The organism is Arthrobacter sp. R4, from assembly GCF_051365025.1.
Taxonomy (GTDB): Bacteria; Actinomycetota; Actinomycetes; order Actinomycetales; family Micrococcaceae; genus Arthrobacter.
In genome coordinates, this window is the sequence record NZ_JBLWIJ010000032.1 from 1 (window position 1) to 109,663 (window position 109,663).

Consider the following 109,663-nt stretch of genomic DNA (forward strand, 5'->3'; position numbering starts at 1 on the left):
ACCACCAGGAAATGGCCGAACGCTACCCCCAACACAACCTCCGCCCCGACGACATCGCCGTCTACGACCCCCACGCCGGCGCCCTGCGCACCGACCGCGCCGTCACCGCGGCCATCACCGCAGCCGAAGCCAACGGCGCAACCATCCACACCAACACCCCCATCAACAGCATCACCGAAACCCCCGACGGCGTCATCATCACCTCCGGCAACAAAACCTGGACCTTCGAAAACGTCATCATCGCCTCCGGCGGATGGTCCCAACGCCTCATGCCCAACTACCTGCAAAAGTCCGCAGGGCCGTACCGGATCTATCTCACGTGGTTCGCAGCCAGGGATGCGGCAGAGTTTTCCCCTGAGCGGTTCCCCGTCTTTATCCGGATCTCCGGGGACCGGTCAATGTACGGAACGCCTAGCGTTGATGGTGTCACCGTCAAGGCCACTTTGGACGGTCGGGGAGCGCCAACCCCGGACCCCAACGCCGTGCCCAGGGAACTAAGCGCAGTTGAAATCTCGGAAACCACCGAAACTGTCACCGAGTTCTTCCCCGGACTGTTCCCGAACATCGTCCGCTCGGACGCCTTCCCGGACCTCTTCACCACAGACGGCAACCCCCTCCTCGGCCGGTTCCACGAAGGAAGCAGAATCTACGCCGCCACCGGCTTCTCAGGCGGCGGCTTCAAAAACGCCACCGGCTACGGCGAAATCGCCGCCCACGAAGCCCTCGGCAAGCGCACCTTCGACAGCCTCAACTTCGCGCGACCCCAACGGTACAAGAGCGTTCAACGCGGCCATCCCAGGAAAGGTGACTCCCACATGGCCTCGTCCCCGATGTGGCCGTCAAGAGTAACGAAATCCAATACTGTCTAAGAAAAGCAATCGGCAAAGAGTGAAGTGAGGGAAGAGCAATGGCGGCACCGGAAGGATTGTTTGTACTGGAGGGGAGACCCACAGCGCAGCTGATCGCCGATCAGCTGCGGGAACAGATTGTCCAGGGGATCTTCCGCCCTGGCGAGCAGATCAATGAATCGGTCTTGGCAGGGCAGCTACGCACGTCAAGGGGCCCTGTCCGCGAGGCGTTGCAGCGGCTGTCCCAGGAGGGCATCCTGGTCAGCCATCGCAACCGCGGAGTGTTCGTCCTGGAACTTTCAGACGACGACGTCAGGGAGATCTACACGGTCCGCAAGGCTGTGGAATCAACTGCGGCAGACGCACTGCTGGATGCAGGGCAGGAACAGGTTAAGGACACCTGCCAGGCATTGAAGGCCATCATCAGAGACATGGCGAAGCAGGTTGCCGTGTCGGACTGGCAAGCGATAGCCAGGCTGGATATGCAGTTCCACACTACTTTCGTGGCCGGGGCGGGCAACACGCGTTTGATCCGGATCTACAAGACCCTGGCCGCGGAATCGAGGATGTGTATCCTCAATCTGGCCGTTGCCTACCCCCGGGTTGATGCCTTGGTGCAGGAGCACCAGAACCTCTTGGACCTTCTGGAGGCCGGCGACCGGGAAGAACTCCATAAAGCCATCGAGCGCCACATGCAAAAAGCTGTCGAGGATCTCACCGCCAATCGGGACAAGACGGAGATCACTGCCTAAGAGCCCACGCGTAAGAACTCGCAAAAGAAAAGGCCAGATCCATTGGATCTGGCCTTTCTTTTTTGGTCGGATTCGGCGGGGGAATGAACATCCTGAATCACCCAACTTCCTAGCAATTGTCAACAATCGACGATAGACTGGAAGCCGATGATCCGGAAGTGCTGCCAGGGCTGGCAGCAGGCCTACCCCGACTACACCCACCAGAAACCTCGCACCACATGAATTCGAAAGGCAGAAAGTTATGCGACAAAGCCGTCGTGCAGCTACGTGGACAGCCCTCCAGCGCGGAGACGTCGTTAATCTCAACCGGAACGGCGTCGAGTGCCACCGGGGTTTCGTAGACGATCGAACCGAGGATGGCAGGACCATCTGGGTCATAGACAAGATCGGACACCGTCGAATGTTCCATATCGAGGATGACTACGACCTGATGGTCCCGTCAGCGGGTGCTGCCTAAGTACTCCTCTGCTCTGGAATCCTCGCGCAGGCTGGAGTAGCGTCGTTACGACAAAGCGGCGCCCGGCAGCGGTTGGCTTGATCGTCCCGCAAGCCGGCGGTGATACAACAAAGGGGCCGGCATGGCTGGTTGGAACGCTGACACTGCAGCGGGACCCGTGGGGGCAGGGACGATCACCTTGGTGGAAGGCACATCCTTCTGCATCTCCTCGCCCAACGGGGACATCCACCCCGAATTTCCACACGGCGTCTTCTTCCAGGACACGCGCATTGTGTCCCGCTGGAGCATCACTCTCGATGGCCTGTCGCTCGAACCCCTGGCTGCCGAGACGAAGGAGCCGTACAGGGCCCTGTTCGCGGGCCGGGCAACCCGCCGGGACGGGTATGCGGACAGTCCGGTGATCGTGGAGCGCCTCCGGGAGGTGGGTGCCGGCATCCAGGAACACATCACTGTCCGCAATCATGGAATCGAACCTGTCCAATGTGTTCTGGACGTACGCGCCGAAGCGGACTTTGCGGATCTATTCGAGGTCAAGGAAGCCCGCATCCAGCGGCGTTGGGAGGAGATCCGGGAAGTTGACGGTGACTCGCTGAGCATCAGTGCTACCTGGCAGGACATCCGAAAGGGGCTCCGCGTCCAGGCCCCCGGTGCTGATGTAACTATGGACGCGTTGACATACAGCCTGACCATCGAGCCGCACGGCCAGTGGAGCACTGTCCTTACCGCCGTTCCTACCGGCGCTGACCCAGCCAACCCAGCGCCGCCGTCGTTCATTCACCCTGACGGTGACGGGTTATCCCCGCGCGACCGCCGCAGGCAGGAATGGGTGGCGAAAATTCCAAAACTGCACATGGGCAACCAATCCATAGAACGGACCCTGCGCCGGAGCTATGACGATTTGGGCGCGCTCCGGATCGAGGATCCGAACCATCCTGAGCGGGTGGTGGTGGCCGCCGGCGCTCCCTGGTTCATGACCTTGTTTGGCCGGGATTCCCTGTGGGCATCGGAGATGTCCATGCCGGTGGACCCCTCACTTGCCCTGGGCACCTTGCAGACCCTGGCCGACCGCCAGGGAAAAGTGGTGGATCCGATCAGCGAGGAGGAACCGGGAAAGATCCTGCACGAGGTCAGGCTAGATGTCTCAAGCGGCCTTTCACTCGGCGGGAAGCACATCTACTACGGCAGCGTCGATGCCACCCCGCTGTTTGTGACGATACTTGGAACCGTGAGCCGCTGGGGTTTCGCCCGGGACACCATCGGCGCGCTGCTGCCCCATGCGGACCGGGCACTGGACTGGATCCGCAACTATGGCGACAAGGATGGCGACGGATTCGTTGAATATGAGCGGCTCAACCCCCAAGGCCTCATCAACCAGGGCTGGAAGGACTCCTGGGACGGAATCAACTTCGCAGACGGCCGAATGGCGGAGCCGCCCATTGCGCTGTGCGAGGTGCAGGCTTATGTCTACGACGCCTACATGGCGCGTTCCTGGATAGCATTCGACGCCGGCGACGAGGCTTTGGCAACCCGTCTGGCCGATGACGCCGCCCGGCTGAAGAAGCGGTTCAACGAACAGTTCTGGCTGCCAGAACGCGGTTACTACGCTATCGCCCTGGACGGCAAGAAGAGACCTGTCGATGCGTGCGCGTCCAATATGGGGCATTGCCTCTGGGTCGGCCTCATAGACGAGGACAAAGCGCCGCTTGTGGCCGAACGGCTGTTGTCCCCGGAAATGTTCAGCGGCTGGGGCGTGCGCACTCTGGCCAGCGATATGGGTGCCTACAATCCTGCGAGCTACCACAATGGGTCAGTCTGGCCTCATGACAACGCGGTCATTGTGGCCGGACTCATGCGGTACGGCTTCGTGGCAGAGGCCCAGCGGATTTCCACTGCCCTGTTGGAGGCGGCCGAATATTCGGGCGGGCGTTTGCCGGAACTGTTCTGCGGCTTCAGCCGCGAGCAGTTCGCTGAACCCGTACCTTATCCCACGGCGTGCTCGCCTCAAGCGTGGGCAGCGACAACACCCATCCAGCTCGTGACGAGCCTGATGCGGTACGACACCCATGTTTCGCGTGGCGGATTCTGGCTGGACCCTGCACTCCCGGATTCCTACGGCGACTTGCACATCACCAACGCCCCCATAGGCGGCGGCCGCATCACCATCGACATCATCAATTCCGAACCCTCCGTCCAAGGACTTCCTGAAGGAATGGTTTTCCACCAGGGTCATCGCCCTTGGCTGACTGAACTCGTGGAGGAGGCCGGGCTGCGGCTGAAAGGCGGCCCAGGCAACCAAGACGGCCGGCGTCCGCCAACAGGGCCGTAAACAGTCCTCCAGATGGCAGGTGCCGCCAAGGGCAAACATTCCAATTGCCCGCAGGATCGAGGAAAATGGCGCCATGGCGATCGAGGTGCGCCCGGCAACGAAGTTCGAGGACGTCAAAACGGTGGTTGGCCCCAAGCGGCCGGACGCCAACGTGTGCTGGTGCCTGAGCTACCGTATTCCGTCGAAGCAGAACCTTGAGCTTCACGGCACGGAGCGCGGCGACCTCGTGAAGAAACTGGTGCGGCAGGATCCGCCGCCCGGAGTGTTGGCCTACGACGGCGACGACGTCGTAGGCTGGGCAGCTGTCCACCCACGCTCGGACACCAGCTTCGCCCGGAACCGCCGGATCCCGCACGTAGACGACCTTGAAGTGTGGTCCGTGTGGTGCATCCGGGTCCGGCCCGGGCACCGGGGTGGGGGCATCTCACACCACCTCCTGAAGGGGGCCGTTGACTTTGCCCGCAGCTACGGGGCACCCGCCATCGAGGGGTATCCAGTGGACAACCGCGGCAGCAAAGTGGACCTGACCATGGCCTATGTGGGCACGCGCAAGCTGTTTGAACGGGCAGGGTTTACCAAGGTGGCCGATACGGAGTCAGTACTCAACGGATTCCCGCGCGTGGTGATGCGCCTGGACCTGCGCTGACCGGACACAACTGCGCTGGTCAGTGCTTCTTCCGCCAGTGCTTGGGCCAGTCCTTGTCCACAAGCCACAGCGCCAGGAGAAGCGCGTCCGTGGTGATGAGGAACGCGATGAGGTACGCCCAGCCTGTCATCCAGCTCACGGCAATCTCCTGACCCTGGTTAGCCCCAGCCACTCGATTGACCTCAAGTGTGGCACGGAAAGAGCCAGGATGGAACGGCTGCCGTTGGGCCGGGAAGGGCGTTGCCCCGGGTGCAGCTATGCGGGCCGCAATGCGCCGCTGCCGGCGGCGTGGAAGAGCGCTGCCAGGCGGCCGTGTGCCTTGGTTTCGAGGCTGAGGCGGTGGGTGAGCTTTTCGACCCTCTCGGAGAGTTCGGCGCCCACCGGCAGGCGATCTCCGGGCCAACTGGAGGACTCCTTGGAGTCCGCCAAAGCCTCTGCCAGCGCGTTGGCCGCGGCCCGAACCTTGAGCGAGTGGAAGTACAGGCGCAACAATGCCCGGCTCTTGTCCATCCCCGCGCTCAGGAGTCCCCGGGTCCGTGACGGACGGTCCGCCGGTTCGTCCCCGATGCTGATATTTCCCATGTGGCTTCCCCGCTTTCCGCAAGCCGTCCAACTTCCGGGCCGGATCCGGGAAGCGTCCGGCGGAAGCTACTGCCTGTTTTGAGTGTCCCGGGCATTCCTCAACGTCTGCCTAGGCCAATGCCAAGATTTGCTCAAGATCAGCCGAGCAGGACGTCGCGCGACGGTCCTGACGGAAACATGCACGGATTAACTTGCGGAGTGAGGCACGTGACAACGCCTGACTCGCCTTAATACGGTAGAAGTAGAGCTATGCCTTCCACGCCCGATATTCGCCGCGCCGTTGTAATAGAGGACGATCCGGACATCCGTGGGCTGCTGGTTCGGATCCTGACTAAGCAGGGCTTCGAGGTCTCTGAAGCCGAGTCCGGCCTGCCGGGCGTGGAACTGGTCAGGAACGTCAAACCGGACCTGGTCACCCTGGACTTGAACCTCCCTGATCTGGACGGCCTTGAGGTCTGCAAGCTCCTGCGCGAATTCTCTGACGCCTTCATCGTGATGCTCACCGCCCGGGCCGACGAACTGGACAAACTCACGGGGCTGGACAACGGCGCCGATGACTACATCAGCAAGCCCTTCAGTCCCCGCGAACTCCAGTCCCGGATCAACGCGCTGTTCCGGCGCCGCCTGTCCCCCAGCGCGGACACAGCCGCCCGCAGCGAGCTTGAGCGCGCCACGGAGGTCCAGCAGAGCCTCCTGCCCAAGGAGGACGTCGTGGTGCAGGGCTACGACCTCGCTGGCGTCTTCCGCCCGTCCCGCAGCGTGGGGGGCGACTTCTACGACTGGTACCGGACCCCGGACGGGCTCCACCTGACCTTCGCCGATGCCATGGGCAAGGGCATGGGCGCAGCGCTCATCGCCGCCACGGTCCGCGCGGTGATGCGGTCCATGGGCCACCGGCAGGACCTGGACGGAGCCTTCGCATCGGCCAGCCAGGCCATCGCCACGGACCTTGATTCGTCCAACTCGTTCGTCACCCTGTTCCACGCCCGCCTTGACGCGGCGTCAGGCAACGTCAGCTATGTCGACGCCGGTCATGGGCTCGCGCTGCACGTCACGGCAGGCGGTGGTGTCCACCGGCTTCCCTCCGGAGGTCCGCCCGTGGGTGCATGGGCCGGCAGCGCCTGGCCGCAGTCCTCCCTGGACCTGGCTCCCGGAGACTCACTGGTGGTGGTGAGCGACGGGGTCCTGGACGTTTTTGACTCCGTGGAGGCCTTCACCGGGGCGGTGCTGGCCGCGGCGCATGGGCAGGACTCCGCCCAGTCCGCCAGCGACGCCATCCTCGCCCTCGCCCCCGCGGAGTCCGCCGAGGACGACGTCACGGTGGTGGTGGTGAGGCGCCTGCTGGAAGACTCCGCGGCTTGAGCCGCTTCTGGACGCGCCTGATGGTGGTCCTGACCGTCATCTTCGGCCTGAACTATGTGGCCTGGCGCTGGGCGGCGTCGCTGAACTGGGACGCCTGGTGGATCGCAGTCCCGCTGGTGGCGGCGGAGACGTTCAGCCTGATCGACGTGATGCTGTTCGGCATGACCGTGTGGAAACTGAAGATCCGCAAAGGGGCCCCGGTGCCGCCCAGCGATGCCACGGTTGACGTCTTCATCACCACGTACAACGAAGACCTGGACATGGTCATGACTACCGCCCTGGCGGCCCAGAAGATCCGGCACCCGCACAGCACATGGATCCTTGACGACGGCGCCCGGCCCGGGCTCAAGGCCCTCGCCGAAGAGCATGGCCTGGGCTACGTGACGCGCAGCGAGGACTGGACAGCCAATGTTCCGCGCCACGCCAAGGCCGGCAACCTGAACAACGCCCTGATGGTCACGCACGGCGAATTCCTGCTCATCCTGGATGCCGACCAGATCCCCGAGCCGGACATCCTGGAGAAAACCCTCGGCTACTTCAATAACCGCCGGGTGGCCCTCGTCCAGACCCCGCAATACTTCAGCAACGTCCCCGCGCATGATCCCCTGGGCAGCCAGGCCCCGCTGTTCTACGGCCCCATCCAGCAGGGGAAGGACGGCTGGAACGCGGCCTTCTTCTGCGGCTCCAACGCCATCCTCCGCCGCGAGGCGCTGATGCAGCTGGGCCTGGTGGGCTACGTCAAGGAAACCGAGAAGAGTATCCGCCGCGCGCTCGCAGCATCACGCTCCGCCATCGGCAAGGCCCGGAAATCGGCCGACGTCGGCACTCCCCTGGTGGCCGACGTGCTGGACGAGGTCGCGGCCGCCACCCGGCAAGCGCAGGAGCAGCTGGAAGCGGGTGAACCGCTGAGTGAGATCACGTACCGCGTGCGCCGCCGCGTCGACGCGGCCGTGCAGACACTGGTCCAGGCGGACGTCTCCGCCCTCCAGGCTGACCTCGAAGAGATTGCCGCCATGGAGCTGGCACACGTGGGCGACGCCGGGGTTCCGGTAGTGGCCGATGACGCGGTCCAGCGCATGTCGGCCCGGGACTGGTCTCCCTTGGGCGCATTGGAATCCGTTCAGGCCGTCCTGGACGCCCTGAACGTGGAACGGAACGACGAAGCGCAACCGGTCATGCCCCTGGCCACCATCTCCGTAACCGAGGACATGGCCACAGCCATGCGCATGCACGCCATGGGCTGGGAGAGCGTCTACCACCACGAAATCCTGGCCTACGGCCTGGCGCCCGAGGACCTGAAGACCATGCTCACCCAGCGCCTCAGGTGGGCGCAGGGGACCATCCAGGTCCTGCTCCGTGAAAACCCCCTGGTCCAGAAGGGTCTGAAGATCGGCCAGCGGCTGATGTATTTTGCCACCATGTGGACCTACCTCAGCGGATATGCGGCGGTCATCTACTTCGCCGCCCCCATCATCTACCTGCTGCTGGGCATCCTGCCGGTCACCAGCCTGAGCTGGGACTTCTTCATCCGGTTCATTCCCTTCATGATCGCCAACCAGTTGCTGTTCGCTGTGGCCGGCCGCGGAATCCCCACCTGGCGTGGACAAGCAGTACAGCCTCGCGCTGTTCCCCACCTGGATCAAGGCGTGTTCGACGGCGGCCCGGAACGTCTGGTTCGGCCGTCCCCTGGGATTCGCCGTCACTCCCAAGGCGCGCCAGGCCGGAGGGCCCGGCTGGAGCCTGATCCGGCCGCAAATCATTGTGTCCGTGCTCCTGGCGGTTGCCGCCGTCGTGGGCATTATCCGGCTCGCCAGCGGATTGGCCGAGCCGCTTGGCACGTTGGTGAACGTGGCCTGGGTTATTTTTGACCTGGCGGTCATGAGCGTCCTGGTTCGCGCCGTTTTGTATAAGGGGTACCAACCCGCTGTTGACCTAGAGGCTGGAGAGAGGAAACCCAATGGAGTTTAGTTACGAGGTTAAGGATTCGTACGCGGAGGTCAAGGCAGACGGACGGCTGAATATGGTGTCCGCCCCCAAGCTCCGGGAATTCGTCACCGATGTGATCGCCGGCGGTTCCTCCCGGATCGTGGTGAACCTGGAGAATACGGCATTTATGGACTCCTCCGGCCTCGGCGCCCTGATCGGCTGCCTCAAGGCGGCCCGGCAGGCGGGCGGCGACCTTCGGATCGCAGCCGTGCAGCCGCAGGTGAAGATGGTGCTGGAACTGACCAGCATGGACCGCGTCCTGACCTCATACGCTTCCGCCGAAGAGGCGTTCAGCAATGACTGAGGTCTTGGCCCACCGGAGCTTCCGTGGATTGGCTGATGCCGAGGCCATCGAGTCCGTCCACAACGAGCTGGACGGCCTCTGGGAGGACGCCCCTTTGGTCCAGTCCGTGGACCAGATGACCTTTACCACGGCCGTCATCGAATCGGCGTCCAATATCGTCCAGCACGCTGAGCCGGCCAACGCGGAAAAGCCCGTGGAACTGGGTGTGGACATCAGTGTCCAGCCCACGCTCCTTCGCGCCAGGGTCAGTGCCTTTTATGCGAAGCCGCCTTTCGGCCCGATGGAGCCGGGAACGCCCGACGACGACTCCGAATCCGGGCGCGGGCTGGCCCTCATCCAGGCCCTGGTCACGACTGTGACGTTCGAACGGCAGGACGGCACCAATACGTGGGTCCTCACCAGGACATCCCAGGACTGAAGACGTCGCCGGTTCGGATTCATTTAGCTCTCCAAGGGCTCCGGTGGCGTGAGCCCGCGGAAGGGTTCAAGGCGGGCCTCGAATTCCTGGCGGTTTTCAGCAGGCAGGAGACCGTTCGCCCCGTAGCTCAGTGCCACCGTGTTCAGTTGCCAGGGCGATCCTTCTGGCGGGCGGAGCCTTTCCTCGAAGGTGCCGTCCGTGTCCTTTGAAAGATCCTGGAACCTGAACGAAAGCCACTGCCCGGCCGGCCCCAACGCCGTCCCGTCCACAATGACCTGCTTATCGGGCGTCAGCCCGCCCAGGTTTCGAACGCGGTCTTCTGCGGGCCAGGTTTCGGGGCTTTCGATGGTCGGCGCCCCAAAGCCGTACTTCCGGGTAATCCCTTCCATGAGGCTGAGCACTCGCTGCTTATCAGCCCAGGACTGGGGCACTGACGTGCTCTGGGACTCCGGGCCGTTCACATTCGTGAGCAGTGAATGGCCTCCGAAGTAGTTCTGGGTGGGCCCATGAAACGGGTTGCTGCGGGCTTGGGCATCCGTCATAGCCCATTCGAGCCCGAACTCCTCCGACAGGGCTTCCTTGATCTCGGCAACCATGGCGTTCCCCGCCGCGTAGCCTTCTTCAGGCGTAGGGCCCGCCAGGACCTCCTGCGGATCCACTCCGGCGATACCCGGATAGTCGCGCCAAAAGACTGTCCGTTCAGTACCGTCCGCATCGGTTGCCGTTGTAGTCCGCCCACCTGCCTTGCTGATCATGTGGTGGGCGACGCCGGCAACAGGAATGGCAGCCAGCGCCACCACGATGAGAACCGCACCGAGAATCCACCAGCGGCGATAACCGCCCGACGTGACCTGTGACATGTACCAGTACCCCCATACTGTGGTTGCGCCAGGATCTTCCTGGGCTGGAAATCTCTAGGTGGCGATCAGCATCGAGATAGTGGCGCCGCCACCGGGCGTATCACTGATCAGGAGCTCGCCGCCGTGGGCCGTCGCAATGCGTCGGCATGTGGCCAGGCCGAGTCCTGATCCGGGCCCGTCCCCTGGCCGGTTGAGCCGGACCAGTGGCTCCACTGCGCGTTGCCGGTCCCCGGCGTCGATCCCCCTGCCGTTGTCCGCGACGGACACTATGTTGTCCAACGGACGCTGCGCCTGCGCATCAGCCAGCACCGGCACGTGGCCGGCCTTGGCGGGCATCAGCCCGTATTCCTGCAGGCCAAGTTCCCGTGCGGCGTCCTGATCGGTCAGCATTTGCATAGCCGCCCCGTCCGTATTCTCCTTGGTGTTCTCACAAGCCGTGGCTCTCACGCGATGATACCGGGTGGGCCCCAAGGCTGCTGTAGTCTCTCTTGACACCACGCACACCGTCGACTTCAATATTACGTATGCTGAAATAACAGTTCCATGATGCGGAAGCTTCGTTTTGAAAGCCGCCGGAAAGCCGGTCCTCCGCATAGCCGTCACCATGGATGCCAGCACTTGCAATGAGGAACCAGCCAGCATGAAGCTTGCCGAATTCAACAGCGCGGACACGGCTGTGGCCGCCGACGCCCTGAAACCCTGCATCGACGTCCAGCGCTGGATTGAGGCCATCACCGCGGCACGCCCTTTCAGCTCCCGGGCAACACTCCTGGACTTTGCCGCCCGGGCCGCTGCACCTTTCACCGCTGCCGAGGTTGAAGCCGCCATGGCACACCACCCCCGCATCGGCGAACGGCCAACAGCCAGCACGGCTGAGGCATCCATGTCCCGCTCGGAGCAGTCCGGAGTGGACCCCTCGGACAACGGGACCGCCGCGGCGCTGGCTGCCGGAAACCGCGCCTATGAGGAAAAGTTCGGCAGGGTCTTCCTGATCCGCGCCGCCGGACGGACTGCCCCGGAAATCCTGGCCGCACTCAACACCCGGCTCGGCAATTCGCCGGCCGAGGAAGATGCCATAGTCGCCCAGCAACTGCGCGAAATCGCGCTGCTGCGCCTTGAAGGAGTGATCAGCGAATGAGCGTTTCCCATGTCACCACCCATGTCCTGGACACCGGTGCCGGACGTCCGGCGGCGGGGGTCGCCGTCGTCCTTTCACAGCACGACGGCGGCACTTGGCACGAGCTCGCCGCCTCCGCAACGGATGCGGACGGCCGAGCGAAAGACCTCGGTCCAGAGCAACTGGCACCCGGGCGCTACCGGCTCAACTTCGGCACCGGTGAGTACTATGCCGCCCTCGGCACGGCCACGTTCTTCCCCGAAGTGGACCTCGTCTTCGAGGTAACCGGCGCGGAGCACTACCACGTGCCCCTGCTGCTGAGCCCGTTCGCGTATTCCACCTACCGCGGCAGCTGACCTCTTCTGGCCGGGAGCCTCCGACGCAATTGCGTCACTTTTGGCAGGGCTGGACACCCGGCGCGCTGGAATGGCGGAGGCGGGCGTGCTGATGCGGGCCAAAAGTCACGCATTCCGGTCGTGAACTCCCCCCTTCCGGCCCGCAGTAGGCTTGATGGCATGGCTTTTGAAGAAACCCCCGCTGAACGGCGCGAAATCACCGTCCGCCGGGCACCTAAATATGTGCCCTTCCTCATCCTCGGTGGCCTCGTCGGCGTCGTGGTGGCTGCCGTGATCGCCTACGGGCTTCCCGGCGACGAGAGCTTTGACCGTGGGTCTGTTTTTGGGTTCTTCCTGGTCATGTTCGGCGCCGGCGGGGCGATCCTAGGCGCTGTCACGGCCCTTCTGCTGGACCGGCGGAGCGTCAAACGCCAGCAGCGCGCCATCGTAGAAGCCGTCCCCGACTCGGAACCCGACGACGGCGCAGCGCCGTAGTCGCCAGTGCAGTACAAGCACAGGCACAACCGCGCCGCCAGTCACAAACGCCGCCGCGGAAAAGTCTTACCCCATGTCGTGAGATAATCGACCAGTGGCACGCGGCGATGGAAAACTTTCTCATGATCTTCTCCCTGGCGAAAAAGGCCCTCAGGACGCTTGTGGCGTCTTCGGGGTCTGGGCACCAGGTGAAGAAGTAGCAAAACTCACCTATTACGGGCTGTATGCACTGCAGCACCGCGGTCAGGAGTCGGCTGGTATTGCTACCAGCGACGGCAAGCGGATCAACGTCTATAAGGACATGGGGCTCGTTTCCCAGGTCTTCGACGAAACCACGCTGAACACCCTGACCGGGCACCTGGCAGTGGGACACTGCCGCTACTCCACCACCGGAGCCAGCCACTGGGCCAACGCCCAGCCCACCCTCGGCGCTACCAGCACCGGCACCGTGGCGCTGGCGCACAACGGCAACCTGACCAACACCGCCGAACTCAACACCATGATCCTGGAACGCAACGGCGGCCAGCTCAGCGGCGAAATGAAGCAGGGCAACACTTCCGACACCGCGCTGGTTACGGCGCTGCTGGAAGGCGAAGAGGGCAAGACCCTCGAACAGACCGCCATCGAGCTGCTGCCCAAGATCAAGGGCGGCTTCTGCTTCGTCTTCATGGACGAAGGCACCCTCTACGCCGCCCGCGACACCTACGGCATCCGCCCGCTCGTCCTGGGCCGGCTGGAGCGCGGCTGGGTTGTCGCCTCCGAGCAGTCCGCCCTCGCCACCGTGGGCGCAAGCTTCATCCGCGAGATCGAGCCCGGCGAGTTCATCGCCATCGATGAGGACGGTGTCCGCTCACAGCGCTTCGCCGAGGCCACGCCGGCCGGCTGCGTTTTCGAATACGTCTACCTCGCCCGTCCCGACGCCGCAATCGCCGGCCGCTCCGTCTACGAATCCCGCGTTGAAATGGGCCGTCAGCTGGCTCGCGAGAACACCCAGGAAGCGGACATCGTCATCCCCGTGCCGGAATCGGGAACACCCGCGGCCGTGGGCTATGCCGAAGAATCCGGCATCCCGTTCGCGCACGGCTTCGTCAAGAACTCCTACGTGGGACGCACGTTCATCCAGCCCTCGCAGACACTGCGCCAGCTCGGCATCCGGCTCAAGCTCAACGCGCTGGAATCCGTCATCCGCGGCAAGCGCGTTGTGGTGGTGGACGACTCCATCGTGCGCGGCAACACCCAGCGGGCCATCGTGCGGATGCTCCGGGAAGCGGGCGCCGCGAGCGTCCACATCAAGATCTCCTCCCCGCCCGTGAAATGGCCCTGCTTCTACGGCATCGACTTCGCCTCACGGGCGGAGCTGATCGCCAACGGCGCCACAATCGAGGAAATCACCCAGGCCATCGGGGCCGACTCCCTCGCGTACATCTCCGAAGACGGCATGATCAACGCCACCCGCCAGCCACGCGAACGCCTGTGCACGGCCTGCTTCACGGGCAAGTACCCCATCGAGCTCCCGGGCTCGGACAAGCTGGGCAAGAACCTGCTGGAGCGTACCGACCTCGGCGGCCTCACGCCGTCGCCCTCTGCCCTCCCGGGCGCCACTGCCGCCCTGACTGTTTCCTCCGTCGACGACGCCGAGGATCCGGCCGGGAAAGCCGGCGCCACGGGCTGCGACCCGGGGCCGGACGCCGAGTTCGAAAACCTGCTGACCGAAGCCGACCTTGTGCCAGACGTACACGCCACCACCATCGGCGCTGACAAGAAAGAGTCCGTATGACTTCCGCAACCCCCGCCGCCAACGCTTCAGACAGTGCCGCGGGCATCACCTATGCCTCCGCCGGTGTTGACGTCGAAGCCGGCGACCGCGCCGTCGAACTGATGAAGGGTGCCGTGAAGGCCACCCACAACTCCTCCGTGATCGGCGGTGTCGGCGGCTTCGCCGGGCTGTACGACGTCTCCAGGCTGCTGACCTACAAGCGCCCACTGCTGGCCACGTCCACCGACGGCGTAGGTACCAAGGTTGCCATCGCGCAGGCCATGGACATCCACGACACCATCGGCTTTGACCTGGTGGGCATGGTGGTGGACGACATCGTGGTGGTCGGTGCAGAGCCGCTCTACATGACCGACTACATCGCCTGCGGCAAGGTTGTTCCCGAACGCATCGCCGACATCGTCCGTGGCATCGCCGCAGCTTGCTCCGTGGCCGGCACCGCCCTGGTGGGCGGCGAGACCGCCGAGCACCCCGGCCTGCTGGGCGAACACGAATACGATGTCGCCGGTGCAGCCACCGGTGTTGTCGAAGCCTCTGAACTGCTGGGCCCGGACCGCGTCCGCGCCGGCGACGTGGTGATCGGCATGGCCTCCTCCGGCCTGCACTCCAACGGCTACTCGCTGGTCCGCCGCGTCATCAACCACGCCGGCTGGGCATTGGACCGGCAAGTCTCAGAACTTGGCCGCACCTTGGGTGAGGAACTGCTGGAGCCCACCCGCGTCTACGCCGCCGACTGCCTGGACCTCGCCCGCGCGTTCCCCGTGAACAGCGCACATGCCGTACACGGTTTCAGCCACGTCACCGGCGGAGGCCTCGCCGCCAACCTGGCCCGCGTGCTTCCGCAGGGGCTCGTAGCCACCGTGGACCGCGCCACCTGGGAACTGCCCGCCATCTTCAAGCTGGTTTCCGAGCTGGGCAACGTTCCGCTGGCTGACCTGGAGCGCACCCTGAACCTCGGTGTGGGCATGGTGGCCATCGTGTCCGCCGACGCTGCCGACGCCGCCGTGGCCCGCCTTAACGACCGCGGCCTGCCGTCCTGGATCATGGGCACCGTCACGGCCGACTCGGACTCCATCCTCAAGTCCGGCCCGGACTACGTCCAGGGCGCCAAGGGCGTGGACGGCGGCGCTGTCCGCCTGGTCAACGCCTACGCCTAAGCCCCTCATCGAGTGCTCCCACCGGTCCCTAGCCTCCAAGCTCGGGCCGGTGTGGAGCACTCGGTGCGTTAAACCTCCAGCAGGCTAAATATGCCGCCCTGCGGATCCTTGAGGGTTGCCGTGGCCCCGGGGGCGTCCGGGTCTGAGACGTCGGGTTCGATCAGTACCTCCGCCCCGGCCGCCACTGCCTTTCGTACCGTTTCGGCGACGTCGGTGGCACCGAAGTAGATCTGCCAGCCGGCCTCATCCTCAGCTGCGGCTATCCCGGCCACCTCCGCACCGCCCACCATGAGCGTGGTGTAGGTGCCGCCGTCGTCCTGGGGATACTCGGTGACCTCGTGGCCGAAGAGCTGCTGGAAAAATCCGACGGCGGCCTGCGGCTCGGGCGTGAGCAGTTCCGCCCACGAAAGCGCACCTGGTTCGTTGTAGCGTTCGGCGCCAGTATGCGTCCCGGGTTGCCAGATGCCCGTGGTGCCGCCACCAGGCGGATCAACGAAGACCATCACCCCGGTGTCAGCCACCTGCTCAGGACCAAACTGGACTGCGCCACCCAGGTGTGTCGCTTCTTCCGCTATTGCCTTGGCGTCGTCTGCCGCCAGGTAGATGTTCCACTGCGCGTTGGTGCCCAGGGACTCCTGATGCGGGTTCTGCGGGGCGATGGTGGCCACAAGATCCTTGCCCAGGAAGGCTTTGGCATAGCTCCGGCCATCGGGCGTGGGCAGATCCTCGAAACGCCAGCCGAAAACCGCGGCATAGAAGTCTTTGGCCGCGGCAACATCGCGGGTCTGGACATCCGCCCAGCAGGGCTCACCGTGCCGGTACGTAGGTGAACTGGAGTTTTCGGACATGGAGGTCCTTTCGCGGTGACAGCGGTGGGGTAGGTCCCCCTGGGTCGACACCACCAGTCAACACCAAAAAGCCCGTTGCCTGCACCGGTATCCGGTTCAGGCAACGGGCCCAATAAATGAGGTCAGCACAGAATGGCTGAGGTTAACTCTGTAAATCACGAGACACCACGGGTCCGTCCGGATCCTGGGTGCTGCTCAAGAAGCGCTGTACTGACGGATAGGATGCGGCATCCGATCGTACTGCGCGTCGCGGGATCCGGGCGCCTTGCGGCTACGCCGGCCTGTGACAACTAGCCGATCCGACGGCTGTCTACGTCGTCGTCGTCTTCTTCCAAATCGTCCGCGTACTTATCCACATAAGCCGAATAATCCGGTTCAACCGGTTCATTCGCGAAATGGCTCGTGGCACGACTGCCCGGACCCGTCAGCTCACGCTGAAGTGCCGAATAGTCAGTGTTCGGGGAGTAGTACTTAATATCCCGAGCCTGCTTGGTAGCTTTTGCCTTTTGACGGCCGCGCCCCATGGCGTGACCCCCTTTTGTACTTGGACCGGAGGTGGTCACCTTGGCTATCGGTGAGGCCCCGGAATGTTTGGTCAATTTGTCGTACACCTAGATTACATGCTTTCGGCAGCCCATGCTTGCCAGCAGGCGCCCCCGGACGGCATGTCGGGGACGCCGATCGCGCCGAACAACAGGGTTCCCGGGTTTTTTGTTCGATAGAGTCGCTTCATCAACTGCTGAACACCGGCCACAGACCGGGGTTATCAACCAAGGCAACGCAGGAGGGTGCACTTCAGTGAACCAAAAGGACGGCGCCACAGGACCTGCCGGCGAAGGCGAGGATTTCGCTGCCAGCCGAACGGCGCGCCCGCCCAAACCCGTAGTGCCGCCGCCCACTGCAGGCCTGCCCCAAGTGCCTCCCCCAGTGCCGCCCAACATTCCACTCCCTGACATGCCGCCGGCGCCCCCTCCCCGCCAGCCGCGGCGGATCGCTCCGATCGTCCTGAAGACCGTTTTTGTCCTGGTCCTTGTTGGTGTGGTGGGATCCCTGGTCTGGTTGGCGCTGTGGCTCAGCGAGAACGCACGGAACAGCGCAGATTCGGGCTCAAACGCCGCGGGAGTCATGGAAATTTCGCCTACAGCGCCAGCCAGCCCGCTCCCGCTGCCCCGGGACGGCGTGCCACCGGCGGACTACCAGCTCGGTGACTGCTTCAAGGACTTCGACCCCGAGGCACTGAAGTCGAGCGTGGTGGCTTGCGACACCGGCCACTCGGCACAGCTCGTGGCCATCTACCGCTATCCGTCCGGTGACTTCTATCCGGGTGCCGAAACCCTCAAGGCCAAGGCGCTGGAGGCATGCCAGGCCGCCAAGCTTGCTCCAGCGGCCAACGACTTCACGCTGAATTTCCAGCGGGCCTATCCCAGCACCACCAGCTGGGAATCCGGCGACCGCCGGGTGGACTGCTACGTCACATCGCCCGGCGGGAACGTCATCACTGCCAGCGTGCTCCCCTGACTGCGGGCGTTCCCCTGTTGATCCCAACTAAGTAGCAGCAGATGTCGTTATGAGGGCTCAAAACGACATCTGCTGCTACTTAGTTGGGTAAGGGGAGCGCGGCCGGGTCTACGCCTTCCGCCGGACCACCAGGCCTGTGCCGGCGGGAGCGCCGCCGTCGGACCCGGACAGAGCCTCCAGCCCCTCAATGGTCAGTTCATCGACGTCGGCCGCAGTGTCCACCAGCACGGTGTCGCCATCGGCGATGTCGCCGGAGAGGATGGCCTTGGCCAGGCGGTCGCCGATCTCCCGCTGCACCAGCCGACGCAGCGGCCTGGCGCCATAGGCGGGATCAAAGCCGGACATGGCCAGCCATGCTCGGGCGCCCTCGCTCACCTCAAGGGTGAGCCGGCGCTCATGCAGCCGCCCGCCCAGTTCGGCAACCTGCAGTTCCACGATCCGGGCCAGCTCCTCCACGGACAGGGCGTCGAACAGCACCACTTCGTCCAGCCGGTTCAGGAACTCAGGCTTGAAGGACGCGTTGACGGTGGCCATCACGGCATTCCGCTTCGCCTGCGCGTCCAGGGACTGGTCCACCAGGAACTGGCTGCCCAGGTTCGAGGTCAGCACCAGGATGGCGTTGCGGAAATCCACGGTGCGGCCCTGGCCGTCGGTAAGGCGGCCGTCATCGAGAACCTGCAGCAGGATGTCGAACACTTCCGGGTGGGCCTTCTCCACTTCGTCCAGGAGGATCACCGAGTAAGGGCGACGGCGGACGGCCTCGGTCAGCTGGCCGCCCTCTTCGTAGCCGACGTAGCCCGGAGGCGCGCCCACCAGCCGGGCCACCGAGTGCTTCTCGCCGTATTCGGACATGTCGATCCGCACCATGGCCCGTTCGTCGTCGAACAGGAAGTCAGCCAATGCCTTGGCGAGCTCGGTCTTTCCCACGCCCGTAGGGCCGAGGAAAAGGAACGAGCCAGTGGGCCGGTTGGGGTCGCTGATCCCTGCCCGGGCACGTCGCACGGCGTCCGAAACAGCGGCCACAGCCTTGGACTGGCCGATCAGCCGCCGTCCGAGTTCCTCCTCCATGTGCAGCAGCTTCTGGCTCTCGCCCTGCAGCATGCGTCCGGCGGGAATGCCGGTCCAGGCGGAAATCACCTCGGCGATGTCGTCCGCCGTGACCTGCTCGGCCACCATCTGGGCCGGCTTGTCCGTCACCTCGGCCTCAGCCGCTGCGGCGGCGTTCAGTTCGCGCTCCAGCGCCGGAATCTCGCCGTACAGCACACGTGACGCCGTTTCCAGGTCACCTTCGCGCTGGGCTTTGTCGGCAGTGGACCGGAGTTCGTCCAGCTTCGCCTTCAGGTCACCCACCCGGTTGAGGCCGGCCTTTTCCGCTTCCCACCGGGCGTTGAGCGCATCCAGCGCTTCAGTCTTGTCCGCTTTGTCGGCCCGGATCGCGGCCAGGCGCTCCACCGAGGCGGCGTCCTTCTCGTTCTCGAGGGCCAGTTCCTCCATGGTGAGCCGGTCCACGGCACGCCTCAGCTGGTCAATCTCCTCCGGCGCGGAGTCGATCTCCATTCGCAACCGCGAGGCGGCTTCATCCACCAGGTCGATGGCCTTGTCCGGCAGTTGGCGGCCCGAGATGTAGCGGTTGGACAAGGTGGCGGCGGCGACCAAGGCGGAGTCCGCGATGGTGACCTTGTGGTGCGCCTCGTAACGTTCCTTCAGGCCGCGGAGGATGCCAATGGTGTCCTCTACGCTGGGTTCGCCCACGTACACCTGCTGGAACCGGCGCTCCAGCGCGGGGTCCTTCTCGATGTTCTCGCGGTATTCGTCCAACGTGGTGGCGCCGATCAGCCGGAGTTCGCCCCGGGCCAGCATTGGCTTGAGCATGTTGCCCGCATCCATCGAGGACTCGCCCGTTGCTCCGGCGCCCACGACTGTGTGGATCTCGTCGATGAACGTGACAATTTGCCCCTCGGAGTTTTTGATCTCCTCAAGGACAGCCTTGAGCCGCTCTTCGAATTCACCGCGGTACTTGGCCCCCGCAACCATGGACGCGAGGTCCAGGGCGATCAGGGTTTTGCCGCGCAGGCTTTCGGGGACGTCGCCGGCCACGATCCGCTGCGCCAGGCCTTCAACGACGGCGGTCTTGCCCACGCCGGGCTCGCCGATGATGACGGGGTTGTTCTTGGTACGGCGGCTCAGGACCTGGATGATGCGCCGGATCTCGGTGTCGCGGCCGATTACAGGGTCCAGCTTGCCGGACCGCGCCATCGCAGTAAGGTCCGTGCCGTACTTCTCCAAGGACTGGAAGGTGTTCTCCGGGTCAGGGCTGGTCACTTTTCGGTCTCCGCGGACACCCGGCAGGGCGGCGAGCAGCGCCTCATGGGAGGCCCCGGCGTCGCGCATTAACCGCCCGACGGCGTCACTTCCGGCTGAGAGCCCGAGCAACAGGACTTCGGTGGAGACGAACGTGTCCCCGAGCCTGTCAGCCTCGTTCTTGGCGTTCTGGATGGCCTGCAGGGCGGGGCGGGACAGCTGCGCCTGCTGGGTGGACCCGCCGGACGTTGCCGGCAGCGCTTTGATGGCACTGCTCGCCTGGACGCTGACGGCGTCCGGGTCGGCGCCGGTAGCGCGCAGAAGTGCGACGGCGACGCCCTCCCGCTGATCCATCAGCGCCTTGAGCAGGTGGGCGGGTTCCACCTGCGGATTTCCTGCAGTTGAGGCGTTCATGGCTGCCGCCGAAAGAGCCTCCTGGCTCTTGGTGGTGAATTTGACGTCCAAAGAGAGCTCCTTCCGGGATCTTGCATTTAGCTAAGTTGAGTCTACTACGCTCAACTTTCAGGAATGCCGCTCTGACACGGTTTTTTGCCCACAGCGAACCACGCAGCAACCGACGCCCAGGGTTCCACAAATGGTTACCCCTGCACTGTATCCCCGCAGTGGCGACCGACCCTAGGATCGAGGTTGTGACCGGGGGCCACGGTCCTCCGGCACACCGGAGCGGAGGATTTACCATGAAGAAATTTGCTGTTCTTTACCTCGCACCCCAGTCGGCCCAGGCCCAGATGGCGCAGAGCACACCGGAAGCGGCCCAAGAAGGCATGAAGGCCTGGACGGAATGGGCGGACCGCGCCGGCAGCGGCATCGTGGACATGGGAAGTCCTCTGGGGGAAGGCCGGGAGATCACCGCCACCGGAACTTCGGCACCCAATGGCACAGGCCATATTGGCGGATATGGCATCATCCAGGCCGAAGACCTGGACGGCGCACAGGCCCTCCTGGACGGCCATCCACACCTCATGATGCCTGGGGCCAGCATCCAGGTCTACGAATTCCTTGACCTGCCCGGCATGTAGCGGACCCGGCTTAAACATCCCGGGCGGGTGACTCCCCCAAGGAGCCACCCGCCCGAGGGTCTGCATGCGCCGATCGGCTCAGCTCAGTGGATGGACCGGCCATGGTGTGCGGCGGATCCACAAGAGATATTACTCGCTGCAGTGATCCCTGTCACGCAAAATGACAAAACTAGTCAATGGCTTGCAGGGGAGTTATTGGTAGCCGGCGGCGGGGGTCTGCTCCACGTAATTGATGACCAGGAACTCCCCCGCCGGGACGAGTTCCACATACCACCGGGTGGGCTTATCCCAGTCCTCCCAGTTACCGCCGGCAGGGCCGCCGGCAGCTGGCTTGAAGACGGCGTCGAACTTCAGGAAGGTGCCGTTGTCCGTAGAGCTTGAATCGATCTCCTTCAACAACTCGAAGGTGCCGCGCCGTGCTGCGCCGGGTTCCAGTGCCAATGCTCCCTGCAGGGTTTGGGCGTTCATCCGTCCGACGGTGCTGAAATACTGCTGCCACGCCACGTCGCTGTGGGTGGTAAAGATGGTGGTTGCGTACGCCTCGGTGTTTGCTGCCGCGAGGCTGTCCACGCATTCGCGCGCGACCGTGCCACCCGACCGCCAGGTGGACAATACCTCTGACCCCGCGTTCAGCCACGCCCCATAGGAATTCAGCACGCCTCCGATAGCTTCCTTGGGCGTGCCTTGGGGAATCCGGACCGGCAGGACGTCCTCCCGCCCAAGGAACGGGCAGTTAGCCGGAAGCAGCGAGATTGGGGTGGCCTGCACCGGAACGGGCGGCGGGGGTGAGGGAAAGAGGCTGCACCCTGCCAGTCCCGCCGCGAGCAAAAGCCCGGCGGCCGCCGTCGTAATTTTCCTGCTTCGTTTCTTCAACTGCACTCCCCCATTTGCGGCCGGCAAGGCTGAACCGGCGCTGACCAGCATAGCCAAGTCCGTAGTCCCCGGGTTCAGCCCACGGGATGATCTCAGGCCGGGTAAATGGTGACCGCTGCGGCTTTGACCACGAAATACACCTGCAGGCCGGGGACGAGGCCCAGGTCCGCCGCGGCTTCCGGCGTGACGTCGGCGCTTAACCGCCCGCCGTCACCGGCCCGGACCCTGATCCGATCGCCATACGGCTCAAGGTCGGTCACCGTGACGGCAAAGGAGTTGCGCGGGCTCCCGTGCGCCGCAGTGAGGAAAACGGAAACGGCCGACGGCGGAAAGACCGCCACCCCGGGTTGGCCTGCAGGCAGTTGCCCGGGCAGTTCGTCGTGCTGGCCATAGATCTCCAGGTCGCCAGCCAGTAGCCCATGACCGGCCAGGGTGCCGGATACGAGGTTCAGGCCGGCCAGTCCGGCAGCGAAACGGCTCCTGGGCGACTGCAGGATCTCGCGGGTGGGACCTTGCTCAGCAATCCGGCCGTCCTCGAGGATCATGACCCGGTCCGCCAGCATCAGGGCGTCCAGGACGTCGTGGGTGATGATGATGGCCCGGCGCCCCGCCAATACGCGCTTCAGTAAGCGCCGAAGCAGGGGGGCGGCATGGATGTCCAGCGCGGCCATGGGTTCGTCCAGGAGCAGGAGCCCGGGATCCGTGGCGAGCGCCCGGGCCACGGCAACGCGTTGGGCCTGGCCGCCGGACAGCTGCGCCGGGCGGCGCGACTGCAGTTCGGTGGCCTCGACTTCGGCCAGCCACCGCAGGGCGGACTTCCTGGCGTCACGCCTGGGAACGCCGGCGCTGCGCGGCCCGAAAGCCACATTCTCCAGGACGCTCAGGTGCGGGAAAAGCAGCGGTTCCTGGGCCAGCAAGGCGGTGCCCCGGCGATGCGGGGCGGTCCATTGGCCGCGCCCGCTTTCGAGGCTGAACAGGGTTTTTCCGTCCAGTTCGCCTTCGCCGGAGTCCGGATGCAGCAGGCCGGCGACGATGTTCAGGAGGGTGGATTTGCCCGCACCGTTTGGGCCCATGATGGCTACGGTTTCGCCCGGCAGCACGCTAAGGGAAACGTCGAAACCGCGGGCGGCCACGGTTGCCTGGACCGAAAACGTCACGTAACACCACCGCCGCTGGCGTGGGCCGCCGTCGGGCTTTCCCGGCCTGCCGAGGTACTGTCGCCGGACCGCGGCCTGCGGTAGGCAAGTGCCACCACGGCTGCCGCAACAGCCACCAGCACCAAGGAAAGGGCGACGGCGGCATCGGCGTCCGTCTCGCGCTGCAGGTAGATTTCCAGCGGCAGGGTCCGGGTCACCCCCTGCAGGCTTCCGGCGAACGTGAGCGTAGCGCCGAACTCGCCCAGGCTGCGGGCAAAGGACAGGACCGCCCCTGAGGCGAGGCCCGGCAGGACGAGCGGAATGGTGACGCGGCGCAGCACGGTGGTGGGCCGGGCACCCAGCGTTGCGGCCACTGCTTCGTAGCGGTTTCCGGCTGTGCGCAGGGCACCCTCGAGGCTGACCACGAGGAACGGCAGGGCCACAAAGGTCTGGGCGAGGACCACCGCCGTCGTCGAGAATGCGATCTGGACCCCGGCGACTTCCAGTGTCCTGCCCAGAAGGCCCTGCCGTCCGAAGGTGTACAGGAGCGCGATGCCGCCAACCACCGGCGGGAGGACCAGCGGGAGCAGGACGAAGGAGCGGAGCAGGCCCTGCCCCGGGAAGCGCCCGCGGGCCAAAACCAGCGCCAGCGGCACACCCAGCACCAGGCACAGCGCCGTACTGGCTGCGGACGTCCGCAGGCTCAGGCCGAGGGCAGTCAACGACGATTCCGAGGTGACCAGGGGGATGAACTGCGGCCAGTTGACCTTGGCCACCATTGCGGCGAGCGGCAGCAGGACGAAGAGTCCACCAGCCGCGGCAATAACGTAGATCCAGCGCGGGACGCCGCCGTACCCGCTGCTCCTGGCCTGTCCCATGGCTACGGTGCGCCGAAGCCGGCGGCGCCGAGGGTGCTCCTGCCCTCGGCACCGGCCACCAGGGCGATGAAGGCGCCGGCCAGGTCCTTGCTCCGGCTCGAGCGAACTGTGGCGATGGGGTAGGTATTGACGGCTTCGCTGGCTTCGTCGAACGGGATCCCCTTGGCCTTCCCGCCGGCACCCTTGACGTCGGTGACGTAGACGAGGCCGGCGTCGGCTTCTCCGGACGTGACCTTGCCGAGGACATCCGTCACGGAGGATTCCTCGCTGACCGGGGACAGCGTGACGCCGGCGGCCCGTTCCACCGCGTCCGCAGCCGCCCCGCAGGGGACCTGGGTGGCGCAGACAACCACCTTGACCCCCGGCTTGGCCAGGTCGGTGAAGGACGCGATCGACGCCGGATTGGACGACGGAACGGCAATCTCCAGGACGTTGGTGGCGAAGTTCGTCGCGGTCCCGTCGAGCAGGCCGGCATCGGCCAGTTTGGCCATGTTTTTGGTGTCGGCGGAGGCAAACACATCGGCCGGGGCGCCCTGGGTGATCTGCGTGGCCAGGTCAGAGGACCCGGCGAAGCTCAGCGTGACCTTGGTGCCGGGGTTCTTCGCTTCGAACTCGCGTGCCAGCTGGGTGAATGTGCCCTTCAGCGATGCGGCTGCGAAAACGGTCACAGTCCCGGACAGTTGCCCGGTGCCGGCAGGGGCGTTGCCAGCTGGGGTGTTGCCAGCTGGACCGCACGCGCTGAGGGCTCCGGCCAGGCCAGCGGCAACCATAACCGCCACGAGGCGCCACCTACCGCGGAGGTCGCTCATACAGTCCCCTTTCCCTGCGGGGTTTCGATGATGACGGTGGTGGCCTTGACCACGGCGGTGGCCACGGACCCAAGTTCCAGCCCCAGGTCGCGGACGGCTTCGCTGCTCATCAGTGACACCACCCGGAACGGACCACACTGCAACTCCACCTGCGCCATGACCTTGTCCATGGTGATGCCAGTGACCAGGCCGACGAACCTGTTGCGGGCCGAACTTCCGGTCCGGTGGGGGTCCTCGGGGAGCTGCGCGAGCTTCCGGGCGTGCTGTGCAAGCTGCAGGCCGTCCACAGCCAACCGGCCGGCGTCGTCCTTCACCGGCGACAGGGTGCCGTTCTCCGTCCAGCGGCGGACGGTGTCATCGCTGACGCCGAGGAAACGGGCAGCTTCAGAAACGCGAATCGTGGGCATTTGGCTATTCTAGTCCGCATCTGCGGGATTTTGTGGCCTTCGGTGCCGCTTACTCAAATATGGCAAAAGCCCCCGGTTTCGGCCGGCCGCGCGTGCTAATGGCCCCTCTATGGAACACCCGTCGCCAGAGTCCTACGCTATGGGGAGGGGAAGAGCCGCACTCGCTGAGGAGCGTTGTGATGAAGTGGATCAAGCCTGACAGCCCCGATTATGATCCGGCCCGCAAGGTCTTCAACGCCATGATTGACCGGCGTCCGGCGGTGATAGCCCAATGCTCCACTGACGCGGACGTGGCCGAAGCCCTCCGGTACGGAAGGGACAATTCGCTCGCCATCGCCGTCCGCGCCGGGGGCCACTCAGTGGCAGGAATGTCCATGAACGACGGCGGCCTGGTGATCGATGTCCGGCCCATGAAGTCGATCGACGTCGACCCCGAGTCCGGCATTGTCACCGCAGGGGCCGGCCTGACCTGGGGCGAGTTCGACCACGCCACCCAGGAGCACGCACTGGCGGTGACTGGCGGACGCGCCTCCACAACCGGCGTCGCCGGCTTTACTTTGGGCGGCGGATCCGGGTGGCTGGAACGGTCCTACGGTTTCGCGTGTGACAGCCTCGTCTCCGTAAACCTGGTGACGGCCGACGGCGAGCGCGTCACCGCGAGCACCAGGGAGAATCCCGAACTCTTTTGGGCACTCCATGGTGGCGGCGGGAACTTCGGGGTGGCAACATCCTTCACGTTCCAGGCCCACCGGCTCGGTCCGGTGGTGCACGCCGGGATGTGGCTGTGGCCGGCCGAGGCAGCAACGGACATCACCCGGGCGTTCAGGGACCTCGCCCTTGCAGCCCCAGACGGCGTGGGCCTGGCGCTCTTATACGTGACGGCACCGGCTGAACCATTTGTGCCGGACGAGATGGTAGGAAAGATGGCCACCCTGGTCGCTTACCTCTATGCCGGCGACCCCGAGGAAGGCTCCGAGCATGCCAGGCCATTCCGCGAACTCGGGCCTGCCGTCGACCTCGTGGGCGACACCCATTACGCCGACTTCCAATCTTCCCTCGATGATCCGCCGGACCACTACAACTACTGGAGCGCCGACTACCACGATGAACTGCCCGACGAAGCGCTGGACCTCTTTGTGGAATCGGCCCGGACCCTACCGGATGCCACGTCCCAGCAGCTCATCGCGCGCTGGGGCGGCGCCGTGGGCGGGAACGCTGCGGCGGCCACCCCGCTGATCAACCGGAACGCTGCCTGGGTGAGCCATCCGTACGGCATCTCCCCCACGCCCGAGGGAGGCCAACGAGCCAAGGCTTGGGTTAAGGAGTTCCGGGGCAAGATCGCCCCCTACGCCACCGGCGGGGTGTGGCTGAACTTCATCGGCAATGAAGGGCAGGACCGCATCCGGGCTGCGTTCGGCAACGGAAACTACGCCCGGCTGGCCAGGGTCAAGCGGGATTTCGACCCGCAGAACATCTTCCGTGGGAACCAGAACATCCTGCCGGCGGGCTCCTGACTGGGCTCCTTGCCAAGCCTCCCCGCCCGCCCCCCCAACTAGGTAGCAGCAGATGTCGTTATGAAGCGTCAAAACGACATCTGCTGCTACCTAGTTGGGAAAGGCACGACGTCGGCAGCCCCCGGGTGCCCGCGCGCGCATTTTCATCACTCCGGCTGAACTTGTTCATCCTCCTGATGCCTGTGTGCGTTCCCGCCCAGTTGCTTGTTCCGATACACCGTCGTGGCCGGCGTGTCGACGCAGGAATGCCGCCCTGCCCTCCGGTAACTGGGCAGGAGCGCACGGAAGCACCGGGACTAGACTTCCACCATGGCCATCTACCTCGATCCGCCCCTCTGGCCTGCGCACGATACGCACTTCTCGCACCTCATCTCGGATACCTCGCTTGAGGAACTCCACACCTTCGCTGCCGCGGCCGGAATCCCGGAGCGGGCCTTCGACTGTGACCACTACGACGTACCGGAGCGCCGGTTCGATGATCTGGTGGCCGCCGGAGCCCTTCCGGTGGAAGCGCGCATCCTGGTGCGGAAGCTCATCGCCAGTGGGCTCCGGATCCCGGCCCGCCAGCGCAACAAATCCCTGAAGATTCCACTCCTGAACCGCTGGGAGAACATCATGCCAGGCCACGATGCCCTCTTCCTGGACCTGCTTGACCGCTGGGGCGAGGAGCATCGCAAGTACCACGGCCGCACCCACCTCCTGGCGGTGCTGGAGGCCCTGGACCTGCTCTCCGAACCGGACGTTCCGCCGCGCAATGTACAGCTGGCCGCGTGGTTCCACGACGCCGTGTACCGCGGAGCCGCCGGCCAGGACGAAGAGGATTCGGCCCGGCTCGCCGAGGAACGACTGGCCCAAGCCGGACTCCCGGCCGCGGACATCGAGGAAGTGGCACGGCTGGTCCGGCTCACCTCCGATCATCGCCCGCAAGCAGGGGACGACGACGGCGCGCTCCTTTGCGATGCGGACCTCTCAGTCCTCGGTGGCGAACCGGAGCCCTACGCAAGGTATGTGGCCGCCGTTCGGGAAGACTATGCGCACATCGGCGACGCCGACTTCGCCGCTGGACGCGCCGCCGTCGTCCGCCAACTGCTGGAACTGGACCCGCTCTTCCACAGCCAACGGGCACGCGAACTGTGGCTCGACGCCGCGCACCGAAACCTCCGCGGCGAACTGGCCTGAGCACAATCATCGGCCCGGGCGGCGCGTCGCAACAGGGTCCAGAGCCTTTACGGCTCCGGCAGCCGGTGGAAGACTGCTCGGATGAACCTGCGCATCCAAGCCGTCAGCATCGACTCCACCGATCCCAAAGTTCCCGCCGACTTCTGGGAAAAAGCCCTGGACTGGCGCAGGACTTACGAGGCGGAAGACGAAATCGTGCTGGAACCGCCGGCAGGCAGCCCCGCCGACGGCGTCTGCCCTGACCTGCTGTTCCTGAAGGTGCCCGAGCGGAAAGAGCTCAAGAACAGGCTGCACCTGGACCTGCGCCCGGAGGACCAGGCCGAAGAGGTGAAGCGGCTGGAGGCCCTGGGCGCTGTCCGGATCGATGTCGGGCAGGGACCGGAGGTGACGTGGGTGGTGATGGCGGACCCGGACGGTAACGAATTCTGCGTGCTCCGGGCGCTCCGGTCCGACGAATTGGAAGCCCAGGGCCTGGTCCCGGGTATTGAAGGGCAGGCCGTGGACGGCACCGTGGAGCGGCCCGCGAATTAGCCCGGAGCCTCGGGGGACGGGTCTCCCTGGGTGCCTCCGTGTTTAGCGGTAGGCGGTGATGAACGGCCTGTCCGAGGGCACGATCTGCTTGCCGAGCGGCATCAGGCTCACCGGAATCAGCTTCAGGTTGGCGATGGCCAGGGGAATACCGATGATGGTGATGGCCATGGCGATGGCCGTGGCCACGTGGCCGATCGCGATCCAAATGCCCGCGACCAGCAGCCAGATCACGTTCCCGAGCAACGAAAACACGCCCGAGCCGCCCGGCTTGTCCACCACCATGCGCCCAAACGGCCACAGGGTGTAGGCGGCAATCCGGAAGGACGCGATTCCCCACGGAATGGTGACGATCAGGAGGCAGCAGATGATGCCGGCCAGGAAATAGCCCAGGGCAAGCCACAACCCGCCGAAAACCAGCCAGATGATGTTGAGCAGTGTCTTCATCTGTCCATTGTGCCCCGACGGGTCCGACATTAGCCTCGGGGTCTGCCCTGATTCGCCCCTGAACCGGAAGGCCCTGCCGGCGATGGGTGCGCGGTCAGCCCTTGGCGGCCTTCACGAAGGCGCGGATCTTATCCAGGTCCTTTACCCCGCGCGAGGCCTCCACCCCGGAGGAGACGTCCACGCCCCACGCGCCCGAGGCTGCGGTGGCGTGCGCCACAGTATCCGGGTCCAGTCCGCCGGCCAGCAGCCATTTGCGGTCCTGGAGTGCCGTTACGTCGACCATGGAGGCGTAGTCCCAGGACTCTCCGGACCCGGGCACGGCGGCATCAATCAGCAGGAATTCCTCGCCCCAGTCGGCGAACGCTTCCGCAGTGGCTGCCATGGTGATCGCCCTGATCAGCTTCATGCCGGCGTCGTGCACTGTTCTCACGTCTTCCGGGGTGAGGTCACTGTGGAGTTGGACCCACTGGAGTCCGGCTGAACGGGCGATGGCAAGGGCGTCGGCCAAAGGTTCATGCCGGAAAACGCCAACGGCAATTACCCCTTCCGGCACCTCGGCCAAAAGAGTGGAAACCTGCGACGGCGAGACCACGCGCGGGCTGGCCGTCAGGACAAAGCCGACGGCGTCCGCCCCCGCGCCGACCGCCTCACGGACGGATTCGGGCGTACTGAGACCACACACTTTGACGAACATTCCCGGCTCCTTCAGGCTGTCTTCGTGACGTCCCCCGGGAGGAGATTAGCAGGGAAGTGCTCCCTGCGCCGATGTGACGCCGGTCTTCAGCCGCGGGACAGCAGCCGCTCCACCATGACGCGCCCGGCCTGTTCGAAAGCGGCGTCACCCAGCTGGTTGGCCCACGCCGCCGTGCCGATGGCCTGGTTCAAGTTCTCCAGGCGCCATAAGTCCGCCTCGGCCGGCCCGACGGTCCTGCCCAAGCCCGTATAAAAGGCGTCGGCCAGCTCCGGCCTGCGAACGAACTGCTGGTGGCTGAGCCGCACGAGGTCGTGCACCCAGGGGCGCCGTTCCGCGCGGCCAAAGTCGATGACCTTGATCAGCCCGTTGTCCTGGAGCCAGTTCCGTGGCTGGTAATCGCCATGCGTGGCTACGAGTTCCACTGTGCCCGGATCCAGGCCATCCAACTCCTGCGCCAGGATGGTGAGCTGGGTTTCCGGCAGGAGCCCCTGAGCGCGGTCCATCCAGGCCCGGGTCTTCCTAGCCAGTGCTTTGGCGTAGTGGGGCGAGACCCCGGCGGGCCGATGGAGGCGCCTTAGCAGCGCCCCTGCCTGGCGGTAGGTGTCCGGATCGTCCTCGGCCGGTGTCCCCTCGACCAGCGACCCCGGCAAAAATTCGGTCACCAGGATCCCGGCCTTTGCGGAGGCATGCAGTAAGGCGGGAACCCGTCCGTCGAGCCCCTCGAAACCGGCTGTGTGGGCGGCGATTTCCCGGTGGATGTGGTGGCTTGTGGTGCTCGCCTTGATGATAAGGGCTGCACCCTGCGGCGTGACAACGTGGAGGACGTTGGTGTCCTGCAGGGGCCAGGAGTAGTCCCGGACGAGCGTGTAACTTCCTAGCCAGGACGTCAGCAGCCGACCCTGTTCGTCGGTGATCCCTTGGCGCATCTCCCCAGCATGCCACGCGTGGCAGTGCCGGCCGACAAACTAGGCTGGTCGGATGGAGATCATCCGCTTTGCAGAGCTCAGGAACGAACCATGGCGCAACGGCGGCGGGGTGACGCGGGAGCTTGCCAGCCACCCGCAGGCCGCCTCCGCCCAGGACGGGGCGTGGGACTGGCGCGTCAGCATCGCCGAACTCACAAAAGCCGGCGACTTCTCCCCGTTCCCCGGCATGGAGCGGGTACTCACGGTGGTCGAGGGCGAGCTTCTCCTGCTGACCGTGGACGGGGCCGAGCATCCGCTGGAAAAGTACAGGCCCTTCAGGTTCTCCGGCGAAGCCGCTGCCCACGGCGCCCTGCCCACGGGCGACGTCCGGAACCTCAACGTCATCACCCGGACCGATTCCTTTAAGGGCTTTACGTCCATCATCGAACTTTCGAAGAAGCGCGCCCACCCGGTGTTCGAGGGCCAACTGGCGGTGCTGCTGCAGGGCTCGGCCACCGTCAGCCCGGGCGCTGCGGACGAGGCCGACGGCGGAACGGAAGGCCCTGCCGAAGCAGCCCCTGCCCCGGAACCCGAGGCACTCAACCGATACGACGCCGTCGTCGGTTCCGATATCCGCTCCCCGGAGATCCTGGGCCGCGGATTCCTGGCCGTCGTCTCGATCGACCGTGTGGCAGGCTGACCGGCAGCCCCACCTGTACCAGCCCGGGCCCGCTCAACCGATGAAGGTGACGAGGTCTTCGCAGAAATCCCGTCCTTCCGTGTCAGCCCGCCCGGGATCGGTGATCACGCCCACGAACTCAAGGAACTCATCATCGAACGGGTCGGCCGGTGTCCCACCGTGGTCAATGAGCACTTCGGCCCTGAACGTTCCCGTGTCCATGAAAAGACGCGTCCCGTCCGGGCCGTAGGCCTTCTCGACCCCGGATGCAGAGAAAACGATCGTCAACGTGCCGTCGCCGTTGTCTATGATGCTGTGATCCTTCTCCTGCTCGACCCGCGTGATAGTGAAGCTCTGGTCATTCAAAGTGTTCGTCCAGACGTCGGTCCGCCGGATGGGATTTACCGCGTAGGCCAGGCCGTCGCCGCGTTGGGTAAAGAGAAACATCGCCTCAACATCCCAGTCGTGCCGTACGGGGAAGTCCACCACTCCGGCGCAGAAGTTGGGATTCTCTTCCTGCGCAATGGCACTCCCGGAATCCGAAATATGTTCGTGCGCTAGGGGTCGCGCCAGCGCGGGCGCGGCCGATACCACCGCCATTCCGGATGCCAAGATCAATGCTGCCGCGGCGGCGAGTGCCTTGTGAATCATGGTTTCCTCCTCTACTGGTGGCCCACAGCGGTGAGCCGTGTGATCATTGCTTCCGTTCGGGATCCAGGCGGGCTGCCGCCAGTGACTTTGGGGGAGGGTGATAGGTCCACGAGGCGCTCCTCCTCACCACACAGGTGTCCGGAGCCCAGTCAGACGAACATTTCTCTTGTAAGGAACGCTACTCTCCGCGTTTGCCTGGCACTAGGGCCCGTTAGCTGAGCCTTTCCACACTGGTCACGCTGGGGCGCCGCTCCTAGACTCGGGCTATGACTTCCACACCCTTTAATGCGCTTCTGTCCACCCAGATCGGCAACGAGTTTGCCGCCTCGCAGCAGTACATTGCCGTGGCCACCTGGTTCGCCAACCAAGACCTCCCGCAGCTGGCCCGGTACTTTTACCGGCAGTCTGTTGAGGAACGGAACCACGCCATGATGATGGTGCAGTACATGCTGGACCGCGACATCCCCTTCACCATCCCGGGCGTCCCCACCGTACGCAACGACTTCTCCTCAGTGACGGAACCTTTGGCGCTGGCGCTGCAGCAGGAAAAGGAAGTGACCGGAAACATCGAGGCCCTCTTCCGCGCCGCACGTTCCGAGGATGACGCCCTGGGCGAGCAGTTCATGCTCTGGTTCCTCAAGGAGCAGGTGGAGGAAGTTGCCGCCATGACCACGCTCCTGAACATCGCCGAGCGCGCAGACAACCTCTTCGATATCGAGAACTTCATCGCCCGCGAAACGATCGGCGACGGCGGCCGCGACGCCTCCGCCCCGGAAGCGGCCGGCGGAGCCCTCTAAGCCCCGATCCCGGCGGTGAGGTTGGCCACCAACGTGGCCACCCGCCGTCGGGCGTTGCTACGCTGGGATTAAGGCTCCGCAACGGACCCTCCGGACGACGGTTCAGTACCCGGCACGCGACAAGACTGGCCAAAGGATCTGTCATGTCGTGGTTAATCCTCATTCTTTCCGGGGCGCTGGAAGCCGTCTGGGCGGCCGCCCTGCACCGGACCTTCCAGGCATCGGGCCGGCGCCGCGTCGCCCCCGCCATCCTGTTCCTGGCAGCAGTCCTCGCCAGCATGGCCGGCCTAGCCATTGCCATGCAAGCCATCCCTACCGGAACCGCCTACGCCGTGTGGGTGGGGGTGGGTGTGGTGCTGACCTCCGCCTACGCCATCACCACCAGGGCGGAACGTCCGACGGCGGCACGACTGCTGCTGCTCACCGGCATCGCCGCGTGCGTGGTTGGCCTGAAGGTGGTGGCGTAATGACTAAGCGCTCCGCGGCCTGGGTGATGCTCCTGGCCTCCGCTGTCCTCGAAGCCGTCTGGGCCACTGCGCTGGGCCTGTCCGACGGCTTCACCCGGCCCTTCCCCACGGTTGTCTTCGCTGTGACGGCGACGCTCAGCATGGTTGGCCTCGGGCTCGCCATTCGCAGCATTCCGCTGGGCACGGCCTACGCCGTGTGGGTGGGGATCGGTGCAGCCTTGACAGTCGGCTGGGCGATGGCCACCGGCGTCGAACCCTTCAGCGTGCTGAAGCTGCTGTTCATCGCGGGCATAGTGGGTTGCGCGGCCGGGCTGAAGTCGCTGCCCGCCGGCAAAAACGCCGACGCTACGCCTCGCTCTTCTCCGTAATCCACCAGCCCATGCCCAGAGGCAGCACGTACCCCACACGCTTTTTCCGCACTGTTTCGAGGCCAGCAAGGCTGAGCGCCTCCGCGACGGCGGAGGGCGGCAGATCCAGCAGGATCGCGTTCAGCTTGAGGGTCTCCTGCAGCGATCGGCCCGGGTGCAACGCGGCGGGGTCCAACACGAAGCCGATGGTCAATCGACTAAAGGGCCGGCTTGTGACTTGACGCCGGCGAGAACCAGCGGGCGGTTTAGGCTTTTCCCATGGATTCCCCCGAAGTGACGCAAGCCGTGGCCGCGCTCCGGCACAGGGTCGACAGCGGCCAACGGACGCTGCTGGGCATCACCGGTGCCCCCGGCTCGGGAAAGTCCACTTTTGCAGCCTGGCTCCAGCGGCACTTCGGCGCGGATCTGGCCGTCGTGGTGCCGATGGATGGCTTCCACCTGGGCAACGCGATCATCGACGGCACACCGCTGCGCCAGCGCAAGGGCGCCATGGACACGTTCGACGTCGGCGGGTACCTGTCGCTGTTGCAGCGCTTGGTGCGTCGGGACGAGGATGTGGTGTACGCCCCGGAGTTCCGCCGAACGCTCGACGAGCCGGTGGCAGCCTCCATCGCCGTCCCGGCTTCCGTGCCGCTGGTCATCACTGAAGGAAACTATCTCCTGGCCGAAACGCCGCAGTGGAAGGAAATTCGCGCGCAGCTTGACGAGGTCTGGTTCATGGAAACGGCGCCGGAGCTGCGGCTTGGCCGGCTGGTGGACCGGCACGTGGAGTTCGGCATGGCGCGGGCGGCGGCTGAAGCATGGGCGACGGGCCCGGATGAAGCCAACGCCGTGCTGATCGAAGCCACCCGCCAGCGCGCGGACCGGATCATCCCCTGGGGCTAGGACCCGGAATAGTCCGGCCGAGGCCAGGGTTCTTGGCTGGGACACACATCCACAAATGAACGGAGCGCGCTCATGACTGCACCATCGGTCCACCTCGGCGACGGCCTCAAGGTCAGTCCCCTGGGTTTCGGCGGAATGGCCCTCACGCCGGTTTACGGCGAGGTTGACCCGGGCCAAGCCCTCGAGACCCTGCATCATGCCGTGGATGCCGGCGTCAGCTTCATTGACACCGCGGACATCTACGGCGGGGGCAGCAACGAAGAACTCATTGCGCAGTTGCTCAAGGACCGCCGGGATGAGGTGCAGCTCGCCACTAAGTTCTCACTGGTGGGCAACCCGGCTAAGGGCTACACGGACATCCGGGGCGACGCCGCTTATGTCCGGCAGGCTGTGGACGCGAGCCTTACACGCCTGGGCACGGACGTCATCGACCTCTACTACATGCACCGCCGTGACCTCCGCGTTCCGATTGTGGAAACCGTGGAGGCCATGGCGGGGCTGGTGCAGCAGGGCAAGATCAAACATCTTGGCCTGTCCGAGGTAACTGCGCAGGAGCTGGCCGAAGCTAACTCCGTGCACCCCATCGCCGCTGTCCAGAGCGAATGGTCCATCTGGAGCCGCGACGTGGAACGCAACGTTGTCCCAGCCGCCGCCAGCCTGGGTGTGGGCTTTGTGCCGTATTCGCCACTGGGCCGGGGATTCCTCACCGGCACTGTGGACGCTTCCAGCCTCGGTGCCAATGACTTCCGACGCCGGATCCCGCGCTTCGCCGAGGACGCCGCGGACGCCAACCAGGCAGTCGTGGAGGCAGTTCGTTCGGTCGCGGCGGAGCTTGCCGCGACTCCCGCCCAAGTAGCGCTCGCCTGGCTGCTGGCACAGGGCAACCGGCTGGGACTGGCCGTGGTCCCCATCCCCGGCACGCGCAAAACGCACCGGATCGACGAAAACCTCGGCGCCCTGTCCCTCAACCTGACCCCGGCGCAACTGGACGCGCTGGACCTGGCCGCGGACGCCGTCGTCGGCTCCCGCTCCGCGGACCCCAACTGGGTGTCCCAGGGCCGTGAATAGCCAAGGCCTTGAATAAGCTGAAGCCCATGGAAACGCTCATTCACGACCTAAGGAACATCACCATCCGCCGGATTTCGGTCAGCGAGATGGACAATAACGTGTATTTGCTGACCGCGAAGGAGTCCGGCGCGCAGCTGCTGATTGATGCGGCGGACGATCTTCCCGCCATTCAGGGGCTGCTGCAGGACGCCGCCGCGGACACCGCTGCAGCGCCCAAACTGGAACTCATAGCAACTACACACCAGCACTGGGACCATGTCCGCGCATTGCCCGCTTTGGTGGAAGCCACCGGAGCCAGGACCGCGGCCGGAACTGACGACGCCACGGAGCTCCCGGTGAAGGTGGACGTCCTGCTGGACCACGGCGACATCGGCATCTTCGACGGCTTCGACGTGACGGCAGTGCACCTGCGCGGGCACACCCCCGGATCCGTGGCGTTCGTCTACCAGGATCCGGATGGCCCGGCGCACATCTTCTCCGGGGATTCACTCTTCCCCGGAGGCGTGGGCAACACCCAGAAGGATCCCGACCGGTTCAGCCAGCTGATCAACGATGTGAGCGAGCGGCTGTTTGACGTCTATCCGGACGACACCGTGGTACATCCGGGCCACGGGAAGCCCACCACCCTCGGCGCGGAACGCCCACACCTGGAGGAGTGGCGCGCCCGCGGCTGGTAGCGCTTAACCCATCGAGTGCTCCACAAACGCCGTTATGAACCTTCTAAACGGCGTTTACGGAGCACTCGATGTTGGTTAACCTGGGCCCACAACCGCCGGGATCCCTGACCGAGCTTGCGAGGTTAGGGAACGGTTGGGGATTAGCGGCTGCGGCGTTCGTTCGACGCCGGTGCTGACGCGCGGCGCGGGCCGCTGCGGGCCGGACGGCCATCGCTCGAGCGACCGCCGCCGCCGTTGCCTGCGTAGGAGCCGCCCGACGTTCCGCCAGTGTTGGAGGACCAGACAGCCTTGTTGCCGCCGCCGGCTGCACCGGCACCTGCGGAACGCTGTCCGCCACCAGTACGGGCACCTGCTCCGGCTGCTGCGCGCTGGCCCGTTGCCGGGCGTCCGCCGCGCTGTCCGCCGGAGGTAGCCGGGCGTCCGGTACCGCCGCGGGGGGCATCGCTGCGGGTGACACGTGAGTCCGCGCGTCCGTCGGAACCGCGGCCAGCCGATGCACGGCCACCTGCTGCGGGGACGTCGTTGCGGTGAGTGGAAGCTGCGGTACCGCGGCCACGGGCGTTGCGGCGTGCGGCCGCCGCTGCGATGGCGCGGTCTTCGTTCTGCTCGATGACGCGGTCTGCGGCGTTGCGGGCAGCGGCCTGGCCTTCGTAGGCCACTGCGCGGCGCTCTGCACGGGGCAGGTCGGTGCGCGGAGCCTCAGCCGAGACCCGTCCACGTCCGCCACGGCCGCCACGGCCACCCGCGGTGGGGGCCGCCTGGGTAGTGCGACGGGCGCGCTTGCGCTCGGCGTTGGCACCGGTGGAGGTGCCGCCGCCCTGCTGCTTTGCCTTGCTGGCGAGCAGTGCTGCCCGGGTGCGCGGGTCAATCTTGTCGGCCATTTCGCCCACGAGTTCGGCGACCAGCGGGGAGTTGGCGGTCACGCGCTCGAAGTTGACCTCGACGCCGGCTGCCTTCATGAGCTTCTTGACGTCGCTCTGCTGCTCCGGGAGGGTCAGCGTGACAACAGTGCCGTCCGAACCCGCACGGGCCGTACGGCCTGAGCGGTGCAGGTATGCCTTGTGCTCGGTGGGCGGATCCACGTGGATCACCAGTTCGACGTCGTCCACGTGGACGCCGCGGGCGGCGACGTCGGTGGCCACGAGCACGCGAACCTCACCGGAGGAGAACTCCGCCAGGTTGCGGTCACGGGCGTTCTGCGAAAGGTTGCCGTGCAGGTCGACGGCGGGGATCCCGGCGTCGGTCAGCGTCTTAGCCAGCTTGCGCGCGTGGTGCTTGGTGCGCATGAAGAGCACGCGGCGGCCGGCGCCTGAAGCGAGCTCGACGATCAGCTGCTTCTTGACGGTCTGGTCGTTGACCACCAGCACGTGGTGCTCCATGGTGGTCACCGCGGCCTGGGGATCATCCACGGAGTGGGTCAGCGGGTTGGACAGGTAGCGCTGGACGATCTTGTCCACGCCGTTGTCCAGGGTGGCGGAGAAGAGCAGGCGCTGGCCCTGGCTGGGGGTCATGTCCATGAGCTTCTTCACGACGGGCAGGAAGCCGAGGTCGGCCATGTGGTCGGCCTCGTCCAGCACGGTGACCTCAACGGCTTCGAGGGTCAGGATGCGCTGGCGGATCAGGTCCTCGAGCCGGCCCGGGCAGGCGATGACGATGTCGACGCCGGCGCGGAGGGCCTTTTCCTGCCGGGCCTGGGAGATGCCGCCGTAGATCACGGTGGTGTTCAGGCCCATGGCCTTGGCCATCGGCTCGATGGTGGCGTTGATCTGGGTGGCGAGCTCGCGGGTCGGTGCGAGGACCAGGCCCATGGGGCGGCCGGGCTTGCGGAAGTGCTTGGCTTCCCGCTCAGCGAGTCGTGCTACAAGCGGGATGGCGAAAGCGATGGTCTTGCCGGAGCCGGTGCGGCCGCGGCCCAGGACGTCGCGTCCGGCCAGCGTGTCCGGGAGGGTCTTGACCTGGATGGGGAACGGTTCAACAATTCCCTGGGCGGTGAGGGTGTCGGCAAGTGCTTTGGGCGTGCCGAGGGCAGCGAAAGTAGTCATGTAGTCAAAGGTCTTTCAGGCGGTATCCGTGCGGATATCGGCCCCCGACGCCGGTTGGCTCAGGGGTTCGCCGAAGAAAAGTCAGGTGATCAACCGTGCTGCTGCCCGGTTCAGGGCGGCGGCTGGGACCAAATGGAACGCGTTCATCGACGCAGGATGTGCCTCTCACATGAAAAAACCCGCTTCCCAAAATTCGGGACTCCGATTTAGGGAGCAAGCGGGCATCACTGCACATCAAGTTTCACCAGTCTAGCATCCCGCGACCGCCGGGCCTGCCCTCGGTCCCGCGACCCAGTCCCAACTAAGTAGCAGCAGATGTCGTTTTCAGGCCCCAAAACGACATCTGCTGCTACCCAGTTGGGCTGCGGGGCGGCTGCGGGGCGTTGCCAGCGGGGGCCCTCCAGGAGCAGGCTTGAGGCATGACGCAACAGGGCGAAGACCACCACCACGTAACGGACGACGGCGGCACCCGGCTCAGCGACGAACCGCACCAAAGTGCCGCTGAAGCCTGGGACGAAAGGTACCGCAGCAAGCTAAACCTCTGGAGCGGCAAACCCAATCCACAACTCGTCCGCGAAGGAGGCGGCCTCCGGCCAGGCAAGGCACTGGACCTGGGCTGCGGCGAAGGGGCCGACGCCATCTGGCTCGCCCAGCAAGGCTGGACTGTCACCGCCGTCGACGTTTCCGCCGTCGCGCTCGAACGGGCCGCCACCCACGAAAAAGCCGCGCTGGAACGCGAAAGCGTGCACGCCAAGGGGCCAGGCGAGATTCCCAGCCGCATCCACTGGGAACAGTGCGACCTCGAGGACTGGCAGCCGGCAGGAACGTACGATCTTGTGTCCTCCCAGTTCCTGCACTCACCCCAGCTGGCGTGGCAGGGTCCGCTGCGGGCCGCCGCTGGCGCCGTCAAGCCCGGCGGGACGCTGCTGATCGTTGGCCACCATCCGGACCGGCTGCCGCCGTGGGGAACCCACAACTCGCATGAGATGTTCTACACGCCCGCCGAACTGGTCCAGGAACTTGGCCTGGACTCGCCGGAATGGCAGGTGGAGGTCAGCACCACAAGGGAGCGGGTGGTCGCCGGACCTGACGGCCGGGAAGCCGTCATCGGCGATACCGTGCTCCGGGCTACCCGGCTGTCCTGATCACCGCTTTCCGGACCAACCCAGTGGAAGGTATGAACCATGGCAAGGCTCATCGCCGAAATGACCATGTCGCTGGACGGGTTCATTGCCCTCCCCGATGACACCGTCGGCGGACTGTTCGACTGGTACGAGAACGGCCCCGTGGAGGTTCCCACCGCCAGGCCGGACATGACCTGGCATGTCTCGGAGGCCAGCGCGGGGCATCTGCGCCGGACCATGTCCACTGCGGGCGCGCTGCTGGTGGGGCGCCGCATCTTCGACATCACCCACGGCTGGGACGGGCAGCATCCCATCGACTGTCCCATTGTGGTGCTCAGCCATTCCGTCCCGGAGGGCTGGCCCCGCGAAGGCGTGCCGTACACCTTCGTCACCAGCGGCTTCCAGGAGGCCGCGGCTGAAGCCCAAAAACTCGCCGGGGACAAGGACGTGGGCCTTGCCGGGCCGGATATCATCCGCCAGGCGATCGACGCCGGCCTCCTCGCGGAGATCCGCGTCAACCTGGCACCGTGGCTGCTGGGGACCGGAATCCGCTTTTTCGACCACCTCAACGCCGCCCCGGTGAAACTGGAACGGACGCGCGTGATTGAGGGCGACGGCGTCACGCATCTTTACTTCAACGTCCTCCCCCGCCCGGACTACTGAGCTGCCGCGTATCGGGCAGGCCTACCGGGCCGTCCGCGCCGAGACCCTCGGCGCCACGGCGACCCCGGCTGCGGCGAGCACAGCAGCGAGGGCAAAGACGCCGGCGAACGATTCCGCCGTCGTCGTAAATGCCGCGAACACGATGGCCGTGGAGGCGAGCGCGAGGGCGCCGCCCAGCGAGTCGGAGATGGACATTGCCGAGCTGTTGAAGCCCTCGTTGTCCTTGGTGGACAGGGCCAGCGTCATCACGCTCAGCCGGGGATACAGCAGACCCATGCCGCCGCCAGCGAAGATCCAGCCGGCAATCGCGACGGCGGCTGGCCAGTTCAGTGCGGTGGTTACCAGTGCCAGGGTAATGGCGGCCAGCACCAGAACCGAGCCGAGGCGCACCGCCGCGCGGTGGTCCAGCCTGTTGCCGAGGCGGCCCTGGATCGCGGAGGCAGCAGCCCACGCCAGTGCGCCTCCGGTCAGGGTGAGGCCGGCGAAGGTGGGCGAGAATTCGTACTGCTCGATCAACAGGTAGGGCAGGTACACCTCGGCGCCGAAGAACGCCGAGGAGACGAGGCCGCGGGTGAGGATCACGCTGGGTAGGCCGCGCCGGGCGGTCAGGGTTCCGCGCGGCACGAGGGGGCGGACAGCCACCAGGGCGACCACGATGGCGGCAGCGGCCAAAACGCCCGGCGCAGCGGGGATCCCGGCCACCCGGACCTCGGCGGACAGGTTAAGCGCCAGGACAGCCAGCGCGGCTAGCCCTGCCCACGCGAGGCGGCCCACAGCCCAGGACGGGATTGAGGATTCCTGGGGTTGCCGGTCCACGCCACGCAGCACCGGAACGATCATCACCAGGGCAGGGACGACCAGCCCCACCACGCCTAAGAACACCCAGTGCCAGCTCAGGACCTGCGCCACGATGCCGGCCGCGAACGGGCCCACCAGGGACGGGATCACCCAGGCGGCAGCAAAAGCGGCGAAAATTTTCGGGTGCAGGAGCGCGGGGTAGACCCGGGCCACCACGACGTACAGGGCAACGGTCATCGCTCCGCCGCCGAGCCCCTGGACCAGCCGGCCGGCCACAAGCACAGGCATCGACGCCGCCGTGCCAGCGATCAGCAGGCCAGCGACAAAGAGCGCCACGGAGGCGTACAGCGGTGCAGTGGGGCCCCGCCGGTCGGACCAGTTTCCGGCCGCCACCATGCCGATCACGCCGGTGGCCAGTGGTCCTGCGAAAGCCAGGGCATACAGGCTGGCTCCGTCCAGGTCGCGGCTGACCACAGGCATGATGGTGGTCACCGCCAGGGATTCGAAGGCGGCCAGGAAAACCAGGGCGCACGCGCCGATGGTCACCCACAGGTATGGCCGCTGCAGGATCCCTGCAGCGGGGTCAGTGGCGGGGAGGGTGGAATCGCGCACGGTTACGGCCTGATCAGAAGTCATGGACGCAAACCTAGGACCTCAACTAAGGTTGAGGTCAAGGCGGGCGGCCGGGTTGCGGAGCGGATTGGACCACCGGCGCGGAACGCCGTTGATCCAATAGGGGGAAAGCATGCCACAGGTGTCCGCCGGGAAGCACCATGCCCTCAGCATCGGCGAGTTATCGGACCGGAGCGGAGTGGCGCCGTCGGCCCTTCATTTCTACGAACGCAACGGCCTTATCTCCTCCGAGCGCACATCCGGCAACCAACGGCGCTACCGCCGGGATGCTCTACGGCGGGTGGCGTTCATCCGCGTGTCCCAACGGGTGGGCATCCCGTTGAAGGAAATCCGCGCGGCCCTGGACTCACTGCCAGAGGGGCGGACACCCACCAAACGGGACTGGTCCCGGCTGTCCCGGCTCTGGCGCGCCGAACTGGACGCGCGGATCGAGGCACTGGAGCACCTCCGCAGCGACCTCGACGGCTGCATCGGCTGCGGCTGCCTCAGCCTCAAGGCGTGCCGGCTGCAGAACCCGGAGGACAGCCTTGGCGACGGTGGCACGGGCCCCCGTCGCTGGGACGGCACCTGACCACCAGCCCCCCAAGTAAGTAGCAGCAGGTGTCGTTTTGAGCCCTCATAACGACATCTGCTGCTACCCAGTTGGGCTGCCGACGAACCGGTTCCGGCCTGCGCGGTAGCCGAACACCGCAGCAAGCAACCCCACTACCAGGAAAAGGATCCCGGCGGCCGTGAAGGATCCCGTGGCCTGATGCAACTGACCCACCATGAGGGTCCCGGTGGACCCCAGTCCATAACCAACGCCCTGCATCATCCCCGACAGGTGCGCGGCGGTGTGCCCGTCCCGGGTGCGCAGCATGATCATGGTCAGCGCCACTGCCGTGAGGCTCCCCTGCCCCAGCCCCAGCAGCCCCGTCCAGGCCCAGATGAGCTCCAGTGGACCGAAGATACTCAGCGCGAACCCGCTGCCGGTCATCAGCGCCACCACCGTGTTGATGGCCCGCTGGTCGCGGAACCTCGCCGCCAGCGCCGGAGCAAACAGCGAACCCAGCATCTGCAGCCCGATCGACACCGACACCATCAGCCCGGCCGTCCCGCCGTCCACGCCGCGCTCGCGCAGGATGGGCGCCAGCCAGGCGAAGACGCTGAAGGACATCATGGCCTGCAGCACCATAAAGACCGTCACCTGCCAGGCCACGGCCGAGCGCCAGACGTTCACGCCGCCGGCCAGTGCCTGATGCCGCACCCGGCGCTGCCGCAACGCCACCGGCAGGAACAGCAAAAGTACGACGGCGGCAGGTACTGCCCAGAACCACAGCGCCGAGGTCCACTCCCCCGTCGCCGTGAAAACCGGATAGGTGAAGCCGGCTCCCAGCGCGGCTGAAGCGCAGATAGCGGTGGTGTACAGCCCTCCCATAAGACCAAGGCGGTGCGGGAAGTCGCGTTTTACGAGCCCCGGGAGGAGGACATTGCAGAGTGCTATGGCCGCGCCGCAGGCCGCCGTCCCGGCGAGCAAAGCGGGCAGGTGGCCCATCCCCGGGATGAGGCCCCCCGCATCCAGTGGCCGCAGCAGGAGTCCAGCCGTGAGCACGGCCATCGCGCCCAGTAGGACCCGTTCGGCCCCAAAGCGGCGCGCCAGGACCGGCGCGAGGGGCGCAAAAACGCCCAGGAGCGTAACGGGCACGGTGGTCAGCACCACGATGGCCCAGCCCGGGAGGCCGGCGTCGGACCTGATCTCCGGGAGCACCGCCGCGAAGCTCGAGAACACCGTGCGCAGGTTCAGGCCGATCAGTACAAGGCAGAGGCCCAGGTACACCAGCGCTTGGCGGCTGCTAGGACCGCCGGGAAGCTCCGTAGGGGACGGCGCGGGAACGTCGTCGACCTCGGCGTCGACCAGGAGGTCCGGCCCTTCCTTAGGCTTGGCGGGAGTCACGCGACCCATTCTGTCAGGCTTGGTCCGGGTGAGGCTTCGGGCGGGGTTATCCACATAGGCAGTTGCGGCACTGGTTGGGCCTGCGGGGTCTTTCTAGGCTCGAGGCGTTACGAGTCCCTGCAGCGATTGGAAACCCATGAACGCTCCGCCGCAGGTCCCTCCGCCGGAGGGACCGTCCCCGCCACTGCTGCAGCATTCCCCGTCAACCGGCCCCGTTGCTGCCCGAGGGGCCAACCACGGCTTCGCCAGCTTGATGTTCGCTATCGCAGCGCCACTTAGCCTCGTCGGTACCCTCCCGATGGGTGTGCTGTTCAACGTTGGGGCCTATTACCTCGCTGCGCCCATGTACGTGTATCGGTTTACACCACTGATCGTTCTGAGCCTGCCGATTATTTCCAGCCTCGTGTCGGTAGGGTTGGCCATCGTTAGTCTCACGCGTACACCGGCCACGTCACCCAGCCGGGCGTCCGCCGTGGCCGCACTGTGCATCAATGCGGTGGTCTTTACGTTCGGCCTGATTTTCACCATGCCCCACCTGCGGCATTGGTTCTTTGACTGAACGCACCCCGCGCCCTCAGCAGGTCCCCACGGACCGCCCGTACGCCGATTTCCTCTATTCTGGAAGGGATGAGCGAAACCCCAGAAACCCCCCAGCCGCCGCATGTCCCGCGGCCGGTAACACCTGGCACCCAGGCGTCATTCGGCACCTACGGCGGCAGGCCGGTCAGCTTTGTGCGGCGCGGAACCCGGCTGCAGGGCCGCCGCCAGACTGCCTGGGAAGAGCACGCCGAGAGATGGGCAGTGGACGTCCCCCGGCACGTCGCCAACACCTCGGTGCACCCTGACTACACCTTCGACGCCGAAGCCGAGTTCGGACGCACCGCCCCGCTCATCGTGGAGATCGGCTCCGGCCTGGGCGACGCCATCTGCCACGCCGCCGAGCAGAACCCGGACACCGACTTCCTGGCCGTCGAGGTCTACACACCCGGCTTGGCCAACACCATCATCAAGATCAACAGCCGCGGGCTCAAGAACGTGCGCGTGGTGGAGGCGAACGCCCCGGAGGTGCTGGCCACCATGCTGCCCGCCGGCTCCGTCACCGAACTGTGGGTCTTCTTCCCGGACCCGTGGCACAAATCCCGGCACCACAAGCGCCGCCTCATCCAACCGGAATTCGCAGACCTTGCCGCGCGGGCGCTCAAACCGGGCGGTCTCTGGAGGATCGCCACGGACTGGTCCAACTATGCCGTCCACGTCCGCGACGTCCTCGCAGGTTCGGCCGATTTCGAGAACCTGCACACCGGCCAGCGCCGTGGCCCGGAGAGCCCCCTGACGCAGGTGTGGCAGTCCGGCGTCGAGTCCTTGGTGGGCGGCGCCCCGGTCCGCGAGGGCCGCGCCCCGGTGAGCACTGAGCACACCGGCCCCAATGAGGGCATCGACGAAACCGGCGGCTGGGCCCCGCGCTTCGAGGGCAGGATCCGCACCAGCTTCGAGGCCAAAGCGCACGAGGCCGGACGGCTGATCTTCGACCTCTGCTACCGCCGGCTGTAACCGGCAGCGCATGGCGCGGGCGGCTGCCCGAGGGGCGCCTGCCGCTGCCCGAGGGGCGCCTCAGGCAGGCCGGATAGAGGAGACGACCTCCTTCAGGAGGTCAACCCGCGGTTCGGTTTCGGGGTTGATGTAGGGCCAGATGACCAAGGTCCCAATGAACCGGTCGTTTTGCCAGGTACCCACGGACGCGGCCACTTTGGCCGAGCCCTCTTGGTCCGTGTAGCCCACCAGGACGGCGTACGAGGACCTGCCTGGAATGTTCAGTTCACCCTCAGTGAGCAGGGTCCCTTTGCGCTCTTCCAGATAGAACTCGGACATCAGGTGCGCCCAACCGTTGGCCTGGGCAGCGCCTTGGACGGACGTGTCATCCTTGATTACTGTCACGAGGACCTCACCCAGCAAGCCGTACTGCGCGGTGTTGGGTCCGGCCGATGAGTCTTCCAGTACCTGCGTGTGCTCGGGGAAGTCGGCGATGAAGCCGAGCGGGGATTCGATGTGCACGTCAGAGCCTTTCGAGCTTCGTGTCGTTCGGGACCTTATAGTACGTGGACACGTTGGTGGTGGCCTGGTTCTCGGTCTTGACCTCCACCTCGCCCAGCTTCACGTCGAAGCCGGCCTCGTTGGTCGCTGTCACGACAGTATTGACCTGCACGGTGGCGGAGCCGGCCTCGTAGAGTTTGGCGGCGTCCGATGCCGCCCCGGCGTCGTTACCTGTCGCCACATTCCGCAGGTAGCTATCGATCACAGCTTTGTTCTCGGGTGAGTAGTCAACATTGATCTTCACCGTGCCCTGGGTGCCGGCAGTCACGGTGGACTCCACCTTGGCAGCCTTCACGTCGGTTCCGGCCGTTACGCCTTCAGCTACGGTGCCTTCCATGGAGACAGAGACCGACTCAATGTTGTTGCCCTTATCCATGTTCACCTCCAGGCCACCCTTGCCGGATGCTTCAAAGACCCGCCCCTCAAGGTCCAGCTTGCCCTGCGCCGACACCTCACCGCTGGCGGTGGCGGTACCGTCCGTCAGGTTCCGCTCGTAAGCAAGATCCAGCTTCGCTGAACCGGACGCTGGGCCCGATTCACCCTCGGCTTCCAGCGACAGCGTCCCCTTGGCCTTGTCCGTCTGGCCTGTTGAGCCGTTGTCCTCGGCGGCGTCGTTGATGGTGTCCAGGATGTAGCCCGGCGGATTACCGGCAACGTCCTTGATTTCTCCGACGCTGTCCGGCGGGAGGTCCTTGTACATCTGTTCCCTGGCAGCCATGGCTTCCTCCACGCTGCCGAACGTGTACTCACGGGAGACCTCCCCGCTGAGCGTGACGCCGGCGGTCCCTGAGGTGTCATTGACGCCCAGGCCCATGTTTCCGTACACCTTCATGGTGGCCGAACCGTCAGCGTTCTCGACTACCTGGGTGCCTACCTCGGCGCCACCGTGGACCCAGGCAACCCTGGCTTCGATGGATGCCTTGCCGGATTCTGTGTAAACGGGGATATCGGCCCTGGCAATGTCCTGTAGGTGCTGCTTCGCCTGCTCCTGGGCGGACTCCGGAATGCCGCCGTCCATTCTCATCAGGTCCTCGGCGAAGGGACCGTCCTCCCCTTCGCCTTCGATCAGGTACTGGCGGTCCGCAGCGGACAGGCTGTTCCACCACTGCGCCTGCTCTTCGGGGCTTGCGTCCAGCATTTTGTCCAGGCCCTGCTCGAGTTCCTGCCGGTGGGCCGCTGCTTCGGCTGCCTTCTCGGCCTGCACCCTGAGCCATTCCCTGGCCTGGCTGGCTAGGGATTGGAGCCTGTCCCAGATGCTGCCGGAGCCGGCGCCCTTGCCGCCAGAGGCATTCTCCTGCTCTTCGGCATGCTTCAGAAGGATTTTGGAGTTCTCCCGGAGGCTCGACACCACGCGTTCCAGGCTGGGGCGGTGGTTGCTCGTCCAGTCCTGGCGGAAATGTTCGCCATCGGCGCCTTTCCACGGTGCGGCCTGGATCTGGCCCTGCAGCGATGTTGCCCTGCTGCTGAGGAGCGAGGCTGCCCTTTCCACCGCTTTGGCCAACTCGCGCAACTGGCTGACGTCAGCGCCGTATATGGTCATCGTGTCTCCCCAACAGAAGTGTGCGGCCCAGGGCCTGCGGTTGACCATATCGTTCCACAGCATCCCTCGCGCGGCGATGGGGATCACTACCCATGCCGGGTCGGCTTCAGCAGGGTCTCTTCCAGGGCAACCAACGGGCTGTTCGGAAGCGGGTTGACATGGCACGATTGGCCTTGTGGTGGGGGCACGCACATTCGCGCTCCCTGGGCGCTTGCACAAAGGAACGGCCATCAAAAAAGAACTAAGGCAAGCCGCAGATGCCGCGGAGGATGTCACCAATTCACGCACGTTCGAGCTGCTGGCGAGGGCCGGTTTTGCAGCCAGCGGAGTCCTGCACTTCCTTGTGGGCCTCATCGCCATCCGGCTGGCCACGGGTGGCAGCGGAAGCGCCGATTTCAGCGGCGCCGTGGCGGAGCTCGCCAGCCAGCCGGCGGGGCCTTTCCTGTTGTGGGGGAGCTTCGCGGCCTGTGCGGCATTGGCCCTCTGGCAAGCCAGCGACGCGATATTTGACTACGGCCACCTGCCCACCAAGGAAAAGGCTGGAAAGAAACTCAAGGCAGCAGCGCAGGCCTTGGTGTTTGCGGGACTTGCCCTGACGCTCGCTTCGTTTGCCCTGGGAACCGGATCCGGCGGGGATAACCAGCAGTCTGCCACTGACCTGACGGTCGGCCTGATGAAGGCGCCCGGCGGTGTGGCGGTCCTGGTCCTGCTGGGCGTGGGAATCGCAGTCACCGGTGTGATCTACGGGATCCGCGGCGTTAAGAAGTCGTTCGAAAAGCACCTCATGATGCCGACCGACCCCCGGGCCCGCACTGCAGTCACCGTGTTGGGCGTGACAGGCTATGTTGCCAAAGGAATTGTCCTGGTCCTGACCGGACTGCTGATAGCCATCGCCACCCTGCGGGCGCACCCGGAGGAATCCACCGGCCTGGACGGCGGGCTCAAGGCGCTGCGGGACCAGCCCTTCGGCGTATACTTGCTCGCCGCGGTGGGCGCCGGGCTGATCTGCTACGGCGTCTACATGGTGGTGCGGGCCAAACTGGCCAAGATGACACAGTAACGCCATTACCCGGCCGGGCTAGGGTGGGGAGCATGCCCCAGGTACGCGCCGAACGCCTCATCCGCCTCGATCCGGAGACAGCCTTCGCTTTCTCCCAGACCACCGGTGACTTCCGGCTTAAATGGGATCCCTTCATCTCCGCCCAGGGGTGGCTCGACGGCGCGGCCGCGGCCGGAAAAGGAGTCCGCACCCGGACGGTTTCCCGCATGGGCCTGGTCATGGTCAGCGAGTACGTTTCCTTTTCCCCGCCCAGGAATGTGGGGATGACCATGGTCTCCGGGCCGTGGTTTTTTGAAAACTTCGGCGGCGGCTGGCGTTTCACTCCCGACGACGGCGGCACCCGGGCCGTCTGGAAGTACACCTTCTCCTGCCGCCCGGCGTGGCTGCGCCCGGTGGCCGAAAGGATCGGCGCCTGGCTCCTTGGCAAGGAGATCAACAAACGGATCGAAGCTTTTGCCCGGGCGTGCGAGGACCCGGAGCTCGTGGCCGAATTCCGCGCCTCTGCAGGGAAACCGTAGCCGCCGCCTTTTGCCCGGTTAACTGACAGCCGTTAGGGCACCGTGATCACGGCGACCGGTTGCTGGGTTGCATCCCGCAGTTCCACACTGGCGATGCTCCCGAGCTGGACGGGCGTGGCTCCGGTGACCCGAATCCTGCCGCTTGGCGTGGCGGTCCACGCGCACGCCCGGTCCTCCCCGCCGTCGCGGTCCCGGATCCACAGCGAGAGCGTCCCGTCCAGCGGCATGCTGCTGCCATTCACGGCCAGCTCGGTTCCCCACGTTTTCCGTGCCAGGTCCACGCTGAAATGCAGGCCGTCCCCGGACTGGACCGAGTAACTGGCGTCCGGCTGCGGCGGCCGGTTGAGAACAGGCCCGGCGGCGAGGCCGAGGGCAAGGCAGGCGGCGGCCACGGCGCCCACCAGCGCCGACCACCGCCGTCGTGATGTCCGACGGCGGGAGGCGAGTTCGTCCAGAATGGCCCGGGGCGGGGACACGGCAGGTTCCTTTGGCGCGGCAGTGCGTTGGGCTGCGGTGAGCGCCACTGCATCCGGGACGGGGACTGCATCCAGCAAGGCGGGCAGGCTTTCCAGCTCGGCAAGTTCCGCCCGGCAGTCGGCGCAGTTCTCGAGGTGGGCTTCGAAGCGCTGCGAATCGGCCGGGTCGAGGCCGCCGAGGAGGTAGGCGCCCAGCAACTGGTGCGGATCGGCGGCATTCACCGTTCCACCCCCATTTCATCAAGGATTGTCCGGAGGGCGCGGACCGCATAGAAAGCCCGGGATTTCACGGTTCCGCTGGGAATGTTCAGCTGCACCGATGCCTCGTTGACGGTGAACCGTCGGTAATGCAGCGCCACCAGGACGTCGCGGTGTTCGGCGCTGAGGCGCAGGAGGGCCTCCTCCATCAGGACGCGGTTGAGCAATTCATCCACCCGCTCCGCGGCTTCGGCGGGATCGGTGAGTTCACGTTCCAGCGCCTCGGCCGGCCGTCGCTGGGCCTTACGGTAGTTGTCGATCATGATGTTGCGGGCTGTCCGGAACAGGTAGCTGCGCAGGCTGCCGGTAATCTCCGGGGCCTGCTGCCAGACGCGGAGCACCGTCTCCTGGACCACATCCTCGGCCAGCTGAGGATCGCGGGAAGCGCTGAGGACAAAGCGACGCAAGGCCGAGCCGTGGTCGCGGTAGATCGCGGCCACTACGTCCTCATCGAGGGGCATGCCGGCGCCTCCTGTCCCTGATACTCGCCGCCAGTCAGTGTCCGTGATCCCGGCCCTGAAACGCGGAACGGTTTCTCCATGTGCAGATTCACGCTTGCACATTCGGCTGATACGACGTCCGCAGTCCACAAACGGTTCATCGCTGGCGGGCACCTTGCCGGCGGACACCCTGCCGGCGTAACCGAGGAGAGTATCTGCCTTTTGAACCATTCTTCACCTTGGCGCGTCTTACGGGTTAGCGTCCGGTGATCCGACGCCGGGCCCCAGCCGAGGAGCATTCCCATGAAACAGCATCTGGGCACCGGTCTTGCCGCATTGGCCCTTATGGCCGCCCTGGCAGGCTGCGGGGGCAGCCCGGGAACTACCAGCACCACAGCCGCGGCTACTCCCTCGGCGACCAGCCCCGCTCCCGCCTCACCCGCGGCGACCGGCAGCCCAACCGCTGCGGCCGCCGTCGACCTCAAGACAGCAACCTCCAGCGCCGGCACCATCGTTGTGGACGCCAAAGGAATGAGCGTTTACTTCTTTACCAAGGACGTCAAGGATTCCGGCACCAGCGCCTGCACGGGAGCCTGCCTCACGATGTGGCCGCCGGTCCTCAGCACCGCGGCAACGCCGTCAGCGGAGGGCGTCAGCGGAACCCTGGGCACTATCGCGACGCCGGACGGTGCGAAGCAGATGACCCTGAACGGACTGCCGCTGTATTACTACGAGCAGGATAAGAATCCGGGCGACATCCTGGGGCAAGGCGTGAGCGACGTCTGGTACCTGGCGAATCCGGCAGGCGAAATGATCAAGACGGCGTCTACAGGCTACTGACGCTTTCGTCGCTTCCACCCCTGATTCCGGCTGCTACGGATGAACGGTGGGTACTGGGACCGGAGGCGTGGCCGGCACCGGCAGGGTTGCCGGCTGATCCTCGCCTTTCAGCGGTCCACCAGGAACACCCGGCGTGACATTCTCCGGCACGGGAAGGTCCGGCAGCGGAACTGACGCCGGATTCGTCGGAGCAGGTGTGTGCTTCGGACCCTTGCTGTCCCCTGATTCCGGGGCAGGAGTTGCGGGCGCAGCGCTGGTTGCCGGCGCGGCGGGCGCCGATGCGGGAGGGCCCTGCTGTGCGGGAGCAGGAACCGGCGTCCCAACCGGAACGGGTGCGGGACCGCCACCCGCGTTAGCCATGAATGATGTCACGGCGTGGTGAAGCTGGCCAAAGGATTCACGAATGCCCTGGTCGGCGGCAACGGCAACCGCTCCGCCTGCCGCCAAGGAGGCCGCCAAAGACAGCGTCGTGAGGGTGATCCTGCGCTTGGCACGACGGCGGGCGGCCAGCTCGTCGGTGACAGCTGCTGGAGATGCTGCTTGCGGCTCCGGACGTGCCGCCGCGTCGGGGACTGCCGCCAGGAGTGTGGTGGCAGCCTGTTCAGCCCCCTCAACCTTTTCAGCCGGCGGCGCCATCAGTGCTGCTACCGCGGCGGACGCCCGGGGCTGTGCGGCGGCGAGGCCACGTAGATCCAGCAGTGCAGGGCGGAGGTCAGTGTCGTCGTCGAACCCTGCTTCGCGGAGCAGCCGGTCGACCGTTCCGTCGTTGCGGGAGCCTGCGGTGTCACTCATGATCTGCCTGGTTTCTTCTAAGAGTTTGGTCCTTGAGATTTTGCAGGGCCCTGCGCTGGAGCTGCTTGATGGCACCTGGGGACTTGCCCATGATGCCGGCCACCTGTTCGATGGAGAGGTCGGCCACCACCCGCAATGCCAGGACTTCGCGGTGGTCCTCGGCCAGTCCTTCCAGCAAGTGGGCTGCGCCGTCGCCGTGGCCCAGCACGTGGTCTTCCGCCGACGCAGTGCTGCGGCCGTCCTGCAGGGGGTCGTACGGGGTGAAGTCGGGCCTGCGCTCAACGCGACGGTAGTAGTCAACCATCCGGGCGTGCGCAATCGAGAAAACCAACGATTTGGCGCCCTGCAGCCCGCCGGTCAACTCACCGATCTTGGGGTAGAACGCCAGGAAGACGTCCTGGGTGACAGCTTCGGGATCATCCACGCCCCGGGCCTTGAGGTAGCCGAGCACAGCGCCGGAAAAAGTGCGGTAGACAGCGCCGAAGAGCACGGCCGGATCAGCGCCGGCTGTGTCTGCGAATATCTCGATATTTTCTTCGGCCAAAGTGTCTAGCACCAGTGGCTCCTCCATCCCGGGCGGTGGACCACTACATCCCGGTTTCCGGAGCGGACGGTTCCGCTGCCTCTGTGGACTGCCTCTCGGACTGCCGTTTGAACGGCGTCATGGACTGCGGGAAATCCGGCCCAAGGGGCGCGATTCCCGCAGTCCAGACTAGCCGACCAGGTCCTAGTGGGCCGAAACGGCGGGTGCGTCCACAACGTCGCCGGGCACGGCGGGTACGGCCGGAACTGCGGGCTCGCCGTCGACACCGGGAACAGCCGGGACCGCAGGAACGGCAGGCACGGCGGGAAGCTCGGGACGCTCAGCCTTGACGGCGGCGGAACCCTCTGCTGCCGCGGCGGCGTCAGCGGAAGCAGCACCCTGCGCGATGACGTCGGCGCAGAAGGCGTCAACGTTGGCTTCGCCCTCGGCGGCGATCACCAGCGAGGAGAAGCCTTCGGAGGCTTCGTTGAGCCCACCGTTGGTGAAGGCGGTGCAGAGGCCGAACGCTGCGGCGCCAGCTGCGTCCACAGCGGTGCCTGCCGCGGCGGAGACCTTGGCGTCAGCGGCGATCTCGTCGTCGGACACGGCTGCTTCGCCGGTCACTGCTGCATCGCCGGAAGCGTCGAGGTCTCCGTCAGCGGCAGCTGACTCTGCAGCGTTGGCAGCCAGCTGGGGGGCCGGGGCGCCGAGCATCTCGTGGGCCGTCTGCTGGGCTTCCGCCGGGAGGGCGCCGGTTGCAGCAGCAACGCCGGTTCCGCCGACGGCCAGGGTGCCAGCTGCCAGGACTCCGGCGGCGACTTTGCTGGTGGCGAGAACAGTGAACAACGACATAGAGATACTCCAAAACCTAGAGAACAATTCAGATCCGGTTCCGTGGGGAACCCATCACCCCCTACATCGCTGGCCAGAACGAAAAAGTTACGGCCGCCCCAAAATTTTTCCTCGCGCCCCGCTGACCAGCACTACGATCGAAGCATGCCCAACGCCCAGGAACCCCGGAAAACCGCCAAAACCTGGCAGACCATGGTGGACAGCAATCAGGCTCTGTTGCTTCGGAAGACCGGCCAGGACGTTGGCTATTGGGCTGGGCAGGCACGCAGCGCCGGAATACAGAACGACGCCCAGCTCCGCGCCTGGATGCGCGATGAGCACGGCGTCACCGGCTATGCGCAATACGCCGTGTCCTGGGAGCTGTTTGGATACCCGGATTTTATGCTCCGCGACGCCGACGAACTGATCGACGGCCAGTACGCCAACCACCCGCAGCTGCGGCCCATCGCGGACGCCATCCTTGCCTGGGCTTCCGCCACCGAGGGCGTAGAGATCCAGATGCGCAAGGGCTACGTCTCGCTCCACAGCCCACGCCGGAAGTTCGCCCAGGTCACCCGGACCACGAATACGGCCGTGGATGTGACTCTGCGGCTGGACACACAGCGGCTGGAGGCCGCGGGCTTGGACGCCTCAGGCCTGGACGCAGCAGCTGGGGGCCGCTTGGAAACCATCAAGGTCCGCGCCGACGACGCGTTCGACCGCCGCGTCCGCCTCACGTCCGCGGACCAGGTGGATGAGGAACTCCTGGAGATACTGGCCGCGGCCCTGGAACAGAACCGCTAGGCAAGCCCGACGGCGGGTTCCCGGCCCGCTCTGGCGCCGCACCCGCCGTCGAACTCGCGGGAAAGGTGCGAGTTCGCTGGAACGATCCCGCGAACTCGCACCGTTCCCTCGAACTGGGCGAACCCCGACCAGCCCCGCGCCGACGGCGAGAGTCCTACGCGTCGACCATCTCGTCGTCGTCGGCCTCTTCAAACTCGACGGCGGCGACGATTTCCTGGGTCACGGGATCGATCATGAAGGCCTCGTCGTCGTCTTCGACCATGATGAAGTCGCCGTGGTCCGTGCTGAAGTGCCAGGCCAGCGTCTTCTCGCCCTGGTGCAGGTAGTTGGGGTCCCCCATGGTGATCTTCTGCAGCGCGTAACCGACAATGTTGCACAGCTCGCGGATGATGATTTCGAAGTCCGGCGCATCCTCCAAGGCCTCGGCGTCGGCCTTGGCCTGGCGTTCGGCAAGGTTCGGGATGGATGCAACGCGCTGCGCGATGTAGGCAGTGAGCCCATCTTCGTCCAGCACCAGCAATGACTCCTGGCCGCGGAGCCAGGCAGCGTTCAGTGCGGTGATGTTCTCGGTTTCCAGGAGCTCCTCGAACTCGCCGTCGAGCTCTTCCAGGGCAAGCACGCCTTCGGTCGGCTCCTCGTCGTCATCCAGGGCGCCATCGAGGTACCGCTCAACGTCCTCCTCGGACAGGGCATCGAACGCCTCAACGGTCCGGTTGAACAGGTCCAGGTGGGCAGTGGCACCCATGCTGGCCATGCCTTCGCGGACCAGGGTGTCCGTCTCGTCGCGGTTCAGGGAAGTGAATACGTACTGCGCGAAGCCACCCTCAAGGGACTGGGTGAGGTAGAAATCCACGTAATAGCTGCGGATGGCCACGGGAGAAATTTCGTCAGTCTGGAGGAGTTCGCGGTGCATGGCGTCAACCACCAAAACGTTCGCGTCCACCACCTCCTCATCAGCTGCTTCGATGCTGCCGGTGGTCAGAACAACGGGTTGCTGGCTCGCGGTCATGGTAATCCTCACTGCGTAAGCGGGTGGTGCTCGGAACACTTTTCACGCTACGTGGGCGGGGTGCGCGCCCGGTTGAGGCCAAGGTGAACGTCAGGCGAAGTTTGGGCGCCCGTTCCGGCGAACTAAGATGGATCAGATAACCATCGATCGGACACGGGTCCACCGTGGCCAGCTGAAAGTAGCGCGCACCATGCCATCCCAACCGGACGAGAGTGCGGCACTGGCAATACAGACACCCGCCATTAACGACCGCTCCCTCGCGGCCGGGCTGGCGTATGCCATGGGCAGCCGTGTTTCCGGGATTTCCTTCGACGCCGCCACCGGGCTGATGCTGGGCAAAGTCCGGGGTGGCGCCGACGTCCCTTACTCCACCACGGCCAAGCTTGTCCGGAAAACAGGCGGCTGGAGCTGCACCGTTGGCGTCTGTAGTTGCCCCGTCCGCAAGGACTGCAAACACGTGGCCGCGCTGCTCTTCGCCGCCGAGGACAACCCTGCCATACGCGTCCAGCTCCTGGCCCCGGCGGAAGTTTCCCGCCTCTCCCGCCAACCCGCCAGCCTCGACGTGGCCGACTGGGAGCAGGCCCTGAGCCCGCTCATTTCCCAGCCAGGCATCACCCAATCAAGCAACGGCATCCCGTTGGCCCTCCAGTTCGAGATCGAGGAGCCTGCTCCGCACTTCTCCTACACCGGCCGCCGCGACCCGCTGCGCAGCGTGCGCCAACTCAAGGCCCGGCCCGTGATTATGGGAACCAAGGGCAAATGGATCCGCGGCGACGTCTCCTGGAACACCCTCAGCTACCTGAATTTCCGGCGCGAATGCAACGAGGCGCACATCGAGTGGATGCAGACGTTCCTCGCCGCGCACACCGCCGCCGCCAACCGGCTGCACAACTCCTCCGCCCTGTGGCTGGGCCTGAATACCTTCGCGGGCAAAAACATGTGGGGCCTGCTCGCCGACGCCAAGAAGATCGGCCTCGCCCTGGTCCACAGCCGCGGCACTGACCCGGTGCGGCTCGCGGAGTCTCCCGCCGCCGTCGGGCTTAACCTGAGCCGTTACGGCTCCCCGGTGAGTGGGGATGCTGTTTCCGGGTCCAAGGCGGGAACTGACGACGACGGCGGGCTGGAACTTGCGCCCACCATCACCGTTGAGGGGGAAGAGGTTGATCCGGCGTCGGTGGGAACCATCGGCCGCCCTGCGCACGGCATCTTCCTGACCACGGGCGGCGAAACGCTGCCCGGAGCGCCCGCGGACAGCGTGATCACCCTGGCTCCGCTGGAAAGCGGGCTCAGCGAGGAACTGCTGACGTTCGTCACTGCCGGCAGCACCCTGCATATCCCGGCCAAGGACGAGACCCGCTTCCTCACCGGTTTCTACCCGAAGCTCAAGCAAGCCGCCCGGGTCACCGCGAAAGACGAATCGGTGGAGCTTCCTGCCCTGGCCGTCCCCACCCTCTCGCTGCTGGCCAATTACGGCGCCGACCACCGGGTCCGGCTGCACTGGGAGTGGCATTACAAGACCGGAAACCTGGTCACCGCCCAGCCTCTGTGGCGGCACCCCGGCGACCACGGCTACCGCGACGACACCGCCGAGGCCCGCATCCTGGAAGGCATCGGCCAGCCGTGGAACGTGGTCCCTGCGCTGGGCGAGTCGGCCACCGCCGGCTGGGGAACCCCGCGCCTCGCCGCATCCGTTGAGCTGAGCGGCCTGGACACGCTGGCCTTCACCGAGGACGTCCTGCCCGTGCTGCGGCAGGCCCCTGACGTGGCCGTGGACACCGCCGGAGACATCGCCGACTACCGCGAGGCCGAGGAAGCACCAGTGGTTTCCATCTCCACCAAGGCCACGGAGCAGCGCGACTGGTTCGACCTTGGCATCCAGATCTCGCTGGAGGGCCAGCCGGTGTCGTTTGCGGCGGTGTTTTCCGCGCTGGCAGCGGGCCAGACCAAGATGCTCCTGCCCAGCGGCGCGTACTTCTCGCTGGACCTTCCGGAACTGCACCAGCTGCGTGCCCTGATCGAGGAAGCCCGCTCGCTGCAGGACAACAAGGATGCTCCGCTGCAGATCAGCCGTTTCCAGGCCGGGCTGTGGGACGAGCTCGCGCACCTGGGCATAGTGGACCAGCAAGCCGCGGCCTGGCGCTCGGCGGTTGGCGGTCTGCTTGAGGGCGGGATCGAAGGCCTGCCGCTGCCTTCATCGCTCAATGCCGAACTGCGCCCCTACCAGCTGGAGGGTTTCAACTGGCTTAGCTTCCTGTACAAGCACAGCCTGGGCGGTGTCCTCGCGGACGACATGGGCCTGGGCAAGACCGTGCAGGCCCTTGCGCTGATGTGCGCGGCGAAGGAGCACGGCGCTCTGTCTGGAGACGGGGTGCCCTCTGGCGGCGCTTCCGCTGGCGCCGGAACCATCGCGGCCGACGGAACCGCCGCGGCCTCCGGAACTCCCACGGTTTCCGGAACTCCCACGGTTTCCGGAACTCCCGCGCCCGACGGCGGCACTCCCTTTTTGGTGGTTGCCCCCACCAGCGTCGTGGGTAACTGGGCGGCGGAAGCCGCACGTTTTGCGCCAGGCCTGACGGTTCGGACCGTGAGCGAGACTTTTGCCAAGAATGGCCAGGACGCGGCCGTTGAACTGGGCGGCGCAGATATCGTTATCACTTCGTACGCCCTGTTCCGGATCGACTACGACTCCTACGCCTCCAAGACGTGGGCTGGCCTGGTGCTCGATGAAGCCCAGTTCGTGAAGAACCACCAGTCCAAGGCTTACCAGTGCGCCCGGAAGCTGCCCGCGGTATTCAAGCTGGCCATCACCGGTACTCCGCTTGAGAACAACCTCATGGAGTTCTGGGCTCTGACGTCCATTGTGGCGCCTGGTCTGTTCTCAAGCCCCAAACGGTTCGCCGAGTACTACCAGAAGCCGGTGGAAAAGAACGGCGACAAGGCGCAGTTGGACAAGCTCCGCCGCCGGGTCCGTCCACTGATGATGCGGCGCACCAAGGACCAGGTCATCCAGGACCTGCCGCCCAAGCAGGAGCAGATCCTGGAGGTGGTGCTGAACCCGCGGCACCAGAAGGTCTACCAAACGCATCTGCAGCGTGAGCGGCAGAAGATCCTGGGGCTGATCGAGGACGTGAACAAGAACCGCTTTACGATTTTCCAGTCGCTGACCCTGCTGCGGCAGCTCAGCCTGGACGCGTCACTGGTGGATCCCTCGCTTTCGGGGGTCCGATCGTCGAAGCTGGACGTGCTGTTCGAGCAGCTGGAGGACCTCGTGGCCGAGGGCCACCGTGCGCTGATCTTCAGCCAGTTCACTGGTTTCCTCGGCAAGGTCCGGGAACGGCTTGTGGAGGAGAAGATCGAGTTCTGCTATCTCGACGGCGGCACCCGCAACCGTGGCGACGTCGTGAATGAATTCAAGAACGGCACCGCGCCGGTGTTCCTGATTTCGCTGAAGGCCGGCGGATTTGGACTCAACCTGACCGAGGCCGACTACGTTTTCCTGCTGGATCCGTGGTGGAACCCGGCGTCCGAGGCGCAGGCCGTGGACCGCACGCACAGGATCGGCCAGGCCCGGAACGTGATGGTGTACCGGCTCGTTGCCAAGGACACGATCGAGGAAAAGGTCATGGCTTTGAAGGCCCGGAAGTCGCAACTGTTCGCGGATGTCATGGAGGGCGACGCGCTGTCCGGCGGTTCGATTACAGCCGAGGACCTCGCCGGGCTGTTCAAGGACTGATCCAGTTTCGGGGACTGGGCCTGTTCGAGCCCGTCCGACAACCTCCCCGTCTCCTTTAGGAAGGGGCCGGGAGGTTATCCACATAGGCGATGTGCTGGGCTGTTTTTGTTGGCGTCTCGCTGGATGATGGGGGTATGGGGATCCCGGGTGTTGAGGAGGCGGTGGAGGCGTTTGAGGCTGCTGCTGCCGAGTTTGCTGCCTGTATGCGCCGGGGGCTGGATGGCCGGGGTTCCGAGACGGGTTCCGGGATGGGTTCCGGGGGTGGTGATCCTTTGCGGGGGCAGGCCGATGCGTGCCTGGACGGGCTGGGCGGTTCGGTCCGGGTGGACGCGATGGTGGCGGCGTTCAGGGTGCGCCTGGCCGCCGCGTACGCCGGGAAGGCTGCGGCCCTGGACGGCCCGGTCAGGACCCCGGGCGAACACACCGCCCAGGAAATGGGTGTGGTGTCCGAGGTCGCGTGTGCCCTGACGGTGAGTGAACGCTCGGCCTCTGCGCTGCTGGCACAGGCCCATGAACTGACCACTGCCTTGCCGCTGACGCTGGCCGCGCTGCAGTCCGGGGACCTGTCGTGGCAGCACGCGAAGGTCATGGTCGATGAAACGACCGGCCTGGATGCGGCCGGCGCGGCGGCGTTGGAGGCCCGTTTCCTGGGCCCGGACGTGCCGGACCGGGCCCGGGAGTGCCCGGCCGGGGAGCTGGTCCCGTCCCGGTTCCGGCACAAGGCCAGGACCTGGCGGGAACGCCACCACCCGGTGAGTATTGAAAAGCGCCACGCCAGGAGCGTGCTGGACCGGCGGCTGGAGTACGTCCCGGACCGGGACGGCATGACCTGGCTTTCGGCCTACCTGCCCGCGGACCGGGCAGCCGGGATCTGGAACGGCATCACCGCCACCGCCCGCACCCTCCAGGGCCCGGCCGAGACCCGCACCATCACCCAGCTCCGCGCGGATGTCGCCGCCCAACTGCTCCTCAGCGCCGGCTTCACCGGCACCACGGCCAGCAGCACTAACAGCGCGGCCGGGGGCAGGAGAGACACAGCAGCCGGCAGCCCCAGCACCAATGACGTCGGGGGCCGGTACCAGCGGCTACTCCAGCACGGCAGGCAGCGCCGCGGACCGCCGGACCGCCGCAGGCAGTGCTGCCCCGGACCGCGACGTCTCGGCAGGCGGTCTCGCGGGCCTTGACCTTACCGTTGGTAGTTCCCCCGACAGCCATGGCGGCGCTGGAAGCGTCCTGGCCAACGGGATCGTGGCGGGCCGTGTCGAAACCAACGGGACCGCGGCGGGCAACGAAGCCTTGGCCGACCGTGCCCCTGTCCCGGACGGGATCGGTGGACGGGTCCCGTCGCCGGCGGCGCAGGTCCTGGTGACCGTGCCGGTGTTCGCGCTGATGGGCCTCACCGACGAACCAGCCACCCTCGACGGTTACGGGCCGATCCCGGCATCGATGGCCCGCAACCTGGTCGCGGACGGCGCCGGCTCGTTCCACCGCGTCCTGACCGACCCCCGCAACGGGGCACCACTGGAGATCGGCCGCCAAAGCTACCGGATCCCCGCCGCGATGCGCCAATGGCTGAGAATGCGGGACGGCAAATGCCCCTTCCCCGGCTGCAACAACCACTCCCTGGACAACGAAGCCGACCACCTCCTGGCCTGGGCCGACGGCGGCACCACCGGCATCAGCAACCTCGGCCAGCCCTGCCCCAAACACCACCGGCTGAAACACACCACCGCCTGGACACCCACCGAAGCAAGCATCGACAAACCACCCGGCTGGACCTCACCCACCGGACGCCACTACCAAAGCGAACACCAAGACTGGGAACCACCCCACTGGCCACCCCACATCCTGAATCAGCTTCCTAATCAAGCACTCAGCCCTGCCCTGTCTGGAGAAATCGGGCCTGGCGAAATCCTGCGGCCTGACGAACTCCCGCCTTCAGACAACCCTGCCGCAGATGTCCCGCACCTCGGCGCCGTCCCCGAATGTCCGCTGCCTGAAGGGCTGTTACCTGACGGGACGTTACCTGACGGAGCCAGGCTCAAAGATCCCATGCCCGTATGGGGCTCGGCAGTGGTGCCGGCCGAACTAACCCCGCCGATCTAACCGGGCCCGGAGGAATGCGGCCCGGACGGTGCATCCCGCTACGAGGACAAACCATAAACCCCTAGCTGCGGGAAAGCACTTTCCCGCATATGCTGTACGGAAATCCGACCCGCCCGTCCACCTGGAGACTGCCGTGCGCCCCGAATCAACAACCTGTGGCTCAATCAGCCACCCTGAAGCCCCTGACGTCGTCGCCCTCAACCCCGACGCCTTCAAGACCCCTTACCGGGATCCTGTCTGGGACGGCCCCACCGATCCCGTCCTGGTTCCGGACCACCTGACAGGCGATTGGGTGCTCTTCTATACCCAGCGCCGGGCCACGCAAACAGGGCTGACTGGCGTCGAATGGGTGCACGGCACCGCAATCGGGATGGCCCGCTCGTCCGACGGTGGACTCACGTGGGCCTATCAGGGAACCGTGGATGGACTCATCCCACCAGGAACGGAACGGCCGGCAACCCTGTGGGCGCCCGACGTCGTACGGATCGGCGACCAATGGATCATGTACCTGACAGTCTTGGGCGGCCGACGGACCGACTGGACCGGCGACGCGGCCATCGTTCAACTCGCCAGCAACGACCTGGTCACCTGGGAGTACCTAGGTGCCATCGGCTTGGACTCCCCGCGCGTCATCGACGCGGCAGTAGCCCTGTGCGGCGACGGCCAATACCGGCTCTGGTACAAGGACGAGGCCCGCGGATCCAACACCTACAGCGCCGTTAGCAGCACGCCTGCCGATCCGTCGTCGTGGGTTCTTGAGGGGCTGACCATTCCCGGGAGACCCCACGAAGGACCCAAAGTTTTCAAGCTCGAGGACCAGTTTTGGATGATCGTCGACGAATGGCGTGGGCAGGCGATCTACCGCTCGGAGGACGCCGCCGGCTCCTGGACCCGGCAGGAATACCTTGACGGCCTTATCCTGACCGATCCAGAAACGGCCGACGGCGGTCCAGTAGCGGGCAGGCACGCCGACGTTGTGCCGCTGGAACCGTCAGCTGAAGGCAAGGAGCGCGCGCTGATCGTGTACTTCACGCATCCCCACTGGAACGGCGAGGACATCGACGGCATGACAGCGGACCCCAGGACCCACCTCAGCCACGTCCGCGCTGCCGTGTTGGAGGTCCACGACGGCAACCTGGTCTGCATCAACGTCTGAGGCAATAAACAACTGAGGCAGTAAACGACTAAGGGCCGAACTGCGGAACTATAAGCCAGCTGCTGCTGACACCGGTCCGCTGTTCGGCCCATCGCCGGACTCGCGTTCCGGGTGGTGCCGATGGCACCACCCGGACTGCTGTTAAGGGATAACGCGTGTTAGGGACGCGTCCCCTCCTTATCAGGCCCTCTGGCTATCAGGCCCGCTGCGGCGAGCCGAGTTCCACGGGGTCTTCGTCCGTGAGGTACGCGAGTTCCGAGTGGGCAGCGAGGTCAATGCCGCGCATTTCGTCCTCGGGCTTGATCCGCAGGCCGATGATCCGGTCGAGAATCTTAGCCAGGATCCACGTAATGCCGAACGAGTACACGAGGACCGTAACCGTGGCCAGCGCCTGGACGCCCAGCAGTTCAACGCCGCCCCCGTAGAAGAGTCCGCTCACCCCGTTCGGGGCTGCATCGGTGGCGAACAGGCCGATCAGCAGGGTGCCGATGATGCCGCCCACGAGGTGGACGCCCACGACGTCGAGCGAATCGTCAAAGCCGAGGCGGAACTTCAGCTCGATGGCCAAGGAGCAGACAGCGCCTGCGATGGCGCCGATGGCAAGTGCGCCAAGCGGGCTGACAGCACCACAGGCCGGCGTGATGGCAACGAGGGCCGAGATCAGGCCGGATGCTGCGCCCATGCTGGTGGCCGCGCCGTGGCGGAGCCGCTCAACAAGGGCCCAGGCGAGGAGCCCGGCAGAAGCCGCCACGGCAGTGTTGAGGAAAACCACCGAAGCGGACTGGCCGGCGGAGAGCGCCGAGCCTGCGTTGAAGCCAAACCAGCCAACCCAAAGCAGACCGGCGCCAACGAGCACCAGCGGCCTGCTGTGCGGCTTCGTGTGTTCCATCTTGGGCCAGCCGGAGCTCTTGCCCAGGACCAACGCCAGAGCCAGGGCTGCCGCGCCGGCGTTCATGTGCACCGCGGTGCCACCGGCGAAGTCAATCGCCTTGATTCCGCTCGCGATCCAGCCGCCCGTGACGCTGCCGTCAGCCGAGGAGAAGGCAAAGACCCAGTGCGCGATGGGGAAGTAGACGATGGTTGCCCAGATTCCGGCAAACAGCATCCAGGCGCCGAACTTCATACGTCCGGCTGCCGCTCCCGCAACCAGGGCCGTAGTGACACACGCGAAGAACAGCTGGAACGCGGCAAAGAGGATCACCGGAATAGAGGCTGCCTCGTCGGCGGCGAGCAGCTGTCCCATGCCCGGGAATTCCGTGACGTCCCCGATGAGCCCCAGACCGCCTACCGAATTTCCGAAGGCCATCGAATACCCGAAGAGCGCCCAAAGCACTGCCACCAGGCTCGCGCCGCCAAAGCACATCATCATCATGTTGAGAATGCGACGAGACCCCACCATGCCCCCGTAAAACAGGGCCAGGGCGGGGATCATCATACAGACCAGCGCAGAGCTGGCCAGAATCCATGCGACATTTCCCGAATCCATGGGAAACCCCTTTCGTGATGCGAAGAGAGAACGGAAATTGCCCGTGAGAGCCGCTCCGAAAGGAGGGACGCGGAGTCAGTACCACGTTCATCGGAGGGCAGCTATTGCCGTCTGGTTCCAACTGTATGGCGGGACTTTCGCCGTGGGTTTCCGGCCGGTTAAATCAACGTTTCAGTCACGGGCACGTGAGTTTCACACGTCTCATGAACGCACTTTGGATCGAACGCGCTGTGGATTCAGGAATGCTGCCGTACTTCTGTGCCGGAAATCGGACGGCAACATGGCCCGGAATACATGCGGGATCACGGTCCGAAACACGGGCGGATTACTTGGCAGAAATGGCCAGGAACTTGATGGGCAGCTCAAGCAGTTCCAACGGCCCATGAGGGCCCTCGCCGTCCAGCAGGAGTGAGTCGCCGGCTTCCATCGTGTACTCGTAGGCGCCGTGCCCGTAAACCATCTTTCCGGCCAACATGTAGATGAATTCCGTGCCCGGGTGCTGGAACAGCGGAAACACGTCGGACGCATCGGTGAGGGTGACCAGCGTCGGTTCGAGCGCGTCCGTCCGCCCCTTCAGAGCGCCCAGGACCCGATACTCATGGCCATGCTGGGTGCCGCTGCGAACAGTCAGGCTGCCCTGGCCGTTCTTAGTGAATGTGGCGTCGCGGTCGGTGTCCGCCCCTCGGAACAGCGCCGTAACGGGAATTTTGAGGCCGTCCGCCAGCCGCTGGAGCGTAGTCAGCGAACACGACGTGGTTGCCGTTTCAATCCTGGAGATCATCGCCTTGGACAGACCGGTCCGGGCAGCGAGCTCGGCCGAGGACAGGCCGTTGGCGGTGCGGTAGTGCCGTACTTGCGTGGCGATGACCTGTTCGAGCTTGCCTGAAACGGCGCCAGGATCGGCTAAAGCGCCCGGGTCTACGACGGCGGCCGTGTTGCCGGCAGTGGCACCGCCGGCGGTCTGTGCGGCGTCTGTTCCCTCCGGGGCGTGATTGATCATAGGAGCCATCATAGGTGGCGGTGCCGTAGCCAAAGTCCTGCTTCGGGCCTACTGTTTTTAGGGGGCATGGAAGTGAAGGGAAGACCGATGCGGACCGTGACCTACGGTGCGGCGTGCAGCCTCGACGGCTTCATCGCCGGCAGCGACGGCGCTATCGACTGGCTGCACTTCAGCTCAGACGTCGAAGAAGTAATGAGCCAGTACTGGTCCACGGTGGATACCGTCCTGATGGGCCGAAAGACCTGGGAGTTCTCGGCCGGCCAGGATTTTAGCGCCGAGGCCACCGGAGTCAGCGAGGCCACCCCGGACCTGAGCGGCACCCCACCCATGACCACGTACCTTTTCTCCCGCACGTTGACGGATGCGCCGCAAGGGGTGGAGTTGGTCTCTTCCGACGCCGGCGGCTTCGTCAACCGGCTCAAAAAGCAGCCCGGCAAGGGCATCTGCCTGATGGGCGGCGGTGACCTCGCCGGCTCGCTCTTCGAAGCTGGCGCAATCGACGAGGTCAGCCTCAATGTCCATCCGGTGCTGCTGGGCTCCGGCGTCCCGTTCTTCAAGCCCCAAGCACGCCGCATTGCCCTCGAGCTGACAGAATCGCGCACCATCGACGGCGGCTGTGTGCTCATGACGTACCGCGTCAGGTACTAAGGCGGGCAGGACAACCACTATCCGACGGCGCGCGCCTCCCCCAGCAGCCCGGCCAGCGAGTCCGCGAGCGCCACGGCACCGGCCTCGGCGTCCCAGTCCTCCACCAGCTCATCAGGGGAGTGCGATACCCCGGTGGGGTTACGGACGAACAGCATGGCGGTGGGAATCTGCGAACTGAGGATGCCGGCGTCGTGCCCTGCTCCGGTGTCCAGGACGGGCGCGGCCGGCAGAAGCTCCTTCAGCCGGTCCCGCAGCGATGTATCGAAATGCGCCGTGGGGCTCAGTGACTCCACGGTGAGGCTGGCGGTGCAGCCTTCCTCGGCGGCCATCACCTGGGCGTTGAGTCCGATGGCTTCCACGAGGGCCGCGGTGATGGAGTCGTCCGGATGCCTGACGTCGATCCACAGGTCCACACGCGAGGCGATGACGTTGGTTCCGCCCGGGACGGGCTGGATCCGCCCCACGGTGGCCCGCGCGTCACGGTACTTCCGGGCGGTGTCGCGGATGCCCACCATGACTTTCGCGGCGGCAATCATGGGGTCCTTCCGGTCTTTCATGAGGGTGGTGCCCGCGTGGTTGCCTTCACCGGTGACCGTCAGCTTCCACCGCCCGTGGCCAAGGATGGATGAACCGATCGCCACAGGCTGGTTCAGGTCGATCAGGCCCCTCCCCTGTTCAACGTGCAGCTCCACAAACACGCCCAGCTGCTGAAGGGTCTTGTAGTCGGCACCGATGAGCCGCGGGTCCTGCCCGTTGGCGGCGGCGACGTCGGCATACGTGTTCCCGTCCGGGTCTTTCAGGCGGCGGGCCTTGTCCGGATCCAGTTCGCCGGTCAGCAACCGCGACCCCAGGCAGGCCACGCCAAAGCGTGATCCTTCCTCTTCGGGGAACACGGCAATGGCAAGCGGGCGTCGGGGACGCAGTCCGCGCGCCTTGAGAAAGTCGACGGCGACCAGCGCCGAGGCGACCCCCAGCGGTCCGTCGTACTCACCGCCGCCCGGGACAGAGTCGAGGTGGCTTCCGGTGACCACGGCGTTTCGCCGACTGCCGGCGGCGGTGTCCCACCACGCCCAGATGATGCCGTTGTGGTCCGTGTGGACGTCCAGCCCGCGGCGCCCGGCCTCGGCAATGAACCAGCTCCGCAGCTCAGTCTCGGCGTTGGAGAACACCGGCCGGGAGTAGCCTCCGCGGGCCCTGTCGCGGCCGACGTCGGCGATATCCCTGAGCAGGCCGCTCACCGTTGCGGCGGACGGCTCTGCCTGGACAGAAGTTGCAGCGGCTGGCCGCGGCAGTGCCTGGGATGGCAGTGCCATCGCTGAGGGGGTGAAAGAAGAGATGGGGGCAGTCACGGGGGTCCGTTTCTCGAGTTAAGTGCTGGGGTGGGATCAGCGGGAGCTGACCGCCGCCGTCGCCGTCCGGAAGCGCAGCGGCACGTTCGCGTCACCGGTGGCAAGGTCAGCCGCCCATTGGCCGACTAATGGCGCAAACTTAGCCCCGTGCCCGGAGCACGGCGAGAGGATGGTGACGTTGTTGACGCGGTCGACGATGAAGTCCTCGTTGGGCGTATTCGTGAACAGGCAGGTGGTTTCGGCGTACGGCTCCGGAACCAGGCCGGGCAGGAAGCGGCGGACGTAATCGACCACGCGACCGCGGTTGGCGGGGTCCACTTCACCGGTCTGTTCGGCTGCGCTGGGGAGGAGCCGGCCCCCGTTGTATTCGGCGACCTTCTGGCCGGCAAAGCCTGCGTCCCGGCCGCCGGGAAGGCCATAAACCTGGATGTCCGCCCTCTTGTGGATGAACGTGGGCCAGGAAGTGCCGACGTCGGCAACAGAGCCGGGTCCGCCGTCGTGATCCCTGTAGCGGAAGTGGAATGCCTGCTCCTGCCGCACAGTGATTTGGGGAAGCCCGGCCAGGAAGCCTGAGGGAAGCGACAACTCCCCCAGCAGCCCGGGCAGCCAGCCGCCCGCGCTGATCACCACGTTTCCGGCGTCGAACGTTTTTCCCGTCGCCGAGCGAAGCTGGTAGCCGGCAGCGGTCCTGTCCAGCCCTTGCAGCGGCCATCCCGTCAGCAGCCGGGCGCCGTGCCTGACCGCCTGCTCCACCATGGCGTTGACGGCGGTCTCGGCGTCGATCACTCCCGCAGCCGGGTGCCAGAGCACCTCGGTGTCGAAGGCGATCTGCGGCCAGCGGCCCATGGCTTCCTCCGCACTCAGCAGCTCGTGCTCAATTCCTGCCTGCGCCAACACTCCGGCGAGCAGCCGCGGATTGCGTTCGGAACCGAAGTCGGCAGCCCCTGAATGCGTGATCAGTTGCGAGCCGCTGTCCACGGCAAGGCCATCCCACAGCGCCTTGGCTTCCTGCACCGCCCGGGTATAGAAGGGGTCCGGGTAGGCGTAACGGAAGATCCGGGCGGACCCGTGCGAACTGGCGTCGTGGCTTGCCGGGACGTTGCGTTCCAGGATGGTGACCTGGTGCCCGCGGGCCGCGAGCTGCCAGGCGGTGGCGGCGCCGGCCAGGCCGGCGCCCACCACTACATAGTCGGAAGAATCAGGCATGGAGCATCCCTAACCCGCGCCGGGGATCCAGCTGGTGCCGGCCAGCGGCACGCGGGCCATGGCCGAGGCCTCGATGGTCAGCGCCACGAGGTCCTCGGGTTCGAGGTTGTGCAGGTGCGACTTTCCGCAGGCCCGGGCGATGGTCTGGGCCTCCATGGTGAGGACGCGCAGATAGTTGGCCAGCCGCTTGCCCGCAGCCACCGGGTCCAGCCGGGAGGCGAGTTCCGGGTCCTGGGTGGTGATGCCGGCGGGGTCGCGGCCGTCCTGGAAGTCGTCGTAGAAGCCGGCGGCGGAACCGATGGCGGCATACTCGGCGGCGTAGCGGGGATCGTTGTCACCCAAGGCGATCAGCGCCGCGGTGCCGATCGCCACGGCGTCCGCACCCAGGGCCATGGCCTTTGCGACGTCGGCCCCGGTGCGGATGCCGCCGGAAACGATGAGCTGGACTTTGCGGTGGACGCCGAGTTCCTGGAGTGCCTGGACTGCCTGCGGGATGGCGGCGAGGGTGGGGATGCCCACGTTTTCGATGAACACCTGCTGCGTTGCGGCGGTACCGCCCTGCATGCCGTCCACCACCACAACGTCGGCGCCTGACTTTACCGCGAGCGCGGTGTCGTAGTAGGGCCGGGACGCGCCGATTTTGACGTAGATGGGCGTCTTCCAGTCTGTGATTTCACGCAACTCGCCGATCTTGATCTCGAGGTCGTCCGGGCCGGTCCAATCCGGGTGCCGGCTGGCCGAGCGCTGGTCGATGCCCACCGGAAGGGTGCGCATGCCGGCCACGCGTTCGGTGATTTTCTGGCCCAGGAGCATGCCGCCGCCGCCAGGCTTGGCGCCCTGGCCCAGCACGATTTCGATCGCATCAGCCTTGCGGAGGTCATCGGGATTCATGCCGTAGCGGGACGGGAGGTATTGGTAGACGAGGTGCTTGGACTGGCCGCGCTCCTCAGGGGTCATGCCGCCGTCGCCCGTTGTGGTGGAGGTGCCCACCTCCGAAGCGCCGCGGCCCAGTGCCTCTTTGGCGTTGGCGGACAGGGCACCGAAGCTCATGCCAGCGATGGTCACCGGGGTCTGCAGGTGCAGCGGACTGGACGCGTGCCGGTCGCCGAGGACGACGTCGGTATCGCACTTTTCGCGGTAGCCCTCCAGCGGGTAGCGGGACATGGAAGCGCCGAGGAAGAGCAGGTCATCGAAGTGCGGGACCTTGCGCTTGGCGCCCCAGCCGCGGATGTCGTAGACGCCGGTGGCCGCGGCCCGCTGGATGTCCGCGATGGTGGCCCGGTCGAACGTGGCGGACTCGCGCAGGCCGAGTTCAGCGAGGTTCTGGGTGGGAACGTTCTGCGTGTGGATCGGTTCGGAGGTGATGGTCATGGTGGGCTCCTAGTACGACGTCGAGTTGTCGACGTGGAAGTGGTAGAGGTTCCGGGCTGAGCCGTAGCGCTTGAAGTCGGCCGGGTTGTCGGTGCGTCCTGCTGCGGCCAGCAGCTCGGCGAGTTCGGCCAGGTGCTCCTCTCGCAAGGGCTTCTCGATGCAGTCCGCGCCGAGCGATGCCACGGTGCCCTTGACGTAGATCCGGGCCTCATAGATGGAGTCGCCCAAGGCATCGCCGGCGTCGCCACAGACCACCAGGCGGCCGGCCTGGGCCATAAACGCGGACATGTGGCCGATGTTGCCGCCCACCACGATGTCCACGCCCTTCATCGAGATTCCGCACCGCGCGCCCGCGTTCCCGTCGATGACCACCAAACCGCCATGGCCGGTGGCTGCCGCTGACTGGGACGCGTCGCCCTTCACATGGACCCTGCCGGACATGATGTTCTCGGCGAGTCCCACGCCGGCGTTGCCGTTGATGGTCACCTCCCCTTTTTGGTGCATCCCGGCGGCGTAGTAGCCGGCGTGGCCTTCGATGGTCACCGTCACGTCCGCATCGATGCCGACGGCGAGGCTGTGCTTGCCACCGGGGCTGGTGACGGTCCAGGACTGCCCTTCAACAGCGTTGTGCAGGGCCTGGTTGAGTTCCCGTACCGGGCTGCCGGTGAGATCGACACTGAAAGAGTCCAGGACTCCGTTCGTGCTGACGGTTGCTTCGATGCTGGTTTCGGGGGCTGTCAGAGTGTCCATGTGTAGACCTTTCCGGGTTCCGGTTCAAAGATGCGGGCGCTTTCGATGCCGGGCAGGCTTGCCAGGGCACGGTATTCGGAGGCCATAGCTACGTAGTCGTCCGTTTCGGCGATGATGGCGGGCTTGCAGGCGATGGGGTCCCGGACTATGGCCATGCTGTCAGCGGTGGTGACCACCAGGGTGTAGAAACCGTCCAAGACCTTGCCCAGGTTCACCAGCGCTTCTTCGAGGGTGTCGCCCTGCTGCAGGCGGGAGGCGACATAGCGGGCGCCCACCTCGGTGTCGTTGTCGGAGTCGAACACCACACCTTCGCGTAAGAGGCCCCGGCGGATGGTGGCGTGGTTGGAGAAGGAGCCGTTGTGCACCAGGCAGAGATCATCAGCCACGGAGAAGGGGTGTGATCCCCCGGCCGTCACCGCGGACTCGGTGGCCATCCGGGTGTGGGACAGTCCTTGGCTTCCGGCCATTGCTTCCAGTCCGTGCTCGGCGGCGATATCCATGGGGTGGCCAACGCTCTTCATCACGGCAACGTGCTCGCCGCGGCCGATGATGGTTGCCTCCGGGAGGGTTTCGCTGACTGCCTTCACCAGCAGGTCGGTCCCGACGGCGGCGCTCACGAGGGTGGTGTCGCCCACGACGCGGACAGAGGCGGCCGCGTCGGACGGGAGCATTCCGTCCAAGGCAAGCTGGATCTCCGCGACGGGCAGGCCCTGGTCCTTGCCGAGGAGGCTCAGGGTTGAGGTCCCTTCCGAGACCAGGCCGGGGGTGTTGTAAACGGCCAGGCCGGCGGAGTCTGGGCCGCGGTCCACGATCTGGCACATCATGGAGGACAGGAGGCTGCCCATCCGGGGGCGCAGCAAGGGGTTGCGCAGCTGCAGCGCGGCAATTCCACACATGGTGTGTCCTTTACTTACTAGGGTTTCTCAGATCGAACGCGGTCAGATGGATGTCAAATACGTGCGGATTTCCCAGTCGCTGACCTGGTTGTGCCAGGTGAGGAATTCCTCTTCCTTGGCATCCGCGTAGTACTTTCCGATCTCGGCGTCGCCGCTGAGGCTGGCGAGGATCACCGGGTCGCGGCGCAGGGCTTCCACGGCGTGGAGCAGCGTGGCCGGCAGCAAGTGGGCATTGGGCTTGGACTCTCCGGGACCGGACGGCATGCCCGGATCGGCAGCCTTTTCCACGCCGTCCAGGCCTGCCGTGATCGCGGTGGCGATGGCGAGGTAGGGGTTGGCCGAGCCGTCGCCCGAGCGCAGTTCGATCCGCTTGTTGTCCGGGACACGGATCATATGTGTGCGGTCGTTACCGCCGAACGAAGCCTTCCGCGGCGACCAGGTGGCACCGGATGAACTGGTAGTGGCACCCGAGCGCTTGTAGGAATTCACCGTCGGCGCCAGGAAGGCCTGCAGTGCAGGCGCATGTTCCAGGATGCCGGCGATGAATGAGTAGGCGAGCGCTGACAGCCCAAGGCCGCGGCCGCCGTCGTCCGTTTGACCGTCATTGCCGGGGAACAGCGCCTCGACGCCGGACCACAGGGACAGGTGGAAGTGCAGGCCCGTTCCAGTCCGGTCAGTGAACGGCTTGGGCATAAACGTGGCCGTCATCCCGCGCTGTTCCGCCAGGATATTGAGGATGTAGCGGAGGCTGACTACCCGGTCCGCGGTGGTGAGCGCATCCGCGTAGTTGAAGTTCTGCTCGAACTGGCCCGCTGCGTCCTCGTGGTCGTTGGCGTAGTTGCCCCAGCCCAGCGAGTTCATCGCCTCGGAGATTGAGGTGAGGTGGTCATACATCCGCGTGACGCCGCGGGCGTCGTAGCAGGGGCGGGGCGAATCGTCGCGCGCGTCCGCGGTACTCAGCGTCCCGTCGTCGTTCTTGTTGACCAGGAAGTACTCAACCTCGGCGCCAATTTTTGCCTGCATGCCCTGCCCGGCCAGGCGGGTGAGGGTGTTCTTCAGGATGACCCGCGGCGCGTACGGCCAAGGCTGGCCGTTGACGTGCGGATCGCAGTGGACGATGGCCAGGCCCTCCTTGATGAAGGGGACCGGGGTGAAGGAGTCAAGGTCCGGGACGGCGATGAGGTCCGCGTCCTGCGGTTTCTGGCCGATGAGCCCTGCCGCGTAGCCGGCGAAGCCCATGGCCCCGGCTTCCAGTTCGTCGGCCGCTTCCACGGGAACCAGCTTGGCGCAGGGCTTGCCGGTCATATCCACGAAGGTGGCAAGGATGAAGCGGACATCGTGCGCGCGGGCGATGTCCGCCAGGGAAATTCTGTCAGTAAGGGGCGAAGCGGATACAGCAGGGGTTGCGACACTTGTCATCGAAACATTCCTGTCCGGTTGGTGTTAGCTACTAGTAAACCTTGTTGAACCACAGTAGCCAAACCGGCATTACAGGCGTCGGACGGGAATGTTAAAAGCACGTTTCGCTTGGGAGCGCTGCCCCAACCTCGCCTCCGGCCGCGCCCTCCCAACTAAGTAGCAGCAGATGTCGTTATGAGGGCTCAAAACGACATCTGCTGCTACTTAGTTGGGGTAGGTGGGCTGGGAGATGGGGCGGACCCCAACTCCTAGGCCAACTGGGGCATCCACGGCCTGGTGGGGGTCTGGCCGAGCTGGTCGTTGAACTCCTGTGCTTCGCGGTAGTACTCGAGCATGGAGAGCCGGGACGCGGCCGCAGGGTCCAGGAGGATCACCGCCCTGCGGTGAAGCTGCAGCACCGACGCCGGGCAGTTGGCGCAGACCGGGCCCTCCACCATTGCCTGGACGGCGGCGGCTTTGTTCTCCCCCATCGCCACGAGCACGGCCAGTTTCGCCTCACGGATGGTTCCCAAACCCTGGGTGAGGCACAGCCGCGGCACGTCGCCGTCGGGGAAGAACCGCGCGTTGTCGGCCCGGGTGGCCCCCGCCAGGGTCTTCACCCGGGTCCGTGAGGCAAGGGACGACGTCGGCTCGTTGAACCCGATGTGGCCGTTGGCCCCGATGCCCAAGATCTGGATGTCCACTCCGCCGGCGGTGGCGATCGCCGCGTCGTAGCGTTCGGCCTCGGCCACGAGGTCCACGGCGTCCCCCTGCGGCGTGTACAACCGCTCAAGGGGCAAGTCCACGTGGTCAACGAACTCCCGGCGGATGGTGGTGCAGTACGACTGTTCGTGGTCCTTTGGCAGCCCGGCATATTCATCCAGCGTGAAGCCGGTGACCTGGCTGAAGCTGAGCTGTTCCTCGCGGTGCCGCCGGATCAGCTCCTGGTACGTGGAGCTCGGCGAGCCCCCGGTTGCCAGTCCCAGGACGGCCGGACCCTGCCGGACCCTCGCCTCGATGATGTCTGCCGCCCGGGCTCCTACGTGGTCCGTGGACTCACACAGAACTATCTGCACGGTCATTCCTTTCCTGCGTTTGTGGTGTACCTGCCCGATAGGCCTGCACGAGTTCAAGTTCTTCGGTGGCTGCCAAGACGTCGGCCCGGTATCCCGCGGCGATGGCTCCCACCTGGCGGGCGCCTGGGCGGTCGAGGCCCATCAGCCGGGCCGGAGTGGACGTCGCGGCGGCCACCGCATCTGCGAGTGGGATCCCCCATTCAACGCAGCGGCGGACGTTTTCCAGCAGGAAGCTCGTGGCTCCCGCGATCGCTCCGGGCTCCTCCCCGTCGGCAGCAACTGCCCCTTGCGCCGGCAACAGCCGTGCCACCCGGTCCTGGACCAGCACGTCCAGGCTGCCGAGGGTGTAGTGCCCGTCGGACATACCCGCCGCGGCCATCGCGTCCGTAATGAGGGCAATCGAGCGGGGCCCCACCAAGCCGAAGACCATCCGCACGATTTCCGGGTCCAGGTGCACGCCGTCGGCAATAAGCTCCAGCACCATCTGCCCGGGCGACTGTTCGGCAGCCTGCAGCATCACTGCGACCGGCCCGGCCGCCCGGTGGCCCAGCGGCGGCATCCGGTTGAACAGGTGCGTGGCTGACCACGGGCCCGGATCGCCGGCACCGGCACCAGCACTACCACCAGCCGCAGGACGAGCCCCTCTACCGAGCCCACCGCCGGCAACACCCGACAGGACTTCCCGGGTCTGCGCCGCGGTGGCATTGGTGTGGCCCAGCGAGGGCACCACGCCGTAGTCCCGGCAGAGCCGCACCAACTCATCAAAATGAGGGGTCTCCGGGGCGAGGGTCAGAGACCGTACCGTCCCACGCCCCGCCTCCAGCCATTGCTTCAGGAGCGCCGGGTCGCCGTCGATAATCGCCGCGGGGTCCTGCGCCCCGCACATGCTCTTGGTGATGAACGGCCCTTCCAGGTGCAGGCCGGCCAGGGTGCCGTCCTGCACGAGGTCCCGCAGCACTGCAATCTGCTCCAGCAGCACGCTGGACGGCGCCGACACGAGCGAGGCAAGGACCGACGTCGAGCCTTCCGCGGCGTGATGGGCCGCGGCCATCCGGGCCCCCTCAACGTCCGCGGAGAACGTGTGCCCCACGGCACCGTGGCAGTGCACATCCACGAGCCCGGGCAGGATCAGCGGCACCTGCCGGATGTCGGCGTCGAAAGTTTCCGGCAGGTCCGACGTCGGGCCGCACCACTGGATGGTCCCGCTGGCCATCACCACGGTGCCGTCGTCGATCACGGAATCCCCGGGGAGGCCGGTGACGAGGCGGCCCCGCAGCCCCACCCCGCCACCGGAGCCACCGGAGCCACCGGAGCCGCCGGAGCTTGTGGCCGGCGAAAAATCAGCTTGCATCGGCTTTGGCCATGGAGCCGTTCTCGTCGGTTTCGTCTTCGCGGCCCATGGTGCGCAGGTTCCAGCGGCGGATCACAAAGCGGAACACCACGTAGTAGATGGCGGCGTAGACCAACCCGATGGGAATCAGCCACAGCGGATTTTGCGCGATGCCGAAGTTGAGGACGTAGTCGATGGCCCCGGCGGAGAACCCGAATCCGTGGTGGATTCCCAGGAAGTTGACCAGCATCATGGACGTTCCGGTCAGGAAGGCATGGACGATGTACAACGGCCAGGCCACGAACATAAACGAGAACTCGAGCGGTTCGGTGATGCCGGTGAGGAACGCGGTGAGGCCGGTGGAGAGCATCACGCCGCCCACGATCTTCCGCTGTGACGGTTTGGCTTCCTGCCAGATGGCCAGGGCGGCGGCGGGCAGGGCGAACATCATGATGGGGAAGAAGCCGGTCATAAAGACGCCGGCAGTCGGGTCGCCGGCGAAGAACCGGTTCAGGTCACCGTGGGCGCCGTTGTAGTCACCGATGATGAACCACACGATGGAGTTCAGGATGTGGTGCAGGCCCAGCGGGATCAGCAGCCGGTTCAGGGTGCCGTAGACGCCGCTGCCCACCACGGTGTTGTCAGCCACGGTGTTGCCCACGGCGGTGAGGCCGGTGTTGAAGTACGGGTAGATCAGGGCCATCACCACGCCGATGACGATCGCGGCGAAGGACGTCAGGATGGGCACCAGCCGGCGGCCGGCGAAGAAGCCCAGCCAGTCCGGCAGGGTGGTGCGGTGGAAACGCTGCCAAAGCAACGCCGTCGTCAGGCCCATCACGATGCCGGCCAGCACGCCGTAGTTGATGACTGGATCCTTGCCGCCCTCGGGCGCGGCGCCCAGCACGAGCGGTGCCATCACCTTGAAGACGTTGGTCAGGACCAGGTATCCGACGACGGCGGCGAGGGCCGTGGATCCGTCACCTTTCTTGGCGAAACCGAAGGAGATGCCGACGGCGAAGAGCAGCGGCAGGTTCTCGAACAGGGCACCGCCGGCGGCGCCGATAACCTGCGCGACCGTGGTCAGGGATTCGAACCTGCCCAGCAGGTCGTCCTGGCCCAGGCGCAGCAGGAGTGCGGCCGCGGGGAGGGCAGCGATGGGCAGCATCAGGCTGCGGCCGAAGCGCTGCATGTTCTGCAGGGCCTTGCCGCTGCCCTTGGTCTTGCCCGGCGCCGGCGCGCCCGCTGTGGGATTTTCCGTGGTCATGATGTTCCTCGTCTCGAAGAAGGTGGTGCTTGTGCGGGGATGCTTGTTTCAGTAGAGTCTTGCTAACTGGTTATAACCAGTGACAACCATCACTGTGAAGGGCGTCGGCCTCAGTTGTCAACCTCAAGCTTCAAATTGGCTTCTGGAACCGCCGCCTTTCACCGCTTACCAACACCGGGAGTGGACATGTCCAAAGCTGAAATCATCCTCGCCGCCCTTGGCGGCGCAGAAAACGTCGAAGAGATCGAAGGGTGCATCACCCGCCTGCGTACCGAAGTGGTGGACGCAGGCCGCGTGGACGAGGCTGCCCTCAAGGCCGCCGGCGCCCACGGCGTCATGATGTCCGGCACGGTGGTCCAGGTAGTTGTGGGCCCCGAAGCCGAGAGCCTGGCCGAAGACATCCAGGACCTGATGTGAGCACGGCAGAAGTGGGCAGCCCTGGCGTGAACACCCCGGAAGCAGCGACGGAATCACCCGCCATCAGCGTCGCATCCCCCCTGCCCGGCCGGCTCATCCCGCTCAGTGAAGTGCCGGACCCGGTGTTCGCCAAGGGTCTGGTGGGCGGCGGCGCCGCCGTGATCCCCGACGACGACGCCGGCGTGGTCACCGCCGTCGCACCGCTGGACGGCAAGGTGGTCAAGGTCATGCCGCACGCCTACATCGTCCAGCATGCCTCCGGCCCTGCCGTTTTGGTCCACGTCGGCATCGATACCGTGGGACTGAAGGGCGAAGGCTTTACGGTGATCGCCCAGAAGGGCGACCAGGTCCGCGCCGGCGATCCCATGATCACCGTGGACGTGGCCCTGGTCCGGTCCAAGGACCTCAGCATGTGCAGTCCCGTGGTGATCCTGGACAGTGCCGCGGATGCCATCGAACCCCCGGCCACCGGTGGCCGGGTGGAAGCGGGCGCGCACCTGTTCGACCTTCCCGGAAAATAGGAGTCATGGATACAGCAGGGGAACTGAAGCACGTCTGGGTGAGAAGGCAACTCCAGGACCTGGTGTCCAGCACTCTGCGGCCCGGCGATGCCCTGCTGGGTGAGCGCCAACTGGAGGAGCAGTTCGGGGTCTCGAGGATCACGGTCCGGCGGGCCATCTCGGACCTGGTCCAGGACGGCGCTCTGGTCCGGATCAAGGGGAAAGGCACCTTCGTCTCCCACGGGCTGGTGCGGTCCACCCTGCACTTGGCCTCGTTCAACGAAGACATGCGGGCAGCCGGCTTTGAGCCCAGCACCCGGGTCATCAACGTGTCCACTGCGATGCCGCCCGCCGCGGCCGCCGAGCATCTGGGGCTGGCTCCGGAAGAGCCTGCCTACCAGGTCCGGCGGCTTCGCCTGGCCAACGGAGCACCGGTCAGCGTGGACGAATCCTGGCTGCCCCCGCGGCTGGTGCCGGACCTGCTCTCCTCGGACCTGACCGGCTCCCTCTACCGGGCTTTGGCCGCCGCAGGACATCCAGTCCAACAGGCAGAACAGACGGTGGAGGCCGCCGCTGCGTCGGAGGAAACGGCTGCCCTGCTGGATATCGGGCCGGGGTCACCCGTCCTGCTGTTCAAGCGGCGGTCCTTCACGGGAACCGCCGAGCCCGGCACGCCCATTGAGTACTCCATCTCGACATACCGCTCGGACCGTTACCAGGTATCCATGCGCCTGGCGCTGGGCTGACAGCGGATCCGCCCGGTTGGGGTGGCCGCAGTTGCCGCTGGTAGGTTGGCTTTCATGCATGAAACCGTCGATCTGGAAGAAGCCGCCAAGCAGCACGTCCTCAGCGTTTTGGGGGCCGATGACGGCATTCAGCGCGCCGATCCGGACTGGCAGGAGTTTGCTCGGCGGCTGGACGTCCACTTCCCTGATCTGTGCGGGCTGTTCCGTTCGCTGTATGAGAAACGGCCTGACTGGCAAGACCAGTTAGGCGCCCTCGTCCTGCAGTGTGCCCGCTCGTGGCAGGAACGTTCTGCGGACCTCAAAGCGCTGGACGCCGAGCGCGAAGGAAACAGCGGCTGGTTCCAGTCCAACCGGATGCTCGGCGGCGTCTGCTATGTGGACAGGTACGCCGACAGCCTCGACGGCATCCGCGACCGGATCCCGTACTTCAAGGAGCTGGGCCTGACCTACCTGCACCTGATGCCGCTGTTCCTGGCACCGGAGCCGTTCTCCGACGGCGGGTATGCCGTTTCCAGCTACCGGGAGGTCAACCCCAAGCTGGGCACCATGGAGCAGTTGCGGGCACTGGCGTCGGAGCTCCGCGAGAATGGCATCTCCCTGGTGGTGGACTTCATCTTCAACCACACATCCAACGAGCACCACTGGGCCCGCCGCGCCGCCGAAGGCGACCCCGAATACAGCGACTACTTCTGGATCTATCCGGACCGGACCATGCCGGATGCGTTTGAGCAGACCGTCCGGGAAATCTTTCCGGACGACCACCCCGGCTCCTTTGTCCCCCTGCCTGACGGACGGTGGGTCTGGGCCACCTTCCACACCTACCAATGGGACTTGAACTACGCCAACCCGGCCGTGTTCCGCGCCATGGCCGGGGAAATGCTGTTCCTGGCCAACCAGGGCGTGGATATCCTCCGCATGGACGCCGTCGCCTTCATCTGGAAGCAGCTCGGGACCCCGTGTGAGAACCTGCCCGAAGCACACCTGCTGCTGCGTGCCTTCAACGCCGTGTGCCGGCTCGCGGCGCCGTCGTTGCTGTTCAAGTCCGAGGCGATTGTGCACCCGGACGAGGTTGCGCTCTACATCGATCCGGCCGAGTGCCAGCTTTCCTACAACCCGCTGCAGATGGCACTGATCTGGGAGTCGCTGGCGACCCGCAACGTTTCGCTGTTGCAGCAGGCGCTCGAGCGGCGCCACAACATTCCTGACGGTACGTCCTGGGTGAATTATGTCCGCAGCCATGATGACATCGGCTGGACGTTCGCCGACGAGGACGCCGCAGAGCTGGGGATCAACGCCTTTGACCACCGCCGGTTCCTCAACGCCTTTTACGTCAACCGGCACCCCGGCAGCTTCGCCCAGGGCGTGCCCTTCCAGGACAACCCCCGTACCGGTGACTGCCGCATCTCAGGGACCACGGCTTCCCTCTGCGGATTGGAGGACGATCCGGACCACGCAGTGGGAAGGATCCTGTTGGCCCACTCGGTCGCGTTCAGCACCGGGGGCATCCCGCTCCTTTACCTCGGCGACGAGGTGGGGCAGCTCAATGACTACCAGTACGCCATGGAAGACGGCCACGAGACTGACAGCCGTTGGGTGCATCGGCCGCACTATCCCGCGGAGCGGTACGCCCGGCGCCACGACCCCGCCACCCCGGAAGGCGCCATCTTCGCCGGGCTGCGGCGAATGATCGAGGTACGCGCAGGCACGCCTGAGCTGGCTGGCACCCGGCTCATCGATTTCCACACCAATGCCCCGGGAGTCCTGGGCTACCAGCGCCCTGGCGACGGCGACGCCGGCACCATCCTTGTCCTCGCGAACTTCGGCGACGGACCGCAGCAGCTTCCGGCGGTGACGTTCTCCGGGTTCTCTGGTGCCGCCGTCGAACTTCTTACGGGTGCTGCGCTCAGCCTGGCCGATGGCGTCACGCTGGCCCCGCACCAGTACCTCTGGCTGCGCGTCTCCCCGGCCGCGTAACCCTTCCCCAACTAGGTAGCAGCAGATGTCGTTCTCAGCGCTCAAAACGACATCTGCTGCTACCCAGTTGGGCGGCTGGGCGCGGTGCATGACACCATACGGATCATGGCCCAGAAGATTGCGTACCAGGGTGAGCCCGGCGCCAACTCCAATATCGCGTGCAAACAAATGTTCCCCGAGCTGGAAAGCGTCCCCTGCGCCAGCTTCGAGGATGTCTTCGAAGAAGTGTCCAGTGGCGCCGCAGACCTGGCCATGATCCCCATCGAGAACTCGATCGCCGGCCGGGTGGCCGACATCCACACACTGCTCCCGCATTCCGGGCTGCAGATCGTGGGCGAGTACTTCCTGCCCATCCACTTCGACCTGATGGGGATTCCCGGCAGCACCATCGAGGCCGCCACCGAGGTCCACAGCCACATCCACGCCCTGGGCCAGTGCCGCCGTTTGATCCGCGACGCCGGACTTCGCCCGGTCATTGCCGGCGACACCGCCGGCTCCGCCCGGGAAGTCCGGGAATGGAACGACCCCACTAAGCTGTCCCTCGCACCGCCGCTCGCAGCGGAGCTGTACGGTCTGGAAGTGCTCGCCTCCCGGGTGGAGGACGACCCATCCAACACCACCCGGTTTGTGATCCTGGCCCGCGAAAAGGAATTGCCGGCCCGGGATGAGTTGCCCGGACCGGCAATAACCAGCTTTGTTTTCCGCGTGCGGAACGTCCCCTCGGCCCTCTACAAGGCACTGGGCGGCTTCGCCACCAACGCCGTGAACATGACCCGGCTCGAGAGCTACATGGTGGGCAACGAATTCTCCGCCACGATGTTCATGGCCGACGTGGAAGGCCACCCCGAAGACCTGCCGCTCAGCCTGGCCCTGGAGGAACTGGACTTCTTCACCACGGAAGTGCGGATCCTTGGCGTCTACGCGGCCGCCGAGTACCGGGCGGTTCAGGCCGCGGCCGCCTGACGCCGCTTCAGCAGCGGCGCGAAGAACTCGGCGAGTTCCGCCGTTGCCGTCAGGGGCAGCACGTTGGCTACGTACTGGTCCGGCCGCACTACCACCACAACGCCGCCGCGGTCCAGGCCGCGGAGCTCGAAAATGTCGGCGTTGGGGTCGGTGCCGAAGACCTTCTCAAGGTAGGTGAGCCGGAAAGGACCCACTGTCGGCTTGAACACCGCCGGAACAGCGTTGATATCGATCTCCGTGTGCGGCTGCTGGTAAATCACCTTTACGTCGAACCACGCGTCGCGGTCAGCGCCCGACGGCGTGGCGGCCAGCGGTGAGTCGGGTGCGTTCGCGATCCACTCGGCAAAGTCCGCGGTGGGCGACGGAGCGCCGTGCTGTTCTGTTCCGGGCTGTCCCGATTCCGGAGCTGCCGAGTCGGCGAAGACATAGATTCGCCACCGCCCGTCCGCCGTGGCATGGTGGCCCAGGTGCATCGGGTTGGTGTCGCAGACCCGCACCACCGGCGCGGACTTGAAGCGTTTGCCGATGGTAAAGCCGGTGGCGAGGTCCTGGTGCTTCGGCTCCGCGACCAGCATGGAGGGTGCGTACTGCGTCATGAAGCCCGCAGGGAACTCGGCCGTGCTGACGTAGAAGTTCTCCAACTCCGTGGGGTCCTCGAACTGTTCAGGCTTCTTCGCCATCAGCGTGGACCACTCTTTGTCGAAGTCGATGAGGTTCTTCGCCACCACCTGGCGCTCCGCGGAGTACGTGGCCAGCAGGCTTTCCGGGCTGCGGCCCTCAAGGACGTGCCCCAGTTTCCAGCCAAGGTTGAAGCCGTCCTGCATGGAGACGTTCATGCCCTGGCCGGCCTTGGCGCTGTGCGTGTGGCAGGCGTCTCCGGTGATGAACACGCGGGGGGTGCGGGTGCCGCGCTCGTCCGGGAGGACGTCGTCGAACCTGTCCGTCAGGCGGTGGCCCACCTCGTAGACGCTGTGCCAAGCCACGTTTCGGACGTCCAGCGTGTACGGATGCAGGATCGCATTCGCCTTGGCAATGATCTGTTCAATGGTGGTGCTCCGGACTGCGCCGTGGTTGTTCGGATCAACCTCGCCAAGGTCCACGTACATGCGGAAGAGGTGGCCGCCTTCGCGCGGGATCAGCAGGATGCTGCCGCCTGAGCCGGACTGGATGGCGCACTTGGTGCGGATGTCCGGGAAGTCGGTGACGGCGAGGACGTCCATGACGCCCCAGGCATGGTTGGCCTGGTCACCGGCGAGGTGGCACCCGATCGATTCCCGCACTTTGCTCCGCGCCCCGTCGGCACCGACCACGTACTTGGCGCGGACAGTGCGCTCCTTGCCCTCGTTCGGCCCGGAGGTGTGCAGGAGCGTCACGGTGACGGGGTAGTCGCCCTCCCCCGTGACCGTGAGATTGCGGAACTCGTAGCCGTAGTCGGGGGTCATGCGGGTGGGGGAGTTGGCCATGAACTCGGCGAAATAGTCCAGCACGCGGGCCTGGTTCACGATCAGGTGCGGGAACTCGCTGATGCCCGTTTCGTCGTCGACCGCGCGGGCGGCGCGGACAATGCGCGAATGATCTGCGGGGTCCGGTTTCCAGAACGCCATCTCGGTGATGCGGTAGGCCTCGGCGGTGATGCGCTCGGCGAAACCGAAGGCCTGGAAGGTCTCCACGCTGCGGGCCTGGATGCCGTCGGCCTGGCCGATGGCGAGCCTGCCAGCCCGACGCTCCACGATGCGCGTGGTGACGCCGGAGAACTGGGAAAGTTGCGCGGCGGCCAGCATGCCGGCAGGCCCGGAGCCGACGATGAGCACGTCGATTTCGTCGGGAAGTTCGGCGGGACGGTCAATGCCGACGCCGGCGGCCGGCTGGACCCGCGGGTCACCGGATACGTAGCCGTGGTGGTGGAACTGCACGGGATTTCCTCACTTCGTTGTGTGGCTGTGTGTCGCCGATCAGATGTTCGATAATAGAATTTTACGTTCGATAATAGAAAAGTGATCCTGTGATCCAGAACTCTACGCCACGTTTGAGGCGCCCGACAAGTGCCAATTCCGGGCGAAGGGAAGGTGTTGACGAATGCGCCGGTCCGGGTCCATAGTGATTCGTATACGATTTCGTACTCGATGAGGAGTAGCTCTTGGACCAGGTCACCGACCACCTCTTGGCCGCGGCCCGCAAGGTCATCGCGGTGCATATCAACTACCCCAGCCGGGCAGCCCAGCGCGGCCGCACGCCGGAACAACCCTCCTACTTCCTGAAGCCGCCGTCGTCCTTGGCCACCGGCTCAGAACAAACCCCTTCCATCGTGGAGCGCCCCGCCGGCTGCGAACTCCTCGGCTACGAAGGCGAGATCGCCCTGGTCATCGGCAAGCCCGCCCGCCGGGTCGGGCTGGAGGACGCCTGGAGCCACGTCGAATGGGTGACGGCCAGCAACGACCTCGGCGTCTACGACCTCCGCTACGCAGACAAGGGCTCCAACCTACGGTCCAAGGGCGGCGACGGCTTCACCCCCGTGGGCCCGGGCCTGATCGCGGCAGACTCGGTGGACCCCGCCGGCCTCCGCGTCCGCACGTGGCATAACGGCGACCTCGTCCAAGATGACACCACGGAAGACCTGCTCTTTCCTTTCGCCCGGCTCGTGGCCGACCTCTCCCAGCTGCTCACCCTCGAAGAGGGCGACATCATCCTGACCGGCACCCCGGCCGGCGCTTCCGTGGCCCAGCCGGGCGACGTCGTCGAGGTTGAAGTCAGCGCCGTTGAAGTCAGCGCCGTCACCAGCGGCCGGCTGGTCACTCGGGTGGCGGAAGGCACGACGGCGTTTGCGGACTTTGGTGCCCGGCCCAAGACCGATGACGTGCAGCGGGAGGAAGCGTACGGTTCGCGGGAAGCGGCGGGCCTTCCGGCAGACGGAACTGCCGCCGTCGGTCCTGCCCTCTCCCCCGAGTTGAAGGCCAAACTGGAGAGCGTCTGCACGGCCACCCTGTCCTCGCAGTTGCGCAAGCGCGGCCTTAACAACGTCAGCATCGACGGCCTGACCTCCACTCGGCCGGAGAAGCGGATCGTAGGCGTGGCCCGGACCCTGCGCTACGTGCCCAACCGCGAGGACCTGTTCAAAACGCACGGCGGCGGCTTCAATGCCCAGAAACGGGCCATCGACTCCGTCAACGAGGGCGAAATCCTGGTCATGGAGGCCCGCGGCGAGAAAGGCACCGGCACCATCGGCGACATCCTGGCCCTCCGAGCCCAGGTCCGCGGAGCCGCGGCCATCATCACCGACGGCGGCGTCCGCGACTTCTCCGCCGTCGCGGCCATGGACATGCCCACCTACTACTCCAACCCCCACCCCGCCGTGCTGGGCCGGCGGCACATCCCGTGGGACACCGACATCACCATCGCCTGCGGCGGCACCACCGTCCAGCCCGGCGACATCATCGTGGCCGATTCGGACGGCATCCTGGTGATCCCGCCGGCCCTCGCCGAGGAACTGGCGGACGACTCCATCGTCCAGGAACGCGAAGAGACGTTCATCGCCGAAATGGTGGAGCAGGGCCACAGCGTGGATGGCCTCTACCCGCTGAACGCTGAATGGCGGACCAAGTATGAGCAATGGGAAACGGACAAAGCCAATGACTGAAATGGCCACCGCAGCGGGCACTTCGTCCGGGAACGGGATTGTCGGCAGCAAGTCCGAGCAGGCCTACCAGGCCGTCAAGACCCGGATTGTGGAGGGCACGTACACCCCCGGGTACCGGCTGGTCCTTGCCAAGATCGCCGAGGACCTCGGCGTCAGCGTGGTCCCGGTCCGCGAAGCCATCCGCCGGCTCGAAGCCGAAGGCCTGGTGAAGTTCGAACGGAACGTTGGCGCCACGGTTTCCGGGATCGACCCCACCGAGTACCTCTACACCATGCAGACCCTGAGCATCGTGGAGGGCGCCGCCACAGCGCTGTCCGCCCCGCTCATCGGAGCGGCGGACATCGCCCGGGCCCGTGCGGTGAACGAGGAAATGCGCGAATGCCTCCAGCACTTTGACCCGATCCGTTTTACCCGGCTCAACCAGGACTTCCACAGCGTCCTGTTCGAACACTGCCCCAACCCCCACATCCTGGACCTGGTCCACCGCGGCTGGAACCGGCTCGCCTCGCTGCGGTCCTCCGTTTTCCGTTTTGTGCCCGGCCGGGCACACAACTCCGTGGACGAACACGAGGCGCTGCTCCGGCTCATCGAAACCGGCGCCGACGCCGACACCATCGAAAAAGCGGCCCGGCTCCACCGCTCCGCCACCCTGGACGCCTACCTCGCCCAGGCCAAAAACCTCTGACCCCTCCCCGGCTAACAGACCGCACAGCAGTAAGGAAACAACAATGACGTTCACTGCCCCGGAAACCAAGACCCACTACATCCCGCAAGACCTCCCCCGCCACATCCAGCACTACATCAACGGCCAGTTCGTTGACTCCGTGGGCGGGAAGACCTTCGATGTCCTGGATCCGGTGTCTAACACCAACTACGCCACTGCCGCGGCGGGCCAGAAGGAAGACATCGACCTCGCCGTCGCCGCTGCCCGCGAAGCGTTCACCAACGGCCCGTGGCCAAAGATGAAGCCCCGCGAACGGGCCCGGATCCTGAACAGGATTGCCGACGCCGTCGAAGCCCAGGAAGAGCGCCTGGCTGAACTGGAAACCTTCGATACCGGCCTTCCCATCACCCAGGCCAAGGGCCAAGCCCTCCGTGCAGCCGAGAACTTCCGGTTCTTCGCGGACCTGATTGTGGCCCAGTTCGACGACGCCATGAAGGTCCCCGGCTCCCAGATCAACTACGTGAACCGCAAGCCCATCGGCGTCGCTGGCCTCATCACGCCGTGGAACACCCCTTTCATGCTGGAGTCCTGGAAGCTCGCCCCGGCATTGGCCACCGGCAACACTGTGGTCCTCAAGCCTGCCGAATTCACCCCGCTGTCGGCTTCGCTGTGGGCCGCGATCTTCAAGGATGCCGGCCTGCCGGACGGCGTGTTCAACCTGGTCAACGGCCTCGGCGAGGAAGCAGGCGACGCGCTGGTCAAGCACCCGGACGTCCCGCTGATCTCCTTCACCGGCGAGACCACTACCGGCCAGACGATCTTCCGCAACGCCGCTGCGAACCTTAAGGGCCTGTCCATGGAGCTCGGCGGCAAGTCACCGTGTGTGGTGTTCGCCGACGCCGACCTGGACGCCGCGATCGACTCCGCCTTGTTCGGGGTGTTCTCCCTGAATGGTGAACGCTGCACCGCGGGCTCCCGGATCCTCGTCGAACGCGCTATCTACGACGAATTCTGCGAGAAGTACGCCGCCCGGGCCAAGAACATCGTGGTGGGCGATCCCCACGATCCCAAGACCCAGGTGGGTGCCCTGGTCCACCCGGAGCACTACGAGAAGGTGGCCTCCTACGTGGAGATCGGCAAGTCCGAAGGCCGGCTCCTCGCCGGCGGCGGACGCCCGGACCACCTGCCCGAGGGCAACTACATCGCCCCCACGGTGTTCGCCGACGTCGCCCCCGACGCGCGGATCTTCCAGGAGGAGATCTTCGGCCCCGTCGTGGCCATCACGCCTTTCGAGAACGACGACGAAGCGCTGGCTCTGGCGAACAACACCAAATACGGCCTGGCGGCCTACATCTGGACCCAAAACCTGACCCGCGCGCACAACTTCTCCCAGAACGTGGAAGCCGGGATGGTGTGGCTGAACAGCCACAACGTTCGCGACCTCCGCACCCCTTTCGGCGGCGTCAAGGCCTCGGGCCTCGGCCACGAGGGCGGCTACCGCTCCATCGACTTCTACACCGACCAGCAGGCCGTGCACATCACGCTCGGCTCCGTCCACACGCCCAAATTCGGCGCCTGAGCCACCCCTTTCAAAGAAGAGAGACCATCATGACGAACTTCGTTCCCACCCCCACGGTCCCGGCTCCGGATATTGTCCGCTGCGCCTACATGGAAATCGTGGTCACCGACCTCGCCAAATCCCGCGAGTTCTACGTGGACCTCCTGGGCCTGCACGTGACTGAGGAAGACGAGAACAACATCTACCTGCGCTCCCTCGAGGAGTTCATCCACCACAACCTGGTGCTCCGCAAGGGACCCATCGCCGCCGTCGCCGCCTTTGCCTACCGGGTGAAGTCCCCCGCCGAGGTGGACGCCGCAGAGGCCTACTACCGCGAGTTGGGCTGCCGGGTGGAGCGCCGCAAGGAAGGCTTCACCAAGGGCGTCGGCGATTCCGTCCGCGTCGAGGACCCGCTGGGCTTCCCCTACGAGTTCTTCTACGACGTGGAGCACGTGGAGCGCCTCACCCAGCGCTATGACCTCTACTCCGCCGGGGAACTGGTCCGCCTGGACCACTTCAACCAGGTCACCCCGGACGTCCCCCGCGGCCGCAAATACCTTGAAGACCTCGGCTTCCGGGTCTCGGAGGACATCCAGGATTCCGACGGGGTCACGTACGCGGCGTGGATGCACCGCAAGCAAACCGTCCACGACACCGCCCTCACCGGAGGCAACGGCCCGCGCATGCACCACGTCGCGTTCGCCACGCACGAAAAGCACAACATCATCCAGATCTGCGACAAGATGGGCGCCCTGCGCATCAGCGACCGGATCGAACGCGGCCCCGGCCGGCACGGGGTGTCCAACGCCTTCTACCTCTACATCCTGGACCCGGACGGCCACCGCATCGAGATCTACACCCAGGACTACTACACCGGCGACCCCGACAACCCCGTCATCACCTGGGACGTCCACGACAACCAGCGCCGCGACTGGTGGGGCAACCCCGTGGTCCCGTCCTGGTACACCGAGGCTTCCTTGGTCCTGGACCTCGACGGCAACCCCCAGCCCGTCGTCGTCCGCGAGGAAAAGTCCGAAATGGCCGTCACCGTGGGCGCCGACGGCTTCTCCTACACCCGCAAGGACGACGCCTCCGGAGACGTCGAAGGGTTCAAGCTCGGGGCGCAGGTCTAGGACATGCTGGACGCGAAGACGATCGAAGCCATCGCCGACGAACTGGTCGAAGCCGGGCGTTCCCGGACTCCGGTGCCCCGGCTGACCGCCCGCTATCCGGAGATGACGGTGGAGGACTCCTATGCCGTGCAGCAGCTCTGGCGGCGGCGGAACGAGGAGGCCGGACGGACGCTCGTGGGCCGGAAGATCGGCCTCACGTCCAAGGCCATGCAGGCCGCCACCGGCATCACCGAACCGGACTACGGCGCGATCTTTGACGACATGGTGCTCGAAACCGGCTGCTCTGTGCAGTGGGATAAGTACACGCACCCGCGTGTGGAGGTGGAGCTCGCCTTTGTCCTGAAGGATGCGCTCAAGGGCCCGGGCTGCACCATCTTCGACGTCCTGAACGCCACCGACTACGTGGTTCCGGCCCTCGAGATCCTGGACTCCCGGATCGAAATGGAGGGCCGGACCATCGTGGACACCATAGCGGACAACGCCGCGATGGGGGCCATGGTGATCGGCGGCAACCCGGTCAAACCCGACGCCGTTGACCTCCGCTGGGTCTCGGCCATCCTGTACAAAAACCAGATCGTGGAAGAGACCGGCGTCGCTGCCGGCGTCCTGGACCACCCCGCCAACGGGGTGCACTGGCTGGCCAACAAGATCGCAGCCCACGGAGACGGCATGAAAGCCGGCGACATCATCCTCGCCGGCTCCTTTACCCGCCCGCTGTGGGTGTACAAAGGCGATACCGTGCACGCCGACTACGGACCCCTGGGGAGCATCACATGCCGCTTCGAGTAGAAGACACCTTCCGCGATGCTTTGCGGAATCAAAAAGGTGAAGCGGGCCGCCCGTTGGCCGGCATGTGGGTGTGCTCCGGCAGTCCGCTGATCGCCGAACTCTGCGCCGGGTCCGGCCTGGACTGGCTCCTGGTGGACGCCGAACACAGCCCCAACGGCCTCGAATCCATCCTCGCCCAGCTCCAGGCCATCCACGGCTACCCGGTCCAGGTGATGGTCCGGCCGCCCGTCAATGACACCGTCCTGATCAAGCAGTACCTGGACCTGGGCGTGCAGAACCTGCTCATCCCCATGGTCAGCTCCGTCGCCGAGGCCGAGGCAGCGGTGGCCGCCACCCGCTACCCGCCCCACGGAGTCCGCGGCGTCGGCTCGGCGCTGGCTAGGGCGGCCCGCTGGAACCGGATCCCGGACTACCTCACCCGGGCGTCCGAAACCATCAGCGTCACCGTCCAGATCGAATCCACCGCCGCCGTTGACGCCGTGGAGAAGATCCTCGCCGTGGAGGGCGTGGACGCCATTTTCCTCGGGCCCTCAGACCTCGCAGCTTCCATGGGCGTGCTGGGACAGCAGGAACACGCCGACGTCCGTGCCGCCGTCGAACACTGCCTCGCCGCCGCCCAGGCTGCCGGTAAACCCGCAGGCGTCAACGCCTTCAACCCCGCCATTGCGCGCAGCTACCTTGCGGCCGGGGCCTCCTTTGTCCTGGTGGGCGCCGACGTCGCCCTCCTGGCCCGCGGCTCCGAAGCACTCGCCGCCGAGTTCATCAAGCCAGCCGGCGGAGGCTCCCCCATCAGCTATTAATGACCCTGCTGGGTGGAGGCGTCCAACGCCGGCACGTTTGACGTCCAGGATCCCCTAGCCCATCGCGGGGGCCGCCGACGTGCGGGAGCTGAACTGGCGGCGGGCCCAGCGGGCGAGCTTCTTGCCCTTGCCCTTCCACCAGTTGTCTTCGTCGGTATCGTGGTGGAGCCGGAAAATGATCATCACCATCACGAACATGGACATCGCTACGTCCATCCAGGACCAGGTCACAGCGCCGATCAGGACGCCCGACCCCGTGGAAAGAATCGACGGAATGGCCAGCGTCCTGAAGACTGTGGAGGCAACATAGCGTCGGTGTGACCTCGGTACAGACATCTCCCGCACCATGTCGAAGCAGACACAAACCACCACTACCACCTGCCCGATGGCCAGCAGGATCTGCCCCGGCACTGACCCGGCGAACATGATGAATGAGGAACCGAACACTCGAATGCACCCCCAGAAGGCTTGAAAACCGCGCTGTGAGACTCAGCTGCAGGTTCCATTCAAGCCAGTGGCACGCACCCCGTCACGAGTAGTGGGTACTCGAATTGGTCGCTGATCCTCGCCGGAATTACTCGCCCGGAGGCGCGTCGCTGCTGAAACAGCCCAGTTTTGGCCGGCTTGCCCGGAAACCACAGGGGGTTGCTGTGCGCCAGGGCTTCAAAGCTGGGCTGTTTCAGCGTTCGCCAGGAGGGATTAGTTGCCCAAGGCTCGCGGCCGCCAAACCACCACGGCCTGCGACCTTGCACGGGGGCGCTGGCCACGGGCGAGGCTCACTACGTCGCCGGCCGCGCCGGCCGCGAAGATCCTTGAGTCCAGGGGATCACGACGGCGGCCCAGTTCCTCGGTCAGTTCAGTCACCCTGCGCTGCAGTGCGGCCACCTGGTTCTCCAGTTCAAGGATCCGCTTGATGCCTTCGAGCGAGACCCCTTCGTGCGAGAGCCGCTGGACCTCGCGGAGCATGTTGACGTCCCGCTGCGAATAGCGGCGCGACTTACCTGGAGCCCTGCTGGGTGAAACGATCCCGAGCCGGTCGTACTGCCGCAGCGTCTGCGGGTGCATGTCCGCAAGTTCGGCCGCCACCGAGATCACGAAGATCGGCTGGTCAGCATTGATGTCCACGGCTTCGCTCCGCTGCTAGAGCCGGGCCTTGGCGGCGAGGCCCTGCCGGACATCGGCGTCGGCCGTGGCTTCGGCGAACGCCTTCACCGCGGCCTCCGCCTCTTTGTTCAGGTTCTTGGGAACCGCGACGTCGATGGTCACCAGGAGGTCGCCAGTAGCCTTGGACGTCTTGACGCCCCGGCCCTTGACCCGGAGGGTGCGGCCGGACGGGGTGCCGGCCGGAACGCGGACCTTCACCTTTTCGCCGTCGATGGTGGGAACCTCAATGTCGGCGCCCAGGGCAGCTTCCGGGAAGGTGACCGGTACGTGGATGCGGAGGTTGTCGCCGTCTCGCGTGTAGAAATCGTGGGGCCTGACCGAGACGGCCACCATGAGGTCGCCGTTGCCGGCCGGGCCGGGCTGGCCCTTCCCCCGGACGCGGACTTTCTGGCCGTCCTTGATACCGGCGGGAACGCGGACGTCAATGACTTCGCCGTTGGGCTCCCGCAGGCCGATGGTCGTGCCGCGGATGGACCCGGCAAAGGAGATGCTGGTGGTGGCGGTGCGGTCGGCACCCTTGGCTGGCGGGCGCTGGAAGCCGGGCTGGCCACCGAAGCCACCGCCGAACAGGTCGGCGAACTCGGGCGGAATGCCGCCGGAGGTACTGAACCCGCCGGCGTGGCGACCCGCGTTGCCGGTGAACAGGCCACCGAACATGTCCTCGAAGCCACCATTGGCCGCGCCGGCGCCGCCCGGGGCGAACCTGGCCCCGCCGCCCATCGCACGGATGGCGTCGTACTGTTGGCGCTCGTCCGGATCCGAGAGCACCGAATAGGCCTCGGAGATGTCCTTGAACTTCTTCTCCGACGCAGAGTCCCCCGAGTTGGTGTCCGGGTGGTGCTGGCGGGCAAGTTTCCGGTAGGCCTTCTTGATGTCGGCGTCGGAAGCGTCCTTGGCGATACCAAGGATCGCGTAAAAGTCCTTGTCCACCCAATCTTGGCTAGCCAATGGCGTTTCCTTTCAAAAATCTGTGCCGAGATGACAGTTCGCGCCAATGTTCTGTCGAATCACTGCCGCGAACTGTCATCTCGATATGGGGCTAATGCTACGCAGGGACTGCCACAATTACCTGCGCTGCGCGGAGGACGCGTTCGCCTGACTTGTAGCCGGAGCGGAGCACCTGGCTGACGGTGTCAACGTCGATGTCATCGCCCGGCTGCTGGATGAGGGCCTCGTGGATCGTGGGATCGAACTCCACGCCGGTCTCATCGATGCGGACCAGGCCGTACGTCTTCAGCGCGTTCTCCAGCTTGGTGGCGATCGCGGCGAACGGGCCGTCGGCCAGGTCACCATGCTGGCGGGCAGCATCGACGTCGTCCAGCACCGGAAGCAGGGAGTTCAGGACGCCGATGACGGCCATCTCCCCTGCCACGGCGCGGTCGCGTTCGACGCGCTTGCGGTAGTTGACGTACTCAGCCTGGAGGCGGAGGAGGTCGTTCTTCAGCTCAGCCGCTTCAGCTGACGAGCCCCCAGGAACGCCCTGGGCCACGGATTCCTCGGCAGGCACCTCAACGCCGTTGAGGATTTCCTCGGCCTGGGCCAGGGCGTCGCCGTCGGTGTCCGCCGGCTCGGCGGCAGGGGAACCAGCCTTGGCGGCTGCTTCCCCTTCCGGGTGCCGGGCCTGCCCGGTCACCGGGTCAACCTTGCGGTTGTCCCGGATGACCGGTTCCTGGTGGCCGTTACCGTTCTGCCCCGCGCTGCGGTCGTGGCCTGATGAAGAGTTGTGCTCTTCCTCGTTACCGTGGTGCGGCATGGCTACTTCTTCGCTTCGTCTTCGTCGACAATCTCGGCGTCGACGATGTCTTCATCCGCAGCCTTGTCACCGGCAGGGGCGCCCGTAGCGCCTTCGGCACCTGCGGCACCGGTGGCGCCGTCGGGGGAACCGGCCTGGGCGTAGATGGCCTCGCCGAGCTTCGTCTGGGAAGCCTGCAGCTTCTCGAACGCGGTCTTCACGGCGGCGTCATCCGTGCCTTCGAGGGCCTTCTTGAGGGCGTCGACGTCGGCCTGGACCTCGGTCTTAACCTCTTCAGGCAGCTTGTCGGCGTTGTCGGCGATCAGCTTGTCTACGGAGTAGGCCAGCTGCTCAGCCGTGTTGCGGGTGTCGGTCGCCTCGCGGCGGGCCTTGTCCTCGGCTGCGTGCTCCTCGGCGTCCTTGACCATACGGTCGATGTCTTCCTTGGAGAGGCTGGAACCGCCCGTGATGGTCATGGACTGTTCCTTGCCGGTGCCCTTGTCCTTCGCGGAGACGTGGACGATGCCGTTGGCGTCGATGTCGAAGGTGACCTCAACCTGCGGGACGCCGCGCGGAGCCGGCGCGATGCCGGTCAGCTCGAACGTGCCCAGCGGCTTGTTGTCGCGGGTGAACTCGCGCTCGCCCTGGAAGACCTGGATCGCCACGGACGGCTGGTTGTCGTCAGCGGTGGTGAAGGTCTCGGACCGCTTGGTGGGGATGGCGGTGTTGCGCTCGATCAGGTGCGTCATGACGCCACCCTTGGTTTCGATGCCGAGGGACAGCGGGGTGACGTCGATCAGCAGGACGTCCTTGCGCTCGCCCTTCAGCACGCCGGCCTGGAGTGCTGCGCCAACGGCCACAACCTCATCCGGGTTGACGCCCTTGTTGGGTTCCTTGCCGCCGGCGAGTTCCTTGACGAGGTCGTACACGGCGGGCATACGGGTGGAGCCACCAACGAGCACGATGTGGTTGATGTCGGAGAGTTTGATGCCGGCTTCCTTGATGACATCGTGGAACGGCTTCTTGGTGCGTTCCAGCAGGTCCTTGGTGAGGTCCTGGAACTTGGCGCGGGTCAGCTGCTCGTCCAGGTGGACCGGGCCGTCGGGGGTGACGGACAGGTACTGGAGCGAGACGTTGGTGCTGGTGGAGGAGGAGAGTTCCTTCTTGGCCTGCTCGGATGCCTCACGAAGGCGCTGGAGGGCGATCTTGTCCTTGGAGAGGTCGATGCCCTTGACCTTGAGCTGGTTCAGCAGGTAGTCCACGACGCGCTGGTCCCAGTCGTCGCCGCCGAGGCGGTTGTCACCGGCGGTGGAGCGGACCTGGATGGTGGAGAAGTTGTCTTCGTCCTTGCCAACTTCGAGCAGGGAGACGTCGAACGTACCGCCACCGAGGTCGAAGACCAGGATGAGTTCGTCTTCCTTGCCCTTGTCCAGGCCGTAGGCGAGTGCTGCAGCGGTGGGCTCGTTGACGATGCGCAGGACGTTCAGGCCGGCAATCTCGCCGGCTTCCTTGGTGGCCTGGCGTTCGGCGTCGTTGAAGTACGCGGGAACGGTGACCACTGCGTCGGTGACCTTTTCACCCAGGTAGGCCTCGGCGTCGTTCTTCAGCTTCATGAGGATACGCGCGGAGATTTCCTGCGGGGTGTACTTCTTGTCGTCAATGGCGACGCTCCAGTCAGTGCCCATGTGGCGCTTGACGGAGGTGATGGTGCGGTCGATGTTGTTGACGGCCTGGCGCTTGGCGATTTCGCCGACCAGGACTTCGCCGGACTTGGAGAATGCAACGACCGACGGCGTGGTGCGGCCACCCTCGGCGTTGGCAATAACGGTGGGCTCGCCACCTTCGAGAACGGAGACGACGGAGTTGGTGGTTCCGAGGTCGATACCTACTGCACGTGACATGTGTTGCTTCCTTCTTTCCTTGGAAACTTGCTGGCGCCCCGGGATTGAGCGTTCTACACTCAACTTTACTCCGGGCGCTACCGATGTCAATCCAACTTGAGCGAAGTACGCTCAACTTTGGATGCGGTTGCAGGCACAGAGCCGCGTTTTCCGCGTCTTTGCAAGCATTAAGCCCGACGGCGGCGGCTCACCGTTTCGCTATAGGAGAACCTTGAGGAGGCCTACCGAGAGTTCGGATCGCCGTGCAGGGGACCCCGCTCCTCGTCCGTGGTGTTGACCTGGCCATCGATAAGCTCCTCGCGAATGGCATCCGCCGGGTCGTCGGCAGGGGCTTCCACGCTGCCAACGTCCCCATAGTCCCCCTCCGCGTACTGCCCGCCCTCGCCCTCCATCCCCGGGGCTGAACTACCTTTCCGGGACTCCTCCCCGGGGATTTCCTGGTTCTCGGTCATGGCGCACCTCTCCTTTGAGTTCCGCGTCCAGGCGGGCGCATTTTGGAGTCTACCCAGCGGCCCGCCGGCAAAACAGGGTGGTTAATTGGCGTCGCCTGGCGCCTGCCGGAGTCGCAGCCCGTCAGGCTTCGAGCCCCACCAGCTTGGCCAGCACGGCCAGATGATGCTCAAAGAGTTCATCACGCGCATTGAAGGTGTCCGCTCCGTACTGGCCAAAAACCTCGAAGCTCACCGTTCCAAAGAGTGACGTCCACACGAGGGCACCGTTCGCCAGCAGCCCCTCCGGGACGGCAAGCCCCAGTTCGTTTCGGATGGCTTCCAGGTCAGCGGACAAAGCGGAAGGCACGACGGCGGTGGGCGCCGCCGTCGTCAGCCCACCCGCGCGGTAGGCGGCATCGAGAATGCCGATCAGGCTGTAAACCACGCGGGTTCCAGGCGTGGTGGTTCGCCCGGCCGGTGCCTGGTAACCGGGCACCGGACTGCCGAACAGCAGCCCGTAGCGGGCCGGCTCACGCAACGCCCAGTCCCGGACGGCCCGGCCCAGGGCCTTGAAGCGCCCGGCATGGTCCTGCGGGAGCACCGCTTCCACCGCCATATCGACGGCGTCGCCAAGGTCATCGTAGGCATCCACCAGCAGGAGGGTGAGGAGTTCGTCGCGGTTGGCCACGTAGCGGTAGACGGCAGAGGAGACCACGCCCAGGTCCCTGGCGACGGCGCGCAGGGACAGTGCTGCCGCACCATGGCTGGCCAGATGCTCCCTGCCCAGCCGGACAATGTCCGCAACAGTCTGGGCCCGCGCGCGTTCCCGCGGCGTCCTGGGCATGGTTTGCATCTCTGCTGCAGCGTCACTCATGGATCCAAGCATCGCACAAGGCAGAGCACTGTCAACAAATGAGAGCACCGCTCTTGACAAGGCGTGCCGAGTGGATGCAGGCTTATGCGAGAGCAGTGCTCTCAAAGCCCATACCTTGAAGGAGAAGTCATGAGCAATATCTACGTTGTCACCGGAGCCGGCCCCGTAGGCTGGACGGTGGCTGAACAGCTCGCCGAGCAGGGGAAGAAGGTCAGGATCCTTACCCGCTCGGGCACGGGACCTGAGCATCCCCTCGTGGAGCGCGTCAAGGCAGATGTCCAGGATGCCGCACAGGTGCAGGGCGCCTTTGCGGGTGCCGTCGCCGTCTTTCATTGCGTTCACGGCTCTTCTTACACCGTTGACGCGTGGCAAGCCGAACTGCCCCGGGCCGAGCAAACGGTGCTTGCGGCGGCAGGCGAAGCGGGCGCCGTCGTCGTCTTTCCCGAAAGCCTCTACTCGTACAGCGAACCCGGGCGCCCTATGACCGAGGCAGGTCCGCGGACCGCCCAAGGCGGCAAGCGAGGCGTGCGGACGCAACTGTTGAAGGCGCGGGATGCCTCACCAACGAACACCGTCAGTGTAGTGGCCGGCGACTTTTTCGGACCGCGCGTCAGGACCTCCCACGCCGGTGAGCGAATGGTCCCCGCTGTTCTGGCGGGCAAGAGGATTTGGGTGATCGGGAGCACCAGCCAGCCCCATTCGTTCACCTACGTCCCGGATCTGGCCGCGGCGATGATCCATGCCGCGCAGACGCCTTTGCTGTGGAACCAGGTGTGGCACGCCCCCACCTTGGAGGCAGTCACTCAGCGGCAACTGGCGACGGCCTTCACCGAGGCCGGCGGAGTGGAATCACCGAAGATGGTGGCGGTGCCGGGCTGGGCGCTCCGTGCTCTCGGGGCCTTCTCGAAGGATGTCCGCGAACTCGCCGAGATGCTCTACCAGTTCGAGAAGCCGTTCGTGATGGATTCGACGCCGAGCCAAACGGCCCTGGGCCTTCGCCCCACGCCACTTCCGGAGGCGGCCGCGGCCACGGTGGCCTGGTGGCGCGCGCAGAGGTGAAGTCCCAAACGCCTCCGGGCTCACGCACAGCATGCTTTCGGACCAGCCGGAGCGGCGCGGCCGCGGAAATCCGGGGCCGCGGAAATCGCACCAACCTGAAACCGTGCCCGGCGTGACGCACCGGGCCGGCCGCAACGCGCCCCTGCAGTCCTAACGGCGACCGGCGCCCTCGGGCTCCAGGGCGTCACTGCCACGCAGGCCGGCCGCGTCCAGTTCCGGCTTACCCAGCCTGGACGGCCAACAGATGCGTGGACCGATGTCGTACGCCAGCGCCGGAACCAACAGCGAGCGCACCAGGACCGTGTCCAGGAGGACGCCGAAGGCCACAATGAACGCCAGTTGCACGAGGAACATGATGGGGATGACCCCCAGGGCAGCAAACGTTGCAGCGAGCACCACACCAGCCGAGGTGATCACTCCTCCGGTCACGCCAAGCCCGCGCAGGATGCCCGGCCGGGTCCCATGCTTAAGGGACTCCTCCCGCACGCGGCTCATCAGGAAGATGTTGTAATCCACGCCCAGGGCCACCAGGAACACAAAGCCGAACAGCGGCACGGTGGCGTCAGCGCCCGGGAAGCCCAGCAGGTTATTGAACACCAGGGCCGACACGCCCATGGCGGCCCCATAGGACAGGACCACGGAGAGCACCAGCAGGACCGGCGCCAGTACCGAGCGGAGAAGCAGCATCAGGATGAACAGGATGACCACCAGCACGATGGGGATGATGATCACGAGGTCGCGCTGGGCGGTGGTGTTCGTGTCCAGGGCGGTGGCCGTCACGCCACCCACCAGGGCGCCGGCGTCGACCGTTTTTACGTCCTCGCGCAATACCTTGACGGCTTCCTCGGCCTCGATGGAATCGGCCGCGTAGTTCAGCGTGGCGTTGATCAGCACCTTCCCGTCGCGGACATCCGGCTCGCTGGGAGTGCCCGGGACACCTGGCTGGCCGGAAAGGATCGGCACGCTTCCTTCAGCCAGGAGGTAGGCATCCCCCACGCCGTTGGCTGCCTTCACCTTCTCCAGCACCTCGTCAGCCCTGCGTTCGTCCGCCACCACGACGGCGGGGCTGCCGCTGCCGGCGTCGAAATGGCGCGCCAGCGCGTCCTGGCCGTCCACCGCGTTGGAGGCTGACAGGATGACGTCCGTTTGGGGCACGCCGTTGGCCTTCAGCTGCAGCACTCCGGCCGAAGCCACCAGCAGCAGCATGACTGATGCGATCCAGACCGTCCGTGGGCGCCGCGACACCAGCGAACCAGTGGCCCGCCAAATACCCTTCTGCCCCTCCAAGCCGGTGACCAGGGCAGGCTCGCGCTCGCCGGCCGGGACCAGCTTGGGACGGAACGGCCAGAATGCGGCCCTGCCCAGGAGGGCCATCATTGCGGGCAGCAGGGTCAGGGCGGCGAAGAGTGAGCAGAGGATGCCAGCCGCGGCCACGGGACCAAGTGCCTTGTTGGAATTCAGGTCCGAGAAGAGCAGGCAGAGCAGTGCGATGATCACGGTGGCGCCGGAGGCCAGGATCGGTTCGAAGGACGCTTTCCAGGCGGTCAGGACGGCGGCAGTCCTGTTGGTGGTGTGGGTCAGCGCTTCCCGGAAACGTGCCACGTAGAGCAGGGCGTAATCGGTGGCGGCGCCGATCACCAGGATGGACAGGATGCCCTGGCTTTGGCCGTTGAGCTGGATCCAGCCGAGCTTTGCCATGCCAAACACCAGCAGGATGGCGGCGCACAGGGCGAAGACGGAGGTCAGCAGCACTGCGACGGGGAGGAGGAGCGAACGGTAGACGATCAGCAGGATGACAAAGACAGCCCCCAGTGCCACCAGCAGCAGGATGCCGTCAATGCCAGCGAAAGCACTGACCAGGTCGGCGGTCAGCCCAGCTGGCCCCGTGACGAAAGTATGCATGCCCTCAGGCGCGGCGTCCGCGAGGAAGTCCCGCAGCTCCTGAACCGATTCCTTGACCTCGTCGGAGGACCCGATCGGGGCGATGAACTGCACGGCCTCCCCATCCTCCGACGGGATGGGCCCGATCACGGCACTGCCCAGCTCCAACTTCTCCAGCCCGGTCTTCAGGGACGCCAGCTGGCCAAGTTCGGCGGGGCTGATGGCGCCGCCGTTCTCGATGACGATGACCGCCGGGATCTCGTCCGAGTCGCGGAACTTCGCTTGCCAGTCCTGCGCGGCGGTGGCCTCGGCACCGGCGGGAAGGAAGGAGGCCTGGTCATTCGAGGAGACTTCGTCGAGCCGGCCGAACGTGGGACCGCCCACTCCGGCGATGGCCAGCCACGTGAGCACCAGGAGCACCGGGATGAGCCAGCGCAGCCAGAACGGGACCCGCGCACTGTGTTGGGGACTGGATTTCATGATTCCTTCTGGGCTGGGGGACGGAAGAGTACAATTGATTCCATCATAGAGTATCTCCACCATGGAGAGATATAGGATTGGAGATATAGACCCAGGGAAGTTCTCCGGCGGACTCCGCTCATCGGGCTGCGCTGCAGTAATATCCGTCAGGGCATCAAGCGGCGAGCGAAGGAGGCGGAACATGGCAGACGAAGCATTCCAGCGCCCCACAAATGCGGGCCCCCAGTCACTGGTTCGCCTGCTTCAGGACTTCACCCTTGAGGCCAACCGCTATGTGGATACGGCGGGCGGACGGAACGACATGCATCGAACGGACCTCAACGCCCTCGCCGTCATCATGCGCCACACTGCAAAGGGCACCGTGGTCACCCCCGGCATCCTCCGCAAGGAACTCAACCTGAGTTCACCGGCAACCACCGCGCTGATCGACCGGCTGGACCAGTCCGGACACGTCGTCCGGGAACGGCTCGGCTCAGACCGGCGGCAGGTCCAGCTCCGCATGACGCCCAAGGCGTTCCAGGACGGCGGAGCCATGTTCATGCCGCTCTCGCGCCACATGGGCACGGCCATGGCCGGGTTCTCGCCCGAAGAGCTGGAGCTCGTGACCCGTTTTATGACCGCGATGGTGGAGGCCACTATCGCCGCCCGCCAGGAAGCGTCCAACGGCGGCCCGGCCCAGTCTCCCCCGCCTCGCCCAACTAAGTAGCAGCAGATGTCGTTATGAGAGCTCAAAACGACATCTATTGCTACTTAGTTGGGTGAAGGCACGACGGCGGCTCCTCCCATTCGAGCTACCGCGGCGGTAGCGTTTGGTTATGAGTGCGCAGCAGCCTGAAGACGACGTGTACACCCACGGCCACCACGAGTCGGTGGTCCGCGCCCATGCGTCCAGGACGGCGGAAAATTCCGCGGCCTTTGTCCTTCCGCACCTCACCCCCGGAACTTCAGTGCTCGACGTCGGGTGCGGCCCCGGGAGCATCACCTGCGACTTCGCGGAGCTGGTGGCACCCGGAAAGGTCACTGGCCTGGACCGGGCGCCGGACATCATCACCCAGGCTTCGGCGCTGGCCGCTGAACGCGGGGTGGCAAATGTGGAGTTCCTGGCCGGGAACATCTACGACCTCGATTTCGAGGACGAGACGTTCGACGTCGTTCACGCCCACCAGGTGCTGCAGCACCTTACCGACCCCGTGGAGGCCCTGCGCGAAATGCGCCGGGTCGCCAAGCCTGGCGGGATCGTTGCAGTGCGCGACGCCGACTTCCACGGCATGAGCTGGTACCCCGCTTTCCCGGAACTGGACGAATGGATGGAGCTGTACCAACGCATCGCCCGCCGCAACGGGGCCGAGCCCGACGCCGGACGCCGGCTGGTTTCGTGGGCGCAGTCCGCCGGCTTCACCGATGTTGCGCCCACCAGCAGCAACTGGCTCTACGCCACCGGGCAGCAGCGAAGGTGGCAGGCCCGCGTCTGGGGCGAGCGGGTGCTGCATTCAGCGTTCGCGGAACAGGCCTTGGAGTATGGGTTTGCCAATGCCGCTGACCTGGCGCGCATTTCGGCGGGCTGGCACCGCTGGGGATCCACCGACGACGGCTGGTTCCTGATCCCGAACGGCGAGGTCATCGCCCGGGCGTAGGACCATGGGCTGTCGTTGTCCACATACGGCTCTTAACCTGTTCCGGCCACCGCGAGCCGCCAATACAGCCCGTGACAACCCCGTGGTGAACCGGCACTAAACTCGGGAGGTGCAATTCTCCCTTTGGCTCGCCCTCGCGGGTGCCGGCGTCCTGGTCAGCTTCACACCGGGAGCCGGTGCGATCAACACCATGAGCAACTCCCTGACGTCAGGATTCCGCCGCTCCATCTGGGGGATCCTGGGCCAGCAGGCAGCCCTGGTCATCCACGTGATGGTAGTTGCACTCGGAGTGGGTGTCCTCGTGGCCAGTTCCCCCGTCGCCTTCAACGTGATCCGCTACGCCGGAGCGGCCTACCTGGTGTACCTGGGCATCCGCCAGTTTCTGAGCAAACCCCAACCCGACCAGGAGGCGGCCGAGTCGCTCGGGAACGAGCCCGCGGGGTCCATGTTCCGGCGCGGTCTGTGGGTCAACCTGCTGAACCCCAAGGCCATCGTCTTTTTCCTTGCGTTCATGCCGCAGTTCATCCGGCCCGAACAGCCGCTGCTCCCGCAGTATCTGGTGTTGACCGCCACCGTCGTAGTCATTGACATCCTCGTCATGTGGTTCTTCTTCGCCACTGCTGCCAAGTCGTTCCAGCGATTTACCCACACCGCCCGCGGACCGCAGATCCTCAACCGGATCTTTGGCATTTTGTTCGTGGCGGTGGGCATTCTCCTCGCCCTGATCCACTGACCAACCGCTGGATCGTGGTTCAAATGAAGCACACTGCAACCGCATCGTGACCATTTATGCAATTCTCTTTACGAATCCGTGAAACATGCCGAAAACCGGCTAGCCAAGAGCGGCGGTATCCCGCATGCTTAGCACCATGAACTCATCGTCGAGCCCATACCGGATCATTGCCGTCTGCACCGGGAACATTTGCCGGTCCCCCATGGCCGAGCTGATGCTGGCTGCGGCGCTTGAAGCGTCCGGGCTTGACGGCGAGGTGACGGTGGACTCTGCAGGGACCACAGGCTATGAGGCCGGGCGCCCCATCGATCCGAGGGCAGCCCGCCGGCTCGCAGCCACGAAGCTCACCTCCGACCGGCACATTGCCCGCGAGTGGCAGGCCGGCTGGTTCGGCGAACGGGACCTGATCCTCGCCCTGGACATCGACCACTACGCCTGGCTGCGCGAAAACGCTCCGGACCAGGAATCCATGGATAAAGTGCGGATGCTGCGCAGCTTCGACCCGAAAGTAGCCAGCAAAGACCTGTTGGACCAGGGCATCGAGGACCCCTGGTACGGCGGCCAAGCTGACTTCGACGTCGTGTGGCACCAGATCCAGACCGCCCTGCCGGGGATCATTGAGCACGTCCGGTCCGTCATCCGGAGCCGCGACCGGAGCAGGCAGCAGGAGCAGCAGGTACGCTCTATTTCATGACCCCCGCACCTGTGATCATCGCCGTCGACGGGCGATCCGGCGCAGGGAAAACCACACTGGCCATCGAACTGGCCGCGCGGCTCCGGAACCACCACAAGGTCTCGCTCTTCCACCTGGAGGACATCTACCCCGGCTGGAACGGCCTCGCCGCCGGTATCGAGCGCTACGTCTCCACGGTCCTCACCCCCCTGAGCCGCGGCGACCGTGCCACGTGGACAAGCTGGGACTGGGAAAAACATTACGACGGCGACACCCGGGTCACGCTGCCCGCCGAGATCGTCATCATCGAGGGAGTCGGCTCCGCGGCAGCCGAAGCCCGCCTCATGCTGGATGCCGTTGTCTGGGCTGATTCGCCGGACGATGTCCGCCGGACCCGGGCGCTGGACCGTGACGGCGGAACGTACGAGCCGTTCTGGGACCAGTGGGCGGCCCAGGAAGACGCCTGGCTTGCTGGCGACGACGTCCCGGCCCACGCAGACATCCGCGTCCTGAACGAGGCAGACGGCTCCGCGCCCACCGATGTCCTGCAGCTCCTGCCCTACCTCCCCTCGCTGGGAACCGTGCTGGTCCCCGAACTGTCCGCAAGGCGCGGCCTGAGGCTCCGTACGGAACGGCTGGACTGCCGGCCGGACGCGGCCGCGCTGTTCGCGGACTTGTACGGCAGCTCGCGCAACGCCGTATGGCTGGACTCCTCGAACGCCCCGTCCGCCCCGCCGCTTGGGCCTTCCCCGGCAGCGGAGCGCAGCCGCTTCAGTATCCTCGCGGACGACGGCGGCGTGTTCGGCCAGGTGGTCACGCACCGGTCAGGCGAGAGCCTCATCGCCGCCGGCAGCGCCACCGCACGCGTGCCGGGCCCGTTCTTCCGCTGGCTGGACACTGTTTGGGGCCGCCGGGCGGTCCGCACTCCGGACGATTATCCCGGTGACTTTGCGCTCGGCTGGCTGGGATGCCTGGGCTACGAACTCAAGCGCGAGACGGGCGGCACGGATGTTGCCGCTCCAACCCCGGATGCCGCCCTGATCTTCGCCGGAAGGGCTGTTGTCCTGGACCACGCCGAGGGCACAGTTTGGCTGCTCGCCCTCGAATCATCGGATGCAGGCAGCTGGCTCGCATCGGCACGCGCCGCCGTGGCCACGGCGGCTCCGCCAGCAGCGCCGGAAGCAGCCCCCGACGACGCCGGGATGACGGACCCCGCCGGCGGCAGCAACGCCGTCGTCCGTCCACCGGTGTTCAGCGGCCGCGACACCGAACTCGACTACAAACACAAAATTGCGGCCGCCCAGCACGAGATCGGGGAAGGAAACTCCTACGAGGTCTGCCTCACCACCACGCTCACGGCACAGGTGCCTGCGGCTGAGGCCGCGCCCTGGGCCACCTACCTGGCCCTGCGCCGCAGGAACCCCGCCCCTTTCGCCAGCTACCTGCGGTTTGGCGGGTTGACCGTGGCCAGCACGTCGCCGGAACGGTTCCTGAAGATAGCTTCCGACGGCGGCATGCGGGCCGAGCCGATCAAGGGCACCCGCCGCCGGGCATCAGATCCCGCGCGGGACGCGCAGCTGCGCCGCGACCTGGAAACCTCACTCAAGGACCGGGCAGAGAACATCATGATCGTGGACCTGCTGCGGAACGACCTTAGCCACTTCGCCGAACCCGGATCCGTCACGGTCAGCAGGCTGTGCGCGATCGAAAGCTACGCCACTGTGCACCAAATGGTCAGCACTATCGACGCGCAGCTGCTGCCTGGATCGCCCCGGGCCGAAGCGGTGGCGGCGTGCTTCCCGGCGGGGTCCATGACCGGTGCCCCGAAGATCAGCACCATGGCCATCCTGGACCGGTTGGAGCAGGGGCCGCGGGGCCTGTATTCCGGGGCCATCGGCTACTTTTCGCTGAATGGGGCCACGGACCTGGCCGTTGCCATCCGCACTTTGGTGATCAATTCCGTCGCCGGGGACGGCAGCGGTGATACGGCGACGGCGGAACTCACTCTCGGCGTCGGCGGTGCCATCACCTCGGACTCCGTTCCGGACGAGGAATACGACGAAATCCGGGTGAAGGCCTTCGGCGTGCTGTCCGCGCTGGGCGCCGACTTCCCCGACTCCTGAACCTGGAGTTACTGGACAGTTGCGGTCAGCCTGGCGACGTTATCGATGTAGCGGGCGGCGAGCGGCCGGTTCAGCCAGTCCTCGAGCCTGAGCTCATGGGAGATGTCGCGGTAGGTGTTCTCCACCGCGCGCATCTCATTTACGATTTCCGCGCCCAGGAGCATCACGGACACTTCCATGTTCAGCGAGAACGAACGCATGTCCATGTTGCTCGAGCCCAGGACCGCCACTTCGTCGTCGATCGTGAAGTGCTTGGCGTGGAGCACAAATGGAGCCCTGTAGAGGTAGATCTTCACTCCAGCTTCCAGCAACGCTTCATAGTACGACTGCTGCGCGTGGTGCACCAGGAACTGGTCCCCCTTCTCGGAGACGAACAGTTCCACGTCCACGCCCCGCTGCGCCGCCGTCGTGATGGCGTAAAGCAGCGAGTCGTCGGGCACGAAGTAGGGGCTGCAGATGGAGATCCGGTGCTGGGCGGAGTAGATCAGCGTGGTGAACAGCCGCAGGTTGTTTTCGGTGATGAACCCCGGCCCGCTGGGAACCACCTGTGCGGTGACGTTTCCGGGAGCCGGGTTGGCCGGAAGCTGCAGCTGGTGTTCCAGGGACTCGTCGGTTTCGCTGAGCCAGTCGGTGGCAAAGACCACGTTGAGCGTGGTGACGATGGGACCGCGCAGGCAGGCCATCAGCTCCACCCATTCGCGGCCCGCCTTGCGGTGCTTGGGGTTGTTGTAGGAGGGCTCGATCAGGTTCTGCGAGCCAGTGAAGGCGAGTTCGCCGTCGATCACCATGATCTTGCGGTGGTTGCGCAGGTCCGGCCGGCGCCACTGGCCGTGGATGGGCAACAGCGGGAGCATGCGCTTCCACTGGATTTTTCCTGCCCGAAGCCGTTTGAGCAGCTTGCGGTAGCCCTTGATCCGCAGGGTGCCGATGTGGTCGAAAAGCACCCGGACTTCAACGCCCCGCTCAGCAGCTTCTTCCATCGCGGTGAGCAGGTCATCGGTGATGTGGTCCGTACTCATGATGTAGAACTCGGCGTTGATGAACTTTTTGGCTTTGCGCACCGCCTCGGTCATGGCCAGGATCGAGTCCGGATAGCCGGGAATGAGGTCCACCGAGTTGCCGTCCACCATGGGAAGGGAGCCCAGCCTGCGGTTCAGCTCTCCGGCGGAGGTGACCCATTCCGGTCCCGGGTATTCACTTTCGACGTCGGCGAGCGCGGAGATGCCCGAACGCACCCTGGCGTTGACGGTCTCCTGCTGCTCGCGACGGCGGCTGGAGAGCTTGAAGTTGCCGAACAGCAGGAACAGGACCAGTCCCACGAAGGGGACAAAGAAGATGACAAGCAGCCAGGCCATGGCGGTGGTGGGACGCCGGTTGCCGGGGATGATGCCCAGGGCCGCCACCCGGATCACGAGGTCGGCGGCGGCCAGCAGCAGGGTCAGCCAACCCGGCACGGTGCCGGCAAGGGAAAACGGCCACAACACTTCAGAACCCCCGGACTGTGTGCGCCCTCCGGACGGGTTCCGGCCAGGGCGATGACCACAGCTTAGCCGCGGGCAGCCGGACTAAGCTGGAGCCATGACTTCTCCTGCTTCCGTGGTGCTCGTTTTCCTGGATTCCGAGTTCCCTGCCGGCCGGCTGGCCGACGCCTCACAGCCCCAACTGATGGCCACTGACCAGGGGGCAACGCGCGGTGACGGTGTTTTCGAGACCATGCTGGCCGTGGGCGGAGCAGTGCGGAAGCTCCAAGCGCATTTGAACCGGCTGGAAGGTTCGGCGGAGGCACTGGATCTGGTGATTCCAGGCCAGGACCAGTGGCGCGCGGCCATCGGAACAGCCGTAGAGGAACACCGGACCGAGCATCCCGCGTCCTCACCGGCGGAGGACGAACTCGTGGTGAAGCTGGTGGTGACGCGCGGCGTGGAGGGCGCGGCCAGCCCCACGAGCTGGGTCCAGGTGTCCCCCGTAGGCGCCGCCAGCCGCCGCCAGCGCGAAACCGGGATCGACGTCATCCTGCTGGACCGCGGTTATGACAGCGGCGTTGCCGAACGCGCGCCATGGCTGCTGATGGGCGCCAAAACCCTGTCCTACGCGGTGAACATGGCGGCGTTGCGGCATGCCCACAAACTGGGCGCCGACGACGTCATCTTCACGTCCTCCGACGGACGCGTCCTGGAGGGTCCCACTTCCACCGTGCTGCTCGCGCACGTGGAAACGTCCGATGACGGCGGTGGCGCAGGCAGCCGCACCGTCAAGCGGCTCATCACGCCGCAGCTGGATAGCGGCATTCTTGCCGGGACATCCCAGGGTGCGCTCTTCACCGCCGCCAAAGCCGCGGGGTGGGAACTTGGCTACGGACCCTTGGAGCCACAGGACCTCCTGGATGCCGACGCCGTCTGGCTCATTTCCAGCATCCGGCTGCTTGCTCCCGTGAACCACATTGACGGCAAGGAAATTGGAACGCCAGCCGTCAAGAAGCAGCTGACGGCCGAACTGAGCGAGCTGTTCGCCGGGATCCAATAGGCCTGCCTGCGTGCCTGCCTGCCTTGTCTGTCTGTCTGTCTGTCTGTCTGCCAGGACGGCCGCGCACTCTTTCCCTGCGAGGGCTGCCCGTGTTCCCGTGGGAGGCTCTGCCAGTACCTGTATTAGCAGGACCTTCCACCGAGCTGCGCCAGAGGGTTTGCTGATTAGGAAGCGATATCTTCCACCCAACGAAGCGATCCCATAGCCAACTTACGGAGAACAATGTTTACCGCCAATGCCTACGCTGCCCCGTCCGCAACGGGCGACCTCATCCCCACCACGATTGAACGCCGCGATGTCGGCGCCCATGACGTCCTGATCGAGATCAAGTTCGCCGGCATCTGCCACTCAGATATCCACACCGTCCGCGGCGACTGGGGACCCCAGCAGTACCCGCTGGCGCCCGGCCATGAAATCGCCGGCATCGTCACGGAGGTCGGCTCCGCCGTCACCAAGCACGCCGTGGGCGATCGGGTGGGCGTGGGCTGCATGGTCAACTCCTGCCGCGAATGCGTCAACTGCCAAAAGGGCGAGGAGCAGTACTGCCTCGCCGGGAACATCGGCACGTACGGCGCCGTGGATCGCGACGGCACCATCACCCAGGGCGGCTACTCCACACACGTGGTGGTGACCGAGGACTTCGTGGTCACCATCCCGGAAGGGATCGAGCTCGACGCCGCCGCTCCCCTGCTGTGCGCAGGCATCACTACGTACTCTCCGCTGCGTCACTGGGGTGCGGGTCCCGGTAAGAAGGTCGCCGTCGTCGGCCTTGGCGGCCTCGGCCACATGGCCGTCAAGCTCGCGCATGCCATGGGCGCAGAGGTCACGGTGCTCTCGCAGTCGCTGAAAAAGCAGGAGGACGGGCTGAAGCTCGGCGCGGACCACTACTACGCCACAAGCGACGAAACCACGTTCACGGACCTGGCCAACACGTTCGACCTGATCATCAACACCGTCAGCGCACCGATCGACATCAGCGCCTACCTGCAGCTGCTGACCCTCGACGGGGCCCTGGTGAACGTGGGCGCTCCGGCCGAGCCGCTCCCGGTCAACGTCTTCTCACTGATCCTGGGACGGCGCTCCTTCGCCGGATCAGCGATCGGCGGCATCCGCGAGACCCAGGAAATGCTCGACTTCTGTGCCGAACACAACCTCGGCGCCGAGATCGAGGTCATCCCGGCGAGCAAGATCAACGACGCCTACGAACGCGTGCTGGCGTCCGACGTGCGCTACCGGTTCGTCATCGACACCTCAACGCTCTAACCCCCGGATGCGGCGGGGAGCCTGCGACTTTTTGCAGGTTCCCCTGCCGTGCCCGCGGAACCGGCCGCTGCCGGAAGCGGGGCGCAGCTCCCAACCGGGCGGACCCAACCCCCTTTTGGACCGGCCGCAGGAGCCGTAGGGTGTGGTCCATGACCTCCACCGAAGTGCCTGATGACAAATTGACGTTCGATGAGTGCTGGGAACTGCTGGCCGATGAGACCCTGGGGCGGATCGCCGTCATCGTGGACGACCATCCTGAGATCTTTCCGGTGAATTTCGTGCTGGACCGCCGGAGCCTCGTGTTCCGGACCTCCGGAGTTACCAAGCTTTGGGCAGCGCTGACGGAGAAGCCGGCAGCGCTGGAATGTGATGGTTATGACCCGCACACAGAAACAGCCTGGAGCGTGGTGGCCCGCGGCGACATTGAAGTGATCGAGGACCCGGAAGACAAGGCCGCCGTGGACAACCTCAACCTGGAGCCCTGGCACCCGGGCGCGAAGAACCACTACGTACGGCTCACGCCGCGCGCCCTGACCGGGCGCCGTTTCAAGGTCAACAAACCGGACGTCTGGAACACAAGGCTGTCCGACCGCCGTCGCGCTTCATTCGAGTAGTACAACGGCGCGCTGCCGAGTTCATTGGCGCCGCAAGCTCACGGTGTTGCGGCGATTGCCCGGGAAAGTTGGGTCTCCAGCCCGGACAGCAGAATGGTGATCCCCTGGTCGAGTTCCGCCTCGCCGTCGTAATCAGCCAACACCGGCGCCAATGCCCGGAGCCGGGGAAAGTCCTTTGCCGGCAAGCGGTGCAGCCCCAGCCGTAGGAGGGCCTCGTTTTCCTCCGGGTCCACGATGAACTCCTGGAGCTCGTTGAGGATGTGGCCGTAGAGGAAGCCGTAGTACGCCCGGTACACGTGCAAGGCATCCGTGGGCGTGAACCCGGCGTCGATCAGCAAGCCCAGGATCTGCTCCAATGGCCGCACGGTACCCAACGGCCGCAGGCCCAGGGGCGTGGAGAGCGGCCGTGTCACCAGCAGGGGAATAACGTTTGGGTGGCGGAGTGCCAGGAGCCGCAGGTCGTGGGCAATGCGGCGCAGCTGCGCCTTCCAGTCGGGATCGGCCGGGAAGATAGCGAGCTCATTGAGGACCATCTCGGACACCCCGTCCAGCAGGGCGGCGCGGTTCTCTGCGTAGCGGTAGAGGCTCATTGGATCGCGTTCCAGCACCTGCCCCAAGCGGCGCATAGTCAGCGAGTCGAGGCCCTCGGAATCCACGAGTTCCAAGGCCGCGGAGAGCACCAGTTCCCTGCTCAGGCGCGGTTTAGGGCTCGCCATTTCATTCTCCGGGGTCTTCGGGGAGGGCATGGGATTCCATCCTGTGCGTTGAAGCGTCGGGCTGGGATAGGAAAAATAAAGACGCTTGCCTAATACGTAGTCTACGCGTAAAGTCTACGTTGTAGAGCAAAATGTAGGCGCGGGTTTCAGACAAGGGACCGCGTTGCTGGGCGGACAGGCCAGCCAAATCAAACTCTTAGCCAGTCCGGACTCCGTCCTGGCACACGAATACCCTGAATGCCCACGTGCACGGCGTTGAGGTTCGCGCTGCTGTAGCCGAACGGCGGCACCAACTGCACCTGGCGAAAGAGAAGCCGATTATGGCACATTCGCAGTTCGACAAATTCCTCCGCGAAGCTACAACGTGCGTCGGTGAACCTGATGTCACCCTTGCCCGCGATCCCCTGTATGGCCTTTACACCAGTTGGTGTTTCCTCAATCAGCAGACCCCCCGCGCCGAAACCACTTTCTGGGCTGCCATGTCCCGCCGGATCAACCCCGACCAAAACGGCCTGCGCATGAAGGGCCCGGCAGCAGCTGATTACATACTGACGAGTTACCCCGGCCTGGTCTAAGCCCCATGGAGAAACCCTTCTGCAGTTACCTGCCACGGGATTCTTTCCAGCCACGGGGCGGGCGGCCCTGGTGCGCAGACTGTGACACCGATTCCTACCTGGCGTTGGACTCGGTGGTGGTTCTAGATGCACGCAAGAACACTTTGGCGGCCGCCGTCAGCTGCTCGCAGTGCCGGGGCTCCCGCGTCCTGGCAACCACCTCTGAGCTCATGGCCGCCGTGCTGGCAAGGGCACCACACCTGGCTGCGACGTGAACAGCCTCACGACCGAAACAGCCACCTGACAACGTCCATCCCGCCTAGATCCTGCGGTCCCGAAGAAGCGGGCGCAGGCGATCGGCTGGCTGGCAGCACTGGAAGGGCCGGGGCCACCCCGGCCCTTCCTGCGTTCCATTCCCGCACCGCCACCGCCCATGACATGCTTGAGGAAACAGCACCCCGGGCGCGCCTGGACGTCGCCCCGAGCCTCGCCTCCACCGAAAGGCAGCATCATGGTCAACGACGCCACGGCCAACACTTTCCCGGCCCACGAGGACCGCACTGCCGTCATCCTCGGAGGTGCCCGCACCCCTTTCGGCCGTTTCCGCGGCAGCCTGTCTTCCCTCTCCTCCAGCGCACTGGGCGCACATGCGATCCGCCATGCGCTGGAACGCGCAGGTGTGGCGCCGGGGCAGGTACATGCGGTAATCGTGGGGCAGGTCATCCAGGCAGGAGCCGGCCAGGGACCGGCCCGGCAGGCAAGCCTGGCGGCAGGCATCGGCTGGGATGTCCCCACGGTCACCATCAACAAACTCTGCCTTTCCGGGCTGACCGCCGTGATCGACGCGGCCCGGATGATCCGCGCCGGGGAGGCTGATTTCGTCGTGGCCGCCGGCCAG

General features: G+C 65.7%; 109 protein-coding genes, 2 pseudogenes and 1 riboswitch (1 of these 112 cut by a window edge). Of the genes and pseudogenes, 62 read left to right on the forward strand and 49 right to left on the reverse strand.

The window, feature by feature from the left end; all coding sequences use genetic code 11:
- The 5 genes from ACLKOZ_RS18465 to ACLKOZ_RS18485 form a co-directional block, all read left to right on the forward strand.
- On the forward strand, nucleotides 1-869 hold an 869-nt coding region (locus ACLKOZ_RS18465), incomplete at its 5' end, for an FAD-dependent oxidoreductase (protein ID WP_436477231.1).
- A gap of 38 nt (nucleotides 870-907) precedes the next feature.
- Nucleotides 908-1,600 carry a GntR family transcriptional regulator gene (locus ACLKOZ_RS18470; RefSeq protein WP_436477233.1) on the forward strand — a complete coding sequence of 231 codons (693 nt, stop codon included), beginning with the start codon at nucleotides 908-910 and terminating at the stop codon, nucleotides 1,598-1,600.
- 241 nt (nucleotides 1,601-1,841) lie between these two features.
- Complete coding sequence (locus ACLKOZ_RS18475; RefSeq protein ID WP_337347320.1) at nucleotides 1,842-2,057, forward strand: hypothetical protein; 216 nt, start codon at nucleotides 1,842-1,844, stop codon at nucleotides 2,055-2,057.
- 121 nt (nucleotides 2,058-2,178) lie between these two features.
- On the forward strand, nucleotides 2,179-4,383 hold the full coding sequence (locus ACLKOZ_RS18480) for an amylo-alpha-1,6-glucosidase (RefSeq protein ID WP_436477235.1): 2,205 nt from the start codon (nucleotides 2,179-2,181) through the stop codon (nucleotides 4,381-4,383).
- Between the two features lie 73 nt (nucleotides 4,384-4,456).
- Complete coding sequence (locus ACLKOZ_RS18485) at nucleotides 4,457-5,029, forward strand: GNAT family N-acetyltransferase (protein WP_436477237.1); 573 nt, start codon at nucleotides 4,457-4,459, stop codon at nucleotides 5,027-5,029.
- A 255-nt stretch (nucleotides 5,030-5,284) separates the two neighbouring features.
- Here the strand turns inward: ACLKOZ_RS18485 and ACLKOZ_RS18490 are convergent, their stop codons facing one another.
- On the reverse strand, nucleotides 5,285-5,611 hold the full coding sequence (locus tag ACLKOZ_RS18490; RefSeq protein WP_436477239.1) for a hypothetical protein: 327 nt from the start codon (nucleotides 5,609-5,611) through the stop codon (nucleotides 5,285-5,287).
- Nucleotides 5,612-5,860: 249 nt separating this feature from the next.
- Between ACLKOZ_RS18490 and ACLKOZ_RS18495 the strand changes: the two genes are divergently transcribed.
- The 4 genes and pseudogenes from ACLKOZ_RS18495 (at nucleotide 5,861) to ACLKOZ_RS18510 (ending at nucleotide 9,681) form a co-directional block, all read left to right on the forward strand.
- A complete protein-coding gene (locus ACLKOZ_RS18495; RefSeq protein ID WP_436477241.1) occupies nucleotides 5,861-6,973 on the forward strand; it encodes a PP2C family protein-serine/threonine phosphatase in 1,113 nt (370 codons plus the stop codon).
- Nucleotides 6,970-8,941, forward strand: a pseudogene (locus tag ACLKOZ_RS18500) (glycosyltransferase family 2 protein). The gene ACLKOZ_RS18495 and the pseudogene ACLKOZ_RS18500 overlap by 4 nt, the downstream one beginning before the upstream one ends.
- Complete coding sequence (locus tag ACLKOZ_RS18505; protein WP_111909217.1) at nucleotides 8,931-9,263, forward strand: STAS domain-containing protein; 333 nt, start codon at nucleotides 8,931-8,933, stop codon at nucleotides 9,261-9,263. Before ACLKOZ_RS18500 ends, ACLKOZ_RS18505 begins: the two are co-directional and overlap by 11 nt.
- Nucleotides 9,256-9,681: an ATP-binding protein gene (locus ACLKOZ_RS18510; protein ID WP_436477244.1), complete on the forward strand. Its 426-nt coding sequence runs from the start codon at nucleotides 9,256-9,258 to the stop codon at nucleotides 9,679-9,681. The genes ACLKOZ_RS18505 and ACLKOZ_RS18510 overlap by 8 nt, the downstream gene beginning before the upstream one ends.
- Before the next feature lie 23 nt (nucleotides 9,682-9,704).
- On the opposite strand, the gene ACLKOZ_RS18515 is transcribed toward ACLKOZ_RS18510, so the two are convergent.
- On the reverse strand, nucleotides 9,705-10,541 hold the full coding sequence (locus tag ACLKOZ_RS18515) for a hypothetical protein (protein WP_436477246.1): 837 nt from the start codon (nucleotides 10,539-10,541) through the stop codon (nucleotides 9,705-9,707).
- A 54-nt stretch (nucleotides 10,542-10,595) separates the two neighbouring features.
- Entirely contained in the window at nucleotides 10,596-11,273 is a 678-nt protein-coding gene (locus ACLKOZ_RS18520) for an ATP-binding protein (protein ID WP_436477248.1), read from the reverse strand.
- Here ACLKOZ_RS18520 and uraD point away from each other — a divergent pair.
- From uraD to purM, 5 genes are all read left to right on the forward strand, one after another.
- Entirely contained in the window at nucleotides 11,182-11,679 is a 498-nt protein-coding gene (gene uraD, locus ACLKOZ_RS18525) for a 2-oxo-4-hydroxy-4-carboxy-5-ureidoimidazoline decarboxylase (protein WP_436477250.1), read from the forward strand. The two genes, ACLKOZ_RS18520 and uraD, sit on opposite strands and share 92 nt — an antisense overlap.
- Nucleotides 11,676-12,014: a hydroxyisourate hydrolase gene (uraH, locus tag ACLKOZ_RS18530; protein WP_436477252.1), complete on the forward strand. Its 339-nt coding sequence runs from the start codon at nucleotides 11,676-11,678 to the stop codon at nucleotides 12,012-12,014. Before uraD ends, uraH begins: the two co-directional genes overlap by 4 nt.
- Before the next feature lie 159 nt (nucleotides 12,015-12,173).
- On the forward strand, nucleotides 12,174-12,488 hold the full coding sequence (locus ACLKOZ_RS18535; RefSeq protein WP_337347329.1) for a hypothetical protein: 315 nt from the start codon (nucleotides 12,174-12,176) through the stop codon (nucleotides 12,486-12,488).
- Between the two features lie 94 nt (nucleotides 12,489-12,582).
- Nucleotides 12,583-14,265, forward strand: coding sequence for an amidophosphoribosyltransferase (gene purF / locus ACLKOZ_RS18540; protein ID WP_376047006.1), 1,683 nt, complete (start codon nucleotides 12,583-12,585; stop codon nucleotides 14,263-14,265).
- Nucleotides 14,262-15,419, forward strand: a complete 1,158-nt coding sequence (gene purM / locus ACLKOZ_RS18545) for a phosphoribosylformylglycinamidine cyclo-ligase (protein WP_436477255.1) — start codon at nucleotides 14,262-14,264, stop codon at nucleotides 15,417-15,419. Before purF ends, purM begins: the two co-directional genes overlap by 4 nt.
- Nucleotides 15,420-15,487: 68 nt before the next feature.
- On the opposite strand, the gene ACLKOZ_RS18550 is transcribed toward purM, so the two are convergent.
- Together ACLKOZ_RS18550 and ACLKOZ_RS18555 are read right to left on the reverse strand one after the other, a co-directional pair.
- Nucleotides 15,488-16,267, reverse strand: a complete 780-nt coding sequence (locus ACLKOZ_RS18550) for a VOC family protein (protein ID WP_436477257.1) — start codon at nucleotides 16,265-16,267, stop codon at nucleotides 15,488-15,490.
- Between the two features lie 290 nt (nucleotides 16,268-16,557).
- Complete coding sequence (locus tag ACLKOZ_RS18555) at nucleotides 16,558-16,791, reverse strand: DUF3073 domain-containing protein (protein WP_310165386.1); 234 nt, start codon at nucleotides 16,789-16,791, stop codon at nucleotides 16,558-16,560.
- 274 nt (nucleotides 16,792-17,065) lie between these two features.
- Here ACLKOZ_RS18555 and ACLKOZ_RS18560 point away from each other — a divergent pair, with 274 nt between their 5' ends.
- On the forward strand, nucleotides 17,066-17,785 hold the full coding sequence (locus ACLKOZ_RS18560) for a septum formation family protein (RefSeq protein ID WP_436477259.1): 720 nt from the start codon (nucleotides 17,066-17,068) through the stop codon (nucleotides 17,783-17,785).
- A 108-nt stretch (nucleotides 17,786-17,893) separates the two neighbouring features.
- On the opposite strand, the gene clpB is transcribed toward ACLKOZ_RS18560, so the two are convergent.
- On the reverse strand, nucleotides 17,894-20,551 hold the full coding sequence (clpB, locus tag ACLKOZ_RS18565; protein ID WP_337352099.1) for an ATP-dependent chaperone ClpB: 2,658 nt from the start codon (nucleotides 20,549-20,551) through the stop codon (nucleotides 17,894-17,896).
- Nucleotides 20,552-20,784: 233 nt separating this feature from the next.
- On the opposite strand from clpB, the gene ACLKOZ_RS18570 reads away from it, so the two are divergent.
- The gene (locus ACLKOZ_RS18570) at nucleotides 20,785-21,126 is read left to right on the forward strand and encodes a YciI family protein (RefSeq protein ID WP_337347335.1); all 342 of its coding nucleotides are present in this window, start codon (nucleotides 20,785-20,787) and stop codon (nucleotides 21,124-21,126) included.
- Between the two features lie 192 nt (nucleotides 21,127-21,318).
- Here the strand turns inward: ACLKOZ_RS18570 and ACLKOZ_RS18575 are convergent, their stop codons facing one another.
- From ACLKOZ_RS18575 to ACLKOZ_RS18595, 5 genes are all read right to left on the reverse strand, one after another.
- Nucleotides 21,319-21,999 (reverse strand): hypothetical protein, encoded by a 681-nt coding sequence (locus ACLKOZ_RS18575; RefSeq protein WP_436477262.1) that lies wholly within the window; start codon nucleotides 21,997-21,999, stop codon nucleotides 21,319-21,321.
- A 92-nt stretch (nucleotides 22,000-22,091) separates the two neighbouring features.
- Nucleotides 22,092-23,156 carry a sulfate/molybdate ABC transporter ATP-binding protein gene (locus tag ACLKOZ_RS18580; protein WP_436477264.1) on the reverse strand — a complete coding sequence of 355 codons (1,065 nt, stop codon included), beginning with the start codon at nucleotides 23,154-23,156 and terminating at the stop codon, nucleotides 22,092-22,094.
- The gene (locus ACLKOZ_RS18585) at nucleotides 23,153-24,013 is read right to left on the reverse strand and encodes an ABC transporter permease (RefSeq protein ID WP_337347338.1); all 861 of its coding nucleotides are present in this window, start codon (nucleotides 24,011-24,013) and stop codon (nucleotides 23,153-23,155) included. Before ACLKOZ_RS18585 ends, ACLKOZ_RS18580 begins: the two co-directional genes overlap by 4 nt.
- 2 nt (nucleotides 24,014-24,015) lie before the next feature.
- On the reverse strand, nucleotides 24,016-24,822 hold the full coding sequence (modA, locus tag ACLKOZ_RS18590) for a molybdate ABC transporter substrate-binding protein (RefSeq protein ID WP_436477266.1): 807 nt from the start codon (nucleotides 24,820-24,822) through the stop codon (nucleotides 24,016-24,018).
- Nucleotides 24,819-25,229 carry a TOBE domain-containing protein gene (locus ACLKOZ_RS18595; RefSeq protein WP_436477268.1) on the reverse strand — a complete coding sequence of 137 codons (411 nt, stop codon included), beginning with the start codon at nucleotides 25,227-25,229 and terminating at the stop codon, nucleotides 24,819-24,821. The genes modA and ACLKOZ_RS18595 overlap by 4 nt, the downstream gene beginning before the upstream one ends.
- 179 nt (nucleotides 25,230-25,408) lie before the next feature.
- Here ACLKOZ_RS18595 and ACLKOZ_RS18600 point away from each other — a divergent pair, with 179 nt between their 5' ends.
- The 3 genes from ACLKOZ_RS18600 to ACLKOZ_RS18610 all read left to right on the forward strand — a co-directional run bounded on the left by ACLKOZ_RS18600 (nucleotide 25,409) and on the right by ACLKOZ_RS18610 (nucleotide 28,453).
- Nucleotides 25,409-26,743: an FAD-binding oxidoreductase gene (locus tag ACLKOZ_RS18600; protein WP_436477270.1), complete on the forward strand. Its 1,335-nt coding sequence runs from the start codon at nucleotides 25,409-25,411 to the stop codon at nucleotides 26,741-26,743.
- Between the two features lie 309 nt (nucleotides 26,744-27,052).
- Nucleotides 27,053-27,922, forward strand: a complete 870-nt coding sequence (locus tag ACLKOZ_RS18605) for a DUF4031 domain-containing protein (RefSeq protein ID WP_436477272.1) — start codon at nucleotides 27,053-27,055, stop codon at nucleotides 27,920-27,922.
- A gap of 81 nt (nucleotides 27,923-28,003) precedes the next feature.
- Entirely contained in the window at nucleotides 28,004-28,453 is a 450-nt protein-coding gene (locus tag ACLKOZ_RS18610; RefSeq protein ID WP_436477274.1) for a VOC family protein, read from the forward strand.
- Nucleotides 28,454-28,495: 42 nt separating this feature from the next.
- On the opposite strand, the gene ACLKOZ_RS18615 is transcribed toward ACLKOZ_RS18610, so the two are convergent.
- From ACLKOZ_RS18615 to ACLKOZ_RS18625, 3 genes are all read right to left on the reverse strand, one after another.
- Nucleotides 28,496-28,897: a YccF domain-containing protein gene (locus ACLKOZ_RS18615; RefSeq protein WP_337352088.1), complete on the reverse strand. Its 402-nt coding sequence runs from the start codon at nucleotides 28,895-28,897 to the stop codon at nucleotides 28,496-28,498.
- A gap of 94 nt (nucleotides 28,898-28,991) precedes the next feature.
- Nucleotides 28,992-29,591, reverse strand: a complete 600-nt coding sequence (locus tag ACLKOZ_RS18620; protein ID WP_436477276.1) for a phosphoribosylanthranilate isomerase — start codon at nucleotides 29,589-29,591, stop codon at nucleotides 28,992-28,994.
- A gap of 86 nt (nucleotides 29,592-29,677) precedes the next feature.
- Nucleotides 29,678-30,517, reverse strand: a complete 840-nt coding sequence (locus ACLKOZ_RS18625) for a phosphotransferase family protein (protein ID WP_436477278.1) — start codon at nucleotides 30,515-30,517, stop codon at nucleotides 29,678-29,680.
- A 52-nt stretch (nucleotides 30,518-30,569) separates the two neighbouring features.
- Here ACLKOZ_RS18625 and ACLKOZ_RS18630 point away from each other — a divergent pair, with 52 nt between their 5' ends.
- Entirely contained in the window at nucleotides 30,570-31,196 is a 627-nt protein-coding gene (locus ACLKOZ_RS18630; protein WP_436477280.1) for a HutD/Ves family protein, read from the forward strand.
- A 33-nt stretch (nucleotides 31,197-31,229) separates the two neighbouring features.
- Here the strand turns inward: ACLKOZ_RS18630 and ACLKOZ_RS18635 are convergent, their stop codons facing one another.
- Nucleotides 31,230-31,826 (reverse strand): hypothetical protein, encoded by a 597-nt coding sequence (locus tag ACLKOZ_RS18635; RefSeq protein WP_436477282.1) that lies wholly within the window; start codon nucleotides 31,824-31,826, stop codon nucleotides 31,230-31,232.
- Between the two features lie 266 nt (nucleotides 31,827-32,092).
- Here ACLKOZ_RS18635 and ACLKOZ_RS18640 point away from each other — a divergent pair, with 266 nt between their 5' ends.
- The 3 genes from ACLKOZ_RS18640 (at nucleotide 32,093) to ACLKOZ_RS18650 (ending at nucleotide 33,458) form a co-directional block, all read left to right on the forward strand.
- A complete protein-coding gene (locus ACLKOZ_RS18640) occupies nucleotides 32,093-32,623 on the forward strand; it encodes a ferritin (protein WP_337347352.1) in 531 nt (176 codons plus the stop codon).
- Nucleotides 32,624-32,691: 68 nt separating this feature from the next.
- Nucleotides 32,692-32,757, forward strand: a riboswitch (guanidine-III (ykkC-III) riboswitch).
- Nucleotides 32,758-32,766: 9 nt separating this feature from the next.
- The gene (locus ACLKOZ_RS18645) at nucleotides 32,767-33,090 is read left to right on the forward strand and encodes a DMT family transporter (protein WP_436477284.1); all 324 of its coding nucleotides are present in this window, start codon (nucleotides 32,767-32,769) and stop codon (nucleotides 33,088-33,090) included.
- The gene (locus ACLKOZ_RS18650; RefSeq protein ID WP_436477286.1) at nucleotides 33,090-33,458 is read left to right on the forward strand and encodes a DMT family transporter; all 369 of its coding nucleotides are present in this window, start codon (nucleotides 33,090-33,092) and stop codon (nucleotides 33,456-33,458) included. The genes ACLKOZ_RS18645 and ACLKOZ_RS18650 overlap by 1 nt, the downstream gene beginning before the upstream one ends.
- Here ACLKOZ_RS18650 and ACLKOZ_RS18655 read toward each other — a convergent pair.
- On the reverse strand, nucleotides 33,436-33,636 hold the full coding sequence (locus ACLKOZ_RS18655; protein ID WP_436477288.1) for a hypothetical protein: 201 nt from the start codon (nucleotides 33,634-33,636) through the stop codon (nucleotides 33,436-33,438). The two genes, ACLKOZ_RS18650 and ACLKOZ_RS18655, sit on opposite strands and share 23 nt — an antisense overlap.
- A gap of 80 nt (nucleotides 33,637-33,716) precedes the next feature.
- Here ACLKOZ_RS18655 and ACLKOZ_RS18660 point away from each other — a divergent pair, with 80 nt between their 5' ends.
- From ACLKOZ_RS18660 to ACLKOZ_RS18670, 3 genes are all read left to right on the forward strand, one after another.
- A complete protein-coding gene (locus ACLKOZ_RS18660; protein WP_436477290.1) occupies nucleotides 33,717-34,343 on the forward strand; it encodes a nucleoside/nucleotide kinase family protein in 627 nt (208 codons plus the stop codon).
- 72 nt (nucleotides 34,344-34,415) lie between these two features.
- Nucleotides 34,416-35,411, forward strand: coding sequence for an aldo/keto reductase (locus tag ACLKOZ_RS18665; protein ID WP_436477292.1), 996 nt, complete (start codon nucleotides 34,416-34,418; stop codon nucleotides 35,409-35,411).
- Between the two features lie 26 nt (nucleotides 35,412-35,437).
- Entirely contained in the window at nucleotides 35,438-36,088 is a 651-nt protein-coding gene (locus tag ACLKOZ_RS18670; RefSeq protein WP_436477294.1) for an MBL fold metallo-hydrolase, read from the forward strand.
- Nucleotides 36,089-36,228: 140 nt separating this feature from the next.
- Here ACLKOZ_RS18670 and ACLKOZ_RS18675 read toward each other — a convergent pair whose 3' ends face one another.
- Complete coding sequence (locus tag ACLKOZ_RS18675; protein ID WP_337347360.1) at nucleotides 36,229-38,130, reverse strand: DEAD/DEAH box helicase; 1,902 nt, start codon at nucleotides 38,128-38,130, stop codon at nucleotides 36,229-36,231.
- Between the two features lie 419 nt (nucleotides 38,131-38,549).
- Between ACLKOZ_RS18675 and ACLKOZ_RS18680 the strand changes: the two genes are divergently transcribed.
- Together ACLKOZ_RS18680 and ACLKOZ_RS18685 are read left to right on the forward strand one after the other, a co-directional pair.
- Complete coding sequence (locus tag ACLKOZ_RS18680) at nucleotides 38,550-39,275, forward strand: class I SAM-dependent methyltransferase (RefSeq protein ID WP_436477296.1); 726 nt, start codon at nucleotides 38,550-38,552, stop codon at nucleotides 39,273-39,275.
- A gap of 39 nt (nucleotides 39,276-39,314) precedes the next feature.
- Complete coding sequence (locus ACLKOZ_RS18685; protein ID WP_436477298.1) at nucleotides 39,315-39,917, forward strand: dihydrofolate reductase family protein; 603 nt, start codon at nucleotides 39,315-39,317, stop codon at nucleotides 39,915-39,917.
- A gap of 21 nt (nucleotides 39,918-39,938) precedes the next feature.
- Here ACLKOZ_RS18685 and ACLKOZ_RS18690 read toward each other — a convergent pair whose 3' ends face one another.
- Entirely contained in the window at nucleotides 39,939-41,351 is a 1,413-nt protein-coding gene (locus ACLKOZ_RS18690; RefSeq protein ID WP_436477300.1) for an MFS transporter, read from the reverse strand.
- Between the two features lie 109 nt (nucleotides 41,352-41,460).
- On the opposite strand from ACLKOZ_RS18690, the gene soxR reads away from it, so the two are divergent.
- Nucleotides 41,461-41,919, forward strand: coding sequence for a redox-sensitive transcriptional activator SoxR (gene soxR / locus ACLKOZ_RS18695; protein ID WP_436477302.1), 459 nt, complete (start codon nucleotides 41,461-41,463; stop codon nucleotides 41,917-41,919).
- A gap of 63 nt (nucleotides 41,920-41,982) precedes the next feature.
- On the opposite strand, the gene ACLKOZ_RS18700 is transcribed toward soxR, so the two are convergent.
- A complete protein-coding gene (locus ACLKOZ_RS18700; RefSeq protein WP_436477304.1) occupies nucleotides 41,983-43,290 on the reverse strand; it encodes a CynX/NimT family MFS transporter in 1,308 nt (435 codons plus the stop codon).
- A 127-nt stretch (nucleotides 43,291-43,417) separates the two neighbouring features.
- Here ACLKOZ_RS18700 and ACLKOZ_RS18705 point away from each other — a divergent pair, with 127 nt between their 5' ends.
- Nucleotides 43,418-43,840, forward strand: a complete 423-nt coding sequence (locus ACLKOZ_RS18705) for a hypothetical protein (RefSeq protein WP_436477306.1) — start codon at nucleotides 43,418-43,420, stop codon at nucleotides 43,838-43,840.
- A 68-nt stretch (nucleotides 43,841-43,908) separates the two neighbouring features.
- Nucleotides 43,909-44,832 (forward strand): tRNA (guanosine(46)-N7)-methyltransferase TrmB, encoded by a 924-nt coding sequence (gene trmB / locus ACLKOZ_RS18710; protein WP_337347367.1) that lies wholly within the window; start codon nucleotides 43,909-43,911, stop codon nucleotides 44,830-44,832.
- A gap of 60 nt (nucleotides 44,833-44,892) precedes the next feature.
- On the opposite strand, the gene ACLKOZ_RS18715 is transcribed toward trmB, so the two are convergent.
- Nucleotides 44,893-45,333 (reverse strand): hypothetical protein, encoded by a 441-nt coding sequence (locus ACLKOZ_RS18715; RefSeq protein WP_436477309.1) that lies wholly within the window; start codon nucleotides 45,331-45,333, stop codon nucleotides 44,893-44,895.
- A 1-nt stretch (nucleotide 45,334) separates the two neighbouring features.
- On the reverse strand, nucleotides 45,335-46,912 hold the full coding sequence (locus ACLKOZ_RS18720) for a hypothetical protein (RefSeq protein ID WP_436477311.1): 1,578 nt from the start codon (nucleotides 46,910-46,912) through the stop codon (nucleotides 45,335-45,337).
- A gap of 211 nt (nucleotides 46,913-47,123) precedes the next feature.
- On the opposite strand from ACLKOZ_RS18720, the gene ACLKOZ_RS18725 reads away from it, so the two are divergent.
- Nucleotides 47,124-47,972, forward strand: coding sequence for a DUF1206 domain-containing protein (locus ACLKOZ_RS18725; protein ID WP_436477313.1), 849 nt, complete (start codon nucleotides 47,124-47,126; stop codon nucleotides 47,970-47,972).
- A 32-nt stretch (nucleotides 47,973-48,004) separates the two neighbouring features.
- Nucleotides 48,005-48,490, forward strand: coding sequence for an SRPBCC family protein (locus ACLKOZ_RS18730; RefSeq protein WP_337352070.1), 486 nt, complete (start codon nucleotides 48,005-48,007; stop codon nucleotides 48,488-48,490).
- Nucleotides 48,491-48,522: 32 nt separating this feature from the next.
- Here ACLKOZ_RS18730 and ACLKOZ_RS18735 read toward each other — a convergent pair whose 3' ends face one another.
- Together ACLKOZ_RS18735 and ACLKOZ_RS18740 are read right to left on the reverse strand one after the other, a co-directional pair.
- Complete coding sequence (locus ACLKOZ_RS18735; RefSeq protein WP_436477315.1) at nucleotides 48,523-49,188, reverse strand: anti-sigma factor family protein; 666 nt, start codon at nucleotides 49,186-49,188, stop codon at nucleotides 48,523-48,525.
- Nucleotides 49,185-49,685, reverse strand: coding sequence for a sigma-70 family RNA polymerase sigma factor (locus ACLKOZ_RS18740; RefSeq protein ID WP_337347373.1), 501 nt, complete (start codon nucleotides 49,683-49,685; stop codon nucleotides 49,185-49,187). The genes ACLKOZ_RS18735 and ACLKOZ_RS18740 overlap by 4 nt, the downstream gene beginning before the upstream one ends.
- A 282-nt stretch (nucleotides 49,686-49,967) precedes the next feature.
- Between ACLKOZ_RS18740 and ACLKOZ_RS18745 the strand changes: the two genes are divergently transcribed.
- Nucleotides 49,968-50,504 carry a COG4315 family predicted lipoprotein gene (locus ACLKOZ_RS18745; protein WP_436477317.1) on the forward strand — a complete coding sequence of 179 codons (537 nt, stop codon included), beginning with the start codon at nucleotides 49,968-49,970 and terminating at the stop codon, nucleotides 50,502-50,504.
- A 33-nt stretch (nucleotides 50,505-50,537) separates the two neighbouring features.
- Here ACLKOZ_RS18745 and ACLKOZ_RS18750 read toward each other — a convergent pair whose 3' ends face one another.
- The 3 genes from ACLKOZ_RS18750 to ACLKOZ_RS18760 form a co-directional block, all read right to left on the reverse strand.
- Entirely contained in the window at nucleotides 50,538-51,296 is a 759-nt protein-coding gene (locus ACLKOZ_RS18750; protein WP_436477319.1) for a hypothetical protein, read from the reverse strand.
- Entirely contained in the window at nucleotides 51,289-51,867 is a 579-nt protein-coding gene (locus tag ACLKOZ_RS18755) for an RNA polymerase sigma factor (protein ID WP_436477321.1), read from the reverse strand. Before ACLKOZ_RS18755 ends, ACLKOZ_RS18750 begins: the two co-directional genes overlap by 8 nt.
- Before the next feature lie 156 nt (nucleotides 51,868-52,023).
- On the reverse strand, nucleotides 52,024-52,671 hold the full coding sequence (locus ACLKOZ_RS18760; RefSeq protein WP_436477323.1) for a protein tyrosine phosphatase: 648 nt from the start codon (nucleotides 52,669-52,671) through the stop codon (nucleotides 52,024-52,026).
- Between the two features lie 144 nt (nucleotides 52,672-52,815).
- Between ACLKOZ_RS18760 and ACLKOZ_RS18765 the strand changes: the two genes are divergently transcribed.
- Nucleotides 52,816-53,454 (forward strand): DUF5655 domain-containing protein, encoded by a 639-nt coding sequence (locus ACLKOZ_RS18765; RefSeq protein ID WP_436477325.1) that lies wholly within the window; start codon nucleotides 52,816-52,818, stop codon nucleotides 53,452-53,454.
- Between the two features lie 154 nt (nucleotides 53,455-53,608).
- Here the strand turns inward: ACLKOZ_RS18765 and ACLKOZ_RS18770 are convergent, their stop codons facing one another.
- Nucleotides 53,609-54,463, reverse strand: coding sequence for a DMP19 family protein (locus ACLKOZ_RS18770; RefSeq protein WP_436477327.1), 855 nt, complete (start codon nucleotides 54,461-54,463; stop codon nucleotides 53,609-53,611).
- 190 nt (nucleotides 54,464-54,653) lie between these two features.
- On the opposite strand from ACLKOZ_RS18770, the gene ACLKOZ_RS18775 reads away from it, so the two are divergent.
- From ACLKOZ_RS18775 to ACLKOZ_RS18785, 3 genes and pseudogenes are all read left to right on the forward strand, one after another.
- Nucleotides 54,654-58,196 (forward strand): SNF2-related protein, encoded by a 3,543-nt coding sequence (locus tag ACLKOZ_RS18775; RefSeq protein WP_436477328.1) that lies wholly within the window; start codon nucleotides 54,654-54,656, stop codon nucleotides 58,194-58,196.
- Nucleotides 58,197-58,330: 134 nt separating this feature from the next.
- Nucleotides 58,331-60,302 (forward strand): annotated as a pseudogene (locus tag ACLKOZ_RS18780) (DUF222 domain-containing protein).
- 133 nt (nucleotides 60,303-60,435) lie between these two features.
- A complete protein-coding gene (locus tag ACLKOZ_RS18785) occupies nucleotides 60,436-61,458 on the forward strand; it encodes a family 43 glycosylhydrolase (protein ID WP_436477330.1) in 1,023 nt (340 codons plus the stop codon).
- A 196-nt stretch (nucleotides 61,459-61,654) separates the two neighbouring features.
- On the opposite strand, the gene ACLKOZ_RS18790 is transcribed toward ACLKOZ_RS18785, so the two are convergent.
- Together ACLKOZ_RS18790 and ACLKOZ_RS18795 are read right to left on the reverse strand one after the other, a co-directional pair.
- Nucleotides 61,655-62,944, reverse strand: a complete 1,290-nt coding sequence (locus ACLKOZ_RS18790) for an ammonium transporter (protein WP_337347382.1) — start codon at nucleotides 62,942-62,944, stop codon at nucleotides 61,655-61,657.
- 325 nt (nucleotides 62,945-63,269) lie between these two features.
- On the reverse strand, nucleotides 63,270-63,944 hold the full coding sequence (locus ACLKOZ_RS18795; RefSeq protein WP_436477332.1) for a helix-turn-helix domain-containing protein: 675 nt from the start codon (nucleotides 63,942-63,944) through the stop codon (nucleotides 63,270-63,272).
- Between the two features lie 87 nt (nucleotides 63,945-64,031).
- Between ACLKOZ_RS18795 and ACLKOZ_RS18800 the strand changes: the two genes are divergently transcribed.
- Nucleotides 64,032-64,592 (forward strand): dihydrofolate reductase family protein, encoded by a 561-nt coding sequence (locus ACLKOZ_RS18800; RefSeq protein WP_436477334.1) that lies wholly within the window; start codon nucleotides 64,032-64,034, stop codon nucleotides 64,590-64,592.
- A gap of 17 nt (nucleotides 64,593-64,609) precedes the next feature.
- Here the strand turns inward: ACLKOZ_RS18800 and ACLKOZ_RS18805 are convergent, their stop codons facing one another.
- The 9 genes from ACLKOZ_RS18805 to ACLKOZ_RS18845 form a co-directional block, all read right to left on the reverse strand.
- Nucleotides 64,610-65,905, reverse strand: coding sequence for an allantoate amidohydrolase (locus ACLKOZ_RS18805; protein WP_436477430.1), 1,296 nt, complete (start codon nucleotides 65,903-65,905; stop codon nucleotides 64,610-64,612).
- A gap of 72 nt (nucleotides 65,906-65,977) precedes the next feature.
- Nucleotides 65,978-67,147 (reverse strand): FAD-dependent oxidoreductase, encoded by a 1,170-nt coding sequence (locus ACLKOZ_RS18810; RefSeq protein WP_436477336.1) that lies wholly within the window; start codon nucleotides 67,145-67,147, stop codon nucleotides 65,978-65,980.
- 9 nt (nucleotides 67,148-67,156) lie between these two features.
- Nucleotides 67,157-68,518: an FMN-binding glutamate synthase family protein gene (locus ACLKOZ_RS18815; RefSeq protein ID WP_436477338.1), complete on the reverse strand. Its 1,362-nt coding sequence runs from the start codon at nucleotides 68,516-68,518 to the stop codon at nucleotides 67,157-67,159.
- A 9-nt stretch (nucleotides 68,519-68,527) separates the two neighbouring features.
- Complete coding sequence (locus tag ACLKOZ_RS18820) at nucleotides 68,528-69,268, reverse strand: protein glxC (protein ID WP_436477340.1); 741 nt, start codon at nucleotides 69,266-69,268, stop codon at nucleotides 68,528-68,530.
- The gene (locus ACLKOZ_RS18825; protein WP_436477342.1) at nucleotides 69,256-70,164 is read right to left on the reverse strand and encodes a glutamine amidotransferase; all 909 of its coding nucleotides are present in this window, start codon (nucleotides 70,162-70,164) and stop codon (nucleotides 69,256-69,258) included. The genes ACLKOZ_RS18820 and ACLKOZ_RS18825 overlap by 13 nt, the downstream gene beginning before the upstream one ends.
- Before the next feature lie 42 nt (nucleotides 70,165-70,206).
- Nucleotides 70,207-71,583, reverse strand: a complete 1,377-nt coding sequence (gene glnT, locus ACLKOZ_RS18830; RefSeq protein WP_436477344.1) for a type III glutamate--ammonia ligase — start codon at nucleotides 71,581-71,583, stop codon at nucleotides 70,207-70,209.
- Nucleotides 71,584-71,831: 248 nt separating this feature from the next.
- Nucleotides 71,832-72,638 (reverse strand): glucosamine-6-phosphate deaminase, encoded by an 807-nt coding sequence (gene nagB / locus ACLKOZ_RS18835; protein WP_436477346.1) that lies wholly within the window; start codon nucleotides 72,636-72,638, stop codon nucleotides 71,832-71,834.
- Nucleotides 72,619-73,989 (reverse strand): N-acetylglucosamine-6-phosphate deacetylase, encoded by a 1,371-nt coding sequence (locus ACLKOZ_RS18840; protein WP_436477348.1) that lies wholly within the window; start codon nucleotides 73,987-73,989, stop codon nucleotides 72,619-72,621. Before ACLKOZ_RS18840 ends, nagB begins: the two co-directional genes overlap by 20 nt.
- On the reverse strand, nucleotides 73,979-75,232 hold the full coding sequence (locus tag ACLKOZ_RS18845; protein WP_337347402.1) for a PTS transporter subunit EIIC: 1,254 nt from the start codon (nucleotides 75,230-75,232) through the stop codon (nucleotides 73,979-73,981). Before ACLKOZ_RS18845 ends, ACLKOZ_RS18840 begins: the two co-directional genes overlap by 11 nt.
- A gap of 186 nt (nucleotides 75,233-75,418) precedes the next feature.
- Here ACLKOZ_RS18845 and ACLKOZ_RS18850 point away from each other — a divergent pair, with 186 nt between their 5' ends.
- The 5 genes from ACLKOZ_RS18850 (at nucleotide 75,419) to ACLKOZ_RS18870 (ending at nucleotide 79,832) form a co-directional block, all read left to right on the forward strand.
- Nucleotides 75,419-75,649, forward strand: a complete 231-nt coding sequence (locus ACLKOZ_RS18850; RefSeq protein ID WP_337347403.1) for a PTS glucose/sucrose transporter subunit IIB — start codon at nucleotides 75,419-75,421, stop codon at nucleotides 75,647-75,649.
- A complete protein-coding gene (locus ACLKOZ_RS18855; RefSeq protein WP_436477350.1) occupies nucleotides 75,646-76,170 on the forward strand; it encodes a PTS sugar transporter subunit IIA in 525 nt (174 codons plus the stop codon). The genes ACLKOZ_RS18850 and ACLKOZ_RS18855 overlap by 4 nt, the downstream gene beginning before the upstream one ends.
- Nucleotides 76,171-76,175: 5 nt before the next feature.
- Entirely contained in the window at nucleotides 76,176-76,895 is a 720-nt protein-coding gene (locus ACLKOZ_RS18860) for a GntR family transcriptional regulator (RefSeq protein ID WP_436477352.1), read from the forward strand.
- Between the two features lie 54 nt (nucleotides 76,896-76,949).
- A complete protein-coding gene (locus ACLKOZ_RS18865; RefSeq protein ID WP_436477354.1) occupies nucleotides 76,950-78,869 on the forward strand; it encodes an amylosucrase in 1,920 nt (639 codons plus the stop codon).
- A 105-nt stretch (nucleotides 78,870-78,974) separates the two neighbouring features.
- A complete protein-coding gene (locus ACLKOZ_RS18870) occupies nucleotides 78,975-79,832 on the forward strand; it encodes a prephenate dehydratase (protein ID WP_337347407.1) in 858 nt (285 codons plus the stop codon).
- On the opposite strand, the gene ACLKOZ_RS18875 is transcribed toward ACLKOZ_RS18870, so the two are convergent.
- Nucleotides 79,814-81,745, reverse strand: a complete 1,932-nt coding sequence (locus ACLKOZ_RS18875; protein ID WP_436477355.1) for an FAD-binding monooxygenase — start codon at nucleotides 81,743-81,745, stop codon at nucleotides 79,814-79,816. The genes ACLKOZ_RS18870 and ACLKOZ_RS18875 overlap by 19 nt on opposite strands.
- 224 nt (nucleotides 81,746-81,969) lie before the next feature.
- Here ACLKOZ_RS18875 and ACLKOZ_RS18880 point away from each other — a divergent pair, with 224 nt between their 5' ends.
- Genes ACLKOZ_RS18880 through ACLKOZ_RS18905 form a run of 6 tightly spaced genes read left to right on the forward strand, consistent with a single transcriptional unit; the run spans nucleotide 81,970 to nucleotide 88,410 of the window.
- Nucleotides 81,970-83,466, forward strand: a complete 1,497-nt coding sequence (locus ACLKOZ_RS18880) for a fumarylacetoacetate hydrolase family protein (RefSeq protein WP_436477357.1) — start codon at nucleotides 81,970-81,972, stop codon at nucleotides 83,464-83,466.
- The gene (locus tag ACLKOZ_RS18885) at nucleotides 83,459-84,151 is read left to right on the forward strand and encodes a GntR family transcriptional regulator (RefSeq protein WP_436477359.1); all 693 of its coding nucleotides are present in this window, start codon (nucleotides 83,459-83,461) and stop codon (nucleotides 84,149-84,151) included. Before ACLKOZ_RS18880 ends, ACLKOZ_RS18885 begins: the two co-directional genes overlap by 8 nt.
- A gap of 43 nt (nucleotides 84,152-84,194) precedes the next feature.
- Nucleotides 84,195-85,709 (forward strand): 5-carboxymethyl-2-hydroxymuconate semialdehyde dehydrogenase, encoded by a 1,515-nt coding sequence (gene hpaE, locus ACLKOZ_RS18890; RefSeq protein WP_436477361.1) that lies wholly within the window; start codon nucleotides 84,195-84,197, stop codon nucleotides 85,707-85,709.
- A 29-nt stretch (nucleotides 85,710-85,738) separates the two neighbouring features.
- Nucleotides 85,739-86,821 (forward strand): 3,4-dihydroxyphenylacetate 2,3-dioxygenase, encoded by a 1,083-nt coding sequence (hpaD, locus tag ACLKOZ_RS18895; RefSeq protein ID WP_436477363.1) that lies wholly within the window; start codon nucleotides 85,739-85,741, stop codon nucleotides 86,819-86,821.
- A 3-nt stretch (nucleotides 86,822-86,824) separates the two neighbouring features.
- Complete coding sequence (hpaH, locus tag ACLKOZ_RS18900) at nucleotides 86,825-87,610, forward strand: 2-oxo-hept-4-ene-1,7-dioate hydratase (RefSeq protein WP_436477365.1); 786 nt, start codon at nucleotides 86,825-86,827, stop codon at nucleotides 87,608-87,610.
- Nucleotides 87,595-88,410, forward strand: coding sequence for an aldolase/citrate lyase family protein (locus tag ACLKOZ_RS18905; RefSeq protein ID WP_436477367.1), 816 nt, complete (start codon nucleotides 87,595-87,597; stop codon nucleotides 88,408-88,410). Before hpaH ends, ACLKOZ_RS18905 begins: the two co-directional genes overlap by 16 nt.
- A 54-nt stretch (nucleotides 88,411-88,464) precedes the next feature.
- Here ACLKOZ_RS18905 and ACLKOZ_RS18910 read toward each other — a convergent pair whose 3' ends face one another.
- From ACLKOZ_RS18910 to ACLKOZ_RS18940, 7 genes are all read right to left on the reverse strand, one after another.
- Nucleotides 88,465-88,836 carry a hypothetical protein gene (locus ACLKOZ_RS18910; RefSeq protein ID WP_436477432.1) on the reverse strand — a complete coding sequence of 124 codons (372 nt, stop codon included), beginning with the start codon at nucleotides 88,834-88,836 and terminating at the stop codon, nucleotides 88,465-88,467.
- Between the two features lie 273 nt (nucleotides 88,837-89,109).
- Nucleotides 89,110-89,535, reverse strand: a complete 426-nt coding sequence (locus tag ACLKOZ_RS18915) for a heat shock protein transcriptional repressor HspR (protein WP_337347415.1) — start codon at nucleotides 89,533-89,535, stop codon at nucleotides 89,110-89,112.
- Between the two features lie 15 nt (nucleotides 89,536-89,550).
- Nucleotides 89,551-90,522 (reverse strand): DnaJ C-terminal domain-containing protein, encoded by a 972-nt coding sequence (locus tag ACLKOZ_RS18920; protein WP_436477369.1) that lies wholly within the window; start codon nucleotides 90,520-90,522, stop codon nucleotides 89,551-89,553.
- 97 nt (nucleotides 90,523-90,619) lie between these two features.
- A complete protein-coding gene (locus tag ACLKOZ_RS18925; RefSeq protein ID WP_376046828.1) occupies nucleotides 90,620-91,327 on the reverse strand; it encodes a nucleotide exchange factor GrpE in 708 nt (235 codons plus the stop codon).
- A gap of 2 nt (nucleotides 91,328-91,329) precedes the next feature.
- The gene (dnaK, locus tag ACLKOZ_RS18930) at nucleotides 91,330-93,207 is read right to left on the reverse strand and encodes a molecular chaperone DnaK (protein ID WP_337347418.1); all 1,878 of its coding nucleotides are present in this window, start codon (nucleotides 93,205-93,207) and stop codon (nucleotides 91,330-91,332) included.
- Nucleotides 93,208-93,428: 221 nt separating this feature from the next.
- A complete protein-coding gene (locus ACLKOZ_RS18935) occupies nucleotides 93,429-93,659 on the reverse strand; it encodes a hypothetical protein (protein ID WP_337347419.1) in 231 nt (76 codons plus the stop codon).
- A gap of 121 nt (nucleotides 93,660-93,780) precedes the next feature.
- Complete coding sequence (locus ACLKOZ_RS18940; protein ID WP_436477372.1) at nucleotides 93,781-94,512, reverse strand: TetR/AcrR family transcriptional regulator; 732 nt, start codon at nucleotides 94,510-94,512, stop codon at nucleotides 93,781-93,783.
- 129 nt (nucleotides 94,513-94,641) lie between these two features.
- On the opposite strand from ACLKOZ_RS18940, the gene ACLKOZ_RS18945 reads away from it, so the two are divergent.
- Nucleotides 94,642-95,571 (forward strand): NAD-dependent epimerase/dehydratase family protein, encoded by a 930-nt coding sequence (locus ACLKOZ_RS18945; RefSeq protein ID WP_436477374.1) that lies wholly within the window; start codon nucleotides 94,642-94,644, stop codon nucleotides 95,569-95,571.
- Nucleotides 95,572-95,721: 150 nt separating this feature from the next.
- On the opposite strand, the gene ACLKOZ_RS18950 is transcribed toward ACLKOZ_RS18945, so the two are convergent.
- A complete protein-coding gene (locus ACLKOZ_RS18950) occupies nucleotides 95,722-97,932 on the reverse strand; it encodes an MMPL family transporter (protein ID WP_436477376.1) in 2,211 nt (736 codons plus the stop codon).
- A gap of 181 nt (nucleotides 97,933-98,113) precedes the next feature.
- On the opposite strand from ACLKOZ_RS18950, the gene ACLKOZ_RS18955 reads away from it, so the two are divergent.
- The 5 genes from ACLKOZ_RS18955 (at nucleotide 98,114) to ACLKOZ_RS18975 (ending at nucleotide 103,095) form a co-directional block, all read left to right on the forward strand.
- Nucleotides 98,114-98,638 (forward strand): MarR family winged helix-turn-helix transcriptional regulator, encoded by a 525-nt coding sequence (locus ACLKOZ_RS18955; protein ID WP_436477378.1) that lies wholly within the window; start codon nucleotides 98,114-98,116, stop codon nucleotides 98,636-98,638.
- 109 nt (nucleotides 98,639-98,747) lie between these two features.
- A complete protein-coding gene (locus tag ACLKOZ_RS18960) occupies nucleotides 98,748-99,566 on the forward strand; it encodes a methyltransferase domain-containing protein (protein WP_436477380.1) in 819 nt (272 codons plus the stop codon).
- A 109-nt stretch (nucleotides 99,567-99,675) separates the two neighbouring features.
- A complete protein-coding gene (locus ACLKOZ_RS18965; protein WP_436477381.1) occupies nucleotides 99,676-100,299 on the forward strand; it encodes a LysE family transporter in 624 nt (207 codons plus the stop codon).
- A gap of 136 nt (nucleotides 100,300-100,435) precedes the next feature.
- Nucleotides 100,436-100,993 (forward strand): low molecular weight protein-tyrosine-phosphatase, encoded by a 558-nt coding sequence (locus ACLKOZ_RS18970; protein ID WP_337347426.1) that lies wholly within the window; start codon nucleotides 100,436-100,438, stop codon nucleotides 100,991-100,993.
- On the forward strand, nucleotides 100,990-103,095 hold the full coding sequence (locus ACLKOZ_RS18975) for a chorismate-binding protein (RefSeq protein ID WP_436477383.1): 2,106 nt from the start codon (nucleotides 100,990-100,992) through the stop codon (nucleotides 103,093-103,095). Before ACLKOZ_RS18970 ends, ACLKOZ_RS18975 begins: the two co-directional genes overlap by 4 nt.
- 8 nt (nucleotides 103,096-103,103) lie before the next feature.
- Here ACLKOZ_RS18975 and cls read toward each other — a convergent pair whose 3' ends face one another.
- Nucleotides 103,104-104,579 carry a cardiolipin synthase gene (gene cls / locus ACLKOZ_RS18980; protein WP_436477385.1) on the reverse strand — a complete coding sequence of 492 codons (1,476 nt, stop codon included), beginning with the start codon at nucleotides 104,577-104,579 and terminating at the stop codon, nucleotides 103,104-103,106.
- Between the two features lie 94 nt (nucleotides 104,580-104,673).
- Between cls and ACLKOZ_RS18985 the strand changes: the two genes are divergently transcribed.
- The 3 genes from ACLKOZ_RS18985 to ACLKOZ_RS18995 all read left to right on the forward strand — a co-directional run bounded on the left by ACLKOZ_RS18985 (nucleotide 104,674) and on the right by ACLKOZ_RS18995 (nucleotide 107,495).
- Nucleotides 104,674-105,618, forward strand: coding sequence for an aminodeoxychorismate lyase (locus tag ACLKOZ_RS18985; RefSeq protein WP_436477387.1), 945 nt, complete (start codon nucleotides 104,674-104,676; stop codon nucleotides 105,616-105,618).
- A gap of 222 nt (nucleotides 105,619-105,840) precedes the next feature.
- Nucleotides 105,841-106,881, forward strand: a complete 1,041-nt coding sequence (locus ACLKOZ_RS18990) for an NAD(P)-dependent alcohol dehydrogenase (RefSeq protein ID WP_436477389.1) — start codon at nucleotides 105,841-105,843, stop codon at nucleotides 106,879-106,881.
- A 149-nt stretch (nucleotides 106,882-107,030) separates the two neighbouring features.
- Nucleotides 107,031-107,495 (forward strand): pyridoxamine 5'-phosphate oxidase family protein, encoded by a 465-nt coding sequence (locus ACLKOZ_RS18995; RefSeq protein WP_337347430.1) that lies wholly within the window; start codon nucleotides 107,031-107,033, stop codon nucleotides 107,493-107,495.
- Nucleotides 107,496-107,533: 38 nt separating this feature from the next.
- Here ACLKOZ_RS18995 and ACLKOZ_RS19000 read toward each other — a convergent pair whose 3' ends face one another.
- On the reverse strand, nucleotides 107,534-108,241 hold the full coding sequence (locus ACLKOZ_RS19000; RefSeq protein ID WP_436477391.1) for a TetR/AcrR family transcriptional regulator C-terminal domain-containing protein: 708 nt from the start codon (nucleotides 108,239-108,241) through the stop codon (nucleotides 107,534-107,536).
- A 290-nt stretch (nucleotides 108,242-108,531) separates the two neighbouring features.
- Here ACLKOZ_RS19000 and ACLKOZ_RS19005 point away from each other — a divergent pair, with 290 nt between their 5' ends.
- The 3 genes from ACLKOZ_RS19005 to ACLKOZ_RS19015 form a co-directional block, all read left to right on the forward strand.
- Nucleotides 108,532-108,786, forward strand: coding sequence for a hypothetical protein (locus ACLKOZ_RS19005; RefSeq protein ID WP_337347432.1), 255 nt, complete (start codon nucleotides 108,532-108,534; stop codon nucleotides 108,784-108,786).
- A 5-nt stretch (nucleotides 108,787-108,791) separates the two neighbouring features.
- Nucleotides 108,792-109,040 carry a hypothetical protein gene (locus tag ACLKOZ_RS19010; protein WP_436477393.1) on the forward strand — a complete coding sequence of 83 codons (249 nt, stop codon included), beginning with the start codon at nucleotides 108,792-108,794 and terminating at the stop codon, nucleotides 109,038-109,040.
- Nucleotides 109,041-109,276: 236 nt separating this feature from the next.
- A protein-coding gene (locus ACLKOZ_RS19015; RefSeq protein ID WP_436477395.1) for an acetyl-CoA C-acyltransferase crosses the window boundary here: on the forward strand, nucleotides 109,277-109,663 show its 5' end (the start). 840 nt of this gene lie beyond the right edge of the window; only the first 387 of its 1,227 coding nucleotides appear in the window; it begins with the start codon at nucleotides 109,277-109,279; the stop codon falls past the right edge of the window.

Bases quoted from the DNA above. Each gene is read 5' to 3' on its own strand.
- ACLKOZ_RS18850 (WP_337347403.1), top strand. From the start codon at position 75,419: ATGTCCAAAGCTGAAATCATCCTCGCCGCCCTTGGCGGCGCAGAAAAC.
- ACLKOZ_RS18885 (WP_436477359.1), top strand. From the start codon at position 83,459: ATGACTGAAATGGCCACCGCAGCGGGCACTTCGTCCGGGAACGGGATT.
- ACLKOZ_RS18610 (WP_436477274.1), top strand. From the start codon at position 28,004: ATGAACCTGCGCATCCAAGCCGTCAGCATCGACTCCACCGATCCCAAA.
- ACLKOZ_RS18905 (WP_436477367.1), top strand. From the start codon at position 87,595: ATGCCGCTTCGAGTAGAAGACACCTTCCGCGATGCTTTGCGGAATCAA.
- ACLKOZ_RS18790 (WP_337347382.1), bottom strand. From the start codon at position 62,944: ATGGATTCGGGAAATGTCGCATGGATTCTGGCCAGCTCTGCGCTGGTC.
- ACLKOZ_RS18520 (WP_436477248.1), bottom strand. From the start codon at position 11,273: ATGGCCTCAATCCAGCGCTGGACGTCGATGCAGGGTTTCAGGGCGTCG.
- ACLKOZ_RS18495 (WP_436477241.1), top strand. From the start codon at position 5,861: ATGCCTTCCACGCCCGATATTCGCCGCGCCGTTGTAATAGAGGACGAT.
- ACLKOZ_RS19000 (WP_436477391.1), bottom strand. From the start codon at position 108,241: ATGCCCTCCCCGAAGACCCCGGAGAATGAAATGGCGAGCCCTAAACCG.
- ACLKOZ_RS18720 (WP_436477311.1), bottom strand. From the start codon at position 46,912: ATGACCATATACGGCGCTGACGTCAGCCAGTTGCGCGAGTTGGCCAAA.
- ACLKOZ_RS18490 (WP_436477239.1), bottom strand. From the start codon at position 5,611: ATGGGAAATATCAGCATCGGGGACGAACCGGCGGACCGTCCGTCACGG.
- ACLKOZ_RS18940 (WP_436477372.1), bottom strand. From the start codon at position 94,512: ATGAGTGACGCTGCAGCAGAGATGCAAACCATGCCCAGGACGCCGCGG.
- glnT (WP_436477344.1), bottom strand. From the start codon at position 71,583: ATGACAAGTGTCGCAACCCCTGCTGTATCCGCTTCGCCCCTTACTGAC.
- ACLKOZ_RS18955 (WP_436477378.1), top strand. From the start codon at position 98,114: ATGGCAGACGAAGCATTCCAGCGCCCCACAAATGCGGGCCCCCAGTCA.
- ACLKOZ_RS18820 (WP_436477340.1), bottom strand. From the start codon at position 69,268: ATGGACACTCTGACAGCCCCCGAAACCAGCATCGAAGCAACCGTCAGC.
- ACLKOZ_RS18845 (WP_337347402.1), bottom strand. From the start codon at position 75,232: ATGACCACGGAAAATCCCACAGCGGGCGCGCCGGCGCCGGGCAAGACC.
- ACLKOZ_RS18485 (WP_436477237.1), top strand. From the start codon at position 4,457: ATGGCGATCGAGGTGCGCCCGGCAACGAAGTTCGAGGACGTCAAAACG.
- ACLKOZ_RS18860 (WP_436477352.1), top strand. From the start codon at position 76,176: ATGGATACAGCAGGGGAACTGAAGCACGTCTGGGTGAGAAGGCAACTC.
- ACLKOZ_RS18800 (WP_436477334.1), top strand. From the start codon at position 64,032: ATGCGGACCGTGACCTACGGTGCGGCGTGCAGCCTCGACGGCTTCATC.
- ACLKOZ_RS18535 (WP_337347329.1), top strand. From the start codon at position 12,174: ATGGCTTTTGAAGAAACCCCCGCTGAACGGCGCGAAATCACCGTCCGC.
- ACLKOZ_RS18600 (WP_436477270.1), top strand. From the start codon at position 25,409: ATGAAGTGGATCAAGCCTGACAGCCCCGATTATGATCCGGCCCGCAAG.
- ACLKOZ_RS18950 (WP_436477376.1), bottom strand. From the start codon at position 97,932: ATGAAATCCAGTCCCCAACACAGTGCGCGGGTCCCGTTCTGGCTGCGC.
- ACLKOZ_RS18595 (WP_436477268.1), bottom strand. From the start codon at position 25,229: ATGCCCACGATTCGCGTTTCTGAAGCTGCCCGTTTCCTCGGCGTCAGC.
- trmB (WP_337347367.1), top strand. From the start codon at position 43,909: ATGAGCGAAACCCCAGAAACCCCCCAGCCGCCGCATGTCCCGCGGCCG.
- ACLKOZ_RS18810 (WP_436477336.1), bottom strand. From the start codon at position 67,147: ATGCCTGATTCTTCCGACTATGTAGTGGTGGGCGCCGGCCTGGCCGGC.
- ACLKOZ_RS18960 (WP_436477380.1), top strand. From the start codon at position 98,748: ATGAGTGCGCAGCAGCCTGAAGACGACGTGTACACCCACGGCCACCAC.
- ACLKOZ_RS18910 (WP_436477432.1), bottom strand. From the start codon at position 88,836: ATGTTCGCCGGGTCAGTGCCGGGGCAGATCCTGCTGGCCATCGGGCAG.
- ACLKOZ_RS18620 (WP_436477276.1), bottom strand. From the start codon at position 29,591: ATGTTCGTCAAAGTGTGTGGTCTCAGTACGCCCGAATCCGTCCGTGAG.
- ACLKOZ_RS18630 (WP_436477280.1), top strand. From the start codon at position 30,570: ATGGAGATCATCCGCTTTGCAGAGCTCAGGAACGAACCATGGCGCAAC.
- ACLKOZ_RS18755 (WP_436477321.1), bottom strand. From the start codon at position 51,867: ATGGAGGAGCCACTGGTGCTAGACACTTTGGCCGAAGAAAATATCGAG.
- ACLKOZ_RS18675 (WP_337347360.1), bottom strand. From the start codon at position 38,130: ATGACTACTTTCGCTGCCCTCGGCACGCCCAAAGCACTTGCCGACACC.
- ACLKOZ_RS18705 (WP_436477306.1), top strand. From the start codon at position 43,418: ATGAACGCTCCGCCGCAGGTCCCTCCGCCGGAGGGACCGTCCCCGCCA.
- ACLKOZ_RS18765 (WP_436477325.1), top strand. From the start codon at position 52,816: ATGCCCAACGCCCAGGAACCCCGGAAAACCGCCAAAACCTGGCAGACC.
- ACLKOZ_RS18795 (WP_436477332.1), bottom strand. From the start codon at position 63,944: ATGATCAATCACGCCCCGGAGGGAACAGACGCCGCACAGACCGCCGGC.
- ACLKOZ_RS18925 (WP_376046828.1), bottom strand. From the start codon at position 91,327: ATGCCGCACCACGGTAACGAGGAAGAGCACAACTCTTCATCAGGCCAC.
- modA (WP_436477266.1), bottom strand. From the start codon at position 24,822: ATGAGCGACCTCCGCGGTAGGTGGCGCCTCGTGGCGGTTATGGTTGCC.
- ACLKOZ_RS18615 (WP_337352088.1), bottom strand. From the start codon at position 28,897: ATGAAGACACTGCTCAACATCATCTGGCTGGTTTTCGGCGGGTTGTGG.
- ACLKOZ_RS18935 (WP_337347419.1), bottom strand. From the start codon at position 93,659: ATGACCGAGAACCAGGAAATCCCCGGGGAGGAGTCCCGGAAAGGTAGT.
- dnaK (WP_337347418.1), bottom strand. From the start codon at position 93,207: ATGTCACGTGCAGTAGGTATCGACCTCGGAACCACCAACTCCGTCGTC.
- ACLKOZ_RS19010 (WP_436477393.1), top strand. From the start codon at position 108,792: ATGGAGAAACCCTTCTGCAGTTACCTGCCACGGGATTCTTTCCAGCCA.
- ACLKOZ_RS18745 (WP_436477317.1), top strand. From the start codon at position 49,968: ATGAAACAGCATCTGGGCACCGGTCTTGCCGCATTGGCCCTTATGGCC.
- ACLKOZ_RS18690 (WP_436477300.1), bottom strand. From the start codon at position 41,351: ATGACTTCTGATCAGGCCGTAACCGTGCGCGATTCCACCCTCCCCGCC.
- ACLKOZ_RS18805 (WP_436477430.1), bottom strand. From the start codon at position 65,905: ATGGCACTGCCATCCCAGGCACTGCCGCGGCCAGCCGCTGCAACTTCT.
- ACLKOZ_RS18770 (WP_436477327.1), bottom strand. From the start codon at position 54,463: ATGACCGCGAGCCAGCAACCCGTTGTTCTGACCACCGGCAGCATCGAA.
- hpaD (WP_436477363.1), top strand. From the start codon at position 85,739: ATGACGAACTTCGTTCCCACCCCCACGGTCCCGGCTCCGGATATTGTC.
- ACLKOZ_RS18660 (WP_436477290.1), top strand. From the start codon at position 33,717: ATGGATTCCCCCGAAGTGACGCAAGCCGTGGCCGCGCTCCGGCACAGG.
- ACLKOZ_RS19005 (WP_337347432.1), top strand. From the start codon at position 108,532: ATGGCACATTCGCAGTTCGACAAATTCCTCCGCGAAGCTACAACGTGC.
- ACLKOZ_RS18470 (WP_436477233.1), top strand. From the start codon at position 908: ATGGCGGCACCGGAAGGATTGTTTGTACTGGAGGGGAGACCCACAGCG.
- ACLKOZ_RS18730 (WP_337352070.1), top strand. From the start codon at position 48,005: ATGCCCCAGGTACGCGCCGAACGCCTCATCCGCCTCGATCCGGAGACA.
- purM (WP_436477255.1), top strand. From the start codon at position 14,262: ATGACTTCCGCAACCCCCGCCGCCAACGCTTCAGACAGTGCCGCGGGC.
- uraD (WP_436477250.1), top strand. From the start codon at position 11,182: ATGAAGCTTGCCGAATTCAACAGCGCGGACACGGCTGTGGCCGCCGAC.
- ACLKOZ_RS18645 (WP_436477284.1), top strand. From the start codon at position 32,767: ATGTCGTGGTTAATCCTCATTCTTTCCGGGGCGCTGGAAGCCGTCTGG.
- ACLKOZ_RS18510 (WP_436477244.1), top strand. From the start codon at position 9,256: ATGACTGAGGTCTTGGCCCACCGGAGCTTCCGTGGATTGGCTGATGCC.
- ACLKOZ_RS18700 (WP_436477304.1), bottom strand. From the start codon at position 43,290: ATGGGTCGCGTGACTCCCGCCAAGCCTAAGGAAGGGCCGGACCTCCTG.
- uraH (WP_436477252.1), top strand. From the start codon at position 11,676: ATGAGCGTTTCCCATGTCACCACCCATGTCCTGGACACCGGTGCCGGA.
- ACLKOZ_RS18740 (WP_337347373.1), bottom strand. From the start codon at position 49,685: ATGCCCCTCGATGAGGACGTAGTGGCCGCGATCTACCGCGACCACGGC.
- ACLKOZ_RS18635 (WP_436477282.1), bottom strand. From the start codon at position 31,826: ATGATTCACAAGGCACTCGCCGCCGCGGCAGCATTGATCTTGGCATCC.
- ACLKOZ_RS18945 (WP_436477374.1), top strand. From the start codon at position 94,642: ATGAGCAATATCTACGTTGTCACCGGAGCCGGCCCCGTAGGCTGGACG.
- ACLKOZ_RS18650 (WP_436477286.1), top strand. From the start codon at position 33,090: ATGACTAAGCGCTCCGCGGCCTGGGTGATGCTCCTGGCCTCCGCTGTC.
- ACLKOZ_RS18570 (WP_337347335.1), top strand. From the start codon at position 20,785: ATGAAGAAATTTGCTGTTCTTTACCTCGCACCCCAGTCGGCCCAGGCC.
- ACLKOZ_RS18640 (WP_337347352.1), top strand. From the start codon at position 32,093: ATGACTTCCACACCCTTTAATGCGCTTCTGTCCACCCAGATCGGCAAC.
- ACLKOZ_RS18685 (WP_436477298.1), top strand. From the start codon at position 39,315: ATGGCAAGGCTCATCGCCGAAATGACCATGTCGCTGGACGGGTTCATT.
- ACLKOZ_RS18865 (WP_436477354.1), top strand. From the start codon at position 76,950: ATGCATGAAACCGTCGATCTGGAAGAAGCCGCCAAGCAGCACGTCCTC.
- ACLKOZ_RS18825 (WP_436477342.1), bottom strand. From the start codon at position 70,164: ATGTGTGGAATTGCCGCGCTGCAGCTGCGCAACCCCTTGCTGCGCCCC.
- ACLKOZ_RS18475 (WP_337347320.1), top strand. From the start codon at position 1,842: ATGCGACAAAGCCGTCGTGCAGCTACGTGGACAGCCCTCCAGCGCGGA.
- ACLKOZ_RS18815 (WP_436477338.1), bottom strand. From the start codon at position 68,518: ATGACCATCACCTCCGAACCGATCCACACGCAGAACGTTCCCACCCAG.
- ACLKOZ_RS18550 (WP_436477257.1), bottom strand. From the start codon at position 16,267: ATGTCCGAAAACTCCAGTTCACCTACGTACCGGCACGGTGAGCCCTGC.
- ACLKOZ_RS18840 (WP_436477348.1), bottom strand. From the start codon at position 73,989: ATGCAAGCTGATTTTTCGCCGGCCACAAGCTCCGGCGGCTCCGGTGGC.
- ACLKOZ_RS18750 (WP_436477319.1), bottom strand. From the start codon at position 51,296: ATGAGTGACACCGCAGGCTCCCGCAACGACGGAACGGTCGACCGGCTG.
- ACLKOZ_RS18985 (WP_436477387.1), top strand. From the start codon at position 104,674: ATGACTTCTCCTGCTTCCGTGGTGCTCGTTTTCCTGGATTCCGAGTTC.
- ACLKOZ_RS18760 (WP_436477323.1), bottom strand. From the start codon at position 52,671: ATGTCGTTGTTCACTGTTCTCGCCACCAGCAAAGTCGCCGCCGGAGTC.
- soxR (WP_436477302.1), top strand. From the start codon at position 41,461: ATGCCACAGGTGTCCGCCGGGAAGCACCATGCCCTCAGCATCGGCGAG.
- ACLKOZ_RS18480 (WP_436477235.1), top strand. From the start codon at position 2,179: ATGGCTGGTTGGAACGCTGACACTGCAGCGGGACCCGTGGGGGCAGGG.
- ACLKOZ_RS18555 (WP_310165386.1), bottom strand. From the start codon at position 16,791: ATGGGGCGCGGCCGTCAAAAGGCAAAAGCTACCAAGCAGGCTCGGGAT.
- ACLKOZ_RS18870 (WP_337347407.1), top strand. From the start codon at position 78,975: ATGGCCCAGAAGATTGCGTACCAGGGTGAGCCCGGCGCCAACTCCAAT.
- ACLKOZ_RS18995 (WP_337347430.1), top strand. From the start codon at position 107,031: ATGACCTCCACCGAAGTGCCTGATGACAAATTGACGTTCGATGAGTGC.
- ACLKOZ_RS18975 (WP_436477383.1), top strand. From the start codon at position 100,990: ATGACCCCCGCACCTGTGATCATCGCCGTCGACGGGCGATCCGGCGCA.
- ACLKOZ_RS18775 (WP_436477328.1), top strand. From the start codon at position 54,654: ATGCCATCCCAACCGGACGAGAGTGCGGCACTGGCAATACAGACACCC.
- hpaH (WP_436477365.1), top strand. From the start codon at position 86,825: ATGCTGGACGCGAAGACGATCGAAGCCATCGCCGACGAACTGGTCGAA.
- ACLKOZ_RS18515 (WP_436477246.1), bottom strand. From the start codon at position 10,541: ATGTCACAGGTCACGTCGGGCGGTTATCGCCGCTGGTGGATTCTCGGT.
- ACLKOZ_RS18625 (WP_436477278.1), bottom strand. From the start codon at position 30,517: ATGCGCCAAGGGATCACCGACGAACAGGGTCGGCTGCTGACGTCCTGG.
- ACLKOZ_RS18670 (WP_436477294.1), top strand. From the start codon at position 35,438: ATGGAAACGCTCATTCACGACCTAAGGAACATCACCATCCGCCGGATT.
- hpaE (WP_436477361.1), top strand. From the start codon at position 84,195: ATGACGTTCACTGCCCCGGAAACCAAGACCCACTACATCCCGCAAGAC.
- ACLKOZ_RS18605 (WP_436477272.1), top strand. From the start codon at position 27,053: ATGGCCATCTACCTCGATCCGCCCCTCTGGCCTGCGCACGATACGCAC.
- ACLKOZ_RS18505 (WP_111909217.1), top strand. From the start codon at position 8,931: ATGGAGTTTAGTTACGAGGTTAAGGATTCGTACGCGGAGGTCAAGGCA.
- ACLKOZ_RS18970 (WP_337347426.1), top strand. From the start codon at position 100,436: ATGAACTCATCGTCGAGCCCATACCGGATCATTGCCGTCTGCACCGGG.
- ACLKOZ_RS18665 (WP_436477292.1), top strand. From the start codon at position 34,416: ATGACTGCACCATCGGTCCACCTCGGCGACGGCCTCAAGGTCAGTCCC.
- ACLKOZ_RS18680 (WP_436477296.1), top strand. From the start codon at position 38,550: ATGACGCAACAGGGCGAAGACCACCACCACGTAACGGACGACGGCGGC.
- ACLKOZ_RS18990 (WP_436477389.1), top strand. From the start codon at position 105,841: ATGTTTACCGCCAATGCCTACGCTGCCCCGTCCGCAACGGGCGACCTC.
- ACLKOZ_RS18585 (WP_337347338.1), bottom strand. From the start codon at position 24,013: ATGGGACAGGCCAGGAGCAGCGGGTACGGCGGCGTCCCGCGCTGGATC.